Source organism: Aurantibrevibacter litoralis (genome assembly GCF_034651555.1).
GTDB classification, from domain to species: Bacteria; Bacteroidota; Bacteroidia; order Flavobacteriales; family Flavobacteriaceae; genus Aurantibrevibacter; species Aurantibrevibacter litoralis.
The window spans coordinates 63,934-176,291 of record NZ_JAYEEQ010000007.1; the positions used below are offsets into that span (position 1 = coordinate 63,934).

The following is a 112,358-nucleotide window of genomic DNA, read 5'->3' on the forward strand; positions in this document are numbered from 1 at the left end:
GGGTAATACAAGCCTCGGATCCTGCCATTTCGGCCAAATGATCTTCGGCTAATTGGAATACTGAAAACCGAATGTTGGACTTTCGCGAAGCCCCGTAATTGGTACCGTATTTGCGAATATTCCTAATGAGTATATCCTGAAAAGCGACATCGGTTTGTATGCCTAAATAGGAAGTACCGCCAAAGTATAGGTGTGTTGTACCATTAAGATCCAATGCGCGTCCGGGAAAATGATCTACGTAATGTGTCATTATCGTAATCGTATACCGCTGCCGCCTATTTCCGGGAAAACGATTTTTCCGTAGTCCAGCAATTTCACCCCATCGGCGATATCAGCCTTTAATAACAAGGCGCCATCCATATCCACATAATCTAATTGCGGTAATAATTGAGCTATGGCAGATATGCCCACGGTAGATTCCGTCATACAGCCTACCATAACTTTTAGCCCTAATTCCTTCGCTTTTTGTATCATTCGCAAGGCTGGGGTTAGTCCGCCACATTTTGTTAATTTTATATTGATGCCGCTAAAATGCAATCCACATTTGTCTACATCGCACTCAACAATACAACTTTCGTCCGCAATAATAGGCAGCACACTTTGGTGTATTACCTGCTCCATACCCTTCCAGTCATCCGCAGCTAAGGGTTGTTCTATAAATTCTACACCCAAAGCTTGTAATATAGGAGCGTTTAGGATGGTTTCTCTTGCCGTCCATGCTCCATTGGCATCAACCCTAAAAATGGCATTGGTATGGGTTCTAAGTTCCCGGATAATGGCTACATCATCTTTAGTCCCCAATTTTATTTTATAAATTGGCCATGGCATTTCCTCCATTTTAGCTACCATTTTCGTGATGCTGTCTATGCCTATAGTGTAATTGCTAATAGGGTAGTTGGTCATTTTGGTACCCCAAATCTCATACAATGGTTTTCCCAATAATTTACCATATAAATCATGAGCCGCCAAATCTAAAGCACAAATTGCAAAATTGCTGAGTCCTTTAGATACGATAAAGGCATGAAAAAGCTCGGGTTTGCTAAAAGAAAAGGATTCTATCGCTGTTGAAATGGCTTCAATTTCTCTCGCCATGCTTTCATAGGTAATATTGTAGTACGGGTTCGAAGTGGCTTCGCCGTACCCTGTAAAGCCGTCTATGGTTAAACTCACAATTAGGGTATCTTGAAAATCATGGGATTCTCGGGAAATACTAAAAGTGTGCTTTAAGGGGAGAATATATTTTTTAATGCCAATTTTCATACGATTATGTTCCTACAATTAATTGTACACGAATATAGCGAAACTGCATCTTGAAAAAAATGAAAACCTGCCAAATGTGACAGGTTCTTGTTCATTTTTGTTCTTTGATTTCGATGTAAATGGCGTTTAATATTTAGAAATTTTTCCGGATATGGCATTCTTTTGCTGTACAAGGGCATCACCGGTATAGGAAACATCGCCGCCGCTGCTAGCCTCTGCCACTAAAGCTTCGGAAACATTCACGGAGATATCGGCACCACTGCTGGCCTTTGCATTGCCAATTTTGGTATAAAACTCGCCGGCCTTAATGGCTGCGCCGCTGCTGGCATGAGCAATAATACTATGGGCTTCACCAGACAGCCTGATATCGGCACCACTGCTTGCATCTGCCTTGGCTTCATTGGCTTTCAAAACTACGATAAGGCTAGATCCACTACTGGCACTGAGCCTAATTTCATCGGTTTGCAGCAATTGTTGCGCTATAAGATCTGCGCCACTTGAGCTTTCTAGACTTCTAATTTCAGGAAGGGTAACATGAATTTTTTTGGTAGCCCGGCCAATGTTCTTAAGTGCATGTACACGAAGTTTTCCATCCCTTATGTCCGTGGCTATAAGATCGATGATATTTTCATCGGCCTCTACGATGATCGCAAAGGTGCTTCCTTGATGTACATAAACATCCAAACCTTCCGAGGCTGAAACTGCCGTAAATTCCTCCATAATTGATCTGTTTTCTTCGGCTACGACGCCGTTTCCTTTTTGACCCTCACCGAGGAGGATATCGAATCCGCAAGAAGAAAGGAAGAGCGCTACTAAAAAGGCCAGTGTTATTTTTACTAATGTGGTCATGGTATCTATTTTTTTTGTAAAATTCGGTTAGTGATCTAAGCCCCGCTACTTTTTAATACCCAATTGTAGGATAAGCAAGCCGAGCTGTGATTTTTGTTTTTATTCTTTGGATTTAATTTGAATGCCTTCTTCGCCAATTTTTACTTTAAGGGTTTGGGTATCGCTATTCACATGAATATCGATACCATTTTCGTTGCTAAGAATCTTTCCGTTCGTTGTGTCTTCCGATCCCGTTGCGGGACAATTTAGGCATTTTAATTCCCCGTCCGAACCTACAACCCACGTATAGTTTACCATGTCTCTTCGGTAGATGTTTTTGTCGTTTGTGGTAGTGCGACCTATATGTCTTTTGGTGGAAGGGTCTAGTGCTATAACACTTCCTTCCGGCAAATACACGGTGGCCCTAACTTCCTGATTTCGGACTTTATGCGCTGCGTTTGTGCTCAGGAAATTATCGAGTATGATATGATTACCGTTCACTTGGTACCCGTAATTGATCGCTGCCGATTTTTCTTTAGCTTCTTTTTGTGACCGTCCGTCCGCATCTTTACGAACACGTATTTGAGGGATGGAGTCTTCTGATTTTTTGATATCGAATAGCAAATTGTCTGCAAACAACATGCGTCGGTCATTTTCATCATAGCTCACTGTCATGCCATTGATACCTCTGTGCTCTTGGCGCTCAGTTAATTCACTTGTTTTTACAGAAATACGAACCGTATCGCTATAGTGACGCAATGGTAGTACTTCTGTGGTTGTAGTGCTTCCGGTATAGGCATGGGCAGAGGCTTGCTGAATACCCAACACCGTCAAACCAATTACGGACAACAACCATAAACCTAACAGGGAAAATTTAGCGACATTTCCGATGGATTTCAGATTGGTAACCAAAATTTTTAAGCCTAGGTACATTAGGAAAAAAAGCGGAATTCCTACCGCAAAAAAGCTCAACAACGACACGAGCCAAATGGGGGCATTGGTAGCATTTACTAAGTAATAAAAATCGATACCGGGAATATGAATACTATCCAAAATCCCTAAGGTAAAAAGACTCACAAACATACCTATCAATCCGGATGCGCCGATAATAATGAGAAGGATGCCTACCAACTTTCCGATAACTTTAAAGAGAAACATAATAAGGTCTCCTATGGCATTAAAAAAAGTTTGTCCGCTACTTTTTACCTGATTTCCCATTTTCTGGTAGTCTGCATTCTTCACCTTGTCGGCCACATCGTCCAAGCCTTCTTTTACTTTACGTTCTATATTGCTTATGTTTACAGGTTGGCCGCGCATATCTAACTTTTGGGAGGTAGTTGCCGCTTCCGGAACTAAAATCCACAACAAAACATACGCGATAAACCCAAAACCGGTGAATAGTGCAAAAAATAAGAATATAAGCCGGATCCAGAGCACATCAAAACCGAGGTAGTGCTCTAATCCGGAACACACACCGCCAATATATTTAGCGTCAAAATCCCTATATAATTTTTTATTCCGTGGCGTAGGCGCAGTCACTTTGGGTTCATTGTCAAAAATTTCCTCGTCGATTCTATAATCTTCGGGCTGCCCCATAATGGCGATAATTTCATCCACTTCTTTTTGGGTAATGACCTGCCGCTCATTAACCAATTTTTCCTGAAATAGTTCGGCAATCCGCGCCTCGATGTCGCCAATAATTTCGTCGCTACCTTGGGTGGTGGCAAAGGACCTTTTTATGGCTTGTAGATAGCGCTGTAGTTTATTGTATGCATCCTCATCGATATGAAAGAGGATATTAGCTAAATTTATGTTAACTGTTTTGTTCATGGTTAGTTGCTTTTGTTTTTTGTTACCAGATTTACTGCGTTTCTAAGTTCGTCCCAGGTAGTGTTGAGTTCGCGAAGAAATAATTTCCCGGTGTCGGTAAGGGTGTAATACTTACGGGGAGGTCCCGAAGTGGATTCTTCCCAACGGTAATTGAGCAAGCCATCGTTTTTAAGGCGAGTCAATAGGGGATAGATGGTTCCCTCTACCACCAACATTTTTGCGTTTTTTAGGGTATCTAGTATTTCGGAAGCATATTTATCTTCTCCATTCAGCACGGAAAGAATACAATATTCCAAAACCCCTTTTCGCATTTGCGCTTTAGTGTTTTCAATGTTCATATTAATTTCATTAGATTAACTGTTCGTTTTTTGATGATTGATTTGATTGATGAAAAAACTCCATGAAGTTATTTTATAAAAGGGATCGTTAATGGATACTTAAAATGGTGTCCCTCACTCGTTTTAACCACTGCGAGGATGGTATACACAAAATTAATAACCGACAAGGCGGTGTACACTATTCCACTAATTCCTATAGGCCACAGAAAGGGGATAAGGCTAAATCCGTTTCTGCTAAAATCTATTTCGAAATTATTTGTTTCAAAAAAGAAAGGAAAACTGAAATGATGTCCTGCAAAAAAAGCAGGTAATGCACCTATAATAAAAGGCACTGTAATGATGCCAAGTATAATCGAGTAGAGCAGCATGCTAATTTGAAAGTTTAATGCTTGTTTTCCGTTGTGATCAATAAAATTATTCTCCTTCTTATTTGCTGTCCACAGAATTAATGGCATGATAAAATTGCCAAATGGAAAAAAATACTTGGAGAATGTCGACGCATGAATTAACGCCGATAGATTTTTTTCGTGTTTTGATAGGGTCTGAGTCTCTGTCATGGTTTAGCATATTAGTTTCTTATGCAAATATATATCTTTAAAAAGGTATTAGGCAAAACATAGTACTAAATATTAACATATAATTAACATTATAAAGAATCAACTATTTGTGTTACATTTAAAAACTAAATTGAATCTCATGGCACTTAGCGTAGGCAAGTTCAATACATTTACCTTTTTCAAATTGCCTTCGGCATGGTGGTGCGGGGTAAGGCTGCGTCATATAGATGATTGGCATGCGGTGGTTACGGTACGGCATTCGTGGCGCAATCAGAATCCATTTAATAGTATGTTTTGGGCGGTTCAGGGAATGGCGGCCGAACTAAGTACTGGGGCTCTGGTTATAGACCAAATAGAAAAAAGCGGCGCTCACATTTCCATGTTGGTTGCAAATAACAAGGCCAATTTCTCTAAAAAGGCCACCGGGAAAATTACGTTTACCTGCGAAGACGGTCGTAGCATTGGTACGGCCTTAGAAGAAACCATAAAAACAGGCGAAGGTCAGGCCTTTTGGATGAAATCTGTAGGTGTTAATGAAGATGGAGTGGTAGTCTCCACCTTTCATTTTGAGTGGACCATAAAACTAAAAAGGTGAGTAGTTGCCGTATTTTTGAAAGCACGATTTGTGTCAGGTGTGATCTGTTGATCCTATTATCGTGTGACTTGATCACTCCATAACTCGATCACTCGATATCTCGATAACTCCATAACTCGATAACTCCATAACTCGATAATTCCATAACTTGATCACCCCATAACCCCATCACCCAAAAAGATCAATGTTTCGCCTTATGTCCGGGTTCATAAATTAATCTAAAGAAGGTACTAAAACGTTCTGTTTCGCGCCCAATGGGGATGCCCGTTACGATACCAATTAATAGATTTTCCGTAATGCCCACGCGCATTTGCGGACGCAGCACCATGTCGAAGTCTTTTCTACGCACGTCCTTATTAAATTCTATACCAATAAAGTTTCGAGTGCCATCAATCATATAATGTATGTTCGTATTAATTTGCCAGTTGGTTTCTGTTTGTCCGTTAGAGAAATGATGAAAAAACTGGGGTCCTGTATATAATAACGTGTGAAAATTGGTGCCCCACCGCTTCGCAACCACAAAAAAGGGATTATAGACATTTCCCGTAAAAAAGGATTCCTTACCGTAATTGTTAAATTCCGTAATTTCAAATTCATGAATATAGCCCAAAGCCATACTGGTCTTGTGCTTCTCTGAAACATAAAAGGAATATTGTCCGGCCAGTTTAAGACTTTGCAGTTTACTGGAGGGTGCTGTAGTTCCATTATTAGTAGGGTAAAAAAAGGAAAAAGGCAGTTCTACTTCCAATCCTAAACGGTCTATAGGAGCCCATTCATATTCAACCAAAGCTACGTACTCATCAAAATCCTGATTATCGGTAATCCCAAACCCCACATTCCATTCCTTTTCTCCTTTGCGGGCGCCAAGATCCCGAATGAGATCTATGTAGAGTGGTTCGGCATGCAACACTTTTGCAGGCTCATTTTTATCTTCAATTTCTTGTATATATAAGAGGTCCTTTTCGGCTTTTTCCATTCTAATACTATCTTTTTCGGTTTGCGCAGTGGCACTTAGTAGTACAATACCCCAAACACCGACGGTTAAGAACCATCTTTTAAAATAAGGTGTAATCATTTTTATGTATTTAATTAGATATCATGTTGAACCACCTGTTGAACCATAGCCCAACAGGTTACAAAACGGATTTATACTAATTAAACTTCGGGTGGAGGAGAAAAAACCTCGGAGTATCGCATATTTACATCAGTGAAAGGAGATGCATATTTTTTACGAGCATTCGCGGGAAAATTGTGTACTATGGTCTCTGTGCCGGTAGCAAGCACAAAAAAATCGAGGTTCATATTCTTTTTTTGCCGCTGTTCGTGAGACGTATCATGATCATCATTCTCAACAATAGCATCTTCAAAACCAAGAATTTTTTCAACAATCATTTCTATCATACTTTCCTGATCGTTGAAGGCGGAATCTGCTGTTACCTTAGCACCTTGAGGATTAGGTGCATCCACGCTAAGGTTAAGCATATAAAAGCACATAAACCCCCAAAAATAGTTTAGAACAACACTATGCCTAAGTTTTTGTATCATGGATGTAAGGTACTTTCTATATTTTCGCTCGCAAAGATCGCAAGTTTTACGAAATCCTGTTTTGCCTTAACATTAATTTAGGGCTTACCACTGGGTAACCGATTTATGTCAAAAATATTGTGCGATTAGCTATAAAACTTGATGTTATTGCATATCCGAATAATGTTCTTAATGGGTATGTGAAAAGGTGATTTTCATATTGAAAAACTTTCCTATATTTAGTTCAAAATTGTAACTAAATATTCAGTATTCATACTAATAAGGGTAAATTAAAAAAGCAACATCATGAACGCACACGAAATAGACTATGAAATCTTTGGAGAAGAAATGCAGTATGTAGAAATAGAACTGGATCCGCAAGAGGCGGTAGTGGCCGAGGCCGGCAGTTTTATGATGATGGAAAATGACATAAAAATGGATACCATATTTGGCGATGGTTCCGGTCAAGAATCCGGCGTCTTAGGCAAGCTTTTTTCCGCCGGAAAGCGATTGCTTACCGGAGAAAGCCTTTTTATGACCGCCTTTTTAAATATAGGTAGGGGAAAGAAAAAAGTGAGTTTTGCATCGCCCTATCCCGGCAAAATACTAGCGATTGATCTGTCCGAAAAGCAAGGAAAATTTATTTGTCAGAAAGATGCTTTCTTATGTGCCGCAAAAGGGGTTTCTATAGGGATAGAATTTTCTAAACGTTTAGGAAGAGGATTGTTTGGTGGTGAAGGCTTTATTATGCAAAAACTAGAAGGAGACGGTATGGCCTTTGTGCATGCCGGAGGTACTTTGGCAAAAAAAGTATTGGGTCCGGGCGAGGTATTAAAAGTAGATACGGGTTGCATCGTGGGTTTTTCTAAGGATGTCGATTATAACATTGAATTTGTGGGCGGTATTAAAAACACCGTTTTTGGCGGTGAAGGTTTATTCTTTGCCACCTTAAAAGGTCCTGGTACAGTGTATATTCAATCCTTGCCCTTTAGCCGTCTGGCCGGAAGGGTTTGGGCTGCGGCACCACAAGCCGGTGGAAAACAAAAGGGCGAAGGCAGTGTATTAGGAGGATTGGGTAATTTGGTGGGTGGTGACAACCGATTTTAAACGTTAAAACCTACCGAATCTTTTTTAGAATAAAACGTTAGCACATTGGATATGTCTAGCGTTTTTTTACTTTTAATGTGCAATAGCGGTCTCAATGAATTTTAAAAAACTGTTACATTTTCTAGCAAGGCTACAGAAAAATAATAACAAAGAATGGATGGATGCCAACCGAAAATGGTATCAAGAGGTTCGTGATGGTTATATCTCTTGGTTAGATGAATTAAATAGAACCATAGCCAGTTTTGATGATGCCTATTACGATACCCCCGGTAAAAAGGGCATCAATCGTATCAATAACAATTTAATGTTTCATCCGAACAAACCCATTTATAAAGACCATTTTGGTGCGGGGTTAGACAAGGCACCACATGCAGCTGATTTTTATATTGAAATAGGAGTTAACAAGTCTTTTTTAGCCGGAGGATTATGGCGACCCGATCCCAAAAGGCTACGAAGCGTTAGAGAAGCTATTGATTATGATGGCGCACGGTTAGAAAAAATGATATCTAAAAAGTCATTCGTGACCATGTTCGGATCATTGTATGAAGACGAAAAATTAAAATCGGCTCCGAAGGGTTATTCTAACAAACATCCGCATATTCATTTGTTGCGACATAAAACCTTTGCGGTCGTTCATGAACTGCGACAAGAAGAGGTATTACAGGAACATTTTAAGGAGAAAATAATTGCGGTATATAAAGAAATGCTGCCGTTTAGAAGGTATCTCAATCAAGCAATATCCGTATAATGCTCACTCGCCGAATACGTAATTTAAAAATAAATGAAAAACGGTAACGTCAGAAATATCAACAAAGAAGTGTTATCAGACCATTGGTATACGCTTCAAAAAATTACCTTCGAATACCAAAAAGAAGATGGCTGTTGGGAAACACAGGTACGGGAATCTTATGATCGGGGTAATGGGGCAGCGATTCTATTGTTCAACAAACGTAAGGGTACCGTTTTGCTTACTCGTCAATTTCGGATGCCCACCTATGTTAATGGGAATGACGATGGTATGATGATCGAAGTTTGTGCCGGACTTTTGGACGGCCATAATCCGGAAGATGCTATCCGCAAGGAAGTAGCCGAAGAAACCGGTTACGACATAAAAGCAGTGCAAAAGGTTTTTGAAGCCTATATGTCGCCGGGTTCGGTTACGGAAATATTGTATTTTTTTACAGGGATTTATGAAGAATCCATGAAAATAGGAGCGGGTGGTGGTGCTCCCGACGAGACTGAAAATATTGAAGTATTGGAATACCCTTTTTCTAAAGCATTACAGATGATAACTACCGGCGAAATAAGAGATGCCAAGACCATTATGTTATTGCTATATGCGCAAGTACATGGGTTGCTGAAGTAAAAAAATGAACAACTTCACAAATTCTCAAATCACCCCATTTCTTAAGGACTTCATTAATTTCCGTCCCTAATACTGTGCAAGATATCCTGCATTCGAGCTTTAATTTCTACGGTGGGAGTTTTATAATGATTATTCATAAAGCTAAAAACCAAGGTTTTTCCGGATTTGGTGATAAGATAACCGCTTAAGCAATAGGTATTTCCCAAACTACCCGATTTGGCGAACAAATAAGGTTCCGAATTAAAATCATTCCAATTTTTTAATGTCCCCGAAACCCCACCCACCGGAAACAGATTAAATAATCGATGGTGCGGTATTTCTTTATAAAGGCGAGCAAGCACATGAACCATAGATCCGGGCGAGAATAAGTTGTATCGGGATAATCCTGAACCGTCTACCCATCGCGGTACTTCTGTAAGATCACCTAAATGGTTTTGTAATACATGTTGTTGCGCAGTATATACATCTAGGGTATCCGATAGGGTAGACGAAGCCACTAAGAGCAACTGTTCTGCCAAAAAATTATCGCTCTCCAGCATCATGTGTTTCAATACCGTATCCGTAGGAACACTATAAATAATAGTTTTTTGCGGATTCGTACTTTGTGTACCAAAAGCTATTTTCTTTTGTAGGACGTAGTCCAGTAAATTTTTGGTGACCGTATCATTTACCATAAAAGGCACGTATAGCGTATCATTTCTGGAAGGATCAACATAAAATACATTGTGGTGTAAATCCCTGTTTTTTTTGTTCGCAACAGGGACTATCTTATCTTTAAAGTAATTGGGGGTTACTATAAGCGAATCACTTTTTGCAATTTGGACAACATTGCCATACATGGGGAATGCACTACGCTCGGGGGCATAATAACTGTCGTAATCTTCCCAGGCCCAACCGGAACCAAAATGCGCTATGGGTATGCGCGGAAGCAAATAGGTAATGGGCTCCTTTCTACCTTTTAAAAAATGTATAACAGTACTGTCCTTAAAGTACGGATGTAGTAATGTGGGATCTCCGGTACCTTCTATAAAGAGAGTGTCGCTAGCCAAAAAATACTTCAAGGAAGGAAGTTTCTCTGGCAATAAAGTTAAGGCAGTGTACAGCGTAAAGATTTTGGTATTGCTCGCCGGTGTAAAATATTTTTGGGCATTCTTCTGGTACAAAGTGTCTTGATTTATTGGATCGTAGACCAGCAAACCCACAAACTGCGAATCATAAAATGGATCTTCTAAGCGGGTTTGTAGGTTTTTTTGAAAAGGTGCATATCTAGCTGATGAACAAGCAATTAGCGTGGTTGTAAAAATGAAAATCACAACATATTTTTGCATTTGTTAGGCTTAAGGTGGAACGATTTCTTAATGTGATTAGGTAATGTTAACATGAAATTATCTAATTTTTAACGAATAGCAAGCAATATGCCATATCTTTTTTAGTTAATTTAGAGGCAACAACCTAAATATTAAAGATATGGCTAGAGCTATGCTGGAGTACACAAAAACGGTACTTCAAAAGGTTAGTTTTGATGTGAAACTTTTTTGCAGGGAATTGGAAAAAGCAATTTCCAGACTTCTACCGGAAGAAATTGATGAATTGAAGCTTTGGTTACGGCAATTTATTAATGACAAACCGGAATTGAGACAAAGCCTAATTTATCTAAAAGCCTAACACACAAGCCACCTAAAAAGGCGGCTTTTTTAGTATCTTCTTACGCGCAACCTTAGTCGCTAAAGCGTATCTTAAAAGAAACAATAAGAAATGCGCCATTTTTTAGGATACCTTTTTGTCTGTTTTGTATGTAGTTGTACTAATGATTCCAACGAGGAACCTATTCCTGCATCTGCAGCTAAACTTACAGGGGTTTGGGAACTTACTGCCACACGAATAAGTCCGGGAGGTGCGGTATCTTGGACACCTACTACAAGCATCGACATCCTTACTTTTCAAAGTGATGGCTCCTTTTTATGGGAGAGTGAATTTTTACCGGATGGTGCACTATCCGGAAGTTTTACTGCCGACGAAAATTTGATTACGTTGAAATCCGGATCCGATGACGAAAGTGAAATAATACAACGCTTCGGTTACCAACTAACATCTAATGAACTTATTTTAAATGGCGTTACTTGTATTGAAGAATGTAGTTTTCGATACAGAAGACAGGGATAGCCTATTTAGCCAAAGGACTAACGATCTTTACATCCTGAAACGCAATAGCACCTCTTACAATAGCAGCGATTACATCTCTAAGGGCTTGTGTAATTTGAATTTTAAGTTCGTTTTTGTGATAAATGAGACTTATTTCACGTGCCGGTGGCGGACTGTTAAAATACTTCAGGCACTGTTTTTTGTTTTCATCCAATTCCAAGGTATTTAAATACGGCAATAAGGTCATCCCCAGACCTTCGTTAGATAAATTGATGAGCGTTTCAAAACTGCCACTTTCAAGCTGAAAATGTTCGTTCTTGTTATTTTTAGACGATTTACATAAATTTAGGACTCCTTCTCTAAAACAATGCCCATCTTCCAATAAAAGGATATTGCCGGCATCCAAATCTTCCGGATTTAGTTTATCAAGTGCATTTAAGCTATGGCTTTTAGGGATATAGCCCACAAAAGGTTCGTAATACAAAGGGCGTTCCTTTATAAATTCTATTTCCAAAGGTGTAGCGGCAATACCGGCATCGATATGGCCATCTTGGATGTTGCGTATCAAATTTTCGGTGCTTTGTTCTTTTAAGATGAGGTTTACTTTGGGATAGCGGGTTACAAATGTTTTTAAAAACATGGGGAGTAAAGTAGGCATTACGGTAGGTATGATTCCTAAGGTATACACGCCTCCAATATACCCTTTTTCTTGATCTACGATATCTTTGATGCGTTCTGCTTCATTTACAATATTCTTGGCCTGTGCTACTATTTTTTTACCCACCTCCGTAACCGTGATCGGTTTTTTACTCCGATCAAAAAGCAGCACATTTAGCTCGTCTTCTAACTTTTGTACTTGCATGCTTAATGTTGGTTGCGTAACAAAGCTTTTTTCTGCAGCCAGAGTAAAATTTTGGTATTCTGCAACGGCCAGTACATATTGTAACTGCGTAATTGTCATTCACTATAGTTTATACCGATAAAGTTATAAAAATCATCAATAATAACTATGCTCTTAGGGAATTATTGATGTTTGTTGGGTGAGAAAGGCAGAAATTTAAAAATTTTCGTTGCCAAGGGTATCCTAATAGATAGGATACCTCTTTATTTATGCCGTGTAAAGCGCGAATTCATGAAGATGAAATGCAGGGAATAGACCGTAAAACGCCATTATTTAAACGTTTAAAAATGTACTAGTTACAGGTTTCTAGCCCGCTCAACGTAATTTTATGACATTTATCATATTAAGGTTGTGAAATTGTGTTTTTCGTTAAAATAATTAATATATTTATAGGTAATAAAGACCCCAATTTTTATTCATAAATTTTGCTGTTGTACAAGAAGTGTTCTATAGTTTTTTACTTTTAAAAACAGCAGGTACTTAGATTTAGATTCTTATAAGTTTATGGTTTTATTTAGAGCGTACAGTACCAATAAATTAACCATAAACCAACCCACAAATGACCACCTGCCGTTTTTTTTCAATTCGTTTTCCTAGTTTTATTTCTCAAGTGATTTCTTTTAGAAGGATGTGTATTCCTTTATTAGTATGCTGCATTGCATTTTCGGCCAACGCACAAAAAGGCGGTAATGCTAGTAAGGACATTGTGGTGCGTGCTTGTACACAAGATATTGGCAATGGGTTAATCCGTGTTACCTTCGGGTACGACAACCCCAACAAAAAGGAAATAACGCTTGCCAGTCAAGATGATAGTTTTGTAATTGTTGGCAACGGCAAAAGCAAATCCAAGGGGCCCCGCAGTTTTCAACCGGGTTCCGTAAACCGCGCCTTTACCCTAGAATTTAATGCGAAGGAATCCGTGGAGTGGACGGTGTTAAATCCCAGTGGAAAGGTTTTTACAATAACCGCCAATGCAAATTCGGTACACTGCCCGGAAACAGAATCCGGATTTATAGTTCCTGTATTTGGGCAAGGAAATGGCAAGGCTACCACCTTAATCGGATCCGAACTTACGTCTTTAGCCAATGGAAACGCCGGAGACACTCCCTCAGATATCATTTTTCAAATTAATGCCAGCCAGAAGGTGCTCATAGAAATTGTACCTCAGTCCGGAAAAATGCAAGCAGCTATAAATCTCCTTACCACTGCGTTTGGATTACAATATTCGAATTCTCCCTTGCTATCAGATTTTATTCTTAATCCTGCAAACATTGTATCTACTATAGATGTTTTTTTCCCAATTAATAGGTTGAGTGAACTTAATACACATCCTCAAATTATTAATTTTGCAAGACCGCTCTACAAACCCATTCAAAATTCGGGTATCGTAACTTCTCAAGGCGATAAGGCTCAGGCATCTGATATTGTTCGCCAGACCTTTCGTTCCGTAAGAGATGATGCTATCGTTCCGGTAAACGGCACCGGAATAAAAATAGGTGTGATATCGGATAGTTATGATGCCCAACCGTTTACAGAAAAATCGAGAGCTACGGTAGATGTAGAAAATGGAGATCTGCCTGGGGCAGGAAATCCCAATGGATTTGATGTGCCTGTGGATGTGATAAAGGACTTTCCATTTGGTGTGGCTTCTGATGAGGGCAGAGCAATGTTGCAGATTGTGCACGATGTGGCACCTGGAGCCCAATTGGCTTTTAATACTGGTGTTTTGTCGCCTAGAGATTTTGAAATGGCGGTACGGAATTTGGACAATGCCGGCTGCGATATTATTGTAGATGATATTACATTTACCGGAGAACCTATGTTCGGAGATGGTAGAATTGCTCAGGCTATAAAGGAATATACCAGTAAGCCTGGAAAATCTTATTTTACGTCCGCAGGAAACTTTGCAAACTCGGGGTATCAAAATGTATTTAGGGCGTCTTCGGCTGCCCCAACAACCAATTTTTTACCCACCGGCAACATTGCTAGGGCTCATGTTTTTGGAACGAACGCTAACGGGAGTCAAGATGTGCTTCAGAAAATAAAAGTGGTGCCCGGGGTGTATATGCTTGTATTACAATGGGACGAGGGGTTAGCTTCACAATTCAATAGCCAAGGTGCCACCACAGATTTAGATATTTATGTGGTAGACGATCAAGGCAATCTTATCGTTGGAAACAATAGGGTGAATCTGGCAGGGGATCCAACAGAGTTTATCGTGTTTAGGGTTTTGGCCACAGGTGAAGCGAATATTTTAATTACGAGTGCTAACGGAACACCACCACCAGGATTGGCATTGCGTTATATCGCTTTTAGAGCCGATGGCCTCGAGTTTTTGGAATATGGAGGTGCCCCTACCGTAACAGGGCATGCCATGACGCCACAAGCGCAAACTGTGGCTGCGGTTGATTATAGGAAGGCGGACAGTCCTGAGCCGCAAGCATTTTCATCCTATGGGGGCAGTTTGGCAAATAATACGGTGCTGGAAATCGATTTTGCTGCCCCGGACGGCGGGAATACTAATGTAGCTTCTGTAGGTCAGGATATCGCTGCGGACGATGATAATTTTCCTAACTTTTTTGGGACCTCCGCAGCTGCACCACATGCCGCTGCCGCTTATGCGTTAATGATGTCGGCTTTACCATCTTGGTATCCGGAAGGTTTGCCTACTTCAGTGACAGTTACTTCTAATTTACTGTCCGATCAAATATCGCAATTGTTTAAAGACGCTTCTAGTGCAGCGGGGCCATCGGAAAGGGGAGGAGCGGGCTTCATAAATACGGCAAATACCTTTAGACTCATTGCGGCGCAGACGGCAAATCTAACTAGTTTAAGGGTTGAAGACGGTAAAAATCCTAGTGCAGAACCCTTTGAAGTCACTATTTTGGGCGAATTTTTTCCAGAAGACCCAAAAGTACTATTTGATGGTCAGGAGCTAGAAATTACCTTTAAGAGTAATACCGAAATAAGAGCGTTGGTAGGTGTGTTTACTGGTAATCCGGCACTAGTTGTTCAGACAAGCGCCATTACTCCGGGCGGTACTGATGGCGGAAATTCTAATGAATTATTCTTTTTTGAAGGAGAAAAGATTGCCCTTGCCATTCGAGCCAATGACACTACCGTTGAGTTCGGGCAAGACGTATCATTTACCTATACGGTACAAGGTCTACCCGATGACGTAACGTTTGAAAGTTTGGGACTTCCTGAGATTGAGTTTAGTAGTCCGGCTGTTTTTCCTTTTCCCGATGTCAATAATTATACGATTGTACCCCGATTTAGCAAAGAACTTACGCCGGCGCAGCAAGAAGCGTTTCAGGTTAATTTTAATAATGGCCTCTTAAGTGTCACCAAAAAAGACGTGTTGATACGTCCATTAGATGCCACAGTAGACTATGGTGAATCGGTAGAAGTAGACCTGACTTATACGTATAATACAACAGGCATCTCAGACAATATAGCTTTTTTGAACGCCATTAAAAACGCTCATAATTCCGATTTTTATTTTGAAAATACTCTTATTTTCATCAATAAATTAAGAGCCGCTATTAATCAACAGGAAATTTTAAATGCTTTGAAAACAGGAAGTTGGATGACCAGCGAAAGAACGATACAAAATAAGTTGCGTGCCGCCATTAATGGCATGAATCTGATAGATCTTGAACCCGAAAATTTTGAGGATTTTTTCAATGCAGAAGTAGATCCGATAACCAATAAGATCAGAGCCGCTATAAATAAATTGCGGGCAGTAGTAAATGCGAGAGACCTTTTGGACAATCGCATTGATCTGGTTATTGAGAATAAACTGCGTGCCGCCATCAATAGCAGTGGTTTAGGAGATGAGAACGATACCAACGACTATTCGTCCGTCTTCGCCGTGATTGATGCAGAAGATGCTTCTACCGATACCGAAGAGCGAACTATAGATAAGTTGCAGGCCATGAACTTAATTACCGGATTAGAGGTTACAGGTACTCTTGAAGATCGGCATTTTATATTTCCGGGTGCATTTTTGGCAGCCATGGCTTCAAATTTTAATACAACGTATAATTCCGGTAGACTTGCCGTTACCCCTGCTGTCCTTACTGCAAGTACAGGAGATCTTTTAATTGCACAAGGGGATGCCATAGATACATCTCTCATTGCCACCAGCATATCGGGTTTTGTATTTAACGAGACGGCTTTGGATGTATTTCCAGAGGGCATACCGTATTTCTTTGTGGATAGCAACGAAAAAGAATACACTGCCGGTGATACAGGGGTGTTTTTTATAAAAATTCGGGAGCCCCAAAATTATAGGATTACCTATTCTCAGATGGGTAAGTTATTTGTGAACCCTTCGGGGGATGGATTACGAAAAATAAAAACCTTTCTTGATTGTGTAGAATACGATCCCAACGCCTCAGATGGTTTATTTTATACAGCAAATTTTAGATATGAGAACCCTAATGCACAACCAATTTTTGTATTGCAGGGTCCGGACAACTTTATAGACGCCAATGGAAGGTATGAAGGAGAACTTCCGGTAGTGTTCTTGCCTGGACAAGAAAAATTTAAAATTCGTTTCGATGGTAATGCGATGCAATGGAACCTTACCACTTTTGAAAGTAATCGCAAATCGGCCACCTCTTCTTCAGCCAGTGCTACTTCCGGCAGATGTAATAGTGTTCTTTTAGACGATAACGGTCTCGTTTCCGGTTATGTACTTTATCCCAATCCCGTTGAAGATATTTTGTATATTGAATTAAATGTAATAGATGCGATTACTGTGGATGTGTTTGATATGTATGGTGTTTTGTACAGCAGGAATACTTACAATTTAAAAACACCTCAAACGATTCAAATAGAAATGTCATCGTATAGACCTGGGTTATATTTGGTTAGAATCACCGGAAAGTCCGATGTAAACGTATTTACCCTTGTTAAAGCGTAGTTGAGAAAATAATATGGTTAGAAAGTTAAAATCAACTTTCAAATTTTGGTGGTTCGCATGGCTATGTGGTGCAATTTGCGTAGTACAGGCGCAAGATGGTACAATAGATAGTTTAAAAAATCTTTTAAAAATACAGAACAAGGATACCGCATATGTCAACGCTTTAAATGCATTGAGCTATCACCTATCTCAAAACGGTAATTATTCCGAAGGTATAGATTATGCCAATGAAGCTCTTTTCTTAGCCGATAGGATTAATTTTGAGTCTGGAAAAGCGCTTGCATTCAAAAACAAAGGGATTGGAACGTACTATAAGGGCGATTATTTGGATGTTTTCGAAAATTGGACAAAGTCCCTTGAAACTTATGAAATAATGGGTGATACATTGGGTATCGCCACCTTGTCTAGCAATCTAGGGGTCATCTATTACGATCAAGGAAGTCATGCCAAAGCATTAGATTATTACTTTAAGTCGCTGAGTTTCTCTAAAAAAGTAAAGGATCCCATTTTAATCACTTCGGCACTCCTAAATATAGGTGGGGTTTATAGTCAACTAAAAGACTATGACAAGGCACTGGCTTCTTTTCATGAAATTGAGGAATTTTTACCGCTTTTAGACAAGCCTAGTTTAAAAGCGAAGTACTTAATTGGATTAGGCGAAGTCTACGGACATATGGGCGATCATGAAAAAGCAAAGCGATATTACAAAGAAGCCTTGGTCATTAATGCAGGAACGCCAGATTACGCCCACAACCTGAGTATGTTAGGAAAGGAAGAGTTTAAACAGGGAAATAGGGTAGCGGCTATAGAATATCTCAACAAGGCTTTGGAAACAGCCCGAAATTCTGAATTACCCTTAGATCAGGTACAAACACTTACAGTTTTGGGTGATGTGTATCAGCAAACGAATCAAAGAAAAGCACTAAAAGCGTATCAGGAAGCCGAAGCGCTGGCCTTGGAATTGAAAATCAATGAAGAACTCAGAGATATATATCAAGGGATGTCATTGGCATTTGAGGCTTTGGGCGATTATAGGAATGCCTTTAGGTATCAAAATAAATATATAGAATTGAAAGACTTGATCTTTAATCTAGAAACCGACGATAAGATTAGAGGTCTCCAATTCGATTTTGATTTAGAAAACAAACAGGACGAGATTGGGTTACTTCAAAAAGAAGCGGAAATTACAGAACTACAGGCCAAAAGGCAAACGTATATTATATACGGTACAGTACTTTTACTAACCCTTGTGCTTGTCTTGGCTATAGGATCCTTTAGTAGGTATCGTTTTGAGAAAAAAACCAACCAAATCATAGGAGAAGAAAGACGCAGATCGGAAGATTTGTTGCGCAATATCCTTCCAAAGGAAATCGCTACTGAACTAAAAGAAAATGGTAAAGTAAAAGCGAAAAAGTATGACTTAGTTACGGTAATGTTTACTGATTTTAAAGGGTTTACGTTAGAGTCCCAGAATCTATCCCCAGAAATTTTGGTGAAAACTGTAGACTATTATTTTTCTAAATTCGATGCTATTGTTGAAAAATATGGTTTAGAAAAAATAAAGACTATTGGCGATGCGTATATGTGTGCCGGTGGACTTTCTGCAGATACCCAAAACCATCCGTTTAAAATGATCAATGCAGCATTTGAGATTTTAGAAGTGATGAAAACAGCCAGAGATAATCCTCAGGCCGAAATAATGAATTTTGAGATTCGCATTGGCATCAATACGGGGACGGTGGTAGCCGGGGTAGTGGGCACTAAAAAATTTGCATATGATATTTGGGGTGATGCTGTGAATGTAGCAGCTCGAATGGAAACCATGTCCGAACCCGGAAAAGTAAATATATCAGAAAATACCTTTCAGCTGGTAAAGCATAAATTTGATTGCGAATTTAGGGGAGAAGTCTATGTGAAGAACAAAGGAAATATGAGCATGTATTTTGTGAATTCTGTAAAAGATGGGTCAAATACAGATCCTATTTAAAAAAAAACGCTTACTTTAAATTTAATTATATTTGATACATAGCGGATAGTATATAGCGCATTTAAAAATCAATTAAATACGATAATGACCAAAGATCCAAATAATTATTGGGAACAACTAGAACGGTTAGAAAAGCTTATAAGGGCTTCGGAGCTCAAGGCTGGAGTGGTGTTTTCGTTCCATAGCCTAGTACTGGGTCTTTTTATTGATAGGTTAGACTTCTTTAAACCAATTTTTCTAGAAAGTAATTTTTTAGTGGTTTTAGCCGTTATATGGATCATTGCTGTCCTCATTTCTATATACTTCTGTTTTGTTTGCTTTATGCCTCACATGGAACTCAAATATGATAAAAATGTATTTTTCTTTAAAGATGCGGCACATAGTTTTGGAACTATTGACGAATATACCCAAAAATTAACCGAAGTCTGCGAGAGCGAAAAGGAGTTGTATACACAATTAGGACATCAAATACACATTGAAAGTATAATCATAGATAAGAAATTCGTTAGTGTTAAAAAATCGATTACCTTCTTCGCCCTGAGTTTTGCCATTGCACTACTTATCGTTTTGGTATGGCTTATTCAGCTTGGATTTTAAGGAAGAATAGATGAAAGGATACATCAAACTTAGAAAGGAGATTTTGGAAGTTTTAAAGAAAAAACTATCTCCTAAATTAACCTATCATGCTTTGTCTCATACCTTAGATGTACTGAAGGTGTGCAACCAATACATTACGCGTGAAAAAATCGATTCCAGAACAGCCAAACTCCTAAGAATTGGAGCTCTTTTGCACGACATCGGTTTTACGGTTTCGCACATTGACCATGAACAAATAGGTGCTGAAATAGCGCAACAAATGATGCAAAAATATAATTTTTCGCAACCGGATATTGATACGGTGAAGGGATTGATTTTGGCAACAAAAATACCTCAATCCCCAAAAACCCATTTAGAAAAAATTATTTGTGATGCGGATTTAGATTACTTGGGAAGAATGGATTTTCCGGAAATTAGCGAGAAACTTTTTCAGGAATTAAAACTATTTTCGGTGCTGTCTACAAGGGAACAGTGGAATAGGATGCAAATAAAATTCCTTGAAGCGCATCGCTACCATACCGAATTTGCGCAAAAGAATAGACAACCCCACAAGGAAAAAAGGATAAGCGTTATTAAATGCGATCTAAGCAAGGGATAAACAAAGCGAAGGGGATGGTGTTCAACACGGCAACAGGGCTTAGATCCGGTTTTTTCCTTTAAAGCCTTGTACTATACCGTGAGTTCGATTCGTTACAAAACAGATCTTTGTTGAATGAAAATCCGATAGGAACAGTGTATTAAAAAACCTCAATTTATATTCAACCCCCTTTCTCATAACCCTTTTCTCATCTTGTTTTTTGTGAAAGCACCGAAAAGGATGCGTTGTTGCCCGGCAGGCACATAGAAACATAAGGTACATGTTTCTATTAGGGTCTCGTTGGATTGCTCCATGGCCGTTTAGCGGGCTAAAGCGTTTGGTGCCACGCCCTCAAAAGTCATGACCACATCTTTTAACGTACCATCCGCATTAAATTCTAGTTTGTCTATGCAGGTTACTCTGTGATCTCTGTCTTCATTGGGTATGGGTCTTCGGTGGTATACGATGTACCATTGATCTGTTCCGGGAATGTGCAATACAGAATTGTGTCCGGCGCCTGTGGCTACCTCAGGATCTGCTTGTAAAATGGTTCCGATACGTGTATATGGTCCGGTAACGTTATCGGACATGGCGTAGGCCACTTTGTACGAGCCATCCGTCCAATTTCCTTCGGACCACATAAAATAGTAAGTACCCAAACGCTTAAACACAAATGGGCCTTCAACATATCCTTCTGGCGTTATTTCTGTAACTAAGTTACCCTCAGAATTAGGAATAAAACCTGTAAAGTCCTCATTTAATACACCGATATTGCAGTGACCCCAACCTCCGTAAAACATGTAAAAAGTACCATCATCATCTTTAAAAACAAATTGGTCAATGGGTTGGGCATCATTATAAAAATCTGAAATAAGCGGCGTTCCCAAATAATCTGTAAAAGGTCCACCGGGGGCATCGGCTACGGCAATACCAATGCCACCAAAATGGTTAATGGGATTGTTTTCGTCCCAGGAGGGTCTTCCCGGTCGTTGAATATCGTTCGCAGAGAAAAACAAATAGTACTTCCCATCATTTTCAATCGCAGAAGGTGCCCACAGGGCTTGTTTCGCCCATTTGATGAGTGTAGTATCAATGATAGAAGGATATTTTTTCCATGTGATAAGATCTTTGGATGAAAAGGCATCCATAAAAACCTGCTTATCAAAAGCAGCGGAGAAAGTAGGATAAATCCAATATTCATTATCAAAAACAACCACCTCCGGATCGGCATACCATCCGTGAAAAATGGGGTTGCCAGAGGTAATTTCTTTGGTAGTTTTTTTAATGTCTTTACATCCAAAGGAAAGTAATAGCAGCACTAAAAGTGGGATACACCTAATCGTCATAATTGGATTTTTTAAAGCAAGGAGTCAAGAATCTACATTAGGTTCACTGCCACTTTTTTTTATGGCTTGGGCAATGGCATGTGCTCCCGGATCTCTAGTTTCCTTTAATTCTTGTATAATTTTAGCATGATCTTGTGGTCTGGTTTGTGAAAGTTTGTAGCTAGCCTGTATGCTTGTAATAGTAATCTCAAAACCTACCACACCTTTTACTTGCTGTATCGTAGAGGGAGACATGTGGTGTACTGAGATAGGGTCTTTAACATTCTTCTCGTATTTATCTACCAATTTATGCATCGATTTTAGGACATGAGTTTCATCCTGTATGCTAAGTTTTCCATAGACATGTACCGCAATATAGTTCCATGTGGGTACTTCCTCTTCCTTATACCAAGACGAAGAAATGTAACTATGAGGCCCGTTAAAAATGCAGAGCACTTCTTCTGTAGGTTTAAAATAGTGCCACTGCGGATTAGCCTTGGAGATATGACCCACCAAAATGTCATTCCCGTCCGAATCTTTATTTAATTCCAAAGGAATATGGGTAGCCCACGGTTTTCCATCAACGTTGTTTACTAGAATTCCAAAGCTGTGCTTTACAAGGAAATCTTTAACTTCGCTAAGATTTTCATTCTTGTAGTAAGACGGAATGTACATAAGGTTCGCTTAAATGTTCTTATCAGGAATGGTATAATGTAGTTCCTAGCTTATTTTTGAGTATAATTTTTTACCACATCCGATACATTGTCATAGGACCTCCACGACTTAGGTCGCTCAAAATCTTGTCCCGTAATGAGTACCTCCGCTTTCGGATACTTATTTTTAACGGACTTCCAAGTGGTATCCTCCCAATACAAATCCTCTAACTTCAATAAGGGAACTCCTTTAAGATCTCCGGATACGGCCTTGTCAATTAAAGGCCACCAAAGGCTTTCGGTTTCTCTATCCCAAAGTATAAATCCATCTAAACCATCCCATACCTTGGGGTCAAAATAGGTATAACCACTTACAGCAAAGGTAAAAACTTTGTCGTTATACGTGCGCTTATATACGGCTCCTAAATCGGCCAAAATACAATAGGCTGCAAAAATGGGTTCTCCTTCTAAAACATCGTTAACTACTTCGTGTCTTGTAAGGTCTTTTACAGAATAGGCTTTTACGGTATTTCCTTTTTTAGCCACCAAAAAGCGATCTTCATCCTTCCAATGCCTGTTGGCTTCCGTAACCGATTCAAAATTGGGTTCTAATAGGGCAGGAAACCGCTCGCGCCCTAATCCATAATGAAATTGTTCCTTTTTTAGGTCGAGATTGTCAATTTTAAAATGTTCCTCTTCGGAGCCACCGTAGAGCAGTTGTTGCTGGTCTTTTACGATAAATTTCCCATTATCCAAAGCAGAAGGTCGCTGGGCAGATAGGGCACTACCAAGCATGAGTGCGAAAAGGAGAATATTGATTTTCATGTCTTAAAATAGTTAGAAATAATTGAATATTAAAATTTTAAACAAGTAGGTGCGTTATGTTTTAAATGCCGTACGGTTTATTCAATAATAGCATATACGGGCAAATGATCCGAAATGTGCCTATTATTTTCCATACGATCATCGATATGGATATACGCTTTTACCTTTCTATTTTTCACAAAAATATAATCGATGCGCCGATCTAGATTTAGACTAGGATCAAAACCATTAAAGGTGCCACGTGGCCCATAGAAAGGCTTTAGTGTGCTGCGTTTCCCGTCTTCAAGATAGTCTCTAATGATAGAAATGCCTTTGGTTTCCGGAGTTAAATTAAAATCGCCCATAAGGATAACTGGGCTAGTATCTGTGGCGAGGGTTTTTATTTTATCGATAATTAATTGGGCGGAATTTTCCCGTGCCAGTACTCCAACATGGTCAAAATGGGTATTAAATACCCAAATTCGTTCTTTGGTCTGGCGGTGTTCAAAAAGACCGTAAGTACAGATACGTTCTAGGGCGGCATCCCAACCCTTAGATATTTTTTCAGGTGTTTTGGAAAGCCAAAACGTATTGGATTGTAGTACCTTATAAAGTGTACTATCGTATAAAATGGCCGCGTATTCTCCTTTTTGCTTCCCATCATCCCGACCCACACCAATGTAATTATAGGTTGGCAGGGCCTCATTGAGGTAGGTTAGTTGGTTGTGTAGCGCTTCTTGCAGGCCAATGAAAGCAGGGTCGTAATGTGTAAGCAAACGCACCATCTCCTCTTTGCGAAGTTCCCAGTTATTTATTTTATCAGATTTGGCGTCGTATTTAATGTTGTACGATAGCACTTTGGTCTGTGCAAACAGTGGCGTGGTGCAAACTAAACAAATCAGGAGTATCCCGCGTATAAGAGTTGGTTTATTTTTTTTCATCAATTTATATACTTACAAATCACCCGATATTACTTGTATGTATCGGTTAGTATTGGCTCACTTTTTAAATGGTTACCCTGCCAGTACCATTCGGGTCGTTATTGGTTTTTATTCTACTAATTTTGATCCAGACCGCTTCTATTTTAATTTCTTTCGAAGTTGTGCCTAGCTACATAGACCGCAAGAATTTATAAGATAATACGCTGTCTTCCTATTTTTTAATCATCAAATCCTCAAATTACTCCATTTTCACATTGTTCCATTTTTCAGATCAACAAATTAACAAATCCTCAAATCGCTAGCATTATTACATTGATACATAATCAAATTATTCCTTGTTTTTATAGTGATTAAACCAACTTAAAATGGACGCCGTTTTATGCATCAGCATGCTAGGTTGGTTTGCTAAGCCATGGGAGGCATTAGGAATTTTAACTAATGCCGTTTCTACTCCTTGTAGCTTCAAGGCAGCATAATATTGCTCCGATTCGCTCATTGGTGTTCTATAATCTTGTTCTCCTGTAAGTAACATGGTGGGCGTTTTTACATTCCCTACAAGAGAAATGGGCGAGCGTTTCATATAATTTTCGGTGGCTTCCCATGGTTTTCCTGGAAACCAATACTTGGTAAAAAATGCCGGATTATCTGCATAAAGGGCATGACTATACCAGTTAATAACGGGTTTAGCAACTACGGCAGCTATAAAGCGATTCGTTTTCCCTATTATCCATGCCGTAAGTACGCCACCGCCGCTACCTCCTGTAACAAATAAATTTTGGGTATCAATATAGCCCTTTGCAATTACCGCATCTACCCCCGAAATTAAATCGTCGTAATCATGGTTGGGATAATTGTGATGAATGGCGTTCCCAAACTCTTCACCGTATCCTGTACTGCCTCTGGGATTGGCGTATAACACTACATAACCGGCGGCGGCGTATTGTTGTACTTCGTACGAAAAAGATGCGCCGTACATGGCAAAGGGGCCGCCATGAATTTCTAAAATAAAGGGATATTTTTTGCTGGGATCAAAATCGGGTGGTGTTACTACCCAACCTTGAATCTTTTTTTGATCAAACGACGAATCCCACCATAATTCTTGAACCTTGCCTAATGTGCGAAACGAAAATAAGTCCTCATTAAGTTGGGTAAGTCTTTTGTTTTCACCGTTTATCCAAACTCCTAGATCGGCCGGTTGTTGCGTACCGCCTGCGGTAAAGGCCAGTTTATTTGTTGTAGAAACGGTATAGGTACCAGAATTATAAGGTCTTCCTAGGTCTAATCCTCCCAAACCTTCGGTTATAGTTCTAATTTTCCCAGTGAGCGCTACATGGCCAACCTTGGTATCTCCTCTTTCGTTGTATTGAAAGTAGATCCCTTTTCCGTTTCCTTCCCATTGCGGGTTTGAAACACTTCGATCGAGGGTCGAGGTCAAACTTTTAGCCACACTACCGTCTATGTTCATCACATAAAGTTGGCGCACCTGATAGCCTTGAAAGGTATCATCGAAACCGGTAAAAGCGATTCGTTTTCCGTCCGGAGAAAGGGCAATGTCACTGTCCGGACCAAAACGAGATGTAAGCATTTTAACCGTTCCATCATCAAAATTTAATTGATAAATTTCGGAATTTAAAGGTTCTAATTCGTGATTGTCATGTAAATTAGCCGAAAAGAGAAGGCTTTTATCATCTTTTGTCCATACAGGATTTCCATAGTTGTGTTTGGTGAAAGTCCATTGGCGCGCTGTACCACCGTTCAATCCGATGGTAAATAGTTGTGTATTGCCCGGTTTACTATAGCCTTGCCCGTCTTTTCTATAGATCATTTCGTCGATGTAGATTGGGGCATCATTCCAATTGGCGCCTTCGGGTTTTTCAGGCAATTGTAATGGGGATTTTTTAGTCTCAGGAACAAATTGCGTAAAAGCCAATTGCCTGTTGTCAGTAGACCATGAAATGCTTCCGGGCGCTTGCGCACTGTTGGTAAGCGCAATCGAAATTTTAGTGGCTACATCAAACACATATAGTTTTACTTTGTCATCTTGTTGGTTAGAAAGGTAGGCCAATTTTTTGCCGTCATGAGACCATTTTGGCGCATAATCCCGCTGATTACCTTGTGTAAGAGGTTGTTGTTGTGCTCCATCGCTATGTATTATCCATAAATTGGAATAATCCTTATCGGTCATTATATCTTTAAAATTCCGAACAAAGACAATTGTACTACCATCCGGAGAAATTTGGGGATCGGTGACCATTTCCAAATTAAAAATATCCGTGGGTTCCAGCTTAGATCTAAGTTGCGATACGGTTACGAATGGTAGTAGAAATAGGAGTAGTAAGAGGTACAACAGGGATATTCTCATAGATAATAGCTATTAGTTCTTAGTATAGGGTTGCTCGTGGTTGGTTTGTTTCATGAAATTCTTTATTTCGCAGATCACATTGTTTCACTTTCAGATCAACAAATTAGCAAATCCTCAAATTGCTCCATTTTCACATTGTTCCGTTTTCAGATCAACAAATCATCAAATCCTCAAATTAACAAATTACTCCATTTTCACATTGTTCCATTTTTCAGATCAACAAATCACCAAATCCTCAAATTGCTCCATTTTCACATTATTCCATTTTCACATCAACAAATTAGCAAATCCTCAAATTAACAAATTGCTCCATTTCCAGATCAACAAATTAACAAATCCTCAAATCACTAGCATTATTACATTGATACATAATCAAATTATTTGATGGCAGAAAACGGAAGTGCCTTTAAATACAAGGATTCTACTTTTTCTACAATCTTACCATCAACTTCAGAAGCATCCCGGGCACGAATCCATTCCGGGTCTGTACGGAAATTTTCCCAAGAGGCTTTTGCAGCATCCATACTTTGGTGTGCCAAAAGATATACTAATTTGGATTGTGCGCCATCCTTTTCATCGGTAAGCCAGTACACTATATTTGCCATTCCGTGTTTTTCAAATAATTTTAGGGTATGATCTCTAAAACGCGCATGTAAATCATCTAATTTATCCGGCAAACAATAATACGTGCGCAGTTCAAAAACGGTATCATCCTTAGCCTGTTGCGCAGGTAATTCGTGGTTTAGCTCCGGTGCTATTCTGAGATATACCTCATCAATTTTCGCAACGAGTTTACCGTTTTCAATCGATTTTTGATACGCTGCTTTCCATTTCGGATTTTCCAAAAATTTCTTCCACATGACTTCTCGGGAGGCCTTGTCCGGATAGGCTAAAAAATAGACTAAAGTCTGATTTTCCGAATCCAAAGGCAGGAAATAAGCAATATTCTCCATACCACTCTCCTCAAAAAGAGCCAAGGTATGGTTTTGAAAACGCTGAATAAGTTCCGGACGTTTTCCTTCATTGGTATGATAGGTTCGCAGTTCGTAATATCGGGTATCCTCTTGTTGTGCAATTCCTGCAATAACTGTGAAAACAGCAATGGCGGACATAAGTGGTTTTTTCATTTTTAAATGGAATTTAAATTGGGTATTAAAGGTACACTTTTTTATCTTTTTACACCCAACGATTAGCGATTATATCCTAATCTAAACCCACTTCTTTGAGCAGAATATCTAATGCGCTTTTATCTCTTATTTTGCCTTGGTGTATAAGATAGGAAAGGGAGTTTAAGTGGTCTATACGTTCCAAAGGATTTTTAGTAAGAACGAGTAAATCTGCTTTTCTATTGGCGGCTACCTGTCCATAGTGATTTTCTAAACCAAAGAATTTAGGGCCATTGATGACTGAAGTTTCTAAGGCCTCTTTTGGGGACAATCCGGCATCTACCATTGCTTTTAATTCCTGGAGTAAGGATTCTCCGGGATATACAAAAGAATTAAAGGCTCCACAATCTGATCCGGCCAACAAGGGTACCCCTGCCGTATACATCGGCAAGACCATTTCCTTAAATTTTGTCTCGGTTCGTAAGCGTGTATTGTTTCCTGCTTCACGCGCTCTTTTAGCCCCCGAAACCCGACCTTCATATGTCTTTTGAATTCCTTTACCGATGTAGGGGAGTAAGGTGTCTTTGCTGTGATCTACATCTAGCACATGCGCCAAAACCGATCCAATGTGTAGCGTAGGCGTAATATAGACATTATTTTTGGCCAAATCCTTAAAAACCAAAGCAGCCTGATTGGGGTCATAGGTATCAATGAGCGATGCGATCATGCCATAACCAATGCCGAGAGCGGTAAGGCTATCTGCTTTGGATGAACAAGCTTTTAGTACATAATATAAATGTTCGGAGCCGTCTAAACCCATGGCAACAGCCTTCAAAATATCAGCAGACAGTGGCATATGTCCGGTTGTTTTAAGTCCTCTTTTTTCGGCAGCAGTAATAATAGCATAAAATGCCGTTGCACTTAAATTACCATCGTACATTTTTACGTAATCTACACCAAGGCCTTGCAACGCGTCTAGGGCTGCAGTAATGTCTTCTTCATTTTCAACGTGTAGGGAGCCAGCCCATGCAGGTTGACTACCATCCAATTTGGGACCCGAAGTAAAAATGGTTGGCCCCTGCAGCGTATTATGCGTTATAGCCTTGCGCCATTCCATAACCGCCGGGCTTATATCACCGCCTGCGTCACGAACCGTGGTAATGCCATACGCCAAGAATAGGGGTAGCATATTTTGGTTTTCGTGAATAAGGGAATCGCCACCACGAAAATGAACATGGTTATCCCATAAGCCGGGCATGACATAGGCATTCTTTACATCAGTGGTTTCCGTAGCTCTGTAGTCGCTATTTTGATTCATAGGACCTACCATAGCAATACTATCGCCCCGTATTGCAATGAATTGAGCCGGCGTAATGTGTCCCGAAACAACATCTACTACTTGAGCATTTAGCAGTACTACGTCCACTTTAATTTTGGGTGATGTAGTACAGGAGGCCAAACCAAAGATGGCAACCACAAAACAAAGGAATAGCAATTTGTTCATTTTACGATACTGTAATACGGGGTTTAAATCTTTTTTTTGACACGCATGCGTTCCACATCAATCTATATTTTTTTAGCGTAGGGCTTACAATTTTTTAAAAGCGCCTAGAAGCCCACGGGCGTACTCGCATCCTAATGGTGCCTTTGTTGGTGTTGGCAGAATAAATATAAGGACTTAATGCGAAGTAGCTTCTTTTTGCTGTACCCAATCTTCGATATTTTTTAAGGCACTATCCAGATATGTTCGATCCATAAGGTTTCCTTTTCGAATAACCGCTTCAATATTTTGGGTTTCACGAATCGTTTTTAGTGGATTGCCCCGAAGGATTAAGAGATCGGCTATTTTTCCATTTTCAACACTGCCGTAATCATGTAAAAGCCCAAAATAGTCAGGGCCATTCCAAATACTCGCCAATAAGGCTTGCTGTGGGCTAAGTCCATAATCGACCATAGTTTGTAATTCGAGGTGAATGGCCAAGCCCGGATAATCATAGGAATTTAGGTACCCCGCATCGGTACCGGCAATGATTTTGACGCCGGAGGCCACTAAGAGCGGTAGGAGGGATGCGGTTTGCTCAAACCGGTGGTGTCGCAAAACTATTTCTTCAGGGCTATCCTTCGCAGCCCTTTCCACACGCCATTGATAGGAAGCCTTTAGTTTTGGTCCCAAATATTTCAAAAATTCGTCATCTTCATGGGTGTCTTTATCCAAATAGGCTATGGTTTTACTGATAGACAAAGTAGGCACAATGCGGGTGTCGTTGGAAGCTAATTGCCCAAAATGCTCCAAGGCGGTATTCTTGTCAAAGCTTTCTATGCGCATCCGTGTTGCTTCTGCATTGTTGATTTCCTTTTTTTTAAGTGCCTCCAAAATTTCGGCCTCGTTCGGACTCACGCCTTTTAAGGCATACCCAAGATGTTCAATAGTCGTAAGTTTGGCCTCTGAAAGTTCTTTAAGGCTTAGGGTAGCGGGCAAATGTCCGGAAACCGGATACCCTCTTTTCACAGCCTCTTTTACGGCCTCCAGAAAAAGTTCCGGTGATAGTGTATTATCGGTAATTTTAATAAAATCTACGTTCAATTGATCTAAAGAGTCGAACGCCTTTTGTAATTCTTCTGGAGATCCTACCTCCAAATCGCCCGGCCAAATGGATCCAATGCCCTCAATTTTTGGGCCTGAGGTAAAAATTCGTGGGCCATTACGTTTTCCGTTTTCAATCTCATTGCGCCATTGCAATACGCTTTCGCTAATATCTCCAGCCGCATCACGAACCGTGGTTACCCCCAAAGCCAAATACAGGGGTAGTAATTGTTCGTTTTCATCTACATAATCGGCACCACCAAAATGGATATGATTGTCCCAAAGACCGGGCATGATAAATTGGGAGTCCCCATCAAAGCGACTATCTGAGCGATAAGAATCCAGGATCTCGGATCCTCCAACCGCCAGAATTCGATCCTGGTGTATGGCGATATATCGATTGGGTATGGTGGTGTTATGAACCACATCAATGATGGTGATATTTTGGATAAGAAGATCAATAGGTTTTTTATTGGTTTGGCATGAATATCCATAGATCACTACTACGACAAAACACCCTATGAATTTCCCTACGGAAATAATTTTTTTCATTTTTGATTTGGATTTACGATGTTTTCTAACAAAGAGGAACTTTACATCATCCTTGTTTTTCAATTTTTTATATTTGGCATATAGACGAAGGCCTAACCTTGCAAAGAGAATTATAGCAATGAGGGTAACAATACCAACGGCGTCCATGCTTTTTTATAGTTGATTTTATAGTCTGTTGTTTGTGATAAGGTACAAGAAATTAAAAAATTAAAGCGCCATTAACACGGCATAATATACAATGGTTATTAAAAGTACCAAAATGCCCCATGCCAAAAACCGAAGCGCTTTATTGACATTCTTGAACTTACGAGCCGTTATTTTGGAGATTATAAATATCTGCTGTCCCAACTGGTCAAACAACTGTTCTTCGTCTAGGCTTGTTTCATAAAACGTTCTGGAAAAGTCCTTAATACCTCCAAATTTAGTAATGACATCACCAAAGAAAAAAATATTTTTATCGTATTTGGCTTCTATTCTGGGGATAAAACAACGGATGCAATAGAAAATGGAGACAACAGTGCATGCAAACCAAAGACCCAAAAGAATATATAAAGGAATGTTGTTTGGGAAAATGGTAAAAATCTCCTCCATTTTTTGATACATAAAGTTTAACAAAATGCCATAGAATGAAAGAAGTAGCCCCGCTTTTAATTCGGATGCTTGAATGAGGCTCATGATGTAGTTGATACTACCCCAATAATGGTCTACCATATCCTCTACGTGAGAGGCTCTACTCTTTTTTACGGGTTTTTTGAGCTGTTTTTTTAAAGGATCTGTTGTAGTTTCGTCTTTAGATGATGTCATAGTGTAGGTGGTGCCTTAAAGGGTTACGATGTGGTTTGTAGCCTAAATTTATTCCAAAACTTCATAAACTACTAGGGGTTTCGCTTTGTTTTTCATGGTGATAACATCTAATTTTTTACATTGAAAGGATTCTTTTACCCTTTCGTAACAGGTTTCCGAAATAAGAATTTGATTCTCTTTTGCCGCTGCCTGTATACGCGCTGCCGTGTTTACTGTATCGCCAATGACCGTATAATCTAAACGTTTTAAACTGGCAGACCCAATATTCCCGGATATCATTTCACCACTTTTAATACCAATAGAAACCTTAGGTAAAAAAGATATAGTTCCCTCTGTAACCGGCAAATTATTGATCGCCCTACGCACAGCCAAAGCGGCATCGATGGCGCGATCTAAATGATATTCTCCTCTAAAAACGGCCATTACGGCATCGCCTATAAACTTATCAATAAAACCTTCTTGCGCCATAATTTCTTTTACCATAATATCAAAATAGGTATTAATAAGTGCCACCACTTTGTCGGGAGGCTCTGTTTCGCTTATACTGGTAAATCCGCACACGTCTATAAAAACTACTGTGCCTTCTACGGTTTCATTGATCATAAGACTGCTTTCATATTCGCGACTGCCCATAAAATTGAGGACCGTATCATCTACATACATCCGCAAAATGTTATTTTCTTTAACGGCCTGTAGGGTTTTTTTTAAAATCGTAACATGTGCAATGGTTTTTTCTATAGTGATTTCCAAATCTTTAAAGTCGATAGGTTTGGTAATAAAATCAAAAGCCCCTCTATTCATTGCCGTGCGTATGTTATTCATATCACCATAAGCCGAAATAATGACAGATTTTAACAATTGATTTTGCTCGCTGATCCTACTCAACAGCGTAAGACCGTCCATTTCAGGCATGTTGATATCGCTTAATACCAAATCTACATCCGTATGCGCCAAAAGCTGTTCAAGGGCATGTCTTCCATTTTCGGCAAAAATAAATTCGTATTCATTTTCACGAATCTTTTGTCGGAAACGCTGCTTTATCAACACCTTTAAATCATCTTCATCATCTACAACAAGTATTTTAGTCATCATGGTTCTTATTTTAGCCTAATTTAGTAAGGCACTTATTTCCCCTTTAAGTGAATCAAAATCGATAGGTTTTGTGAAAAATTCCTTGGCACCGGACTGTATCGCTTTATTGTAATTTTCGCTGTCTCCATAGGCCGAAATCATACTGATTTTTATTTGCGGGTATTTCATTTTTATGATCTCTAACAATTCAAGTCCTGTCATTCCGGGCATATTAATATCAGAAAAAATATACATCACATCGGGAGGTGTATTTTTTTCGAGCAGTTCTAAGGCTTCCTGTCCCGAAAATGCAAACAGCAAGTCCAAATTTTTGGTTTTTACTTCTTTTCTGAATTTTTGACGAAAAAGCATTTCTACATCTTTCTCATCATCTACAACGAGTATTCTCATGAGGTTCCTTTTTTGGTGGTTATGGGTAATCGTATTTCAAATCGGGTAAAGGTATTTTCTTCGGACGCTATGGTAATGGTGCCTTTGTGTTTACTGATGATATCGTGGGTTATACTAAGGCCCAGCCCGGTGCCTTCTGTTCCTTTTTTAGTGGTAAAGAAAGGTTGAAACAATTTGTTTTTAATAGCCTCTGCTACACCGGGACCATTATCCTCTATGTCTATAGCTGCCATGCCGTTGTTTTGACTCTTGGTTTGCACTTTTAGCACCGGCTTGTAGTCTTTCTGTTCGGGCTGCAGGCCTTTGGTGCGCATGGCATCGAAGGCATTTTTGCATAGGTTAAGAATGACCCTGCTAAAATCCTCGGCATTGAGTTCTACAAGAGGCAAGGTCTCTTCCAAATCGAGTTCTATTTTTACATTAATAGCCGTTTTTCCTGCACGCATGCCATGAAAGGCCAGATTCACATACTCTTTAATGAGTTCATTCAAATTTGTAGGTTCCATAAGACCGCTGCCACCACGAGAGTGCATAAGCATCGACTTTACAATATTGTCGGCTCTAGTGCCGTGATGGTGCACCTTTTTTAGGTTTTCTTCTACATCATTAAGTAAGGAGCCTATTTCTTCTGTGGATTCATTTTTATCCAATTTTGTTAATTCTTGTCGTATTTCATCCAAATATTCCAAACTGAGTTCCGAAAAATTATTGATAAAGTTCATGGGGTTTTTAATCTCATGGGCAATGCCGGCTGCCAATTGCCCTAGGGAGGCCAATTTTTCCGATTGTATCAGTTGCGCTTGGGTGGCCTTGAGGTTTTCATAGGCTTTCTCTATTTCATGGGCCTGTGCCAACTCTTTTTCCCTAGTTCTTTCCTTTTCGCGAGCGACCAACCGACCGGTCTGCATTTTTACTAAGGCATACACCAATAGCCCAAAAATAAGTACATAAAGGAGATATGCCCACCAGGTGGCATACCATGGCGGGAGCACCGTAAAAGTGTAGGCAATTTCCTTGGAGACCGTACCAAAGGTGTTTTTGGCGCGAACCCGAAAGGTATAGGTGCCATGAGGCAAGTTGGTAAACTCCCTAAAAGATTTGTTTTCCCAGGTAGACCAGTCTTGGTCAAAGCCTTCAAGTAAGGTCTGGTAGGTAATCAAAGTTTCCTTTATGAAAAACGGCGCAATGTAATTAAAGTTTATTAAGTTGCTTTTATACGCTAATTCCGGCTCCTGATCTTGAAAATATTCCGGCAGTTTTAAATGGCTTTCCCCCGAAAATACAGATTCAAAATATAAGGGTACTTCATGATCTATTTTGTATTCTTTGTTAGGATCTAACCGTAATAGACCTTCATCGGTACCAAACCAATACACCCCATTAGGTTCTGTATAGCCAGCTGTGGTGGTATTAGAGGCGATTAAATTTAAGGGGTAGGACTGCAAAATGTATGAACCATCGGGTTGCAGTTTGGCCAGTCTTTTTTCACCTTTAAAGTTTAGAGAAACATCCCCAAATTGGTTAGATCCCAAACCATACACATCCAAGTTAACAGAAGCGATTTCGTCCGAGAAACTAAAAACTGTATCTCTTACAAAGCGTTCCGTAGGTTTATCGAAGAAATAGAATCCGCTAACACCGGAACTGTAAATTTTACCGTTTACGTTAACTGCCACTCCAGATAACCCTCGTATGCCATCGTCTTTACTGTAGTTTGTTACGCTCACATTAGGAACATCTAAATTGCCGGAGGCTGTTTTAGGAAAAACCACTCTGGATATGATTCCGGCCTGCGTACCTGCCCAAATCTCACCTTCGCTGTCTTCTACGAGGGAATATACAGAGCGATCTACGCCAGGAACAGAGCCAATGAAGTCATATTTATAATCTCCACGAGGTATGCGATACCGCTTAAAGACATGTATTCCCATACCTCCACCGGTAAAAACGTAACCAGAGTGCTTTTTGGAAATAAGGATTTCTGTGATATTGTAGTTTTCGGTTTCCTCAATTAAAGTTGCTTTATTCCCTTGAATTTTATAAACACCTTCGCCACTAGCCAATACCTGATCCCCATCGGGCTCCAAATCAAATACCTGCGAATTGGCAAATCCTTCTATTTGCTTTATTTCCCCATCGACCTTATCCACATAGAGTATATTGGTGGAGGTTCCGATATACAGATTATCATCATACGCGCCTAAAGAAAGGACATTGCCCACTTCGTGCGCGTCAGAATTGAAGCGGGTAACAGGCGAAAAAATTTCAATTTTAGACAGTCCGTTGTTGGTGCCTACCCATAAATTTCCATAAGTATCCAAATGAAAGGCGTAAACGCTTTGATCGGGGATGGAATTTTTGATATGAAAGTGAGATTTTACCTTGCCACTTTGGTCTATGATGTAAAATCCGTGCGCCAATACACTCAAAGCGTAGGTGTTATCGGGTAGTGCCAAGGCCTTGTATAAACTACGGTCTTCAAGAAGATGATCAATTTCGGTTGGGAAAGGATGAAATGCCATTCCATCATAGTGATAGAGTCCACCTGAAAAAGCCCCCACTAAAAACTCCCCTTGTTTTTTGTAGGGTAACATCACCTGTACTCTGTTTTCACCAAGAAATTCGCTGCCGTTGATAAGGGTTAGGCTGCCTTGAGTTTCCTGAAATAAGCCTAAGTCAATTTGATGGACGTAGTAGGTGTCATTGAGCGAAAACGCATACATAAATTGCGTATCCGGTTTCCAAATACGGATATTGTTGTCTGGGTCTTCGGTGTTGGGCGAATACACGAAAATAGCTTCTCGCGATTGGAAGTAGATTGTTCCAGCTACTTCTCTTATAGACCAAATATCATTGAAAAGCACATTCTTAGGCAGGTTAATGGCCAACGATTTCATTTGGGTATTCCCTATCGAATCTTGAGCAACATAACCGAAGTCGCCCAAAGCTCCGTAATAAAAAGTACCGGATGCGGCAAGCAGCGTAGTGCGCACATTGGTATTGAACTCCTGAACGGGGGAAGTGAGCAATTCCCATTGCGCACCATCAAATTTATGCAGACCACTACTTGTACCTGTGTAGAGAAATCCAAATCGATCATGATTTACGTTCCATATTTGCTGGCTGGCAAGCCTTAGATTGCCACCTGCCGAATAATTGGTAAAGCTCGGAATCCCTTGAGAGGCGTTTATTTGCGCATGTAGGGTACAACAAATGGGTGCCGTTGCAATGAACAGGAAGGAAAGGATTTGGCTTTTTAGGGATTTGTTTTTGTGGTGGTTTGGTTTCATCTCGTTGGTTCTATATTAATAGCTCATGCAAAGGTATTATAGGCGTTATTTAAAGCGTTAGTGGTAAAACAAGTTTAAAGACAGTCCCTAAACCAATTTCACTGACCATTTTCAAGGTTCCTCCATGTGCCTTTACAATATCATAGCTTAAGCTCAATCCCAAACCGGTTCCCTGTCCGGTAGGTTTGGTAGTAAAGAACGGTTGAAATATTTTTTTTAATTACCTCCGGAATCCCCATGCCGTTGTCTTCTACGGAAATATACAACTTATTGTTCAATTTTTTTGGTCATTGTACTATAACAGATTCTGAAAAATATATCTTTCATCATATTCCACTTTAAATTCTTTCAACAGGCTCAGATATTCCTCACCAAATGTTACAAATCTGTGGCGTTGCTCCTGATTCTTGATATATTTGAAAATGGTATCCACCATCGAATAGTGGTATGAAAACACACCATAACCCTCCTGCCATTCAAATCTTTCAGAAGTTAGTCTATGATCATTGATGTATTTAGAGGATTTAGCCTTCACAGTCTTCATTAATTCCGAGACAGATATAACAGGTTTTAACCCAAAAAAACAATGTACATGATCCTCCACACCATTTACAATAATGGTTTTACAATTAGCTTCGTTGATTAAATTACCGATTACGCCAAAAAGTTGAGTTCTCCATGCCTTATCCAGTACGGCTTTCCGATGCTTAACTGCAAAGATGGTTTGGATGTAGATTTGATGATACGTATTGGCCATTTCGTTCCGATTATATGTTTCGAGCCTACGGCTCTTATTTGTACTCTTTGCCTTCTTCCAACGGACTGAAGTCCGTTGTTACACTATTGGTCGAGCCTACGGCTCTTTATTTCGTTGTTTCTCTTTTTCAACGGACTGAAGTCCGTTGCTATGACATTGACCGAGGCGCTGCCTCTTTTTGTACCTCCCCGAACATTACAGGTCGGTATTTTCCATTTTCCTTGATTTATATGTTCCGAGCCTCCGGCTCTCCTTTTTGTTGTTTCGCTTGTACAACGGACTGAAGTCCGTTGTTACACTATTAGTCGAGGCGCTGCCTCTTTGTTTGATGTCCCCGTTCCTATTTTAGAGCCGCTAGGCTCGGCGTATCTTGTAACCACGGATTTTTATCCGTGGCACAACGAAACCGAACTATGAACGAGTGCCGTAGGCAGGGTACATCTACATTCATATGTATTATAAGAACACTATAGTAATTTTCATTCCTCGTTTCCAGTGGTTTATATGTTGCGAGCCTACGACTCTTATTTGTACTCTTTGCCTTCTTCCAACGGACTGAAGTCCGCTGTTATAATATTGGTCGAGCCTACGGCTCTTTATTTCGTTGTTTTTCTTTTTCAACGGACTGAAGTCGGTTGCTATGACATTGACCGAGACACTGCCTCTCTTTTTTGTGTTTCTAAATCTTCTCGTTCCTATTTTAGAGCCGCTAGGCTCGGTGTATTTTGTAACCACGGATTTTTATCCGTGGCATAACAAACAATCTACCTGTAAACGAGTGCCGTAGGCACGGAACATCTTTATTCATACCCATAATAATAACAATATATTTAGCATCATCCTTCGTTTCCGGTGGTTTATATGTTACGAGCCTACGGCTCTTATTTGTACTCTTTACCTTCTTCCAACGGACTGAAGTCCGCTGTTACACTATTGGTCGAGCCTACGGCTCTTTATTTCGTTGTTTTTCTTTTTCAACGGACTGAAGTCGGTTGCTATGACATTGACCGAGACACTGCCTCTTTTTGTACCTCCCCGAACATTACAGGTCGGTATTTTCCATTTTCCTTGATTTATATGTTCCGAGCCTCCGGCTCTCCTTTTTGTTGTTTCGCTTGTACAACGGACTGAAGTCCGTTGTTACACTATTAGTCGAGGCGCTGCCTCTTTGTTTGATGTCCCCGTTCCTATTTTAGAGCCGCTAGGCTCGGTGTATTTTGTAACCACGGATTTTTATCCGTGGCACAAACAAACCGAACTATGAACGAGTGCCGTAGGCAGGGAACATCTATATTCATATGTATTATAAGAACACTATAGTAATTTTCATTCCTCGTTTCCAGTGGTTTATATGTTGCGAGCCTACGGCTCTTTTTTGTACTCTTTGCCTTCTTCCGACGGACTGAAGTCCGCTGTTACACTATTGGTCGAGCCTACGGCTCTGTATTTCGTTGTTTTTCTTTTTCAACGAACTAAAGTCCGTTGCTATGACATTGACCGAGGCGCTGCCTCTTTTTGTGCCTCCCCGAACATTACAGTTAGGTATTTTCCATTTTCCTTGATTTATATGTTCCGAGCCTCCGGCTCTCCGTTTTGTTGTTTCGCTTGTACAACGGACTGAAGTCCGTTGTTACAATATTGGTCGAGGCGCTGCCTCTTTATTTGATGTCCCCGTTCCCATTTTAGAGCCGTTAGGCTCGGCGTATTTTGTAACCACGGATTTTTATCCGTGGCACAACGAAACCGAACTATGAACGAGTGCCGTAGGCAGGGAACATCTATATTCATCACATAGGCAATACAATTAAAAACTCACTACCCTCTCCTTCCCTCGTCTCCACTTTTAACTCGCCATTATGACCTTTGGTAATAATATCATAGCTCATACTCAATCCTAAACCGGTTCCCTGTCCGGTGGGTTTGGTAGTAAAGAACGGTTGAAATATTTTTTTCTGAATTGCCTCCGGAATCCCCATGCCGTTGTCTTTCACAGAAATATATAACTTATTATTTAATTTTTTGGTGCGTACCGTAACTGTGGGTTCATAATTTTCCGGTTGTTGTTTCTTTTTTTCGTTAACTGCGTAGAAGCCGTTAGTAATGAGATTAAGAATAACCCTTCCGATATCTTGTGGAATAATTTCAACTTTTTCCAGTGATTCATCAAAATCGGTGAGTAAGGTTGCATTGAAGGATTTGTCTTTGGCTCTGAGTCCGTGGTAGGCGAGGCGTAAATACTCATCCGCTAAGGCATTGATGTCCGTAGGTTCTTTTTTGCCACTGCTATTTCTGCTGTGTTGCAGCATTCCTTTCACGATATTATCGGCGCGTTTACCATGATGGTTTATTTTTTCCAGGTTTTGTTTGATATCCAAAGAGATAGCCTTTGCTTCTTCAAAATCACCTTTATCTAATTCTTCGTTCATTTCGTCAATCAATTCATTACTTACTTCACTAAAGTTGTTGACGAAGTTTAAGGGGTTTTGTATCTCGTGGGCAATACCTGCTGTGAGTTCTCCAAGGCTTGCCATTTTTTCGGATTGGATGAGTTGGGCTTGGGTCGATTTGAGTTGATTATAAGCCTTCTCTATTTCTCGGGCCTGTGCCAATTCCTTTTCCTGAGTTCTTTTCCGCTCTTTTTGTAACAATCTTGTCCGTTGAATTTGACCTACAGCATAAATTCCTGTAATAAATAGCAATCCAAATATGGAGTATGCCCACCATGTTCGGTACCAAGGAGGCAAGACCGTCAGCAAAAAAGAAGCCCCTTCTTGGTTCCATACCCCATCGGCATTTGCCGCTCTCACCTTAAACGTGAAATTACCATGCGGTAAATTTGTGTAGGTAGCAGATCGTTTGTTGCCTGCGTCAATCCAGTTAGCATCAAAGCCTTCCAATTGGTAGGCATACTGGTTTTTTTCAGGATTGCCGAAATGTAGCGCCACAAAGTCAATGGTCAATTCATTCTCATCATATTCAAGGGTAAGTCTTTCCCTGTTAGGAGATGGGTTCAGATAAGGTACCTCGACACCAGACGTAATAGATTTATTAAACAGTTTAACATCGGAAATAACAACTTGAGGGGGTCTTTCATTTGTAATAAGTTGTGCCGGTGTAAATACGGTGACGCCTTCTACATTACCAAAATACATCCTACCATCTTTTCCTTTGGCAAAGGAGAACTGATTATATTCAAGTGCCAATAATCCTTCACTAAAACCATAGTTCCTTATCTGTTTAGTATCCGGATTATAATTAGAAATACCATTGTTTGTACTCATCCAAAGTGTACCTTGATCATCTTCAAGAATGCCGTAAATAATATTATCAGGAAGTCCGTTTTCCATCGTTAAATGAGATACTAGACCGGTGCTGACATCAAGCCGATCTAACCCAGATTGATAACTCGCTAACCATAGAATACCAGGCTCTTTCCTCCGTTCAAGTATGCATTGCATCCTGTTACTACTAATTGAAGTGGTATCTTTTACATTGTGGACTGACTTAAGTTTTCTTTCTCCGGATGCAGTAAATTCTACTAAACCAATGGAAGTACTAACCCAAAGCGACCCCTGGGTGTCTTGCAAAAGAGAATAAACCCTTGGCGCCTGATCTGTAGTATTATCTGTGAGTGGAATAGGTGAAAAGACACCGTTGCGTGTATCCAGCAAATGTAGCCCTCCTGCACTACCTACATAAAGCTTACTCGAATCTCTCACCATTGGTTCCAGTGCCCAAATATTATCACGGCCTGTGTTTTCTTCAGGTGTATCACGAAGAAAGCGTTTCACTTTTCCGGTAGTACGATTAAGCAGGTTAAGACCACCCGATCCGCCTACCCAGAACCCTCCTTGGTCGTCTTCTGCAAAAACATTAAATCTCCTGTTAAGAAGTGTATTGGGATCATTAGGGTCATGAGAATACCGGGTAATTTTATCACTATTAGCGTCAAATTGCGTCAAATAAAAGGGGTCTTCAACAGTTGCTACCCATAAGGAGCCTTCACTATCTTCATAGATACCCCAGACAAATCCCGGAGCCAGGCTCGAAGGATTATCAGGGATGTTTTTTAAATGTTTAAAATTCACAGCCCCGGGATTGAATTTATTAACACCCTTTAAGGTTGTTCCTGCCCACATCATTCCCGAACGATCTAAAAATAGGGTATAAATAGAATTTGAACTCAAACTATTATTGTCCTCGGGATTGTGAACATAATTGGTGAATTGTTCGGTTCGCATATCAAAACGTGCAATACCACCAAGCCTGCCTCTCACGAGCCAAAGAACGTTTGGGTCATTTGGATCTGGAGCGATATCATGAAATGAATTTCTTTGATTTTCGACTTTTTCCTCGGGTTGGATAAGAAATCGCTGGTATTTCTTAGTTTTTCGGTTAAAACGAACGAGTCCGTAACTGGTCCCTAACCACATGATTTCTTGACCATCATCTGGGATGTGAAGCGCGTTTATAACCAACGAATCTCCCTGAAAGCTGGCTCGCCCTGAAACGTGTAAATAATTTTCAATTGAATTAGATTTAGGGTCAATTCTACTCAGCCCATTGGGCGTTCCTGCCCAGATATAACCGTTCTGGTCTTCTTTTATATCTAAGACTACATCTGAAAGAATGGAAGCAGGCTCTTCAGGCTTATGCAGATATCTTGTGAACACTCCTTCTTCGCCCATCCGCATGCGATTTAGCCCAGAACCATATGAACTTACCCAGAGATCCCCATTACTGCCTTCAACTACTTTCTTGGCATTATTTGTAGAAATGCTGGTAGGATTATCCTGATCATATTGATAATGAACAGCTTTACCAGTGGCTGGATTCAAGCGATTAAGACCGCCGGTGGTAGCCACCCAAAGATCACCATTTTGCGATTCATTAATGGAATTTATAGCACCAGATACTATGGAAGTAGAATCGAACGGACTGGAAGTAAACACCTTGAATTCATGTCCATCATACCGGTGCAACCCAGTTTGCGTACCTATCCAGATAAATCCTTTTTTATCCTGAAAGATGCTGCTCACGTCTCCTTGGGTTAGTCCATCTTGGACACCCAATTTCTCAAAACGCAGCACTGGAGCCTCACTTAATAATTTGGGAACTTTAAGGTCGTTTTCTATCTGTGCGCTACAGGGTACAGATAGAATTAAAATGGTGAAGATTAATACTAAGGTAAAAAGCGAATGATTAAAAGAGAATGCAGAATTGATAGTATTCGTCTGTCCCGTATCGCTTGATGTTAATTGTTTTTTTCTTATCATAAATGTGTTTTTAACCCTCTTTTTAACTCTTTATTTGTTACGCCAAAGCTGGTAAAGTCAATGAAAATTCAGATCCCTTTCCTTCTAACGAAATTACGGTTAGCGACCCCCCATGCGCTTTTACTATATCGTGGGTAATACTTAACCCAAGTCCAGTTCCTTCCGTGCCTTTTTTGGTAGTGAAGAAGGGTTGCAGGATTTTGTCTTTGATGTCGTCCGGGATGCCGCAACCATTATCCGTCACTTTAATCCGAATTAAGCCGTTTTCAGAGGTTGTGCAAACCTTGAGTTGTGCGTTATACGCTGTACCCATCTCCCGACATCTATCCCCATGAGTGCGCATGGCGTCAAAGGCATTGTTGCAAAGATTAAGGATCACTCGGCTGAAATCTTCACCGATGAGGGATATCTTTGCAATGTTTGGATCCAGTTGCAGGTCTATGGCTACATTGATGGGCTTTTTTCCGGCCCGCATGCCGTGGAATGCCAGATTAACGTATTCCTGTACCAGTGCATTCAAATCTGTGGGTTCCATTTTTCCACTTCCGCCCCGACTATGCTGCAACATGGATTTTACGATGCTATCGGCACGAGTGCCGTGTTGGTATATTTTTTCGAGATTGGATTTTACTACAGTGAGCAACTCCCTAATTTCATCGGAGTTTTCCGGATTGTTGGGCTCATCGAGAGCCTCAAAAACCTCATCGATCAGTTCTCTGCTGAGGTCTGAAAAATTAGTAACAAAGTTCAGGGGGTTCTTTATTTCGTGGGCGATGCCGGCGGTAAGTTGGCCAAGTGAGGCGAGCTTTTCCTGTTGTACAAGTTGGGATTGGGTGGCTTGCAGTTCTTTAAGTGCAGCTTCGGCTTTTTCCCGGGCTTGTTTAATGGCTATCAAGTCTTTTTCGGCTTGTACCGCTTGTTTTTCTGCAATTTTTAAATCGTTAAAACGCGTATAGGTTAAATTAAATACCGCGGCAAACCGCTCTAATAGGTCTATGGTTTCTTGGGGTTGTTCTTCGGGTGCCGCCATGCCAATTAAACCTCCCGAAAAATAAGCAATGGTCTGAACGCGTCTTTTTTGCTGTAAACCATGAATAAATGGTATCTGCATGACCGTGTTTAAATAATAAAAATAGTCTTTGAGTTCTTTACCGCTCATGTCAATAATGGTAGATTTTTTTTCTTGTTTCCAGGCATCAACCATCTTTTGAATGGATTTGTTTTCTGAAGGATAGAGTTGAAAATGTTTTTCAATTTTACTGCCATCTTCATTAGTGGCCCATGCTTCAATAGCCTTACCCTTGTCTTTAATAATTCCAATAAATAAACGATTAGGGGCAATGCCCAAATTTAAGAGTTCTTTAAAAACAATGACAGAGGTATCTGCCAATTCAGAACTGTGTGCCATGGTCATGGTTCTGGATCTTACCTTTTCAAGTGCCATTTCAATTTGGGCTTCACGGGCACGCATTTCAGCGTTTTGCAAATCGCGAAAACGGGTGTAGGCAAATGAAAATACTGCCGTAGCTCTCTTTAACAGGTCCCAGCTTTCTTCTGAAATGTCCCCGGGAGCGGCAGCGCCTATAAAGCCATCAGAAAATTTGTTGAGGTGATAAGTACGGGTTGGGATGGTGTCACCATAAAATTTACTGGTTGAAAAATGTGTTGATTGTTTTTCGCAATATTGTATCCATTCTACGCGATGCTTTCCTGTCATCACAATAGAAGTACTTGGTGATGATGATTTGTAAAACGATTGCATTTTTCTACCTACCCATGTGGCCTTTAAATCAATAGTCATTTGATCGGAAACAGATTTACCATCTTTCTCGTTTTTGATGGTAAACCAACACTGTGTGGTGTCGTTCTCTTGATCGTGAATATAAATAGAACTGGTTTCTAATGCTTCCACACCCAAAGCGCCCATTTCTTCTCGTAGTAATTGCGCCACTTCGATGAGTTCGTTGGGACTTTGCATGGCCAGAGATCTGGATCGTACTTTTTCCAGAGCTGCTTCAATCTGGGCTTCTCTTGCCTGAGCTTCTGCTTTTTTGAGGTCTAGGAAACGGGTGTAGGTTTGTTCGAAGACTTTGGCGAAGCGCTTAAAAATGTTGTGTGCTTTTGGAACGGTTTCATAAGTAATAAACATCACATAACCATATTTGAAATAGCAAATATGGAATATTTGAAAAGTGGGTAGCGGATGTCCTGCTTCTAGGATACCATCGATGACTTCTCCAAAGATGGGAAGGGTGCGCATAAACTCGTAATGTTTATGAATGAGTTTACCACCTAGCTCTTCTACATGAAAAACTTCTCCTTTTTTAAAGGGTTCAGAAAAATCATACCCTATCCCAATTGTAGGCAGTACAAATGGTTTTTGAATAACCCCTTCGCTACTCATAAAAGCAGTGGCACTTTTTTGGTCTTCTTTCCAAATACAATAGCCGGCACTCCAAGCTGGAATGCCCAATTCTTGTACTTGGAGAAAAAGGTTGTTGGCTGCCTCAGGTAATTCGTTACTATTTTGCATCGCCATGGTACGCGAACGTACTTTTTCAAGGGCTGCTTCTATTTTGGCCTCCCGCGCTTGCGCCTCTGCTTTTTTGAGGTCTAGGAAACGGGTATAGGTTTGTTCGAATACTTTGGCAAAGCGCTTAAAGATGGAATGAAACTCAGGTGTTTCATCATAAGTAATGAACAACAGATAACCTTGTTTGAAATAAGCGGCGTGATTAACTTGCTTTTTGGGTAACGCTATGCCAGCTACCTTTAACTCATCAAATATCTTGTCAAGTCCAGGGAGGGAGGCCATATAGCTATACATATCCTCCAATTTTTTACCCTCTTGTTTTTCTATATATAGAGGCTCACTAGTATTTGATTTCGCTGTAAAGCGTTTAAAAATATCTTTATCGGCAGGTGTATCAAATGGCTCAATGGGTCTTCCATCTCCTGAACTCACCCATTGTGAAATGACCGTTTTGTTATGATTAAAAATATTAAAACCACAACTCCAAGGGTTAAGACCCAGACCCTCGATTTGACCGAACATCTCCGATGCAGCTTCAGCCAATTCATCGCTGGATTGCATGGCCATGGTTCGGGATCGGACTCGTTCCAATGCCGTTTCAATCTGTGCTTCCCGTGCCTGTTCTTCTGCTTTCTTGAGATCCAGAAAACGGGTGTAGGCCTGGCCAAAAACCGTTGCAAATCGTATGAAAATCTCGTGTTCTTCATCTGTGAATTCATCCAGGTTGTATCGGCCAAAATTTAAAGTGGCTTCATTTAAGATCACTGTAAATCGTGCCCATCCGGAAGCATTGAGGATCAGCTCTTTTCTCTTTTTGGGTATTCTTTTGAGGTCAGAGTATTTAAACAGCAGCTTGAAATAGGAGTCTTTTTCCGCCTTTGAATAGCGCTCACTGAAATAATCCAGACCTTCGTTCAGTGCGTTGTGATAATTTAAGGTGATGGTATGGTCGATATAGGGCAGATGAAATTTTTCGAGGTAATCTTGCCCCTCAACATCCAGCCAGATATTTAATCCTGTTTTCCGGTCATAAATATAGTCAGTATAAATTTGAGAGTAGTGGAGCTGTATACCCAGTTCATGAATTCCTTTTCCGATTTCCCTGACTACATCGATCAGATCATCACTTTTGTGCATTCCCATAGATCGTGCTCTTACACGTTCCAAAGCCGCCTCAATCTGTGCTTCCCTTGCCTGTGCTTCGGCTTTTTGGAGGTCGAGAAAGCGGGTGTAGGTCTGCTCAAATTCTTTAGCAAAACGCTGGAACACCTCATGCGCTTCTGGTGCGGGGACGAGTGTAATGAATAGGAGGTATCCGTATTTGAAATAGGCTACATGGTCTATCTGGAAATCTACTTGTCGTAATTTTTCTACCACTTCTTCATCGTCCCCAAGAATACGGAGCGAATGCAGGTAATCATAATGCTGTTTTATCCGTTCCTTTCCAAACTCCTCAATCCACAAGGTTTCGCCTCGTTGTCCCGCTTCATAGTATTTTAGAAAGATATTTTCCCTTGGGGTTTTGTAAGCAGGTAGCGTGCCTTCCAAGTTGCTAAACCATTCGGTAGAATCATGCTCGTTGTAAATGTTGAAAGCGCAGCCTCGCGTAGGAATCCCCAAGTCCACCACCTGCTTGTTGAGCAGGTAGGATACTTCTGCCAATTCTTCACTGCTTTGCATGGCCATGGTGCGGGCGCGGACGCGCTCCAAAGCGAGTTGAATCTGCGCTTCTCTGGCTTGTGCCTCGGCTTTTTGGAGGTCCAGGAAGCGGGTATAGGTTTGTTCAAATAGTGCGCTGAACCGCTTGGTAATATGAATCAATTCAGGTGTAAATTCTCCTGGACTAAACGCATAAAAAAATCCATGCTCGAAAATGAAACAGTGTTGTATTTCTCTTTCGGGTAATTGTTCTAAAGGAATCTGAATTTTATAGTCAGGCGCAGTATTGAGCATTTGGTAGTAATTCAGCAAATCTTCCCCTTCCAATACATACTTGTGGAAGGGTACCTGCGCTTTCCAAGCCTTACGGGCACTTTTCAGCAACGGATGCCAGTTCATTTTCAGGTAACCGATATGCATGTTGACTTCTGCTCCGGTTTTGCGTGCCGTCCAAAGCTGATTGTTTTCATTTTCATGGTTCAGAATGCCGATACCAAAACGGGTGCCTTCATCCACACCTAAAGCAGTGAGTTCACTAAACATCTTAACGACACACTTGCCCACATCTGCGCTACTGTGCATGGCCATGGTAATGGCCCTGACCCGTTCCAGTGCCGCTTCCACCTCTAGTTCCCGGTTTTTTTCTATCAGGTGCGCCGTTTTTTCTGCAACCAAGGCTTCCAATTCTTCCGCCTTTTGCTTCCAGCTCTCAATGCCCCAGGTATCCTTTTCGCTTTCTACGTGTTCGGGTTTTGATGCATGCCAATGAATCACCTTCCATTGATTGTTTTGGTAGTGTAAAACCACAGAGAGTCGCATATACATGGTTAGGGTTTCGTCCGCGGTGGTTATATTCATAAACACATCATCCGAAAACACAGCGGTATTTTCGTCATCAGAAATAAACTGAGACACCGAATCTATATGCCATGTAATAGCAAGCCCCTTGGTTTGTTCCTTTTGAATTTTGAGCAAATCGATAACTCCATTAATACCCTGAATCTTTTCATCGATGGCGGTTCCAAATCCCGTGATCTTCTCATCCAAAATTTGGTGTACTACACCGGAATCATCGTTATTTAAGCCAATTTCCCTAAATTGCCGATAGGTGTTAATCATTGATTGCTGCTTCTCTTTTTTCATTGGTGTTTAGGTCAAAATAGGATTCTTGCTGCCGATGGTTGTTTTGGGGGTGCTATTTATACTAAGATCCTTGGTTTAGCACAAGGTACCAATTCTTATTTGGTTTTACTACGATCATACAACTGGTTTTCTCATAATGTAATGACGAGGGGTTAGGCCATTCACGTCATTCTAAAATTCCAAACGAAGTAACTCAGAATTACATAAATTTGAACTGAATTAAGGACGAATCACTGCGATTTCTATCCCAAACCCCTTTTTTATTTACCGAAGGCATAACATAAAAACCCAGTTCGATGGTATGATCTTGCCTCGTACTACACCTACAAATGGCGTCAAAATCTATCCTAGGCTATCCTAACTCCAATGTAGAAAACCCGCTCTTGCCTGTCCGGCAGGCAGGCTTTAGGGTTGGGGCAAGGTTCTTGGTCATCAAAATCCCGGTAACTGCGAAGAAAATTTCACAGATGGTGTATTTAAGGCACGTGCCTACCGAAGTTTTTGCGAAGGCGGGATTTGCGGTTTTCCCTTGTTCAAGCGATTTTTGTCGGATTTTTCAAAAGAATTTAACATGATTTTCAATTTTAATTGTCCCGTTATGGACTTTATCTTGGTAGCAAATGGGAATTGTGTTGTTTGCATGTGCCTTTGGGTACATTATATATTTCGTACCTAAAGGCACGAGGGTGTAATGCCTCATTGTTTGTTTCTACCCATGTTTTGTCCCTAACGGGACATAAAATGGTTCTGTCAATTACCACAAGCACAATTTCGCCAACGCCATATTTAAGGTACGTGCCTAACAAGGCTTTTGCGAAGGCGGGATTTGCGGTTTTCCCTTGTTCAAGCGATTTTTGTCGGGTTTTTGAAAAGAATTTAACATGATTTTCAATTTTAATTGTCCCGTTAGGGACTTTATCTTGGTAGCAAATATGTTTGGTGTTGTTTGAATGTGCCTTTAGGTACATTATATATTTCGTACCTAAAGGCACGAGGGTGTAATGCATCATTGTTTGTTTCTACCCATGTTTTGTCCCTAACGGGACATACAACGGTTTTACCTTGTTCAAGAAGTTTTTTACGGATGCCGTATAAGGTTTTCATATAAGGTTATTACCTTTCTTATGGAATTAAAGCCACCAGTTCATCGATTTGAACAATAACGCTTTTTACATAATTTCGGGCCGCGTTATAATTGTCCCTGTTTAAAATTAAAATCCGGACTACATTGGTGTGTTCAAAAAAGTGATCCATGGAAGTTACTTTTACGTACGTTTTAAATTTGAAATCGGTAATATGATCCCTCATTAGGGGCAACCATTCTTCGTTAAAGGACAGCTCAATATCCCCCATTGCCTTTACCGTATGATTTATTTTATCGTCATAATACTGGCCCAGTTGATGCCTTAATTCGGTGTCAGAAACAATATCCAGTCCCTTGGACTTCAGTACCTCGTAGGAGTTGGTTATGGGCTGAAAACGATCAAACTGTGCCACATGACCCAACCAATACGGAATACTGTCTGGAAAAGAGTTCCTATGCGCTACTATAATGAGCTTATTAGATGAATTATACGCCATTTCAAAGTTTCCGGCTATCGTTACCAATGCTTTTTTATCCTGTAGTAGGTTTTCCTTGATCTGTGTTAGAATCTCGTTTTCAAACACCTTGTTTTTCTTAACCTCATTCCAGGTATTCACTTGCAAGGCAATCAGAATCCCAATGACGACTAATATTATTTCTCCAATGGCATAGGCTAAATAGCGTGTCACCTTATTTTGCTGAAGGAGTTTTTTGCGAATGTTACGAAAGAATTTGATCATTGTTTTCTATTTTAATTGTCCCGTTAGGGACTTTATCTTGGTAGCAAATATGTTTGGTGTTGTTTGATTGTGCCTTTAGGTACATTATATATCTCGTACCTAAAGGCACGAGGGTGTAATGCATCATTGCTTGTTGCTACCCATATTTTGTCCCTAACGGGACATACAACGGTTTTGCCTTGTTCAAGGAGTTTTTTGAGGATGTTGCGGAAGAATTTTAACATGATTTTCAATTTTAATTGTCCCGTTAGGGACTTTATCTTGGTAGCAAATATGTTTGGTGTTGTTTGATTGTGCCTTTAGGTACATTATATATCTCGTACCTAAAGGCACGAGGGTGTAATGCCTCATTGTTTGTTTCTACCCATGTTTTGTCCCTAACGGGACATACAACGGTCTTGCCTTGTTCAAGGAGTTTTTTGAGGATGTTGCGGAAGAATTTTAACATGATTTTCAATTTTATTTGTCCCGTTAGGGACTTTATATTGGTAGCTTTTTGGTGTGTTAAAATGTTTTTGTGCCTTTAGGTACATGATAAAATCATTCAATTGGTTTAAATATATAACGTTCATCAAATTCAATATGGAATTCTTTCAATAATTGTAAATATTCCTCTTGAAATGTTTTGGATTTATGATGAAGCTCCTGGTTTTTGATGTAATTAATTACGTAAGGAACTTCTACTTTGGAATATGAAAATGCACCAAACCCCGATTGCCACGAAAATTTTCCGGGTACAATTTTTTTGCTGTTGATCCATTTTGAAGAATCTTGTTTTATTTGCTTCATCAAATCGGAAAGCGATTGTGTGAGCCGCATCCCAAAAAGAATGTGAATATGGTCTGGCATTCCGTTTATCTGCAATACTTTATGGTCGTGGTTTTGGATGATGCCCGTGATGTACTTAAACAGTTCGTCCTTCCATTCATTTTTAATGAGACTTTGCCTGTCTTGCACCGCAAAAACGGTTTGGATATGTATTTGTGTATAAGTGTTTGCCATTATTGCGTGTTTATATTTCGTACCTAAAGGCACGAAGATGTAATGCATCCTTGTTTGTTTCTAACCATTTTATGTCCCTAACGGGACATAAAATGGTTCTGTCAATTACCACAAGCACAATTTCGCCAACGCCATATTTAAGGTACGTGCCTGCCGAAGCTTTTGCGAAGGAAGGATTGGTAGTCTTCCCTTGTTCAAGCAATTTTTGTCGGATGTTGCGGAAGAATTTTAACATAGTATAATCTATTTTAGATCATTTAATTCTCGATCTACAGCTTCTAGTAACTTTAGGTTAGTTGTGCTAAATGAGGACAGTGTTTTTAACGTACCTATATTATTATCTCGAAATGGGATCAATTCGGTCAATAAATCATCTTTAAAAGCAGGATCGTGAATGTCTTTTACAATAACCTTTACTTCTTTATCCAGCATTTTAAAATGTCTTTTCAGTCTTGGTGCACCTTCAAAAATATTAATGAAAAATGATTCTATATCCTTAATGCTATGTTGTGCTTTATTCTGTTCATATTCATAATATCTGGAGAGCTGGGTACTTAATTCTCTGTTGGAGAGTTGCAGCGAAGAAAACTTAAGCATTTCGTAGGCATTTCCTATTGGATAATACCTTTCAAAAGTGAACGCCCAGGCAAGATGGATACTGATGCTATCTTCATGCATAGTGCCCTCAGGCACGTAAGATAGTATGCCATTAATGGCAATAGCAGCTTTTCTCCTTTTTTGAATGATCTCATCAATGATAGACTTATCTTCTATTAAATTGTTGCGCAGCTCCGCGAGAAGGTAAATTTCATAATTTTTATTTTTTGAAGATTCATTCCAGGTATTGATTTGTAGGGCAATCAAAATACCAATGACCACCAAGAGGATTTCGCCGATAGCGTAGAAGAAGTAGTTGCTAACTTTGTTTTGATCTATAAGTTTTTCTCGGATGTTGCGGAAGAGTTTTATCATTGGAGGAGTTCTTTTTCAATAGTTGTATTTGTGTTTTCCATTACTTTTAGAGTTGCTCTACTGAAATTAATAAAAATGGTTTTTTCAGCAGTTATATGGGTTAGGTGATTTAAGAATAAAGCAGAATTTTTAATTTCATTAAAATTATTGGGTATTCTGGAACCGTCTTCTAAGGTTTCTAAAAACGCATTAAAAACGACATTTGAATCTAAAAACATTTGTTTTTTCAAATCCATCATTTCGGCTGTTGTGGCATACTCAAAATCGTACAAGAAAACAATTTGTGATTTTAAGTTGTCGTTTTGGATGATTTCAAGACCTTTGGACATTAAGGCTCGGTAACCCATTTTCTTTGGAAAAAAGAGATCGTATCTATTAATGTCTTTAAACTTTTTACTGTATTCTGGTAGGTAATTAGATGCACTGTCCTTTAAAATGGTAATTAATTGTTGATTGGATGCAACGGCTGCGGCTTCCGTTTCTAACATTCGATTTATGGCTACAATATCTGTTTTCAAATCGTTATTAATTGCTTGAAGAATTTTTTGTTCAATGAAGCGTTCTTTTCTGTTTTCATTCCAATTATTGATTTGTAAAGCGATCAAAATACCTATCACAACAAGCACTATTTCACCAATGGCATACGCCAGATATTGAGTGAACCGATTTTGAGAAAGGAGTTTTTTGCGGATGTTTCTAAAGAGTTTGATCATATTTCAGGTATTATACCACGCTCGCCCTAGCCCGCCAAAGGCTGGTGTCTACGCTTAAATTGTGCATATTATCTTTAGAAAACCCACCCCTGCCTGTCCGGCAGGTAGGCTTTAGGGTTGGGGCAAGGTTTTCGGCAATCAAAATACCTATAAATACTAAAACAATTTGGTCAAAGGCGTATTTAAAATATTTGGATGTTTTGTTTTCCATAATTAAGTTTTGACGAATGTTACGAAATAATTTGATCATTGTTTTCAATTTTAATTGTCCCGTTAGGGACTTTATCTTGGTAGCAGATATGTTTGGTGTTGTTTGATTGTGCCTTTAGGTACATTATATATCTCGTACCTAAATGCACGAGGGTGTAATGCCTCATTGTTTGTTGCTACCCATGTTTTGTCCCTAATGGGACATACAACGGTCTTGCCTTGTTCAAGGAATTTTTTGAGGATGATTTCCGGCCGGAGAGGCAGGTTGGGGAAGCGTTTTAACATGTCAATTCGTATTTAATTGCAAGTTAATTTCATGCAATAGCAATTCTGCGCTATTAGTATCTGTTTGAATAGTAAATTTGTTTGTTTTTGCCTCAATAATTCTTAAAGTAACTGCATTGACTATTTCATATTCTTTTGAAGGAATAGCTAAATTATTTTTGAAGGTTGAGCTTAATTGGGCTTCAATAAGTTCGTAGTTTACTTTTTCTGATTTCATAAAAAAGTTTTCTTGTTGGATGATTAATGAAGACTTAATAAATGGAAAAATATGCCTGTAAAAAACTTCATGATTATTACTTTTTACCGCTTCCTTACTGGCTTCAGCGTTTTGATAGTATTTAATAATGTCTGATCTAAGCGATTTTTCTTTAATCAAATTGAATTGCCCAGTTGAGTTTAATTCGTTGAAAGTAGTAGTAACACTTGGGAAAGGTATCGAATACATCATAAAACTCAATTTTGTATTAATACTATCTATATCCAGTAAATTGCCCTTTTTACCGAAGTCTACCAAAATGGCTTCGCCTTTGTCAATTATCATTTCATAAATTCTACTACTGTTTTTGAATTGTTCTATCTGTGTCTCTAAATCATTTTTAATACCAACAAGATATTCATGTTCTTTAGTAGTGTTTGCCCTATTTTGATTCCAAGTATTGATCTGCAATGCAATCAAAATCCCAATGACAACCAACAGGATTTCACCTATGGCATACGCCAGATATTGAGTGAACCGATTTTGAGAAAGGAGTTTTTTGCGGATATTACGGAAGATTTTTAGCATTGTAATTCTATTTTAATTGTCCCGTTAGGGACTTTATCTTGGTAGCAGATATGTTTGGTGTTGTTTGATTGTGCCTTTAGGTACATTATATATCTCGTACCTAAATGCACGAGGGTGTAATGCCTCATTGTTTGTTGCTACCCATGTTTTGTCCCTAATGGGACATACAACGGTCTTGCCTTGTTCAAGGAATTTTTTAAGGATGATTTCCGGCCGGAGAGGCAGGTTGGGGAAGCGTTTTAACATGGTTGGTTGGTTTTGGTGATTCTATAAAAACGGTAACGGAATACTTTTTGCAAAAGACGAAATTTTTACTCAATAATCGAGATATAAAAACGCCCATACTTGCTTGTCATTGCTCTTCCCGAATGTACCGGCAGGAATGGCTAAGCAGTTTTCGAAACTTAATGTTAAGTTCTTTTTAGTACCTAGGTGGCTTATACCGAGGTCGTTTTTCCTAAAATAATACTGTACAAAAGAATTTAGGTTCCGTATTTCTTTACAACCGCTCAGCATTGGCCAAACCTTGTAGCGTAAGTGCTCTTTTCGGATTTTTTGCCAAGGTGAACTTGTATTGCGTCATGGCTTCCGTTTTTCTATTATTTTGTAGTAACCATTCGGCATATAGTTCGCGTGGTGGTTTTTGAATGTGCGGAGGCCCATAACTATAACTGATGCTTTCTTCCAGCGCAATGGATTCTAGGAAATGTGTTTCCGCCAATTCTGAATTTTTTTGCAGTGAAGCCTGTAACGCTTGTAGTTGGTGTTGGCGAATTTGGGATTCTATTAGATCTGTTTGTGTAGCTTCATCGCGACTTAAGGCCGAACAGAGTTTTACTCCGGTATTAGAAACGATGTAGGATTCCCTTTTGTAATCTTGTTCCATGGTGGTTATAATACTATCTAACTGAGTGGCATTTCCTTTAGCGTAGGCTTTAAATCCCTCTAAAAAAAGATATTGTGAACGGATGGATACATTTAGATCCATAATATCTACTGGGATATCGGCTATCTCGCTCTGCCATTCATTGGTTTCTACCAAATAGGTACCTTTTAGAAACACCAAATGAGATCGGCCTCTTTTTGAAGGTTTTTCTGAAGCGTATTGGGTCATTTCTCTCACCATTTGTTGTGCTTCTTGGGCATTTCCTTTTTGCAAGTACCCGTATTCTAACCAATGAAAAGCATGGTAACCACGGGCATCGTTGTCTAATTTTTTTCGTTCCATACGGTTTAAACTCGCTTGGTACGAATTGATATTTGAAGATACCACCTCGTCCCACATACCCATAGCTACGTAAATATGAGAGGGCATGTGTAGTGCATGACTGGCATCCGGTGCTACTTTGGCATAGGCATCTGCTGCATCTAAAGCCAGCGTGGCATGCTCCGGGTCGTCATAGGAATGAATAAGATAGTGTAATGCCCCGGGGTGATTGGGATTTTCTTTAATGATACTTTGGGCGATTAAAGCACCTTTTCCGTAGCGCTCATCGTCTCTACCCTCTGGCACTGAACCCAACAGGGAAAGGGCATAAAAGGCCGTAACTTCATGGTTAGAAGGATATTTTAGGGATAGTTCTTCCATAAAATTGGCATAGGCAACATCCCTATCGGTTTTGGGGGTGTTGGGCTGGTATAGAAAGTGCACGGCTCGTATTAAATCCCTTTCTAATTCCGTGGTTTGGGTGTTAAGATCTATGGCCTCTAGTGGCATTAAAGCCGCTACGCCTTCTTCATAATCTTGTTCGGACCATAACGGATGGTTATGGGTCATGGCTTCGCCCCAATACGCCATAGCCATTTGGGGATCTTCTTCTTGGGCAGCTTTAAAGGCTTCTCGGGCATCCTGATATTCAAACGAATGTAGGAGCAACAGCCCTTTTTCAAAAAGAGGTAGCGCTGAGGCTTTACCGCTAATTTCAATAGCTACAACGCCCAAATAGGCCTTATGCGGTTTGTTTTCTTTACAGGAAAGGCATATTACTATGCAGAGTACAACAGGAGCAAGGCGTTTCATTTAATGCGTTTTTAGGATCTATAGGCCAAAGGCTTAGATAAATATACTGTTTTTTAGACCGTTTTTAAAATAATAAATTCAATACCAGACGGATACACAAAATTCCCAACTACCAATCAGTGCTTTTAATCGGAACTAACATCGCCCAAAATAACTTCTTTTTCAATATAACCACCACGGGTAGATAGCACTTTTAATTTTCCTTTAGCACCCGAAATACCATTTAATTGCACCTCGAAGCTCGCTTCTTTCGACTCCCCGGGATTGGTGTAGCCTAAATAAAGTGTTTTGTCGAATAGGGCAGGGGAGGTGATTTTTATTTTAGCTGTGGAACCACCTTTTGCGAGGTCTTTGTCAAATTCTAATTGTAAGCGGTCTTCTTGTACTATTTTTACAAGTTGTGCCTGTTTCAGTGCTACAGGAAGTTTTCCGGTGTTGGTTATTTTTACCTGAATGGTATAGGTGTTTTTATCTTTCTTTTTGATAGCTAGGTTGTCCAGAGTAATTTGGGGTAAATCGAACGCCATGGCTAAATTGAATAGAGCCTGTTTTTTTGCCCAATTTTCCAGTTGCCAAGGAGGTCCGTTTTGACCAAAGAATTTAGGATGAAATCCTCCCAGTTCAACGTTACCTAAGGTGGGATGATCAAAGGCTTCCCATTCCCTGAAGCCTTTACCGTCATTTTCGGCATCGTCCCATTGCAGGGCGTCATAATCGTCATATTCCCCATCGTTGTTATAATCTTTCATGGCACCATTATTCCATAGTTCGTCGCCATACCAAATTGCTCCAAGATAGAAATACCCAAAATCAGGCCCATGGCCAAATAATGGACTTGGTTTGGAAGGATCACCGGTGTATCGATTAATTTTAAAACGGGTGTTATAGGTTTCATACACATCGCCGGCCCAGGGATATCCGGTAAAACTCAATCCAATTTTGTCGTATTTTTTATAGAGTTCCAAATCTTCCGGATACATTCTATCGGTGCTTTTGGATGTGGATGGTGGTCGCAGATGCATAGGGATCCGTGTATCCATAGAATTGGCTACGGAGATATTGGGATGTGTTAACATCCACATGACCACCGATTTGGATTCGGGTTCGCTTAGAGGATACGCTCCGGCACCATTTTGAGTGTAGCCTCTGCCGGTAAGATCGCCACCCTTATCTGGTCGCCAATTTTCAAGATAATTCCGATGTAAATCCAGTCCGCCAATACCATCTTCGTTGTACTTTCCATCGCCGTCATTGTCAATACCTTCAGTATGAACGATCCAGTCTCCGCCTTCAGGCACTCGTTTCATTAACCGACCCGAAGGGTCTCTTGGGTCTAAAATATGAGTTGCCTCTTCACTTTCATTTGGTTTTCTGCGAATCTGATAAATAATACCATCACCATCTAAATCTTCAGCCTCATCTTCGTCGAATAAGCTATCATTATCATTGTCGTGAGGCCTTACGGTGCTACGATTCATCTGTGCAGTGTGCAAGTATAAATTAGATCCGTCGGGATTGTTTTGCGGACGTAGATAAATGGTTTTAGTATCTATAAGCTCGGTAATTTTTTTATCTTTTCCGTAGTTTTCCAGCAGATGCTGCGTGAGCCATAACACGGACTCGCTTCCGGTTATTTCCCCACTGTGTCGTCCTCCTTCAAAAAAAGCAGCCGGTTTATCAGTATCTTTCCCTGTTTTTTTGTTGGTGATGGTCATTTGTAATATGGGTCTGCCTTCAAAACTTTCGGCAACTTGATAAAGATCTACAATCTCTGGGTATTTTTCTGCCCAATGCCGATACCAATAGTACATCACATCTACGGTATGGTAGGTGTCAAATGTAAGCTTTTCACTGGGTAAATAGGTGACTTCCGGGTGCTTGTGTTGCTTAAAAAAGCTGACCCCATGCCGCTCGCCTTTTACAGTATACCAAAGACTGTCTTTGTCAGATTCTGGCCAAACAGGAGTGTTTAGGGGGCGATACCCTTGCGCCATGAGGAGCGCACCGAAAAAGAATGCACCTATTGAAAAACGTAAAGACTGAAAGCAAGTTTTGCGCATGAATCCGAATTTTATGTGTTTAGTTTTAAAAGTACGGAATTTGAATTAATTACAGAAATGGGCTTTCAACAAAACCCGGTACGATACACAATTGCTACACATCTGGCAAGAGCTACAACAAAAAAAGCATCTCCAAGTGTAACCTTAGACATGCTTTTTTAAGGAAGGTTGCTAAAGTTCTAAATCAGTTGTGTTTTTAAATCGGCAAATACCGGTTCCAGTTCCACATGCAGTGCATCACCAAATTTGCTCACCATAATGTAGGCTGTAATGGTGTAGACAATTTCTACAATTTGTTGCTCGGTCCAGTGTGCTTTTAATCTTTTCCATAAATCTTCGCTTACTCTGTTGGCATCGTCGCGAATTTGTAGTGTTAGATCTAAGATTGCCCTTTCCCCCTCATTAAAATGCGGACTGGTTTGGTACGTAAGTCCTTTTAAATCGGCTACTTTTTCATCGGGAATACCCAATCGTCTGGATACTACTTCGTGTTGCGTAACACAGTACTCGCACTCATTTTCGAGAGTCGATTTTAGGATGACCAACTCCTTAGTTTTCCAATCTACATACCCATCCTGAAGGATTTCCATAATAAAATCGGTCATAGGAATACACAGATTGGGCACTACACCCCAAGCTTTGAAAATGTTCAATAACATTTCAAAACGTTCGGTTGATTTGGTGTAGCTTGCCTGCAATTCGGGTGAGGCTTCTTCAAATTCTACTAATTTTACGCGTGCCATATAATTGTTTTTAAAAGTTACTATTTAATGTGGTTGACGTGGAATGGTCATTGAATCGATTTCATGGCAACATCTACAAAATCTTGCAATTGGGATTCGTCCAAAATTTTGGTGGTAACGGCCAATCCTTCGGTACAACCTACAAGATAATTGGCATAGCGAACAACATCGGCGTTTTGGCTGAGTTCGCCACGTTCCTTACTTTTATGGAGTAGTTGCAGAAAGGCATCCTTTAACATTGTAAAAAATAATTGCAGGGCCCGGCGCACCTCTTTGTCCGTTGTCCCCATGTCCATCGCCGTATTAGCCATCAAACATCCATTGGGTGTTTTACCCGTCTTTACGGACTGTATAAAGGCATTGAAAAAATGACGTATATCTTCTAAAGCACCTTCCGACTGCACTAAATGAGATAGAAAAATGGATTTAATTTGAAATTTATAGTGGTCTAAGACTTTTAAAAAAAGGCCTTTTTTACTTCCAAAAGTAGCGTAAATAGAGAACTGATTAATACCCATGTCCGTTTCCAATTGACGCACCGAAGTGCCTTCATACCCGTGCAACCAAAAAGTATGCATGGCCTTTTGGATCACCTCGTGTTCTTCAAATTGTTTTTTTCGCGGCATGATCAAATCTAAGCATTCGCTTTGATAAATGCAAGAAATTAACATTTCTTATTTAGAGCACAACGGAACCTGATTTTGGTTTTTGGCAATTTGCCTCATAGCCCACGGTTTAAACCGTGGGCTATGGAATATAAACGCAACTATTTTTAATGGATTTAACCATTTATAAAGACTAGTTTAAAAAACCTTACATTTCGTTGGTTCCTTATGTGAAGACTAAAATTTTATATACGTACAATATCTCTTAGTGGTTCTACTATAGACATCGCAAATTTTAGATGTAGTAAGCCTAGAAGCAACTAAATGATAGGGTTGAATATTTTCCTGACTTGTTAAAGCAACACGAAAAAAGACCACGAAAACAGTTGATTAACTTCTAAGTGGATTTAAAAATTACCGGGTACCTAAAATTGAAAGGTTTAGTTTTCTGCAATACCAAATAATCGCATCAAGGTTAGCCTCAATTTAAGTAACTGTTCTTTACATAGTACCAAAGTGAAGTGATACCAAGGCTCGACTAAAATCCAACTTTGTTTTAGCGCCAAGGAGATATGCCCTTTCAGGGTGTCTTTGTTTTTTTCAAATTGCAATGCGCTATAGGTGCTAAGTACAATAAAAACGAAGGCACCCGGAATTACGAAGGAAGGGGATAAGGAGTGGTTAAAGAATCGATATAACCCTAATCCGGTGAAACTACCATACAGCAACATAAAATGGATCACGTAGATAGAAAGCGTGCTTTGCCCTATTTTTAGCAAAGTACGGTTCATTAACAAGCGGTTAAGTAGCATAAATACTGCAAAGACGATCAGCACGTTGCCTAAGCGAATAAAGAGGTAGTTGTTGTAATACACCTCAGAAAATAGGCTTAGTCCTGTAATTTGGGACAGTCCCAAAAAGAATCCCGAAGAATAATAGATAAGAAGACCACCAAGTGCACTAAAGCCGGCAATAGCAGCTGGATACAGATAACGATACTCTTTATATTTTGTAAAACCTAAGGATAAGAAGGCGCCAAAACTGGCGTAACCAAACCAAGGAATTATGGTAAATACAGAGCCATTGGCCTTTGTAAAATAATTGGCAATTAACTGAGGCAAATACGAATGAGAAAAAGTCTTGTAAAAAGGTTCTAAAACAAATAACACTATAGTGATACCAACTAACACAATCGGAAAAAGGGATTTATTCTTCCTAGTAATAGTTAAGACATATAGCGCTACTATTCCTAAAATTGAGAGACCAATACAATGCAAGACATCAACTAAATAAAAGGCATTATAAAGCTGCCCTTGCAGCAGTCCGGTAAAGTTTAAACGGAGTAAGTACCCAATAAAAAGCAACTGAAGTCCTCTTTTAATACCCTTTTCTACTCTTGGGTTATCCATTCCTATTTTATCGCCTTTTACCAACAAATAAGTAAAAATAAAACCCGAAACCGTAAAGAAAACAGGAGCCGTAATACCTCTAAAGTATTTCCAAATGGCAAAGGTAAGATTGGTATTATCCCTAAAGGCATTATCTAAAAGACCATCTACAAAATGCCCTTGAAGCATCATTAGGATGGCCCAAGCTCTCATGGCATCGATAAAATATAATCGGTAATTGGTTCGCTCCATAGTGAAAATAAACTACCCTATATACTTGTTTAACAGTCTTTTTGGATGTTTGAAGCCGCAAAATTAATCAAAATCGCTGGAAATCAATCTTTTTTGGGTTATTTTCGTTAAATATTATGATACCTCAGTCCATGGCACACATTCTTGCTTTTGCCGGAAGTAATTCTTTAACTTCCATAAACTATAAACTGTTAAAATTCACTACAACGTTACTTCAGCCACATCAGGTAAAACGTAAAGATATGGCTCAATTTTCGGTGCCTATGTACAGTGCAGATGTCGAAAAAAATGAGGGTTTTCCTGAGGTTATTGTTGCTCTTAAAGAGGATATTACAGCCGCTAGTGCTTTGGTACTTTCTGTAAATGAGCACAATGGAAATCCGTCGGCCTATTTTAAAAATGTAGTGGATTGGCTTTCGAGATTAGATAAAAATTTCTTGGAGGGAAAACCGATTTTTTTAATGGCCACTTCTCCCGGAAAACAAGGAGGGTCCAATGCTTTGGAAGTCGCAAAAAAGATGTTAACCCATTTTGGCGCACGAATTGTTACCACTTTTTCATTACCTTCCTTTAACACCAATTTTGACCCCGATAAAGGCATTATAGATCGTACATTAGCACATGAGCACAAAAGAGGGGTAGCCCTATTTCTTACAAATATAACATAGTGGTTTGCGGGTTATTGGTTCCTTTGCGGTAGATGATATTGATAAGTTTAAACAGCAATTGCTACGCTGGAGTACGCAATTTACCCATGTAGTTTGGTTAGATAGTAACAGCCATAAAGACAACTATAGTTCGTTTGATGCCCTTTTAGCTGCCGATGCCGAGAGCTATAGTTTGGCAGAAGCGCAAGGTGGATTTACCCAGCTAGAGGCCTACAAAAATAGGGTCAACGATTGGATTTTTGGCTATCTCACCTATGATCTTAAAAATGATTTGGAAGCACTTACTTCAAAAAATTTCGACGGTCTTCAATTTCCGAGCCTCTGCTTTTTTCAGCCCAAACGACTTATACTTCTAAAAGGGAATACGGTTATTTTTCAGTATTTGAAAGACGATACAATAGAGATAGTACGGGATTTTAAAGCTATTTGTGGTATCGAGGTTATGGATACCCAACCAAACAAGAAAAAACAACCTGCGAAGGCCATTAAAATTAAGCTGAGAATTTTTAAAGAGGAGTACTTTAAAAGAGTAGAAAAAATTCTTGCTCATATTCATAGAGGCGATATTTATGAGCTTACCTTTTGCCAAGAATTTTATGCCGAGAATACGGCAATAGATCCTTTGAAAACATTTAAAAAATTAAACGCCATTTCCCAGACACCTATGGCGAGTTATGTAAAAATAAATCAGCATTTTGTGCTTTGTGCTTCACCGGAGCGGTATTTAAAAAAAAAGCACGACTTAGTGCTATCTCAACCTATAAAAGGAACTGCTAGGAGGAGTGATAACCTCATGCAAGATCGCATAATGAAGCGCACCTTAGAGTCCGATCTTAAAGAGCGTACAGAAAATATCATGATTGTAGATTTGGTGCGTCACGATTTTTCTAAAAGTGCCTTAAAGGGAAGCGTAAAAGTAGATGAGCTCTGCACCGTACGTACCTATAAACAAGTGCACCAAATGGTTTCTACTGTTTCCGCTATAGTATCACCTCAAATAAATCCAATAGACATACTAAAACACACATTTCCCATGGGAAGCATGACCGGAGCGCCAAAAATTTCGGCAATGCAAATTATTGAAGCTCAGGAATCTTTTAAAAGGGGATTATACAGTGGGGCAATCGGCTATTTTAGCCCGGAAGGCGATTTTGATTTTAATGTAGTTATCCGAAGTATATTGTATAATGCCGCTACAAAATATGTATCCTTTTCGGTAGGAAGTGCCATAACAGCCATGGCTTCGCCGGAAAAAGAATACGAAGAATGCTTGCTAAAAGCCAAGGCCATGCGCGAAGTGCTCGAGAATGAATAGCGCTGTCTTTACCCCGATAAATTACAACCAACTTTACGTACTTTTGTAGCGTGACGGAAGAATTTGAAAACCATATACAATCGCAATTTCCGGAATTGCAAGAAAACACCTTTCTGTTAGCCTGTAGCGGGGGTATAGATAGTGTGGTGTTGGCTCATTTGTGCGCTAAAATGCACTTAAAATTTGCGATTGCACATTGCAATTTTGGATTAAGAGACTCCGAAAGCAATGCCGATGAGGCATTTGTAAAAACTTTAGCAAAGAATCTAACTACGCCAATTTATGTAACACATTGCAATACAGTTGAGTATATGCAACAAAACAAGGTCTCTGTGATGGTGGCTGCCCGCGAATTGCGCTACGCCTGGTTCTACAAAATCATGGAAGAACATGGATTTAAAACATTGGTTACGGCTCATCAAGCCGATGATGATCTGGAGACCTTTCTCATTAATTTGTCGCGAGGCACGGGAATTCAGGGACTAATAGGAATACCGCAGCGCACGGCACGTATTAGTCGCCCGCTGCTAAAATTTTCAAGAGCAGCAATTGCAGCCTATGCCAAGGCGCATCATATTTCTTGGCGGGAAGATAGCAGTAATGACAAAACGGTCTATGTAAGAAACAAAATAAGGCACGAAATTATTCCAAACCTTAAAGAACTACATCCGAGCTTTTTGGAGAATGTGGACAAAACCCGGCATTATTTAGTTCAGACGCACATCATTGTAGAAAAACATATACAAGATCTTCGAAATGCGCTTTGGCAAATTGAGGCTCACTGTGTTAAAATTTCCATTGCGTCCTTAGAAAAATTAGAACCTTTGGATGCGTATATTTACCAACTTTTTAAACCGTACGGGTTCACGGCATGGAAGGATGTTATTGGTCTTCTAAGTAGCAGTAGTGGTAAAGAAGTACATTCCAAAACCCATCGTTTAATTAGAGACCGGCATGTGCTACTCTTAGCAGAAATTAAGCCTGTACAAAATCAAATCTATTATGTAGAAGAAGGACAATCTCATGTAGAATTCCCTGTAAAACTTCAAATTTCTGAAGTAGCGTCTTTACATAATTTTTCCGATGATACACTTTATGTAGATCAAAAAGCGTTAAAGTATCCCCTGTCTGTAAGAAAATGGCAAAGAGGCGACTATTTTTATCCTCATGGAATGCGTCATAAAAAGAAGCTTTCCAAATTTTTTAAGGATGAAAAATTTAGTGTTTTTGATAAAGAACGGCAGTGGCTTTTGTGCTCAGAAAACAAAATTGTTTGGATTATAGGACGCCGTAGTGATGATCGTTTTAAGGTTACAAAAGACACGTTAAAAATTATGAAAATTACCTGTATAGAATGAAAAAACTTATTTGTTTTTCCCTGCTTCTTGCGTATAGTTTAGTTGGATATGCCCAATCGGAAGAAAATCCGGTCGCCTGGTCGCATGAGGTGCAACAGATATCTGAGAACGAATACGAGTTAATTTTTAAGGGCGATATTCTTAAAGATTGGCATGTGTATTCTTTACATACCGCAGAAGGAGGATCACTCCCAAGTGAGTTCACTTTTGAAAAAGCTGGAGAGGATTATGAGTTGATCGGAGAAACACTAGAGAGCGAAACCATAACCGAGTACAGCGATATTTTTGAAGTTGAAGAAACTTTTTTTAAAGACCTTGCCGAATTCCGGCAACGCATAAAAGTACTAAACCCTGAAGTAGACATCGTTACTGTAGAACTTTTTTATCAAGTCTGTAAAGAGGTCTGTATTCCAAAAGACGAGGTTTTTACGATTTCGTTGAAGGGCGAGACAGTAGTCGTTGAAGACAAACAAGTCGATGCCCGAAGTGCCGCCCTAAGCAAAGCTCTTGTTCTGGATTTAAAGAATAAACAAGATCTTAATGCCGCTGGTTCAGGAACTGATAACAAAGGCAAATCAGGCCTTTGGGTAATTTTTGGATTGGGATTTTTGGGTGGCCTTATTGCGCTTTTAACGCCTTGCGTGTTCCCCATGATTCCGCTTACTGTTTCTTTTTTTACAAAACAATCGGGGACTAGAGCCAAAGGGATTTCGAATGCATTGTTATATGGGTTTTTTATAGTACTCATATATTTTTTATTGAGCCTTCCCTTTCATTTGTTCGATTCTATAGATTCTCAGATTTTAAATACCATAGCAACCAATGTCTGGCTCAATGTATTCTTCTTTCTCATTTTTGTGTTTTTTGCATTTTCCTTTTTTGGGTATTATGAGTTAACATTGCCTAGTTCATGGGCCAATAAAATGGATGCTGCCTCCGGTAAAATAGGAGGAGCCTTGGGCATCTTTTTTATGGCGGTTACCTTGGCCATCGTATCCTTTTCCTGTACGGGACCTATTTTGGGCGGTCTTCTGGGCAGTACCACCTTATCTGATGGCGATGTAGCAAATAATTTATCGGCCGGAATGCTCGGTTTTGGTTTGGCATTGGCACTGCCATTCGCACTTTTTGCCTTATTTCCGGCATGGCTAAATTCGCTTCCCAAGTCGGGCGGTTGGATGACCACCGTAAAAGTGGTACTCGGTTTTCTGGAATTGGCACTTGCCCTAAAGTTCCTTTCAAATGCCGACTTAGTAGGGAATTGGGGCTTCTTAAAAAGAGAGTTATTTTTAGGTATATGGATTCTCCTTTTTCTTCTTATGGCCTTGTACCTTTTTGGTATGATCCGATTTCCGCACGATAATCCGCAACAAAAACTATCGTGGCCTCGAAAAGGTTTAGGTGTTTTATCGGCGTTGTTTGCCATATATATGCTCTCGGGCTTGTTTAAATTTTCCGATTTAAAATTGTTGAGTGGTTTTCCGCCGCCCGATTTTTACAGTATAACAGCACAGGAAAATGACTGCCCTTTAGGGATTCAATGTTTTAAAGACTTTGAAATGGGCTTGGCCTACGCCAAGGAACAACAGAAACCAATATTACTCGATTTTACAGGATGGGCTTGCGTCAACTGTAGAAAAATGGAGGAGACCGTCTGGAGTGAACCCGATATTTACCCTATAATTAAAGATAATTATGTACTTATTTCATTGTATATTGATGATCGAAAGGCGTTACCGGTAGAGGCTCAGTTCAACTTTAAATATGATTCGGGGCGCATCAAAAAAATAAAAACAGTTGGGGAAAAATGGGGTACTTTTCAAACGTTGAACTTCAATGCGGCCTCACAACCGTATTATGTATTGCTTTCCCCAGATTTGGAAATCCTTAACACAGCCATACAATATGTAGATCGGGATACCTACAAAGAATGGCTGGAGGTAGGTTTGTCTAATTTTAAATAGCAAGATCCCTCGGCGTACTCGTTTTTAGCGCTTCTTAAAATTCCAAAAGAGCTTTTTTGTTTTATCTGTATCAAAACATCCTTTTCAGCTTGTTTTTTATACCCTAAATTTCCATTACCTTTAGCTTTAAAAGTGATCTTGTGAAACGAATAAAGAAAATAGGATGGCTACTTCTAGCCCTAATAATCTTGGTTGTTGGGGGTTTGTTTATTTTTATAAACTCACTGAAACCCTCGTATAACGGCAAAAAACAACTACAAAACCTCTCTGATGAGGTGGAGGTATATTTTGATACCTACGGAATTCCTCATATTTACGCTTCAACAGAAGTGGATGCGTTTAAAGCGTTGGGTTATGTACATGCCCAAGATCGCTTATGGCAAATGGAATTATTACGGAGGGTGGGAAGTGGCGGACTTTCTGAAGTGTTTGGGGCAGATTTAGTACAGACAGATCAATTTTTATTAACCTTGGGCATTGATGATGCGTCTCAAAAAGCAGTAGCGGCTTTAGATCCAAGTAGTCCAACCGCGATCATGGCGGAAAGCTATCTCAGTGGTGTTAATGAATTTATTGCCACAGGACCAACGCCCATTGAGTTCTACCTAACGGGGCTTAAAAAGAAGCCCTTTGTCCTTACCGATATCTATAATGCGGTGGGCTATATGGCCTTCAGCTTTGCGATGGCTCATAAGACCGATCCTTTATTGACATCCATAAAGGATATATTAGGACCGGACTATCTTAAAGATTTGGAAGTAGATTCAGATCCCAATACCACCTATATCCAAAGTTTTGATAAACAAAACGATAGTTTGTCTAATACCGCCATAGAAAAATTAATAACCGAGGTATTGGCACCGCTTCCTGTACCTCTGTTAGAAGGAAGTAACGGTTGGGTAATTGGCCCTGAAAAAACCAAAAACGGGAAGGTTATTTTTGCCAACGATCCCCATATTGGTTTTGCACAGCCATCGGTATGGTATGAGGCTCATTTAAGCACCCCAACGTATGAGAAATACGGATACCATTTGGCAGGAATTCCATTCCCTTTATTAGCACATGATCGCAAATTGGCCTATGGTCTTACGATGTTTGAAAATGACGATGTCGATTTCTACTATGAGACTATAAATCCCAAAGACAGCACCCAGTATGCCACGCCCAACGGATGGGCTTCGTTTGAAGTAATTTCTAAAACCATAAAAGTGAAGGACGCAGCCGACGTGGTGTTCACATTTAAAAAAACAGAGCGCGGGGCGGTACTTAATGGCATTGCAAATCAGATTGAAGGAGAGCGACCCATCACCATGTCTTGGATGTATACGAAGTTGGACAATAAGGTTATGGAGGCGATGTATGGTATGAGTCATGCCAATACCTTACACGAATTTCAAAATGCCATGCCACAGATTCATGCGCCAGGGCTAAATATTATGTATGGTGATGCAGAAGGTAATGTAGCTTGGTATGCAGCAGCACAATTATACCGGATGCCCGATAGCGTGCATACGAAATTTATTTTGGACGGTAGCAGTGGCACACAGGAAGCCTTAGAATTTTTAGATTTTTCTTATAATCCAAAAGCTGTTAATCCTCCTTGGCATTATGTGTACTCAGCCAATAATCAGCCCGATACTATTGCGGGTCGTCTCTATCCGGGGTATTATCTTCCGGAGAATAGGGCAAAACGCACTGTAGAACTCATCGAATCAAATTGCAGTTGGGATATGGAGGCAAGTCGTATTATGATCACCGATGTGGTTTCAACGGTAGATCCTATGGTTGTAGATGATTTAGCGCGCTCCATAGACGTAAAACGCCTATCGCCCATGCAAATTGAGGAGTTGGATAAATTGAACCAATGGGGCGGTGAATACAATTTAGAAAGTTCGGAAGCAACGATTTATAATCGATGGATTTATTTTTATCTGAAATACACCTTTGAAGACGAATTAGGAGAAGATCGATTTCAACAAATGTTAAATACGCATTTCTTAAAGCGATTGATTGCTCCTATGGCTGATAAAGAGTATTCTATTTGGTGGGATGATGTAACTACGGAAAACGTGATAGAAACTAAAAAAGATATTGTAAACAGGTCTTTCGGGGAGGCTATTGCCTCGTTAGAAAAGGATTTTGGAGGTCAAATGTCCAATTGGAATTGGGGAAAGGTGCATACGCTAGAGCATGCACATCCCATTGGTCAAATAGACGCCTTACGTTCCTTTTTTAATGTAGGTCCGTTTCCTATAAATGGGGCAAGAGAAGTTATCAATAATTTAGGTTTTCCGTATGATGCCACTGGCAGGTATAGGGTAAATTCTGGGCCATCTACGCGAAGAATTGTTGATTTTTCCGATATCGAAAATAGTATTAGCATCTTACCTACCGGGCAGTCGGGGAATCCTTTTAGTCCCCACTACAAGGATCAGGCAACGATGTACATCAATGGTGAATTTCGTAAAATGATGCTCAACAAGGAAGAAATTAAACGCACTTCGCCCAACCTTCTGCGCTTTCAATCTAAAAAATAATTTATATTTTTAAATATAGTAAAGACGTTATTACTGCTAGTTTTTGTTGATACTTTTTAATGTCATGCAGGTGTAGCAGCTATGTTACTGCACAAGTGCTCTAAAGAGTAATGAAGTGCATGGGGTAAATTCATTTTGTTGTTAGGATTAAAGTTTAGAAAAAAACTTTAAATTTAACGCAATTCATAAGGTTATGCTTACAAAAGTTTTCGGAAGTGCTGTTTTTGGAGTGGAGGCAGCCACTATTACCGTTGAGGTAAATGTAGATAAAGGGATAGGGTATCATTTAGTAGGACTTCCTGACAACGCCATAAAAGAAAGTAATTTCCGTATTGCGGCCGCTTTGCAAAACAACGGCTATAAAATTCCCGGTAAAAAAATAACTATAAACATGGCGCCTGCAGATATGCGAAAGGAAGGATCTGCTTACGATCTTACGCTGGCATTGGGGATTTTGATGGCTTCAGAGCAAATAAAGTCAGAAAACATAGCGCAATACATTATAATGGGTGAGTTGTCTTTGGATGGCAGTCTACAGCCCATAAAAGGAGCATTGCCCATTGCAATAAAAGCACAGCAAGAGGGGTTTAAGGGTTTTATTTTACCCAAAGAGAATGCCAAGGAAGCCGCTATCGTGGAAGATTTTGAAGTCTATGGTATTGAGAATATTACAGAAGTCATCCATTTTTTTGATAGGGGAACACCATTAGAACGAACCGTTGTAGACATTAAAACAGAGTTCTACAAAAGTCTGGATTTCCCTGAGTTCGATTTTTCCGATGTTAAAGGTCAGGAAAGCATCAAACGTTGCATGGAAATTGCCGCTGCCGGCGGACATAATATTATATTAATTGGGCCTCCTGGTTCGGGTAAAACCATGTTAGCCAAAAGATTACCCTCCATTTTACCTCCAATGACCTTACAAGAAGCCTTGGAAACCACTAAAATTCACAGTGTGGTGGGTAAGATAAAAAATATGGGAATCATGAGTCAGCGCCCGTTTCGGAGTCCACACCATACCATATCCGATGTAGCCTTGGTCGGTGGGGGAGCGTACCCCCAGCCGGGAGAGATTTCGCTTTCCCATAACGGCGTGTTATTTTTAGACGAATTACCGGAATTTAAGCGTGGGGTTTTGGAAGTAATGCGGCAACCTTTGGAAGACAGAGAAGTGACCATTTCGCGGGCTAAGTTTACCGTAACCTACCCGAGTAGTTTTATGTTAGTAGCAAGTATGAATCCCAGTCCGGGAGGCTATTTTAATGATCCTGATGCACCTGTAACATCCTCTCCGGCCGAAATGCAACGCTATTTGGGGAAAATTTCGGGTCCCTTGTTAGATCGTATCGATATACATATCGAAGTGACTCCGGTGCCTTTCGAAAAACTATCCGAAGAACGAAAAGGGGAGGGCAGTCTTGAAATTCGTAGGCGGGTAACCGCTGCCAGAGAATTGCAAACGCATCGTTTTGCGGCATTAGAAAATGTACACTATAATGCCCAAATGAGTACCAAACAAATTAGACAATATTGTAAACTGGACGAGGCTTCCCTTCAGTTGCTCAAAAATGCTATGGAGCGCTTAAACCTTTCTGCCCGAGCCTACGACCGTATTTTAAAGGTAGCCCGTACCATAGCCGACTTAGAACAATCCTCAGAAATTAGTGGCACTCATATCGCAGAAGCCATACAGTATCGCAGTTTGGATAGAGAAGGTTGGTTAGGGTAGTAGGGTGTAACTAATGTGTAAAAACAAAAATCCCTGAAAATCATACGATTAACAGGGATTTGATACTAATTGATATCATTCATCAATATTTTAAGTTAAAGTCTTTCGATAGCACGGAAGGAAGTATCATTAAAATCATATACAAGGGCAATTTTTACTCTCGTATTTAATACGAGAGTAATTTTTTGATATATTTACACTCGTATTAATATCGAAGGCGTTTTGTGCCCTCTATAATAAATTAAATAGTGAAATAATGTACAACCCAGAGATACCGTACAATGATTTACCCCTATTGCCTCCACCCAAGGAAGTAGAGAGCACGGCAATACTTAAAAAAACAATTACGGCAAGTAGGGCTTTATCAGAGTTAAAAGGAGCGATAACCAATCTACCAAACCCAAGACTCTTTATTGATACGATCAACTTACAAGAAGCACGGGCAAGTTCTGCAATAGAAAATATTATTACAACACAAGATGAGCTTTTTAAAGCCTCTATTGCTGATAAAAAAAATCATAACCCTGCCACAAAGGAAGTGATTCATTACAAGGATGCATTATGGTATGGACTAGAGCAAATAAAGAAAAGACCACTACTTACTACAAATCTCTTTATAGAAATAATGCGTATACTCAAAGAGAATGGGTCTGGTATTAGAAATGCTCCTGGTACCCAGTTAAAAAATCCAGCAACAAATAAAGTGGTATATACCCCACCAGAAGGAGAAAATGTAATTAGAGAAAAATTAAAAAACCTAGAAGATTTTATTCACGCTGAAGATGATATAGACCCTTTGGTAAAAATGGCAATTATTCATTATCAATTTGAAGCAATACACCCATTTTTTGATGGTAATGGCCGTACAGGTAGAATCATACTTTTACTATATCTGAAGTTTACCGATTTATTAGATTTACCCGCACTCTATTTAAGCATATACATTATAGAACACAAAGACCAATACTATGCTAACCTTCGTAAAGTAACCGAGGATGGAAATTGGAAAGATTGGATTTTATACATGTTGGATATGGTAGAGCAAACAGCATCTAGAGGAAGGAAACAAATAGCAGAAATAGAAAAATTAATGAATGAAATAGGGGCAGAAATTCAAGAAAAATTACCGGGAATGTACACAAAAGATTTATTGGAAGTGTTGTTTAAATTACCCTATACCAAACGAAACCAGTTAGAAAAAGCAGGTTTGGGAAATTTAAAAACAGTTGGTAATTATTTAAAAGAATTAGAAAGTAATGGCTTCCTTAAAAGTGAACAAGTTGGGAAAGAAAAGCTATACCTCAATTTTAGATTATTAGAAGTATTATAGGATAACACAACTGTTAAAATGAATTTGTAATCCTATTTGTTGACGTTTTATTTAGGATCAATTGGTTTTGTTTACTATCCTAAAAAACAAAAATCCCTGAAAATCATACGATTAACAGGGATTTGGTTCTAATTGATACCCTAAAAAGTCGGGGTGGCAGGAAGCCAACCATATACTATTATTAGCCTATATATCAATCAGTTAAAGAATCCAAAACCTCACCTGTTAGCCGAATTGTTGACAGAATAAAAATGTACTTAAAGTGAAGTGCTTTACTTTCTGACAGTATAAATATAAACTATCTTTTTGTTTAAAGAGGAATCTTTTCTACATAAATAGAACATGAGAATAAAATTATAAATTGTTGTACCTATGCATTTTTACCTATTGCTGATGCTGCAAAAAAACAACAGCCTCTAGGTTTTCCTGCCTCCGCTGTAGGCTTTTCTCCTTTTTAAATCCGATATGCACAATCGCACCGTAGCTGCCTTTTTGCTCCAGATGATACAGGGTTTTTAAGATAGCGGTATATCCTCCTCGTAAACCAAATCGATACGTCTCTGTAAAAGTTGCGTCCTTTTCTGCAATTAAAGGTTGTTTAAAATCCAAGACCTGAACTCCATTTCTTTGGACCTCCTCGTTAAGCGTTTTCAGCAAATTGTGCTGAAACGAATGACTCCCAAATTCCCTTCGTGCTAATAAAGAATCATAGTAGATCTCCTTTTGCGTCAATCGGATCATTTGCTCAGGGATGTGTTGTACAGAAGCCACCTGCATTTCCAAATCTTTATACTCGTGCCAAACCGTAACGGTCTTCTGCAATGCCATTTTATAACTGCAAAAGAGCATCAATAGGATACTTCCAAGTAACAATTTGTTTTTAAGGTCCAATTTCATGTTTTAGGTATTTATAATTTTTTAATGCTTAAAAATAACATCCATATCGTCGCTCCGATTTGGGTCGAAGTTTATGGCCATGGATGTTTCATTTCAGAAAATTAGTAATCATATGTATCTGTATATTCATGCAATAGCTGCTTTGCGCTACCCACTCACAAAATCAACTCCTGTTACCGTTATTCCTCAAGTACTATTTTAATAGCGAATTCCGAATTTTCCTTCGTCACAAAATCATAACCAAGGATTTCAACACTCTGAATCCACTTTTGTTCCTCCAATAACGCAATCCACATAGAAAAGGCAGCACTTTCCGAAGAAATGCCGGAGACCTTTAAGACCCCTTCTTCTATATCAAGGGATTTTCCCTCCCTAAAAGGTTTTTTTAAAGATTGGAATTGCATTTCTCCCAAAAATACCGTCGACGGAACGTTGATGGCCAATTGATCTAAATAGTGCGTTGCCCTTGAGTTCCCCGACCGGTTGAGTAGATCCACTCGTTCCTGTTTCTCCGTTACCAATGTGCTGAGCGCCTTAAACTGTTTGACCTGACTACTATGTAGCTCTGAGGAAGTCTTTGTCTCCTGTACCTTGGTATAATAATGATCAAATACAAAAAAGTTCACCAATAACAGGATCAAAAAGAACACGAGTGCCGATTTGGCAACCGTAGTAAAAATGCGCTTATTTTTAAACGTATAACTCAGACTATCATTGATTTCGGTTAAATTGGTAACCGAAATCCGTCCCTCCAGATGACCAAGAATATGCGCAAATCCCAGAAGGTGCCTGCCCTGCAATTCCAATCCGTTCAGTCTGTAAGTATCCTCGGCGGACGACTGCGGATATACCTCTCGAATCCGGCTCAGTTCAATGTCCAATCCAAAATTGGAACCCTGTACGGATCCTGATTCCAAATGGGGTAATACCGAACCCAATCCGGCCAGACCCAATTGAACAGCGCTGGGTTGCATCCCTATTTCCCCTAGGGCATTTATGACTTCTTCCACCACATCCATCCGGGCAATGGACACCATAGGGTAAGATTCATCTAAAAATATATCGTAATAAAACGCCTCAAGATTTAGATTGGGAAAGGTATGATTTACCTTAGCTTCATGTGAGTTTAACTCCATATCGGCTATAGGCTTGGTTAGGACATTATGGGTATTGATGGTTAGGAACAGTGATGCCTTGGTGCCTATCCAGTCTTTCAATTCTTCCAGTTTCGTAACTTCGGTTGCCCTTAGTATGGTAAGTTCCCCTTTTTCCTTTTTTAGTACCAGTGTAGTATAATATGTAATACCTTGATGGTCGTACATCTCAATAGCGGCATATACCCTTCCTTCCAAAAAATATGTGAGCCAGCGGCTTACCATTAGTAAATTACAGTCGGTTTGATGAGTATGGTCAACTTTTGTTTGGAGTCCTCCCTTTTCCTTTGGCTGAACAGCCATTTTATGACGGGGATGCGGGCCAGCAGCGGCACGCCGGTACCGGTGTCGTTCTTTACCTTTTCCTCCAGTCCCCCCAAGATGGCAAGATCCTGATCCTGCATCCGTATTATGGAACTGAACTCCCGGGAGGTGAGCCCGGGGGGCGCGTCTTCTTCAATGCGTTCCCCGCTGAAATCCGACTGGACCACGTTGATGTCCAGGGTGACCTGCCCGTTGCCAGATACCAGCGGCTTTATGCTCACGGCCAGTTCGGCGTCTATGGGGGCAAAGTTCCTGATCTCCGAAGAGGTGGGGATCTGCGACCCGAAAAAGCTCTGGTTGGTGATGACGTAATAGGTGGTCTCCCCGATGGAAAGGCTGGCTCTGTGCCCGTTCAGAGTGGACAGTTTCGGTGTGGAGCGTATCTTCAGGTTCCCATTGGCCTCCATGGCCTTGATCGTGGCAAAAAATTCCGGGACCACCTGCCCTATGTTGTACGAGCCGAAGCCGTCAAAGCCGCCTATGATCTTGTTCACGGTCTTGGCTCCCAGGGTAAGATCCGTCGAGGGGAACAGCTTTCCCCTAGTTTCTACGGGAGCCTCCCCGATGCCCCAACTGATCCCGGTCTCTACTGTGGAAGAACGTTTGACCTCAATAATCATCACCTCAATAAGCACTACTGGCACCGGTTTGTCAATCTCTTCTATAAACTTTCGGAAGCGGGCTATTTTGGAAGATGGACCACTAACCAAAAAACTGTTGAGTTCAAAATCCACCCTAATATCCAGTTCATTTTTTAATTCATCCGGGAGAATGTTGACCAGTGCTTCGGCTCCAATGTCATAGTTGTCGAAATTACTCCCCCGGGTATTTACATTTCGTGCTCCCCCAAAACCGGAAGAATTATCCTGTCCCCCCGCAATATTGCCGTTGGTACCGTTGTTGCCAAAGTAGTTGATGCCCCCGGTATTGGTACGACCTGCCGTTCTACCCTGGGAAGGGCGTTGTGACGGATCACCCAATAATTCTACCGAGCGGTGCATCATCTGTATCACCTCTACATGTCGGACGCTCAATTGGTCTGCCGTTCCAAAAAAGTAGATGTTATTTTCCCGTTTATAACTATAGTGGGTAGAGAACCCCTGATTCGGCTGTTGCGCATTTTGTCGGAAGGCCTGATTATGGCCTCCGGCAGTCGGTTGTTCCCCTGCTTTTGTTCCTTTTTCACTGCTTTCAAACATCAATTCCAAAAGGTCGTCAAAAACAATGTGCTTGGCATTAAAGGTAACATTACCGGCTTGTTCCAAAGGGCTGGCCGTATATACATCCAAATGGAGATCTTCACCCATGGAGGTTATGATGGAGACTATCGGGGTGTTTTTAAAGTCCACCCGCAATAGTTTGTTAACCGTATCCAAGACTTCATAATTCAAGCCCCGAGAGCCCAGACTACGCCGCAGTTGACCCGATGCCGGATCCGCATCATTGATCGAATTGAACAGATAAAAGCCATCTCTGGATTTCGTATAGGTCATCCCGTTTACCGCAGCCAATTTTTCCAGTGCCACATCAAAAGGAACTCCGGAAATAAATAGGGTCAGGGGCATGGACGCCATTCCATTGGCATACAGCAGATTTTTTCCGGACACCTCCATGATTTTCCGAAAGGCCGCCTCTAGGGAGTCATTTTTCAGATCCAAAGACAATTGGTCATTGAGGGTATTGTACCCCACCTGTATTTCCTTCTCCAACACTTCGGCCGGTGGGGCCTGGTATTTTTTAATTGCCAGAATGTTTCCGGTAAAATCAATATCCAAAGCGTATTGTTTGCACAAAAAAACCAATAAGTCGGCCACGGTTACATTGGAAAAATTATTGACAATGGTGGTATTCCCCACTTCCGGGGCAATGCTCATATTCAATTGATGCACTTTGGATACGGCAATCAGAAAATTGGACAGTGTAACATTGGACACATTGATCTCCAGTTTCAGGTTCTCGTTCAGCTCCGGATAGTCCGTGGCCAGGAGTTCCAATTGGTTTTGAATGTTGCGGATGCGTGCGGTCTCCTGCCCAAAAGCGGAAAAACAACACATTAGCAATATAACAACTATAAAATGCTTCATGTTTAGTCGATTAAAAGGGCATATACTTCAGCCACGGAAGTCACCCCTTCCCGAATGAGCGCCAAGGCATTGTCCTTAAGGGTAGTGATGCCATGTTCTTTTAGGTATGCATCAATGTCCAATTGGTTTTCCTTAATGGAAATTGTTAACGTTTTGGTTATGGGCAAAAGCTCATAAACAGCCTTTCTTCCCGCATAACCCGTATGGTGACAAGTGTTGCATCCGATGGCTGTGTAATGGAAATGCAAGTCTGTAGGCACGTCAAAATTGGAAGGAAAAACCGCCGGGTCCAATGGGCTTTTGACCTTGCATTGGTCACATAATTTACGCACCAACCGCTGTGCCGCACTCATGTTAAGGGTACTGGCAATCAAGAAAGGGGGCACGCCCATATCTATCAATCTGGAGATGGTTGCCCAAGCTGAATTCGTGTGGATGGTGGAAAGCACCAAATGGCCGGTCAATGCGGCACGTATGGCCATATTGGCGGTGTCCACGTCGCGTATCTCCCCCACCATAATGATATTGGGGTCCTGTCGTAAAAAAGTGCGGAGCGTACTGGCAAAATCGAGGCCGATGCCTTCCTTGAGCTGTACCTGGTTTACCCCTTCCAAGGTGTACTCGATGGGGTCTTCAATGGTCAGGATATTGGTCTCCCCGTCGTTCAGGTGCTTCAGGGTGGCATATAGGGTGGTCGTTTTTCCGGACCCCGTAGGGCCGGAGATGAGCACTATGCCGTTGGGTTTGCGAACCCCCTCTTTATAGATGGACAATTCCTCATCCGTAAAGCCTAGGCCTTCCAGATGTACGGCTGTGGTGTCCTTTCCCAATATCCGCAGCACCAGTTTTTCCCCATGTAACGTGGGCAGGGAAGATACCCGGATATCAAATTCAGTGCCTTCAATTTTAATGGTGATTCGTCCATCCTGTGGAAGCCGTTTTTCGGCAATATCCAGATCGGCCCTGATCTTTATCTTGTTGATCACCGTGGGATATTCCTCCGTAGGGATACTGAATTGCTCCACCAGTTTTCCGTCCAACCGGAACCGGATGCGGCACCGCTTTTCATAGGGTTCAAAGTGAATATCACTACTGCCCGTATTCTTGGCACTGATCAGGATTTTATCCAGAAAATCGGCCGTATAGTGCAGTTTGTTGTCTGCGGATCGCTGTTGCCGGTAATTGGTGGCCAGATAGCGCTGGAGCTCGTCGGCTTCGCATTTTTCAAGGCCAACCGGCCTGTCCAGCACGATCCGGAGCTCGGACAACAGCTTTTCCAAGGAATCACAATCCGTCTTAAAAAGAAGCTGCTTGCCTTGATCGGCCACAGGTACAATACGGTAGTGAAACGCCTGCTCCGGAGTGATTTTTTGTAATAAGTTTGGGGAGATATGATAGTTTTCTTGCATGATCAAAAGAGATATAAGGAAGGGGTTAATGGAAACGTATCGATAATAAAAACGGCTATCAGAAAAAGGCCCATCAATCCGGCCAGAGGTACCGTATGTATATGGCGTATCCGCTTCAGTACAAAGAACAATACCAACGAAAATAAGACCGAGCCCGTAAAAAGGATGATAAAGGTCATGGTGGGAAAGCCCAGGGCAAAGGCATAGAAAAACAGGATGTCCCCTGCACCCAAACTGACATTGATAAACTTTTTCCGAAGGATATAAGTCGAGTGCAAAAAAAGGATCAGGATGATCCCAGTGAGCAAAAGCACATTGGCTCCGGTGAACCAAAGAAACTGAATTACATCAGTCTGCAACAGGTGCATGAGTCCTAGGAGAATTCCCAATAGCGGAAAAAGGAACCATAGCACGGCACGTTCCCTAAAGTCCTGAACGGCGATCAACCCACAACAGGCCATCGCCAAAATGGAAAGCAACGCCATCAGTCCTTCACAATTTGTTTGGGGTTGCCTTGTTCGTCGATCTCCCAGACGTTGAAGATGCCGTCCCCGTCAAAATCGGTCACCGCTTCGGCCCGGGCCTTGAAGGTGGCATCGGTGGCACTGATGATCTCGTAGCGGTAGTTCGCCGTGCCGTTCTCCTTTACCGTCCTTGGCGCTTCAAAATCCAGTTCAATTAAATCTGAACTAAACTTACTGTACATATAACGATGTGTGGTCTGGGCATTGTAGATGGCCTTCAACTGTGTCTGCGCCTCAATGCTCTTTGCCTTGGTGATCAAGGGCATTAAATTAGGCAATGCCAGCAGCAGTAAAATACCGATGATTGCCAGTACAATAAGGGTTTCCTGGAGGTTTAGGGCCGGTAGGCGTTTCAGTTTATTCTTCATCATTGCAGGTTACTTTACTATAGATTTAGGTGTTATAATAACTTGCAAAAAAGGGGATTATTATATAATTACGTTGAATTAACCTAATTAATATGTAGGAATTGCATTTCATCGAAAATGTTAAAAATAATTTAAAATTTTAATTTTTTTTTAGTTGTTTAGCCTTGTGAAATGTTAAATTAAAGTAAGAATAGTATTGTTATTATTTAAAATTCCAAACCTTAACCTATACTAATATGAGTCATTTTTATTTCATTCGGACAATCTACGAGAACTCTTGTTTTCTCAAGCAGACTGAGACAAGTACAAAAAAAGACAATGGAATAAGTGGGGTTACCCATAGCCATTTAAATTAAATAAGAAAACTTCACTTTTTTAGGAATTGATATTATAAATCGAATTCCTATAACTCAAATTAACATCAAACTTGATATTATGAAAAATAAATCCGTATTTACCGTCCTTATTACATTAATTCTAGTTATCCCATGTGTTCAGTTACAATCACAAGATCATACCAATTTTTTAGACGGTCTGGTCGCGGCGTACTCCATGGAGAGCGCGTCCTCATTTCCCGACGAATTGAACGCGAACAATGGGACCGTCGTTGGAGCCACGGTAGTGGACGGCAACATAGGAAGCGCCCTGAACTTTACGGGAAGCCAGGCCAGTATGGCGGTCATTCCCACTTCTTCAAGTCTGGACATCGACGGGACCGAGATCACGATTATGGTGGACATCTATCCAACTGCCAACGGGCAAGCCAACGTGGGTGTCATAGTCCAAAAAGGCTATAACTCGGGTGGAGACAATGTTTATGCCATTGGGTACAACAGTTCTAACAAAATACGTTGGCGAAATTTCATCAATGGCACGCGGCGCGATTTTATCAGTACTACCAGTGCGCCCCTGAACACATGGTCCAGAATTATCTGCGTATGGAAAACCGGCGAGCCAAAGATTATAAGAATTAATTCCTCGACAAATTCCGATGCAGCAAGTTACTCCGGTTCTCAAAGCGTGGCCAGTACAAATAATTTAACAATTGGCTCCAATGACGCCACCACCGGGTCTGAGACTAGGAGTTTTGTTGGCAGAGCCGACAATGTGATGATCTGGAACCGAGCCCTGACTACGGAAGAACAAAACACGTTGATCAATGAAAACCTCGGATTTTCCGATTTTGCTCCCAGCAGCGGGGGGTCCGGTGCCGGCGTTTGGTCGACCAGTGGGAGTACCGCATACTACAACGGCGGCAACGTGGGCATAGGCACCAGCGATCCCGGCACCTACAGACTGGCCGTGAACGGGAACGTCCATGCCAAAGAGGTAAAGGTGGACCTGATCGGGTGGGCGGATTATGTTTTTGAAAAGGATTATGACCTTCCATCCCTAGAGGAAGTGGAGAGGCACATTCTCGAAAAAGGGCACTTGATTAATATTCCCTCGGCAGCGGAAGTTAAGGCCGAAGGTATTGAACTGGGGCAAATGGACAGACTGCTCTTGGAGAAGATAGAGGAACTGACCCTTTATATACTACAGCTCAAAAAAGAGAACACGGAACAAAAACTGCGGATAGATTGGCTCGTTAAAAACAACCAAAGGTGAAACCCTCACGGAGGGCCTGCCTCCGGCAAGAAGTCGGGCTCATTTGACGTGATTTGTCACTAAAAATCGAAAAACATATGTTCAACCTAAAAACCATTCTCGTGAAAAAAACAAACCTAATCGCGATACTCACGTTTGTCCTATTTGGGCAAGGGCTACAGGGAAATACGCCCGACAAAACAGAACCAGCACCGGCACAGGTTACGGCAAGCCTTGCCCCTACGGACGATGTGCACTACGACAGCAATAGCAGCGTAAAATGGCGAAACGACACAAACCTCAGATTGGAATACGGCGTTAGAACGGCATATCTGAAATATGATTTGAGCGGCATAAATGGTACCATCACATCTGCTTACCTGGAATTCACGGTAGCTTCGGATGCCGGTTCCGGCACTTGCGAAATCTTCAAGGGGACAAGCAACAATTGGACGGAAACCACAATCAATGATACGAATAAACCTGGACAAGGCGCCTTGGTGGGCAGTATAAACCAAAGCTACTCCATTGGCACTACATATCAGGTCCCCATCGATGGATCTTCCTTGGGCACGGATCTGTATTCTTTGGTACTTGCCCATACGACCACCTCCGATTTCGACATGGCCTCAAAAGAGAATGCCACTTACGCCGGCCCAACACTTTATATCACTTATACGGAAAATACGGGTGACACCCAACTGCCGACAGCCCCCACGCTATCCACCACGGCAAAAACGGATACTACCGTGGACCTGGCCTGGAGCGGCGCCACGGACAACGTGGGGGTAACGGGCTACAGGGTGTTCAGGGACGGGGCATTGGAGGCCTCCCTGGGCAACGTGGGAACCTATCAGGTCACGGGGCTTTCCCCTTCCACGGCCTATTCGTTCACCGTCAGGGCACTGGACGCCGCGGGCAATGAGAGCCTTGACAGCAATGCGCTCCCCGTTACCACGGATCCTTCCACCGGCGGCGGTGGGGGCAACTGGAGCCTTTCGGGCAGCACCGTGTTCTACAACGGCGGCAACGTGGGCATCGGCACCAGCGATCCCGGCACCTTCAGGCTGGCCGTGAACGGGAACGTCCACGCCAAGGAGGTAAAGGTGGACCTTGTCGGTTGGGCGGATTATGTGTTCGCCGAAGATTATGGCCTTCCCTCCCTGGAGGAAGTGGAAAGGCACATTCTGGAAAAAGGGCGCCTGCCCAACATCCCCTCTGCCGCGGAAGTGGAAACCAACGGCATCGAACTGGGGGAGATGAACCGGCTGCTATTGGCAAAGATAGAGGAGCTCACCCTGTACCTCCTGGAGCAGGAAAAGAGGATCCGGAAACTGGAAAAGAACATAAAAAATAAGTAAGATGAAGAATCTAATAAATCTAATATGCATTTCATTTATAACGATTTTTTGCATGAATGCCCAGAACTATACAAGAAGTCAAGAGTTTGCGGTGATGAACCCGAACTCCTATGAAATCCCCAGATTTGGATTAGCGAAAATAAATCAATACACAGGAAAAGCCGACTTGAATTTCCCAATGTTCAGTATCAACTTGGCTGGGAAAGAAATTCCTTTTTCCCTGTCCTACGACACAGGCGGAGTCCGAGTCAGTCAAGAGTCGTCATGGGTCGGATTGGGCTGGAATTTAACTGGAATACCCATAATTGCCCACCAAATAAACCAAAAAAGCGATATCGGCAATAAGGACCACCCTTCAACTGGTTATTGTTACGAACCAAAATTACCCAATGGAACGGAAACCGAGGAACTGAATTACTTTAGTTGGGTCAGTAGCGGAGCCTACATAGGCCCATATAGGGAACCCGACACACAGCCAGATTTATTCATTGCCAACCTAATAGGATCCACCGTGCAGTTTCAACTTACCCAAAAGACACAAACAGGTAATATACAGGCTCTTATCTTAAATGACAGTAACGCAATAGTCACCTTCAATGAAAACAACCAGAATTTTACCATACGTGATGAAGATGGCTATGTATATGAATTTACACATATAGAATATACAACTACTTGGTCCGAACCTGCGGGGTCTTCCTTGTACGAAGAAGACCGGCCCGAACAAATAACGGGACAATTTGGTGACACCAATTATAATAATGAATATGAACGTTTTATTCCATCCTCATGGTATGTGGACCGTATCACTTCGCCAGATGGTGAGGAACTTGAATTTAAATATGAATATGAGTCCGACGGGAAACCCAACGTCACTTTGAGCCATCCGATTTATTATGGTTCCACTAAGGTAACCACATGCCTTCGGCTTAACGGTGGAAATTTAGGTAACGAATTTAATTTTGGAAATTTGGACGATATTACGGCCAGTAGGACTATCCAAGAGATAATGGTGCTTGATGAGATAGTACATAAGTCATCCGGAAATAAGTGGAAATTTAAGACCAGCCCTAGATTGGATCTTTTTTCATATAATAACACTACTACATTGGCCGGTTTTTCCGGATATGGGAACAATTATGATCCTATACCGAAAAAACTCCATGAAATCGAGGTTATTTCCTTGGCAGGAAAATCAATAAAGAGGATCGAGTTCCAACAATCATATTTCGATGAATTCAAAATCAACGATCTGAACAATAAAAGCTATCTGAGGTTAAAACTCGACGGCTTCAGGATTTTTGACCAGCAATACGCTTTTAAATATAATTGTGCGGACGCTTTGCCCGAAAAACATTCCATGTCCACAGATTTTTGGGGCTTTTATAATGGGCATGAAAACACTAGGCGGGTGCCTTACGTAAAATTTGATTCTGATGTATGTACCCTTGAAAACCCTGATGTAATCAATTCCAATATTGAAATTGACGGAGCAATTAAAGGCAGTAGTTACGAACATGCCTTGATAGGTTCATTACGCGAGGTGAGGTATCCAACAGGAGGAACAACAATATTTGAATATGAAAAAAACACTGTGACCATGGATATTGGAAATACAGAGCTTACTGCCGATCATTTTAATTTCCCATATCTGTTCCAACATAATTTGGAACCTGATTACCCAAAATCGGGCATGGTAAATCAAAACCTGAAAATTGTTCCCGTAGGTGGGTTAAGGGTTAATACCATTCTTAATTTGGGTTCCAACGGCGATCCATTACTGAAAAAATCATACCTATATGAGGAACAAAAATCAAATGGAGACGTTGTTTCCTCAGGTAGGCTCATGGATGCCATTGGACATTACAAGTCGGTTATTCAGGTTTCCCAAAATGCACAAGTCCTTTCCAACCTGATAATTTCCAGTGGCAACGTTTTTGGCTCCAATGGGTCAGCAATGGGCTCCCATATTGGTTATGGCCGGGTTGTAGAGTTATCCGAGAGTGCCGATGGTCTATCAAATAATGGAAAGGTCGTTTCCTTTTTTATCAATGAACCCAATGAATCTTTGCGAGATGAAGGCAATGGCATAAAATTCGCCGTTGAAACCAATCCAATGACTGCCGAGCACTTGAATGGAAAAATCACAAGACAGGAGATATGGGACGGAAGCAATTTTCTTAAGCAGGTTACAGATCATACATATAGATACGACTCCATTGATTTTCCGATAGGGTACAAGGTTTTTTATAGTTTTATAAATGGATTGATTGCCGATGTGCCAATCACAAATAAGCTTGTTACTGATTTTTATCATTTTACACCCAGAAAATATATTGCATTACTTACAGAGTCGACGGCCAGGGAATACTTGAACGGTGTTGAACTAACATCACGTACCTTTAACACTTATAACGCAAAAGATAGATTAAGCTCCACTGAGCGAATTGGTTCCCGGGGTACCAATGATCTGATCCGAACGGAATTCTATTATCCTTACGACACAGATTACGGTGTGAACTCTTTCCTGATTTCGGGAAACCTAAGCTCTCTGAATCAAATCAATGCACCCTTATATAAACGCTATTACAATAATGGCTCCCTCGTTGGTCACGAACTGACCAAGTATTCCGATTTTATTGGAAAGACCAAACCTATAGGTGCTTACTTTTCCAAATCGGACACGGGATTGGGATCCATGGATTTACGTGTACAGTATGATCGTTATGATTCCTATGGTAATTTGACCCAGTACCGTCTGAGCAATGGTATTCCCATTTCTGCAATATGGGGTTATAATGGGCAATATATTGTTGCAAAAATAGAGAATGTAAGCTATGGGCAAATCGAAAACCTGGTCGCTTTTGGAAGCGGTTTTGAAATTGGCAACACCGGTTTAAGTCAAGTGCAGAAAGAATCCCTACGAAGCCTACAAAATGCCATGGTAAGTTATTATGATCATGACCCGTTGGTCGGTCCCACAATTGTAAGCGATACCAGAGGTTATGAAACCTCATACACCTACGATAATTTTAATAGGTTGGTGACCATTCGCGATCAGGATAGTAACATAGTGCAAGACTATGAATACGCATTGGCAGACGTCCAGTTGTACCCGATAGAGGAATATTCGGAATGTTTTAGCGTACTAAGGATATTGAACATAAACACCATGAACAATACGGTACAGTTCTTTGCCGTAGACGCAGATGTTCAGGGCGGTTTTGGCAATTACCAATATGCTTGGTACCTAGGTTATGGATCAAATGGCCATACGGCCGAATTTGACCTAACTCCCTCGGGAACGGAAAAGTCCTTTTTATATGAAGTTTGCTGTGATACCGAAATATTTATAAAGTTGGTTGTCACGGATGGAACCCAGACCGCTTCAAGGATATTCAGCAACCCTAATTTCAACCATCCCTCCTGTTCGCCAACCGCTTGTGACAATCCGTTTTAATATTATTTACGGTATCCCGGGGATGATGGAACAGTTGGATGTCCCGATCGCAATGCAATGGCAAGTATAAACATCCTATTCCCATCCCTCTCCCAAAAAGACTTGCACAAATAGAGGATTGGAACACAACGATAGAAAATTGAAGAATCAGGTACAATGTCAGACCTAAAAAATATAAGCAATATGATAACAAGAAGAACATTAAAGCCGATCCCAAGAATTCTAACGGCACTTGCATTGATGGTCTGTTCATTGGGGGCATCACAACAGACCGAAACCGCACTGAAGGGTTTTGACGAGACCGACCTAGGGGAACTCAATAGTCTTCGCAATACTATGCCAGAGACCATGGTCACCACCTACACCTACGACCTCTTGGTAGGGGTCACCAGCATCACGGACCCCAAGGGCTACACCACGTTCTTTAGTTATGACGGTTTCAACCGATTGAAGGAGGTCCGCGATGCGGACGGCAACCTAGTCAACGATTACAGGTACCATTACAAAGGCCAGGCACAACCCTAAAATAAGGGTGCGATGGCAGTTTCCAAAAAACATTTATACCAGCAAACAGTAAGAAAAATGGAAAGATCATATAAAATCACCAAACCAATATTGCTTTGTTTCTTAATGGGCCTATCAACGTATGGCATGGCACAAAGCGGTTGTTTTGCCGCCGGTACCAATTTATCCTTTCCGGGATCCGGTGGAACCCAATACTCTACGATCCAGGGCGGATGCTCGGATGGATCCCCACTTGATTACCAAATAGGGCAAAAGCCGAGTTGGGTCGTTGCTTTCCTGTCCGGTACATACTCCGTCAGTGTCACCGCATCGGCCAATACCACAGGGACATCCCGGAGCGGCAATGTTTCACTTGTGAAAAATGGGGTCCAAATAGGTGTGTTTTCAGTTTCTCAAGCTGCTGGAATTGTTACAGTAGGACAAGTTAGCATCACCTCTGGATCGACCCAGAGATGTTCCGGTAGTGGTACTTCGGATTATAATGCCTCGGCAACGAATGCAACTAGCTACTCTTGGAGTATTGCTCCGACGAGTTCAGGTACGATTGATAATAATGGGACGGTAACATGGAACAGTAGTTTTTTTGGTACGGCAACTGTTCAGGTAACCGCCAATGGACCTAATAATAGTAGTTCAACAGCAACCAGAAATGTTACAGTAACGGCTGTTTCCACTCCAGGCTTACAAACAAATACCACTGAATTCTGTGATGGTGGCCAGGCAACACTGACCTTAGGTCCATTACAAAGTAGTGTCAGATATGAATTACTTCGAAATGGCAGTGCAACAGGGTTTGAAGTCATTACTGATTCAAGTGGTCAACCCGGCGGTAAAACATGGACCATTACCTCGGGTGGAAACTACTCAATTCGCGCAACACAACAAACCACTCCGTACTGTAGCATTACGTATGGATCTTTAGTGATAACCCAAAAAGCCGGCCCGGGAAGTCCTTTGATTAATGGCCCAAGTCAGCTGTGTTCGGGTACCTCCCAAACAGATTTTAATATTTCAGGCGGTTCCCCTACAAATACTTATGTGTGGTCAATATTAAATGGTGGCACAGCTACGATAAATCCCAGCACAGGGATTGTTACATGGAACGGATTTTTTGGTACGGCAACCGTCAGATCTACAGCCACTTCCGAATGTGGAACGACTACAAACATCAATAAAAGTGTTACAGTAACAGCCGTTTCCACCCCGGGTCTACAAACGAATACCACTGAATTCTGTGATGGTGGCCAGGCAACACTGACCTTAGGTCCATTGGAAAACAATGTCAAATATGAATTGCTCAAGGGAGGTGCGGCAACCGGAACAGAAATAACCACTACTCCGAGTGGGCCAGGTGGAATCGCATGGAATGTTACAGATGGAGGTACATACTCAATTCGTGCAACCCGGCAAAACAGTCCCAATTGCTCCATTACCTACGGGTCATTGGTAATTACCAAGAAATCTGGGTTGGGCAGCCCAGTATTAAGTAACCCAGCAACAAGGTGCAAGGGAACAGGCACTTCTCCCCTTAATGTTAGCAATGGTTCAGGTAGCAGTATATACGCATGGACATTAACTAACGCAGGGAACTCCACCATCAACGGTTCTGGTACCTCGGCAACCGTAAATTGGCATGCGGATTTTTCGGGCACTGCGACAATTACAGTAAACGTTACCAGCGAATGTGGCACCTCTACCACATTGGTCAGGTCCATAATAGTGACTGAGCCTGTTATTTGGCATCAGGACACCGATGGGGATGGGTACCCGGACCCTAACGGCCAGGTGGTGCAGCAATGCACCAAGCCATCGGGGGGTTGGACCTCCGACCCCCAACCACTTGTGGATGTGTGCCCCGATTATGCCAACCCCGCCAGTGGGACCAATGGATGCAATCAGGATTGTCTGCCATTTTCGGTAAGCCCGGACACTGTTCAGTTTGGCAGTAGCGGGGGGACCCAAACGGCACAGGTGGATTTTGGCTGCACTTCCGGCTACAAAATCAGTGTGGGGAACATCCCCGATAATGCGGACAACTGGCTGGGCATCACCTTGAACGGACAATCCCTGACCATTGTGTGCCAGCCCGGTACCGATGCAAAGGATGTAACCGTCCCGATACAGGTCAACGGAAATTCCGGTGGTGGGATCCGTGTCCAAAGGAACACACCACCACCGCCGCCACCGCCGCCATCCTGCACCATATCCGGTTTCAACGGCAGTACCTTTGCGGCAGTGGGCGAGACCAAGAACTACACGCTCTCCTATTCCTACTGCCCGGCGAACATTTTCTTCACCTTCAAGGAGGTCATCAACGGGGTCGAACAGAACCTCCCGCCATGGGTAACGGTATCGCAGCCCTCGAGCACACAGATAAGCGTTACCTTTGCCCAGAATTCCGGGACCGGTAGTAGGAACATAATCCTCATCGGGAAACGCCAGGATGGCGGAAGCCCGGGAATTGGCGGGACTTTTTCACAGGACTGTTTTCAGAAAAGCTGGTATTTGGATGCCGACAATGATGGTTTTGCCCTATCCACCATGGTCTCCTGTACAAATCCCGGAACAGGATATACCCAAACGGTGCTGCCATTGGGGGACTGCAACGACAGCAATGCGTCCTTGCACCCGAACACCATCTGGTACTCTGATACTGTCGATGGCGACGGGCTTGGTGATCCGAACGATGTTTTATTGCAGTGTAACCAGCCCACCGGTTATGTTTTGGACAATACCGATCTCTGTCCCGGCATATATGCGCCTACCAATGCATGTTTGGACCCGGTCCCTCCCGGCCTTACCGACCAGAACTACGTTTACTCCCGCACCTACCAGGTCCCGAACACAACGGTGCTGGACCCGCAGTTCTTCACCCAAAACGATGCCCTTGTCCAGCAGGTCACCTATTTCGACGGCCTGGGCAGGCCCGTGCAGCAGAACGCCATAGGCGCATCGCCCTCCCGGGCCGATATCCTTACGCACATCTCCTATGACGGTTTTGGGCGGCAGGACAAAGACTGGCTGCCCGTGCCGGAGCCCCTTGGAGGCCCCGGCAGCTACAGGGCCACCGACCTGGAGGCCGAGACAAAGGCCTATTACTACGGGAATTTCGGGGGTGATTTCAACGGCGTTCCGGTGGCGGACAGCAACCCCTACTCCCAAAAACGCTTTGAGGCCTCGCCCCTGAACAGGGTATTGCAACAGGCCGCCCCCGGTGCCGACTGGAAACTGGGCAACGGGCATGAGATCGGGTTCACCTATGCGGCCAACACGGTGGCGGACAGCGTTCGGCTGTTCACCGTGGGGCTGGCCTTTGCCGACAACACCTATTCGCCCACCTTGCTGGACGGCGGCGGCAACACCTATTACGCCGCCGGGGAACTGTTCAGGAACATCACCTATGACGAGAACCACGCTTCCGTGGGCACTCCCCCTTTGGGGGAGCCGGAAGGGGCTGACAAGCTCCACTCCACCGAGGAGTTCATCGACAAACAGGGACGTGTGGTCCTGAAACGCACCTACGCTTCCGCGGGCACTCCCCCTTCGGGGACCCCGGAGGCCTATGACACCTATTATGTGTACGACGACTTTGGCAACCTTGCCTATGTGCTGCCGCCCAAGGTGGACACCTCCGACGGCATCTCGGCCACCGAGCTTGCGGAGCTGTGCTACCAGTACGTATATGACCACCGCAACCGGGTGGTGGAGAAGAAGATACCGGGCAAGGGCTGGGAGCACATCGTCTACAACAAACTGGACCAGCCCATCATGACACAGGATGCCAACCAAAGGCTTGCCAACGAATGGCTCTTTACCAAGTACGACGCCTTTGGCAGGGTGGCCTATACGGGCAAGGCCGTGGATGGCCGTGGGAGGATTGCAATACAGGCAGAGGCCAACGGCCTCGCCACCGCATTGTGGGTCGAAAGAACGGGGGCGCCGTTGAGCTTTGGCGGTGCCCAGGTCCATTACGGCAACACCGCATACCCGACCACAACATTGACCGAGGTTTTGACCGTCAACTATTACGACAACTATGCCTTTGACCTTGCCGGGGGCACCGGTCCCGGTCCCGTTTTTGGACAGGCCACGGCTTCCAATGTCAAAGGATTGCCCACCGGGGCCAAGGTAAAGGTTTTGGATGTTTCCCCGGCCAAATGGACCACCACCGTAACCTATTATGACGATAAGGGAAGACCTGTCCATACCTACAGCCACAATGAATATCTGGGCACCACTGATATTGTGGCCTCCAAATTGGACTTTGTGGGCAGGCCCGAAAAGGTGAAGGCATCACATATCCGGACCCTGAGCGGAGTCGAAGGGACCATAACCACCCTGGACAATTTTGCCTACGACCATGTAGGTAGGTTGTTGGCCCAGACGCAATGCATTGGCGATGCAACCATGGGCGACACCTGCCCCGCGGGCGAGAGCCTGCCCGTTGACCTGGCATTGACCGGGAACGTCTCCACCCTGCAACGGGCCACGAACAGCATCACGGTGGCCAATGGGACGCTTTTGCCGGGGACAACGCTTTCCATCACCGACGGCAGCGCACGGGAGCTCATCGCTTACAACGACTATGACGAACTAGGGCAATTAAGGGCCAAAAAAGTCGGCGGGCCGGTAGCACCGGCGGGCGATTACCAAGGCACCGCAGGGCTGCAGACCGTGGACTACGCCTACAACGTGCGGGGGTGGCTCACAAAAATAAACGATGTAACGGAGGCGGTTCCCACAAAATTGTTTAACTTTAGCCTTGGCTACAACACGGGTGCGGACCCGCTGTACAACGGGAACATTGCACAATCCCAGTGGCGCACGGCCAACGACGACAGTTCTTTGAAATCCTACAGCTATACCTACGACCCGCTCAACAGAATTACGTCTGCATTTGACGATACCGCCGACAATCGCTACAGTCTCACCAACGTGTCCTATGACAAGAACGGCAACATAACGAACCTTGTCAGGAACGGGCATAGGGACATAAACGTGACGACTTTCGGGCTGATGGACAATCTCACCTATCAGTACAATGGAAACCAATTGAAGTCGATAGATGATGCGAGTACGGCAAGTTCGGTGACCGGATTTATAGATGGGGCAGAGAGTACTACGGAATATCAATTTGATGCGAACGGCAACACCATCCGTGACGACAACAAGAAGATAACGGCCGTGGAGTACAACCACCTGAACATGCCCACCAAGATAACGGTGACGGGCAGCAATGCAGGTATATTGGACTATGTCTATGCCGCCGACAGGACAAAACTCAGGAAGATAAACAGCAACGGAACCACCACCGATTATATCGGAAACTTCGTTTACGAAGGGGGGAACCTGAAACAGATAACCCACCCAGAGGGATATATCGAACCTGACGGACAGGGCAGATATGATTATGTTTATCGCTATGTTGACATATGGGGCAACACGAGGCTGACCTATGCGGACGACAACGGCGATGGGTCAATCGACCCCGCAAACGAAATCAGGAGGGAGCAGAACTACTACCCCTTCGGATTGGAGCACAGGGGCTACAATGGCATAGCATATGGCGTGGAGAACAACCTGAAGACCTATCAGGGGCAGGAGTTTACAAAGGACTTGGGCCTTGATGTTCACGAATGGAAATTCAGGATGAGCGACCCCGCCATAGGTAGGTTCTGGCAGGTGGATCCCTTGTCCGAAAAGTATACTTATAACTCGACATATGCGTTCCAGGAGAATAAACTGGGAATGGGAGTGGAACTTGAGGGGTTGGAAAAAGTCGACTTTGATGACATGCTGAAGGAAGGGACTAGAAAAACGAGTGCTGCATTAGGAAAGTTAGGTAATAACCTCACTACGGGAGAAGCAAAAAGGCAGTTGCAAAATGGTGTGTCAAAAGATCCTTTGGTAGAAGTTAATAATGAACAGAAGAAACAAATAATTACTGAAAGTGCTATTGCGGAATTCAAAGAAGGTGCAGGTCCAGCTTTGAAGGGAATTGCTTTTAAGGCAGCTGATCAGGCAAAAAAAGATGTAGGAATCGTAGATGACGTTATAGGCGCAACTGCAATGGCAGGAATCGGAAAGAAGTTATTGCCTGTTACTGGAGCTATTGATGTCCTTGGCTCGATAGTAAAGATGGCATTGTTTGCTTCAGAGGGCGATTCGGAAGGAGTTATAAATGAGGCTGTCGACTTGGTTGTTGATCAAACTACCGAAGAGGTGGTTAAAAATGGTCCAATGCCTGAGGAAACAAAACCTGCAGCAAAGAATGTTTTAATGCGCATATATGATCACATAGTAGGAGATGATGAGTAATACAATATACCCTGGGGTAATTCTACTGATTTTGGGCATAATATACAGTATTTATAATTTTAAGAGAATTAATAAACGGCTCAACATGGAGGATGATTATGGTAAATCCGTAATTTTTCAAGGTTTTTTTGTAGGTTTCGCTATGATATTAGCAGGTATTTATCTTATAATAATGAAATAATGCTAAAGAAGAAATGTATCTTTATTCTTTTTGCCATTACCTTTGGATGTGGCCCAGAGCAGGATATGTTTAAAGAAGGTAAGTTTAAGTTTTATCCTGAGGAAGGGCTGCAAATGATTATTGAAAGAAACAATAAATATCAGCTTGAATATTCCATGGATGGGCGTAGGAGTGAGCTATTTAAGATATACTGGCAGGGTGACTCAATATATCAGTTGGAGTCCATACGCAAAAAGGACTCTACCGATTTCAATAATCTGTTTGTTAAAATAGACAGTATAATTAATGACACTTTATATTTGACAAGTTATATGAAAGGCATAGACTTTACCGTATCAAGTAAAATGATAAGAATCGATAATAATTTGAGCGATAAGTTGAAATGGGCCTTGAAAAGAGAAACCCTTCCCTAGTGCCAGTCCCGATAGCTCGGAAGCAACCGGTACCGTACCGGGTAGGAAATAAATAATAATGAAGATAAGGGCCACGACAGCAATGTCGTGGTTTTTTTAAGCGTAGGCTTTTTTGGCCTTGGCATCCCTAATGGCAAGGTCAAGGAATTTTACGACCATTGCCTTATCCTCATTGTCCATATCCTGTATGGCTTGGAAACGTTTAAGGAGTTCTTTATCCTTAATGGCAATATTATCATCACTCAATAAAGAATCCGCAGAAACACCAAGCGCATCAGAGATAGCCTTTAAGGCATCAGCTGGCGGTATACTCGTGCCCAACTCGTAACGGGAAAGGCTTTTGTTGTTCACGCCCGAAATCTCCGCAAGCTCCGCTTGGGATAGGTTCTTTTGTTGCCTGTATAATCTTATGCGCTCCGCTATGGTCATAATCGAGAAATACTTATTAAAAACTCCTCTAAAAAGTGAATATTAGACAAATATAAGCAAGATAAATTAAAAAAATCCACAAAGTGTCTTGTGCATCATTCTCATAATTGTTACTTTTGGGACAAATATGGGAATAATATTTTTTTAACTTTTTTTAAAATGGCACTAAACGCATCAAACCCGAACAACTACGAATACACCACCAACCATTTAGAGATACATATTTTAGGGGGCATCAAGACCACCAGACTGGAAACCCTCCGCATAACGCTATCGATACAGAAAGCCCCCCTGCCTTCGGCATCTCCCCGAAGGGGAGAAAACCACGGCCCCGTTGTCCGGCACTCCATCGACCTGTACAACGACAACCAAGTGGAGAAATTTACCCGAACGGTGGCTGAACGCCTGGAGATAGGTACGGGCGTTGCCCGAAGGACATTGCAGGACCTGACAAGGGAACTTGAGAACCACCGTTTTTTGTTAACGGAAAAGGAGGCATCGGCCAACGCACCCTATAAAAAGGAACTGTCCGCACGGGAGACCAAGGAGGCCGAAACCTTCCTAAGGTCCAAGGACCTGCTCGAAAAGACCAACGAACTCATCGGCAGATCGGGCGTGATCGGCGAACATACCAACCGTCTCTTGATGTACCTGATCTTTACGAGCAGAAAAACGGCCAGCCCCTTGCACTGTATCAGCTTGGGGAGTTCCGGAACGGGAAAAACACATCTGCAATCCAAAGTATCGGAACTCATCCCGGAAGAGGACAAAGTGGAAATCACGGTACTATCCGCCAATGCCTTTTACTACTTCAACAGAACCGAACTACAGCACAAATTGATATTGATAGAAGATCTGGACGGAGCGGAATCCGTACTTTATCCGTTACGCGAACTGCAATCGAAAAAGCGGATTACGAAAACCGTGGTACACAAGGACAGCAAGGGAACGACGAAAACCATCCATCTTACCGTCGAGGGCCCTGTATCGGTCGCGGGATGTACCACCCAAGAAAGTATCTACGAGGACAACAGCAATCGAAATTTTTTACTTTACATAGACGAATCGGCAGAACAAGACCAACGCATCATGCAATACCAACGCGCCGTGTCGGCGGGACAGGTAAATGAAAACGAGCAACACGAATCAAGGGAATTATTACAGAATGTACAACGTGTACTTAAACCCATAAAAGTCATTAATCCGTATGCCATGTACTTGGAGCTTCCGCAATCCGTATTCAAGCCCAGAAGAACCAACAGCCATTATCTACAGTTCATAGAAGCGATTACCTTCTTCAAACAATGTCAACGGGAAAAGAAATACGACGAGCAGACGGGCGAGGAATATATAGAAACCTTCATCGAGGATATACAGGAAGCGAACGAACTGATACAAGAAGTTTTATTGCGAAAAAGTGATCTGCTCAACGGTGCTTGCAGAGGCTTTTTCGAAAACCTAAAAGCCTATCTACAAAAGGAAAACCAAACTACGTTTACAAACTCTGAAATCCGTAGAACCCTAAGACTGAACCCGAGCAACCAAAAAAGGTACATGGTACAACTGCAACTGGCCGACCTGGTACGAAAGGCCAAGGGCGACAAACGGAAAGGGTATCATTACGAAGTGGTCAGCTATGACGATTACGAGGACACCAATAAGCAGATAGAAATACTATTGGACTCAACATTGAAAAGTTTGGAAGCCTGTCACGAGCCTAGCCGGGTGGTTCAAAGTGGTCCATAATGGTCCAAAGCCCAAAATGGACCAATAGCCTATCTGAAAACCAATCGTTTAACCAAGTAGTTCACAAAATCCTGAAAATGCAACCGACCCATGAAAAAAGTCGAGAGCCTCGACACGCAATTATGAAGAAACTAAAACTCGAAAACCGAACGTACAAAGAATTATTAATCGCCTTTAAGGCGTGGTTGGGGGTGTTGGGCTATAGCAGAAGTGCCAAGGAAAACTATCCCCGTTACCTGCGTGAGTTCCTTTACCATATAGAGCAAAAAGGGCATGACCGATTACATACCGTTACGGCCACGAATATCAAAGATTATTACTCCTACCTGAAAGAACGCCCCAATCAAACAACAAACGGGGCACTCAGCAAGGCAGCTTTGAACCAGCACCAACAGGCACTCCGGAAGTTCAACGAATACCTGAAAAAGCACAACGCCGGACCCTTGCCCGTACACCTTCGGGCGGAAGCGAAAAAAGAGGAAGGCGATCGATCGGTGCTTACCCAAGAAGAAGTAAAAAAGCTGTTCGCGGCATCGGAACACAGTTATGTAATGCCCCACGTATGTATGCGCGATAAGGCCATGTTGGTAGCATTGTACAGCTGCGGACTGCGGGCCAACGAGGCCGTATCGCTCGACCGGAAGGACATCCTTTTTGACAGGGAACTGGTCTTTGTCCGAAAGGGCAAGAACTATAAGGAAAGATATGTCCCCGTCAATTATAGGAACCTGAAAATATTGGAAGATTACCTATACGATGCCCGCCCTATATTCCACAGGGCGAACCAGACGGAGGCTTTTTTTATCGGGCAGCAGGGCAAGCGGTTGGGGCCGCAAAGTTTTGGCAACCGTTTGGATGTTCTTGTCAGGATTACGGGCGATAGCGGACTGCAAGAAAAAAGACCTACACCGCACACCCTGCGCCATAGCATCGCCACCCATCTTTTGGAGCAGGGCGCACCGATGGAGGGCATCCAGCAATTTTTAGGGCATGCCTCGTTGGGGACAACTCAAATCTATACACACTTAGTTGAAAACCATGAGTAAATTAAATGCCTGCGGTGGCCCACCGCTGAAGGGTTTTAGAGAATATCTTGAAAAGGAAAGGTTCAGCAAGAGCAGCATCAAAACATACACCTTCCAAGCCGAAAAGTTCATCGAGTGGACGGAAAGCAGCGGTCACGGATTTATAGACTTCGATTACAAAAAAGCGGTCAACTACGTTGCATATCTGCAAAAACGGCATGCCAACATCCGGACCATCAACGGCAAGATAGCCGCCACGAGACAGTACTTCAACTTTCTTGTGGAAAAGTGCGAAGCATCTGAAAACCCCTTTGCCGAAATATTGGTCAAGGGAGACAAGGCCAAGAAGATGTTGCAGAATATCCTGTCCGCCGATGAACTCGAAGACCTGTATTACAGTTACGAAACCGAGAACAGGACCGATAAAAGAACCAGTAGCATATTGGCGGGCAAACGCAACAAGGTGATGTTGGGGCTTATGGTCTATCAGGGCCTGTCGACCACCGACATGAAACGCCTAAGGCCCGAACACGTAGAACCACAGAAAGGGAAAGTCTATATCCCGTCCGGAAAAATCGGCGGGCGCAGGGAACTGGCATTGATGCCGTGGCAGGTCATGGAACTGGTGGAGTACCTCAATGACACTTGGCCGCAACTTGCAAGAAGAAAAAACACCGATGGAGAACTGTTCCCCGTCACCAACGGAAGGCTTACCGATACCGTTGCACATATCATCAAAAAGCTTCGGAAGGTCAACCGAAAAGTAAGGAACGGCCATCAGATACGGGCAAGTGTCATCGTGAACTGGCTGGAAAAACACAGCCTTAGAAAAGTACAGGTCATGGCAGGGCACCGACGGATAAGCACCACCGAAAGATATGTACAGGAAGACCTGAAACAGTTGCAGCAGATCATAAACACCTTTCATCCCCTGCGCTGAGCTTATCGAAGCGATTAAAATAAGAACTATGGAACGAAAATCGTACCTTTACCTTAACAAAAACAGAAAGAAAATGGCAACCTTGGATCTAAGACAGAGCGTACTGGAATACGTTAAGAAGGCCGATAGCAGGTTCTTGAGGCTCGTCAAGGCCATGGCCGAAAACTACCATGAAAATGACGATGTAGTGGCCTATACCGTTGACGGAAAGCCCTTGACCGTGGAACGGTACAACCAAGAACTGTCGGATGCCGAGGCCGAGATCGAAAGGGGCGAGACCGTTGCGGTCGAAGACCTTGAAAAAGAAGCGGACAACTGGTAATGGCAAAACTCAGGACCGTTTGGACGGACAGGGCAAAGGCCCAATTGAAGCAGATACACGATTACCTGAAGTACGAGAAAAAGACCCCACAGGGAGCGGCCAACGTAAAGCGTGACCTTATCGAGGCCAGTAAGGGCGTTGCCTACTCCGGGCAATACCAAAAGGACGACATCAACCCCAGTTACAGAAGGATCGTCGTCAGGCACTACAAACTGGTCTACAAGGAGGATAAGGGAAAGATCATCATCTTAAGGGTCTTCGATACGTTGCAGAATCCCGACAGGCTGTTGAAGGGAAACGAATAGTCCCCAGGGCAAAAAGCCCACGCCGCTCGCATACTCACGGCTCGCCCTGTTCTTTTAGCCCTTCCCCGCCAGCCGCCGATGCAGCTTTTTATGCGCCAGCGCACTTGCAGCAGATCGCAGCTTGCCCCCACACTCGCAACTCCGATCAGCTACGCCAACGGGAAAGCTATGCATAAAAACCTGCCCCAAGCTATGTTTACATAACGGTCTGTTATAGGAGCAACCGCAAAAAATTACGTCTGAAAATCAAGAACCGTAATGCGGTGGTCCTATAACGCCATTATGTAAAATATCCGCTCTTCCCACGCCCACTTCCGAACTGAAAACCAACATTGGAACACAAAAGGAACATCCAAAAATCGGAACGGTAAAAAACAAATGGCAAGTTGTGTTTTGAGTACCTTAAAACTAAAATAGTGCCTAACGGAAAAGCTGGAAAACGGCAGAGCAAGAGGGTAACACGCACGGCGATGTTACGTTGCCCCAATCCCTTTAAAACCAAGGGTCGGCGAAACCTTCCAAAACCCGTTTTTTACGAAATTTACAGTAAAACTCCTTGGAAGCCCCGAAAACAGGCATTTTTTTACTGTAAAAAGCACCTTTGCGTGACGCTCAATCGGCGCTTCGCCTATCATTTTAAAAAGCCGAAGATTGATGAAGTCCGTTGCCAAATCCCAAGTTAAATGCCTGTAAATCTTCGCCTTTTTAAAACGTTTGCACCTGAATCAAACGTTTTAAAAGTTGATGTAACAGAGGCGGAATAAAGCGTGGAGTTGCATCAGCTTTTAAAATGAAACAACCGCAGGGCGTTAGTCTCCATAATCTCTTACAATCAATAACGGAAATAGCAATCGAAGTTCCGAACCGAGCGTGGGCAATGGTCGGCTATTTTACATAGTTGTATTATGGGGCAGGAATCAAGGGAATGTACCCATAATGCCCAATTATGTAAACATAGCTTGGGAAAAATGCTTTTGCCCGTTCCCGTTTTACAACTCTTTCTTACCCCTGAAAAACCTGTACCGAGCTTGCCGAAGATCAATCCTAAACCACTTAAAAAGTGTTGTAGGGAACATTGGGGCTAAAGCATTGTGCGGCTGCAAGGGAGCAGGGCGAGTACAAAGGCTTGTTGCTTTTGGGCAATAATATGGACTTGCCCTGCGCGGACTTCTTAAACCAAAGTTCTTACGCAACTAATGATCTACAAATTTGGTGTTACAGACTAGGTCGAGCTGATGTTCTTTTTTTGTATTAACCCAATGAACATGCCCCATGAGAAAGGTTCGATAGGGGCTGTCCTTTTAAGTAAAACGGCCTTCGGGTAAATTGTAACGAAATACGGGAAAAATGGAAATACAGTTAAGTTGGTCATGGTGGCAGGCCGCATTGTTCATAGCCACGATAATATTGGCATTAAGGGTAAGCGGAAAGGAAGCTACCAAAGTAATAAAGGGAATATTCAAGCGTTGGTTATCGGACAAGTGAAATCACTATCTTTAAGCCAACCGATGTTCTTTGATATAAATTTTGGGCCGGCCGGCCGAAAAACGTGACCGGAATAGAAAAAAACGCCTTAATTAAGGTTACGACCCCCTGAACCGGATCACGGCGGCCACCGACAATACCGGAAAGTACAACCTATCGAACGTAACATACGACAGGAACGGGAACATCCTCACCCTCAAACGGGAGGGATGGACCGTTGCAAGCCCTTCGTTGGCCAACAATACAGGCTTCGGCACCATGGACGACCTGACCTATTCCTACAACGGGAACCAGCTCAAGGCCGTTGACGACAATATCGCGGCAAGTGCGGCGCAGGGCTTTGTGGACGGGGCCGAACTGGCAACCGAATATTCCTATGATGGAAACGGCAACATGACCTCCGATGCCAACAAGGGGATCACTGCCATTGCGTACAGCCATTTGAATTTGCCCACCCAGATTACCTTTGCCACGGGAAATATTTCGTATATTTACGACGCAACGGGAACCAAAATGAGGAAAACAGTGAGCACAGGGGCAACCACCGACTATGCGGGCAACTATGTCTATGAGAACGGCACCTTGCAGTTCTTCAACCATGCCGAAGGGTACGTTGAACCTGATGGTTCGGGAGGATACGATTATGTCTATCAATACAAGGACCAGATAGAAAATGTAAGGCTCTCGTATTCAGACCTTGACGGAAACGGTTCTATAGACCCAAATACAGAGATTTTACACGAGCGAAATTATTATCCGTTTGGATTATTGCATAAAGGATATAATAACGTAATTAATGGAACTGTAAATAATAGGCATCAATATCAAGACCAAGAATTTACAGAAGATTTAGGTTTAAATGTACACGAATGGAAGTTCCGTTTTAGTGACCCAGCGATTGGACGTTTTTGGAGCATCGACCCTCTGGCCGAGGAGTACAACTACCAATCGCCCTATAATTTCTCGGAAAACCGTGTGATTGATGGCTTTGAGTTGGAGGGGCTGGAATTTGTACCGATAAACGGTGACGGCATTGCAAGGTCTATTGAAAGTAGTGTCAAGGAGATATACAATGACGTAAAAGGATTTTTTAACCAGTTCAGCGAACCCGACGACATCAATGTCAACAATGTCGGTTTTGATGTTGGAGCGGGCGTTAAAAACTTTAAACTTGGCAATTTGGCGACCATTTCGGCAGAAGGTTCTTTAGCCAGTTTGAGCTTTGACAAAAACAATAATGAACTGAATTTAACAGGCCCTAGTGGATCTTTGGGTATATTTTTGGGAAATAAAGATGTAGGACTTTCATTGTCAGGAGAATCAATAAACATTGGATTAATCAATAAAGATGTATCCATTGGTAGTTCCGAAGCAGAATTTAATTTCTTCGACATTGGTCTAGGAAAAGATAATGGTGCAACAGGAGGGGCTCATCTTGCACAGTTCTCTTTATTTAATACAGATAGTAAAAACCAATGGTTCCAAGGCAATTTTGGAAATAGTGGCAATCCAAATAGATTGATAGATGCAAATGGTGATGGCAACATGGAATCAATGTTGATAATCGGTGGAGAGGCCAAATTGGGAGTTAAATTTGATTTTGAATGGAATGTTGACCAAACGATGTCACGATTTTTGGGTGGCTCGGGATTGGGGAGTGAATGGAAAAAAGACTAGATAGATGAAGAAAAGAAGATATAAGGTTTTGACCATATTAGCCATATTGGGAGTTTTTGTCTTTGGTCTCTTGGCATGGTATTTTTTTAATAGTCCTGAAGGTAAGGCAAAAGACGACTTTATCGAAAATTTTGATTTAGAATTGAAAGGCGAAGTTCTGAATATTCAACAGAACAGATACGGTCAATACTTAGTCTGTCTAAAGGTTATAGAATCAAACTATGAAAATTATTTTCCCATACATGACCCCAATAAATTCCGATCGGATAATTCTGATTTTTGGGAAAAACGTTTCTTTATAAAGGTTCAGGATAGTTTAGCAACAATTATTCTAACCAATAAAAACACCACCAAAATTCTACATAATAAAATTAAAAGAGGTAGTATAATCGAGGTCAATACCGATGGTAAGAAGGGTTATGATGTCTATGACGGTCAGTCTAAAAAGCATCTTGGAGGGATATTCATATTGACCGCCCCAATCAGGGACAATATAGAAAACAGTTGTCTGGAAAGAAAGTTCTGATAATTTTTGTTCGCACACCCCGGCTAGCGCGGATTTGCACCATAAATCCCCCCCGTATTCTATGATAAAACCAAGCCAAAAAAGTTAAAATTTCAGGCCGCGTATTTTAGGTTGTCCACATACGGCGAGCCTCTTTTGACCACGGCGAACATACGTGCGATCAATTTGTTGCGTATGATGTTCAGTGTACTCATTTTGTTCCTGCCCTCCAAGGTCCTTTTTTCGTAATAGAGGCGCATCTCGGTGTTGAACCTGATCGATGATAGGGCGCAAAGATGTAGCATTGCCTTGAGCTGACGGTTGGCCAGGTGCGAGACCCGTGTCCTTGCCTTGACACTGGTGCCGGAACTGAACTCGAAGGGCGCCACCCCGCAATAGGAAGCGAACTTGCGCCAGCAATCGAACTTGGTGAAATTACCGGTATACACAATGGCCATTATCGCCGTTTGCCTCCCGATGCCCCGTATGCCGGTCAATAGGGCATAATTGCGTCCAAGGCTTTCATTGGACGTTATCATTGCGTCTATCTCCCGATGGCGCGGATTTGCAATCCGTGCCCTTGAAATGAAGAAAGTCGGTTATAACCAACTATAAAAAGCCGTAGATTTATAATTTTTTGACGAATGTCTACAAAGTATAAAGCAACGACGACAGAGGAAGCCTATTTTCTAACCATTACAACCGTTGGTTGGGTAGATGTCTTTACCCGGTTAAATCAAAAATATGTTATACTGAATGCCCTGAAATTTTGCCAACAAAGTAAAAACTTAGAAATATATGCCTATTGCATAATGGGCAGCCATGTACATTTGCTCTGTAAGGCAACAGGTGGCACCATACTGTCCGATGTCATCAGGGATTTTAAAAAGTTCACATCAAAAAGAATCATCGAAACCACCATTGAGGGGCCAGAGAGCAGAAGGGAATGGTTACTGGAATATTTTCAAAAAGCCTGCCGGCATTTAAAAAGGGAACAACACTATAAAGTTTGGCAAGATGGGCACCGTGCAGAGCACATTTATAGCAATTCTTTTATTGAACAAAAGATAGCGTATATCCATAATAACCCTGTAAAAGAAAAAATAGTTACGCTGCCGGAGGACTATTATTTTAGTTCGGCAAGAAACTTTCAGGTTTAGAGAACGAATTGGACGTATTGGTTTTAAATCTGTTTTGAGGCTTTATTAGGACTTGTTACCAGCACGGATTGCAAATCTGCGCTATCGGATTTCTTTCAAATTTCCGATCGGGTCCAATAGGGCGTTAGTTAATCGCATTCGTGCTAATTGAACTGGACATCGGCACATAAGTTCCACTGAAAAATATGTAGAAGACGATTTGGAAACTTATGCGAAATCGTCAACAACTTCCATCCGATCGGGTAAACTTGAAATCACGATCTGTGATGTCCAAAAAATTGGGTGTCGCAAATTGCGACCACTATAAAAAACAAAAATATGGCACAAAAACCGTACATTTGTTATACCCGAAATACAGAAATCATGGATCTAGAAGCACGGAAATATCATTTTATAAAGGAACTGTTCAGTATTGACAGAGAAAGCATTATAGATACTTTGGAGCGTGTTTTAAAGCGCGAAAGGGAAGAACACGAAGAGATTTCTACAACGCATAAAAAAGAACTGGACAATCGTTTGGAAAGCTACAAAAACAACCCCAATGATGTCTTGGATTGGAAAGACGTAAAGAACGATTGGTGATGGGCCATAAGATTAAGTTACTGCCCATCGCACATATGGATTTACGAAAGGCAAAAAAATGGTATCACGAAAAAAGTGAAACATTGGCCCAAGAATTTAAGGCAGAAGTCAATAAAGAAATCGATTATATTGGGGAATATCCAGAACACTATCAACGAAAGTACAAAGAGTTGCGACAGTCCTTGGTAACCCGTTTTCCTTATGCCATTTTTTATTTAGTCGAAGAAGAACAAAAGCAGATTGTTGTTTTTGGGATTCTGCACACAAGCAGAAATCCCGAAATAGCACGAAAAAGAACTGGGAAATAAAAACAGGGAAAGAACCACGGCTCTCGCCGTGGTTCTTTTATTCATGCCTGAGTTCGATCAATCCAAAATGCTGGTTTTCGATACAATCCCGAGTACGGGATCAAACTGACGCATTTTGGATTAAAAAACTCATTCCCGATATACTTTTCTCCCCGACTATCTTATCGGGATAAAAGAACTCCCCCCTATTTCCAAGGGTGCAACGGGCGGCTCAAGGGCAAGCCATATCCCGCCAAAAGTTTTAAGGGAAGGATCGCCACGGTCAAAAATCCGATCTGTGGAATTCTTTCAGGTAGCAAATTGCGGACTTGAAACCCGACATCACAAATTGTGATATCAAAAGCAGCAATGGTTTAAGCAAATGGCAATAAAATATAAATTATCTTTGTTATGAGCATAAAAGCATATCCTATGAACATCGAAGCGACAAAACTGGAATTGATGCACCTACTGTTGCAAACACAGAAAGAGACCTTATTGGCAAAAGTGAAGAAAGTGTTCGAAGATGAACACGTAGATTGGTGGGACGATATGGACGAAGAAGAACGAAAAGAGGTTGAAACAGGTCTTGCAGAAGCGGATAAAGGGGAGTTCACATCGCACGAAAAAGTGATGAAACGCTTTGATAAATGGCGTTAAAAATAGTTTGGGCACCACAGGCAGAAAAAGGTCTGGGCAAGGTTCTCGAATATCTTGAAGAAGAATGGTCGGCCAAGGAAATCCTTGTACTGGAAAAGCGGATCCTTGACCTTATGGAGCGTATCTCGAAATATCCAAAAATCTGTCCACCTACTGGAAAATACCCGAACGTTCACAAAGGATCGGTGGACAAGAACAACTATATCATCTACCGTCTAAATCCCAGAAAAAAGTCCATCGAGATCATCAACTTCAGGGGAACGAAACAAAAGCCAATAAAATAAACATCCGTCTCCGTAAGCCAGGCGCCCAAGGCAGGGCTTTGTGTGCCAAAGTCTATGGTGGCACATTGCTTGTTCTGCCCGAAATTGGACCATCGTTGGAAACCCGTTCCGCAAAAAAGCAAGATCCCCGATGGCGAAGATTTGCAATCCGTGACCTTACCCCATCCCAGAACGGGCATCTTTCTGCCCGTGCCGTCAAGAGTAAGAAATAAAAAACAGGGAAAGAACCACGGCTCTCACCGTGGTTCTTTTTCTCTGTACCATTTACCAGACCGGGGGGAGGTCCCAACCCCCTAAGATTCACGGTCCCGTTGCCTCCATCGCAACGGTAAGGCCTTTTCAGGTCATTTTTCGTTGAAACGCAAGGGGAAATCCGGGATTTCTACCCTTTTAATGCAACACTTATAGGATAAATACGTTATTCCTTATAAGAATTTTAGGTATGAAATCGATACTGTTTGTGCCGCTTTTGGCTTTTGTATGTTCCTGTGCCCCTTTGCGGCACAGCCAATTAAAAACAGCGACCCTTCCCGGTCTCGGGGCGCTCGGAAAACCCGGCAAAAAAATATTGCAAAACAATTTTCACCCCTATGGGCATCCTTCGTTGGTAACACCCGTGGCGGTGGCCATGAAGGAAGTTCCCTTTAGCCGCTCGGAGTTTCGGAAATTCGCCGACCTTAAAAGGGCCAAAGGCCAGGAAACGACCGTTGTCTTTGTGGATTCGCTGCCCAACAAGCCCACGTACACCCTTTTGGAAATTACGGACATGCTCGCATTGCAGCAGCAATTGAACGCAAAGGAAAACGACCGGGCACGGAATTACCTTGCCAAAGAAGGGGAGGCCCGACTGGTGCACCGAATTTCCTTCCGCTTGGAAGGGAAACAGGCACAGGCCCTGTCCAAGGCCGAGGGCATCTTCCTCACGGAGGACCGACATGGCCTGTTGGAACTGGAATGTGTACTGGGTCGGGAGCGACAGCGTATCGCGCTTTCCGATCTGGATATCTTTGATTACGGTACCGTCGGTTTCTGCTGGGAAGCGGATCGGTACGGAAAGGAAAACATCGCTTTGATCAGCATTGGCAAAACCAATTGCCCCAGGGGCACTTCCCCAAAAGCGCACAAACTGGACAACACCAAATCCTATCTTAAAATATGACCCTTGGTTTAAAGCACATACGATGAAAAAAAACAGACTAATACGATCCGCTTTTATAATGGGAACCCTGGGTCTGTGCTCCTGTGAGGATTTACTGGAGGTACCGGACATTTCCAACGCCACCATAGAACTACTGGCCCCAAAAGACAGCACCGTGGTGAATACGGCCACCGTAAATTTTCATTGGAACGGTATTTCGGATGCCGATGGTTACCTGGTCCAGGTGGCCGCCCCAAATTTTGAAAATGCCTCCCAAATCCTACTGGACAGCATTATCGTGCTCGACAGTGCCTTTGTGGGCACCCGGGCCAGCCTTCCGCTCCCCAATGGCAGCTTCCAATGGCGGGTAAAGGGCATCAATAGTGGCTTTGAAACGGGATTTTCCACCGCAGCTTTTGAAGTCAATATAACCCCCTAAATGCTGGACGATTGAAACGCAACAAAAAGACATACCTGCTTTTGGGGCTCGTACTCGTGATATGGGGCATGATTGGGTTTAAGCTCCTGGGCAGTCTAAGGCCAACCCCCATACCCATGGCAACCGGCAATGCCGTGGAGCGATTCAGACCAACGGACCCGGCCAAAAAGGACACCTTCAGCATTGTGGCCGATTACCGGGACCCCTTTCTGGGCACCTTGCCCAAACGAAAGGATTCCTCTGCCTCCAAAAAAACAAAGGCCAAAATTGTTGCCGTACCCGAAAAGCAGATCCGATATTCCGGCCTGGTGACCGAAAGTACCACAGGAAACAAGATCTTCTTCGTTTCCATAGACGGACAGGATTTTGTGATGTCGCTCCATCAGGTGGAACGGGAAGTAAGACTTTTGGCGGGCAATGGCACCAGCATAAAGGTAAAGTACGGTTCACAGACCAAAACAATTCCGCTAACTCCATGAAAGGGGGCCAAAAAATACCGGCCGGGGCACTTCAGTTTGTGCTCTTTATCGGGGCCATTATCGCAATCCTACTGCTCACCTTTGTTTTGATTTCGCATTCCCATTCCCATTTCAACAAAAAGACCGACCTGACCGTGGGCGTGGTTCTTGCAGCGGATTACGGACTTCAATATGCTTTTGAACAGGAATTGAAATCGGGGGATTCACTTCTGCTCCCTCCCTATGGCCCCATGGGCATCGAAATACGCGTGCAAAAGACCTATTGGGGAGTATTCCAAAAATGGCATTCCATGGCCCGGCACCGGGCCGTTGCCTTTGCAAAAACGGCACTGGTGGGCATGGCATCGGATACGGATACCACGGCCCTCTATCTCCGGGATCGACAACGTCCCTTGGTGCTGGCCGGAAAATCCAAACTCACCGGCCATGTCTATGTGCCAAAACAAGGGCTCCGCATGGGGAATATTGCAGGCAACGCCTACATCCACAAGCAACTGGTCTTTGGGGAACAACGGTTGAGCAAGGAACGTTTGCCGCTGTTGGACAGTGAAATCCTAGAACAGATCCGCTATCTGACCTGGCCTGATTTTCAACCTCGGGGTGAAGCGGCGGCCCTTCGACCGGGATTGGAGCTCAAAAACTCCTTTGCCTCCCCGACAACCTATATCCAAGACCATAATGTCACCCTGCAAGGCGTTGCCCTAAGCGGCAACATCGTGGTACATGCCCTTCAACGTATAACCGTGCATAAGAGCGCCCATTTAAAGGATGTGCTTCTCATTGCGCCCGAAATACACATCAAAGACGGAGTGACCGGCTATTTTCAAGCAATAGCTTCCAAACATATTACAGTGGGAAAACAATGTCGTTTGTCCTATCCCACTGCCCTTGCCGTACAACCCGGGCCAGATGCCCCCGTCCAAAATCCCATCGACTTAAAACCCAATATTGTCGTGGAGGCCGGAAGTGCGGTACAGGGCATGTTGCTCTATCTGGACACATCCGAAGGCTATCGGCATACCCCTCAGATTTATATTGCCGAGGGAGCCACCATCCTTGGGGAAGTGTATTGTGCCAAAAATCTGGAACTAAAGGGCTCGGTTTTGGGCAGGGTATATACCGATGCCTTTATTGCCCTTGAAAACGGGAGCATATATCAGAACCATCTGTACCGGGGAACCATAGACCGAAGCGGCTTGCCCAACACCTATGTCGGACTCCCCATGGAAACGGAAACCGCCCAAAACTATATGAAATGGATGTACTGAAAAGAGTAAAGGGGTCTACCCTTATGGAGACGCTGGTGGCCACCGTATTGATCGTTATCCTGTTTATGATGTCGAGCCTATTGCTGAACTCCATGTTCGCCATGGGCATGAAACAGCATACGACCGTTATAGGCACCCGTTTGCACCAACTGCAATATGAATATGGGCATGGGACCCTTAGCGTTCCGTATTATGAATCGATGGAGGGCTGGGAGATCAGTGTCGCTCCGTCGGATGTACACGGAAACAACGTTTTGCTCTTTAGGGCCGAACATCCCGAACAGGGACAATCAATCGAAAACCGTATCCGATATGCGCATTAAACCCAATACGATCCCGGCCTTTACCTTGAGCGAAATGATGGTGGCATTGGTGATCACCTCCATCGTGGTGGGCATGGCCTTTGCCGTATTGCAGCTGGTACAGCAACACATGCAGGGAATTCAGAATAATTACGGGAACCAAGCCCAAGTAAATCTGTTACGGCAATCGTTGTGGATGGACTTAAACCGCTACAACCGGGTGTTCTTTGATGCGCCCCAACAGGAACTGTTTTTTGCGAATGAGATGGGAACGCATTCGTACCGTTTTGAGGAATCCTTTATCGTCCGGGACCTCGATACCTTTCACCTAAAAATAGTGCGGAAAGCCTTCTTTTTTGAAAACAAGGAAGTCGGTCAGGGCGGGATCGATGCACTCCTCTTAGAGACTGAAAAGGAGTTTGGGGGGCAACGTCTATTTTTGTTCAAGCAGAATTCGGCGGCAACTTATTTAAATGATGGCCATGGGCTTTAAATTGGAACATAGGGCAGCACCCGCTGTCAAGCGGACCGAAACGGATGGGCTTGCCCGACTGCTGCAAACCGAAATAAAGGTGTTCGGGACCTTTTTCAATAATAAAAGGAAAGAGGATTTCTATACGGAGCTCTCCGTCCTGTTAAAGGCGGGCATCCATCTCAGGGAAGCCCTGTCCCTTCTGGCGGAAAATCAAAAAAAAGGGAAGTTGCGCACGTTCTACACGGAAATGGAGGCTTCCCTGGTGGCCGGAAGAAGCTTTTCCGATATTTTAAAAACCCGAAAGGAATTTACCGAGTATGAATACCATTCCATTAAAATCGGGGAAGAAACCGGTAACATGGCACGGATTCTGGAAGAACTGGGCAAGTTCTTTGCCCGGAAAAACGAGCAGCGCAGAGGGCTGATGAACGCCCTTACGTACCCTATCATCATCTTGGTCACCGCGGTATTGGTCGTCGTGTTCATGCTGCGCATGGTAGTGCCCATGTTCGAGGATATTTTTAAACAGAACAAGGTAGAGCTGCCCGCCATTACCAAAATGATCATTAGTGCCTCCAACTTTATAAAAGACTATGGATGGGTGGTATTGGTGGTTTTGGTCGCCCTCCTTGTGCTCCGCGGCACTTTTAACAAAAAGGAATGGTTCAGGAAGAACAAGGATCGTCTGTTGATGAGACTGCCTTTGATAGGCCCCTTTGTCCGCATCGTTTATCTGGCGCAATTTACGCAGGCGGTCGCCCTTCTTACTTCCTCCAAGGTGCCTTTGCTGAACAGCATCCAACTCGTAAAGAAAATGATCGGCTTTTATCCTTTGCAAAAGGCACTGGGCGAGGTGGAAGCCAGTGTCTTAAAAGGGATCAGCCTCAACGAAAGCCTAAAGGCCAATAAAATATTTGATGCCAAAATGGTATCGCTGGTAAAAGTGGCCGAGGAAACCAACCAGACCGAGTTTATTTTTCAACGGTTGAACGAACAATATTCCATTGAGGTCCAACAAAAATCCAAGCTGTTGTCCACCCTTATGGAGCCCTTGATCATTGTCATCGTGGGCATCTTCGTTGGGGTCATTTTGGTCTCCATGTATTTGCCGATGTTCAAGCTGAGCACGGTGTTGGGGTAGCTTGGATACAAAATTCAATCCACAACCTTCCTAAATTGATTAAACAACCGTTCAATCAATCGCAAATCCTCAGTGATGATTTCAGCTGTACCGGTCATTTCGTGCTTGAAATCAATTGTTTTGCCGTAGGAAGTTATGAGTTCATTGGGTAAGGATACATCGACAAGATAAAAGCCATCGGCATCCAATGTCCGGGAAATATGGGATACTTCTCCTATCAGAACTCCATATTCAGATTCAGGGAAGTTGTCCATACTGATGTTCACCCTCTGCCCAATCCTAATCTTTCCTGAATTGCCGGAGGGTGCCTTTATTTTGCACACATATCGTGAGCTTTCATTAGGGAGTATGTTAAAGATCAGCTGCCCTTCCCGAACCGATTGGTTTTTGCTCCAAACGTTCAAAAAGGATACCGTCCCCACGATGTCGGATTTCAGGACATAGGTGTGTTCCCAATCCGCTATGGCCTTTTTCAATTGGTTATAGGACTGCAGTGTCCCTTTTAGCAATTGCACTTCCTCCCTTGTTTCGGTGATCACCGTTCCCTTAGATGTCCTATCCGCATCGGAAATAGCCTGCCGGGTCTGGGATATACTATGCTTAACATTCGCATAATTTCGTTCTGCGAGGAGTAGTTCTACTTCCTTATTTTCAAATTCCTGAGTGGAGATGACACCCCTGTCTAATAGTTGTTTACTTCTTTCGAGTTCCTTTCGTTTTAGCGCAAGTTCTGCATTGCTCCATTTAAGTTGGGCATCCTGGTTCCGTAATTGCACCCTGAGCTCAGTCAAGGTAGTGGTGTTGGCCAACTTTTCGTTGCTGAACGGATGCAGTTCCTTGTTCAAAAGGTAATCGTAATACTTGTTTTCAAAATTGGAGAATTGCAATTCAATATCCCCAAGAAATAAGATGGGCAATTCCGCAATTGGAAAGTTCAATTGTTTTTTATCCAGCGGAACGGAATCCATGACCGACTTTAAGTACATTACATCCTCAGTTATGGCCGTATTCCCCACCACCCCCAAAAGGGAGTTTTCAGAAACATACTGCTCATCGCTTACATGGATGGTGTCCAACTTTCCCGTACTGTTGGCAAATATCTTTTGAGGCGGCACCTCCGTGGTAAGTACGGCATTAGCTTCAATGGTATCTGGGTATTTCACAAACCAGCCTACCCCAATAAATGCAAGAAATGTGGACAATAGCGTAAGATTGCCCCACCGAATCGTCCAGTGAGGCACGTCGGTCAATACCTCCCGCACTTCCTCACTCCGCAGTTCCATATCATTCAATGAATTTGCCATTCAATTCCCGAGGTTTAATTGGTTCTTGACCAGATTATAATAGTGTCCTTCCTTTTGATGACCGACTTTTGGCAAAATTCCACGCCATACGCAAATTGCTCCCTCACCTGCAGCAGCAATTGGCACATTTGGACGAAAACTCTAAAGCTCAGGGCAATTCCCATCTCCGATGGACATCCACCAAGGCGGCCATGACCGAGTTGATCTATGCCCTCCACTATGCCCGGGCTATCAATGACGGTAATTCCGATATTCAGGAGATCGCCCTTACCCTACAGCAACTGTTCCACTTTGAACTGGGGGATTTCTATAAGACGTTCAACGACATCAAAGCCCGAAAAAAAAGCAGAACCAAGTTTCTGGACGAACTGTCCATGGGATTGATCACCCAATTGGACAAAGAGGATCGATAGGCCTATTATTGCATTTTTATGGGCAAGTCCAAATGTTAAAAAAAGACCGTACTCGGACGACCTCCGGTGTTTTTGAAAATCGGCGTGTTTTTAGGTTCATTTTCTTCATAATCTCCCTTTTTTGTCGTTGGGTAGCCCCTAAATACCTGTAAAATAGACCAAAATTAATTATGTTAAAATTTGACCGGAGGTCGGTCATCTCCTGATTTTTATTGCAGGAAAACCTTCAGTTTTGTCCCAGAAAGTCAAATCATGATCGGAGCCACCATGCTAAAAAAGACGAACCAATGGTGGCTCCTTTCTTTAAAAACTAGAATTATGCCAGCACATCCGATTACCTCTGATGATCTCCGGGAGTTTAAATTGGAACTCCTTGAAGCCATACAAAAACTGCTCACCGATCCCGTATCGGGGGGCACCAAAAAATACCTGAAATCCGGGGAAGTGATGAAGCTGCTCCAGATCAGTGCCAGCACCTTACAAACGCTTCGGATCAATGGCACGCTTCCCTATTCCAAAATGGGCGGTACCCTTTTCTATGCCGTGGACGATATCGAAAGAATCATGCAGGATAATAAAATTCAACGTTCGTATTAATCGTCCTATGAATTACATTAAACACCTCAATGCGGTCTTTGTACGGTTTGTAAAGGATCCCCGTCTGAATCCCACCCACGTTAGCCTGTACATGGCACTTTTCCAATATTGGAACATACAGAACTTTCCGGAACGGATCTATGTCAGCCGGGACTATATCATGCAAATGAGCAAGATTGGTTCACTGGCAACCTACCATCGTTGCCTGAAAAATCTCCATGACTGGAGCTACCTCCACTATATGCCGTCGCATAATCCCTATCAGGGCAGTCAGGTGAGGATGCTCAAATTCGGTACAAGCTCTGAACAGGCACTAGACAAGTTAGAAACAAGTGCTGAACAAGCATTAGTACCTAATATAAACCTATATAAACCTTTAAGAAACTTAAATAAACAAAACACACACAATGGAAAACGAGGTTGCTTTATTTTTTAAAGAAAAAAAATGGCCGGCTGTTGAAGGAAAAAAATTCTTTCACCACTATTCCAGTTTAGATTGGACGCTCAACGGAACGACCATCATCACCAACTGGCAGGCACTGGCCGAAAAATGGATGATTAATGGCATTCGCGTCCATGAGCCTAAAACAGTAAAGCCCATCAAAGACCATCTCCGAACCGTAAAAAACAAAGATTATGGAAAACCCCTCTAGGATCGAGGAAGGCGGGGTGGTGTATACCCTGGCAGACGTGATTGGTGGAAAATTAATTTACAACTTTCCAAGAATAGTACGCTATTTGGATGTTAAAGGGAAAAAATTGTTTGGCTCCGATTTCAAAATACATACGGAAGACCATGAAATACTGTTGAAGCTAGCCAACTATTTTATCCGGGATGAAGATCGGTGTCGGGAAAACGGCATTGACATCCACAAAGGACTTTTGTTGAGCGGCCCGGTGGGCTGTGGCAAGACCAGCTTTATGCGCCTCTTGCGGCATATTGTGCCACACCAACGACCCTACGAAGTTATTCCCAGTAGGAACATCGCCTTTGCCTTTAACCATCTGGGGTTTAAGGTCATTGAAGATTACGGGCAGAATGGCTCCTATTGTTTTGACGATCTTGGCGTAGAACCCATCGGTCGATTTTACGGCAAGGACTGCAACGTTATGGGCGAGATCCTCATTTCCCGCCACGATTTGCTTATTAAACACAACCTAAAAACCCATGCCACCACCAACCTCAATGCCGAGGAACTGGAGGATCTTTATGGTAACCGG

At 42.1% G+C, this 112,358-nt stretch carries 94 protein-coding genes and 1 pseudogene (1 of these 95 running past the window's edge); 46 read left to right on the plus strand and 49 right to left on the minus strand.

All coding sequences use genetic code 11. The annotated features are described in order from the left end of the window. From U1E44_RS07950 to U1E44_RS07975, 6 genes are all read right to left on the minus strand, one after another. A protein-coding gene (locus U1E44_RS07950; protein ID WP_322930534.1) for an aminotransferase class I/II-fold pyridoxal phosphate-dependent enzyme crosses the window boundary here: on the minus strand, nucleotides 1-250 show its 5' end (the start). The gene continues 794 nt to the left of window position 1, outside the view; only the first 250 of its 1,044 coding nucleotides appear in the window; it begins with the start codon at nucleotides 248-250; the stop codon falls past the left edge of the window. Further along, nucleotides 250-1,260, minus strand: a complete 1,011-nt coding sequence (locus tag U1E44_RS07955) for a dipeptide epimerase (RefSeq protein WP_322930535.1) — start codon at nucleotides 1,258-1,260, stop codon at nucleotides 250-252. The genes U1E44_RS07950 and U1E44_RS07955 overlap by 1 nt, the downstream gene beginning before the upstream one ends. Nucleotides 1,261-1,386: 126 nt before the next feature. After that, nucleotides 1,387-2,109 (minus strand): head GIN domain-containing protein, encoded by a 723-nt coding sequence (locus U1E44_RS07960; protein WP_322930536.1) that lies wholly within the window; start codon nucleotides 2,107-2,109, stop codon nucleotides 1,387-1,389. Nucleotides 2,110-2,208: 99 nt separating this feature from the next. Further along, nucleotides 2,209-3,918: a PspC domain-containing protein gene (locus U1E44_RS07965; protein WP_322930537.1), complete on the minus strand. Its 1,710-nt coding sequence runs from the start codon at nucleotides 3,916-3,918 to the stop codon at nucleotides 2,209-2,211. Between the two features lie 2 nt (nucleotides 3,919-3,920). After that, nucleotides 3,921-4,256, minus strand: coding sequence for a PadR family transcriptional regulator (locus tag U1E44_RS07970; RefSeq protein WP_322930538.1), 336 nt, complete (start codon nucleotides 4,254-4,256; stop codon nucleotides 3,921-3,923). Nucleotides 4,257-4,324: 68 nt separating this feature from the next. Next, on the minus strand, nucleotides 4,325-4,813 hold the full coding sequence (locus U1E44_RS07975) for a DUF4870 domain-containing protein (RefSeq protein ID WP_322930539.1): 489 nt from the start codon (nucleotides 4,811-4,813) through the stop codon (nucleotides 4,325-4,327). Nucleotides 4,814-4,952: 139 nt separating this feature from the next. Here U1E44_RS07975 and U1E44_RS07980 point away from each other — a divergent pair, with 139 nt between their 5' ends. Continuing rightward, entirely contained in the window at nucleotides 4,953-5,408 is a 456-nt protein-coding gene (locus U1E44_RS07980) for a DUF4442 domain-containing protein (protein WP_322930540.1), read from the plus strand. A gap of 181 nt (nucleotides 5,409-5,589) precedes the next feature. Here the strand turns inward: U1E44_RS07980 and U1E44_RS07985 are convergent, their stop codons facing one another. Together U1E44_RS07985 and U1E44_RS07990 are read right to left on the minus strand one after the other, a co-directional pair. Continuing rightward, a complete protein-coding gene (locus tag U1E44_RS07985; protein ID WP_322930541.1) occupies nucleotides 5,590-6,483 on the minus strand; it encodes an HAEPLYID family protein in 894 nt (297 codons plus the stop codon). Nucleotides 6,484-6,563: 80 nt separating this feature from the next. Continuing rightward, nucleotides 6,564-6,953, minus strand: coding sequence for a hypothetical protein (locus tag U1E44_RS07990; protein ID WP_322930542.1), 390 nt, complete (start codon nucleotides 6,951-6,953; stop codon nucleotides 6,564-6,566). Between the two features lie 285 nt (nucleotides 6,954-7,238). Here U1E44_RS07990 and U1E44_RS07995 point away from each other — a divergent pair, with 285 nt between their 5' ends. From U1E44_RS07995 to nudK, 3 genes are all read left to right on the plus strand, one after another. After that, the gene (locus U1E44_RS07995) at nucleotides 7,239-8,039 is read left to right on the plus strand and encodes a TIGR00266 family protein (protein WP_322930543.1); all 801 of its coding nucleotides are present in this window, start codon (nucleotides 7,239-7,241) and stop codon (nucleotides 8,037-8,039) included. 94 nt (nucleotides 8,040-8,133) lie between these two features. After that, entirely contained in the window at nucleotides 8,134-8,787 is a 654-nt protein-coding gene (locus tag U1E44_RS08000) for a DUF2461 domain-containing protein (protein WP_322930544.1), read from the plus strand. 33 nt (nucleotides 8,788-8,820) lie between these two features. Continuing rightward, the gene (gene nudK, locus U1E44_RS08005) at nucleotides 8,821-9,405 is read left to right on the plus strand and encodes a GDP-mannose pyrophosphatase NudK (RefSeq protein WP_322930545.1); all 585 of its coding nucleotides are present in this window, start codon (nucleotides 8,821-8,823) and stop codon (nucleotides 9,403-9,405) included. Nucleotides 9,406-9,458: 53 nt separating this feature from the next. Here nudK and U1E44_RS08010 read toward each other — a convergent pair whose 3' ends face one another. Then, a complete protein-coding gene (locus U1E44_RS08010) occupies nucleotides 9,459-10,733 on the minus strand; it encodes a D-alanyl-D-alanine carboxypeptidase/D-alanyl-D-alanine-endopeptidase (protein ID WP_322930546.1) in 1,275 nt (424 codons plus the stop codon). A gap of 139 nt (nucleotides 10,734-10,872) precedes the next feature. Here U1E44_RS08010 and U1E44_RS08015 point away from each other — a divergent pair, with 139 nt between their 5' ends. After that, nucleotides 10,873-11,070, plus strand: coding sequence for a hypothetical protein (locus tag U1E44_RS08015; RefSeq protein ID WP_322930547.1), 198 nt, complete (start codon nucleotides 10,873-10,875; stop codon nucleotides 11,068-11,070). A gap of 90 nt (nucleotides 11,071-11,160) precedes the next feature. Next, the gene (locus U1E44_RS08020; RefSeq protein ID WP_322930548.1) at nucleotides 11,161-11,568 is read left to right on the plus strand and encodes a lipocalin-like domain-containing protein; all 408 of its coding nucleotides are present in this window, start codon (nucleotides 11,161-11,163) and stop codon (nucleotides 11,566-11,568) included. A gap of 1 nt (nucleotide 11,569) precedes the next feature. On the opposite strand, the gene U1E44_RS08025 is transcribed toward U1E44_RS08020, so the two are convergent. Beyond that, nucleotides 11,570-12,508, minus strand: coding sequence for a LysR substrate-binding domain-containing protein (locus tag U1E44_RS08025; protein WP_322930549.1), 939 nt, complete (start codon nucleotides 12,506-12,508; stop codon nucleotides 11,570-11,572). 568 nt (nucleotides 12,509-13,076) lie between these two features. On the opposite strand from U1E44_RS08025, the gene U1E44_RS08030 reads away from it, so the two are divergent. From U1E44_RS08030 to U1E44_RS08045, 4 genes are all read left to right on the plus strand, one after another. Beyond that, a complete protein-coding gene (locus U1E44_RS08030) occupies nucleotides 13,077-17,378 on the plus strand; it encodes a S8 family serine peptidase (protein WP_322930550.1) in 4,302 nt (1,433 codons plus the stop codon). 13 nt (nucleotides 17,379-17,391) lie between these two features. Continuing rightward, nucleotides 17,392-19,365 (plus strand): adenylate/guanylate cyclase domain-containing protein, encoded by a 1,974-nt coding sequence (locus U1E44_RS08035; RefSeq protein ID WP_322930551.1) that lies wholly within the window; start codon nucleotides 17,392-17,394, stop codon nucleotides 19,363-19,365. 84 nt (nucleotides 19,366-19,449) lie between these two features. Then, nucleotides 19,450-19,962: a Pycsar system effector family protein gene (locus U1E44_RS08040; protein WP_322930552.1), complete on the plus strand. Its 513-nt coding sequence runs from the start codon at nucleotides 19,450-19,452 to the stop codon at nucleotides 19,960-19,962. 10 nt (nucleotides 19,963-19,972) lie between these two features. Beyond that, nucleotides 19,973-20,560, plus strand: coding sequence for an HD domain-containing protein (locus U1E44_RS08045; protein ID WP_322930553.1), 588 nt, complete (start codon nucleotides 19,973-19,975; stop codon nucleotides 20,558-20,560). A gap of 299 nt (nucleotides 20,561-20,859) precedes the next feature. On the opposite strand, the gene U1E44_RS08050 is transcribed toward U1E44_RS08045, so the two are convergent. From U1E44_RS08050 to U1E44_RS08185, 29 genes are all read right to left on the minus strand, one after another. Continuing rightward, the gene (locus U1E44_RS08050) at nucleotides 20,860-21,885 is read right to left on the minus strand and encodes a glycoside hydrolase family 43 protein (RefSeq protein WP_322930554.1); all 1,026 of its coding nucleotides are present in this window, start codon (nucleotides 21,883-21,885) and stop codon (nucleotides 20,860-20,862) included. Nucleotides 21,886-21,909: 24 nt separating this feature from the next. Continuing rightward, nucleotides 21,910-22,539: an FMN-binding negative transcriptional regulator gene (locus tag U1E44_RS08055; RefSeq protein ID WP_322930555.1), complete on the minus strand. Its 630-nt coding sequence runs from the start codon at nucleotides 22,537-22,539 to the stop codon at nucleotides 21,910-21,912. Between the two features lie 50 nt (nucleotides 22,540-22,589). Continuing rightward, nucleotides 22,590-23,342: a DUF3179 domain-containing (seleno)protein gene (locus U1E44_RS08060; protein WP_322930556.1), complete on the minus strand. Its 753-nt coding sequence runs from the start codon at nucleotides 23,340-23,342 to the stop codon at nucleotides 22,590-22,592. 77 nt (nucleotides 23,343-23,419) lie between these two features. After that, the gene (locus U1E44_RS08065; RefSeq protein WP_322930557.1) at nucleotides 23,420-24,262 is read right to left on the minus strand and encodes an endonuclease/exonuclease/phosphatase family protein; all 843 of its coding nucleotides are present in this window, start codon (nucleotides 24,260-24,262) and stop codon (nucleotides 23,420-23,422) included. A gap of 328 nt (nucleotides 24,263-24,590) precedes the next feature. Beyond that, on the minus strand, nucleotides 24,591-26,624 hold the full coding sequence (locus tag U1E44_RS08070; protein WP_322930558.1) for a S9 family peptidase: 2,034 nt from the start codon (nucleotides 26,622-26,624) through the stop codon (nucleotides 24,591-24,593). Between the two features lie 377 nt (nucleotides 26,625-27,001). Further along, on the minus strand, nucleotides 27,002-27,751 hold the full coding sequence (locus tag U1E44_RS08075) for an NIPSNAP family protein (RefSeq protein WP_322930559.1): 750 nt from the start codon (nucleotides 27,749-27,751) through the stop codon (nucleotides 27,002-27,004). Nucleotides 27,752-27,827: 76 nt separating this feature from the next. After that, nucleotides 27,828-29,234: an amidohydrolase family protein gene (locus tag U1E44_RS08080; RefSeq protein ID WP_322930560.1), complete on the minus strand. Its 1,407-nt coding sequence runs from the start codon at nucleotides 29,232-29,234 to the stop codon at nucleotides 27,828-27,830. A 174-nt stretch (nucleotides 29,235-29,408) separates the two neighbouring features. Further along, nucleotides 29,409-30,866, minus strand: coding sequence for an amidohydrolase family protein (locus U1E44_RS08085; RefSeq protein ID WP_322930561.1), 1,458 nt, complete (start codon nucleotides 30,864-30,866; stop codon nucleotides 29,409-29,411). Nucleotides 30,867-31,073: 207 nt separating this feature from the next. Beyond that, complete coding sequence (locus U1E44_RS08090) at nucleotides 31,074-31,670, minus strand: Pycsar system effector family protein (protein ID WP_322930562.1); 597 nt, start codon at nucleotides 31,668-31,670, stop codon at nucleotides 31,074-31,076. A gap of 48 nt (nucleotides 31,671-31,718) precedes the next feature. After that, nucleotides 31,719-32,762: an adenylate/guanylate cyclase domain-containing protein gene (locus tag U1E44_RS08095; RefSeq protein WP_322930563.1), complete on the minus strand. Its 1,044-nt coding sequence runs from the start codon at nucleotides 32,760-32,762 to the stop codon at nucleotides 31,719-31,721. Nucleotides 32,763-32,777: 15 nt separating this feature from the next. Further along, complete coding sequence (locus tag U1E44_RS08100; RefSeq protein WP_322930564.1) at nucleotides 32,778-33,152, minus strand: response regulator; 375 nt, start codon at nucleotides 33,150-33,152, stop codon at nucleotides 32,778-32,780. Beyond that, entirely contained in the window at nucleotides 33,149-36,442 is a 3,294-nt protein-coding gene (locus tag U1E44_RS08105; RefSeq protein ID WP_322930565.1) for a sensor histidine kinase, read from the minus strand. Before U1E44_RS08105 ends, U1E44_RS08100 begins: the two co-directional genes overlap by 4 nt. A gap of 49 nt (nucleotides 36,443-36,491) precedes the next feature. Continuing rightward, entirely contained in the window at nucleotides 36,492-36,605 is a 114-nt protein-coding gene (locus U1E44_RS16775) for a hypothetical protein (protein ID WP_323673865.1), read from the minus strand. A gap of 132 nt (nucleotides 36,606-36,737) precedes the next feature. Further along, complete coding sequence (tnpA, locus tag U1E44_RS08110) at nucleotides 36,738-37,199, minus strand: IS200/IS605 family transposase (RefSeq protein ID WP_322930566.1); 462 nt, start codon at nucleotides 37,197-37,199, stop codon at nucleotides 36,738-36,740. A gap of 1,787 nt (nucleotides 37,200-38,986) precedes the next feature. Next, nucleotides 38,987-42,475 carry a two-component regulator propeller domain-containing protein gene (locus U1E44_RS08115; RefSeq protein WP_322930567.1) on the minus strand — a complete coding sequence of 1,163 codons (3,489 nt, stop codon included), beginning with the start codon at nucleotides 42,473-42,475 and terminating at the stop codon, nucleotides 38,987-38,989. A gap of 37 nt (nucleotides 42,476-42,512) precedes the next feature. Then, the gene (locus U1E44_RS08120) at nucleotides 42,513-47,810 is read right to left on the minus strand and encodes an ATP-binding protein (protein ID WP_322930568.1); all 5,298 of its coding nucleotides are present in this window, start codon (nucleotides 47,808-47,810) and stop codon (nucleotides 42,513-42,515) included. Between the two features lie 605 nt (nucleotides 47,811-48,415). Then, nucleotides 48,416-48,820 carry a hypothetical protein gene (locus U1E44_RS08125; RefSeq protein WP_322930569.1) on the minus strand — a complete coding sequence of 135 codons (405 nt, stop codon included), beginning with the start codon at nucleotides 48,818-48,820 and terminating at the stop codon, nucleotides 48,416-48,418. 112 nt (nucleotides 48,821-48,932) lie between these two features. Then, a complete protein-coding gene (locus U1E44_RS08130) occupies nucleotides 48,933-49,634 on the minus strand; it encodes a DUF6090 family protein (RefSeq protein ID WP_322930570.1) in 702 nt (233 codons plus the stop codon). A 540-nt stretch (nucleotides 49,635-50,174) separates the two neighbouring features. Next, nucleotides 50,175-50,636 carry an IS200/IS605 family transposase gene (tnpA, locus tag U1E44_RS08135; protein ID WP_322930571.1) on the minus strand — a complete coding sequence of 154 codons (462 nt, stop codon included), beginning with the start codon at nucleotides 50,634-50,636 and terminating at the stop codon, nucleotides 50,175-50,177. A 10-nt stretch (nucleotides 50,637-50,646) separates the two neighbouring features. Then, nucleotides 50,647-50,871, minus strand: a complete 225-nt coding sequence (locus U1E44_RS08140; protein WP_322930572.1) for a hypothetical protein — start codon at nucleotides 50,869-50,871, stop codon at nucleotides 50,647-50,649. An 8-nt stretch (nucleotides 50,872-50,879) separates the two neighbouring features. Then, a complete protein-coding gene (locus U1E44_RS08145; RefSeq protein ID WP_322930573.1) occupies nucleotides 50,880-51,608 on the minus strand; it encodes a DUF6090 family protein in 729 nt (242 codons plus the stop codon). Then, nucleotides 51,605-52,321, minus strand: coding sequence for a DUF6090 family protein (locus tag U1E44_RS08150; RefSeq protein WP_322930574.1), 717 nt, complete (start codon nucleotides 52,319-52,321; stop codon nucleotides 51,605-51,607). The genes U1E44_RS08145 and U1E44_RS08150 overlap by 4 nt, the downstream gene beginning before the upstream one ends. A 10-nt stretch (nucleotides 52,322-52,331) precedes the next feature. Further along, the gene (locus U1E44_RS08155) at nucleotides 52,332-52,532 is read right to left on the minus strand and encodes a hypothetical protein (RefSeq protein ID WP_322930575.1); all 201 of its coding nucleotides are present in this window, start codon (nucleotides 52,530-52,532) and stop codon (nucleotides 52,332-52,334) included. A 285-nt stretch (nucleotides 52,533-52,817) separates the two neighbouring features. Continuing rightward, a complete protein-coding gene (locus tag U1E44_RS08160; RefSeq protein WP_322930576.1) occupies nucleotides 52,818-53,600 on the minus strand; it encodes a DUF6090 family protein in 783 nt (260 codons plus the stop codon). 499 nt (nucleotides 53,601-54,099) lie between these two features. Next, entirely contained in the window at nucleotides 54,100-55,620 is a 1,521-nt protein-coding gene (locus U1E44_RS08165) for a hypothetical protein (protein WP_322930577.1), read from the minus strand. Between the two features lie 125 nt (nucleotides 55,621-55,745). Then, entirely contained in the window at nucleotides 55,746-57,680 is a 1,935-nt protein-coding gene (locus U1E44_RS08170; RefSeq protein WP_322930578.1) for a M14 family metallopeptidase, read from the minus strand. Between the two features lie 179 nt (nucleotides 57,681-57,859). Next, nucleotides 57,860-58,423, minus strand: a complete 564-nt coding sequence (locus U1E44_RS08175; RefSeq protein ID WP_322930579.1) for a carboxymuconolactone decarboxylase family protein — start codon at nucleotides 58,421-58,423, stop codon at nucleotides 57,860-57,862. Nucleotides 58,424-58,470: 47 nt separating this feature from the next. Next, nucleotides 58,471-59,049, minus strand: coding sequence for a TetR/AcrR family transcriptional regulator (locus U1E44_RS08180; RefSeq protein ID WP_322930580.1), 579 nt, complete (start codon nucleotides 59,047-59,049; stop codon nucleotides 58,471-58,473). 419 nt (nucleotides 59,050-59,468) lie between these two features. Beyond that, the gene (locus U1E44_RS08185; protein WP_322930581.1) at nucleotides 59,469-60,668 is read right to left on the minus strand and encodes a heparan-alpha-glucosaminide N-acetyltransferase domain-containing protein; all 1,200 of its coding nucleotides are present in this window, start codon (nucleotides 60,666-60,668) and stop codon (nucleotides 59,469-59,471) included. 116 nt (nucleotides 60,669-60,784) lie between these two features. Here U1E44_RS08185 and U1E44_RS08190 point away from each other — a divergent pair, with 116 nt between their 5' ends. The 7 genes from U1E44_RS08190 (at nucleotide 60,785) to U1E44_RS08220 (ending at nucleotide 71,569) form a co-directional block, all read left to right on the plus strand. Continuing rightward, on the plus strand, nucleotides 60,785-61,336 hold the full coding sequence (locus U1E44_RS08190; RefSeq protein WP_322930582.1) for an NADPH-dependent FMN reductase: 552 nt from the start codon (nucleotides 60,785-60,787) through the stop codon (nucleotides 61,334-61,336). Between the two features lie 4 nt (nucleotides 61,337-61,340). Further along, complete coding sequence (locus U1E44_RS08195) at nucleotides 61,341-62,651, plus strand: anthranilate synthase component I family protein (RefSeq protein ID WP_322930583.1); 1,311 nt, start codon at nucleotides 61,341-61,343, stop codon at nucleotides 62,649-62,651. A gap of 50 nt (nucleotides 62,652-62,701) precedes the next feature. Beyond that, entirely contained in the window at nucleotides 62,702-64,009 is a 1,308-nt protein-coding gene (gene tilS, locus U1E44_RS08200; RefSeq protein ID WP_322930584.1) for a tRNA lysidine(34) synthetase TilS, read from the plus strand. Then, entirely contained in the window at nucleotides 64,006-65,973 is a 1,968-nt protein-coding gene (locus U1E44_RS08205) for a protein-disulfide reductase DsbD family protein (RefSeq protein ID WP_322930585.1), read from the plus strand. Before tilS ends, U1E44_RS08205 begins: the two co-directional genes overlap by 4 nt. A gap of 140 nt (nucleotides 65,974-66,113) precedes the next feature. Beyond that, on the plus strand, nucleotides 66,114-68,510 hold the full coding sequence (locus tag U1E44_RS08210) for a penicillin acylase family protein (protein ID WP_322930586.1): 2,397 nt from the start codon (nucleotides 66,114-66,116) through the stop codon (nucleotides 68,508-68,510). A gap of 193 nt (nucleotides 68,511-68,703) precedes the next feature. Next, complete coding sequence (locus U1E44_RS08215) at nucleotides 68,704-70,239, plus strand: YifB family Mg chelatase-like AAA ATPase (RefSeq protein WP_322930587.1); 1,536 nt, start codon at nucleotides 68,704-68,706, stop codon at nucleotides 70,237-70,239. 256 nt (nucleotides 70,240-70,495) lie between these two features. Continuing rightward, nucleotides 70,496-71,569 (plus strand): Fic family protein, encoded by a 1,074-nt coding sequence (locus U1E44_RS08220; RefSeq protein ID WP_322930588.1) that lies wholly within the window; start codon nucleotides 70,496-70,498, stop codon nucleotides 71,567-71,569. Nucleotides 71,570-71,953: 384 nt separating this feature from the next. On the opposite strand, the gene U1E44_RS08225 is transcribed toward U1E44_RS08220, so the two are convergent. The 6 genes from U1E44_RS08225 to U1E44_RS08250 form a co-directional block, all read right to left on the minus strand. Continuing rightward, on the minus strand, nucleotides 71,954-72,466 hold the full coding sequence (locus U1E44_RS08225) for a hypothetical protein (protein WP_322930589.1): 513 nt from the start codon (nucleotides 72,464-72,466) through the stop codon (nucleotides 71,954-71,956). A 179-nt stretch (nucleotides 72,467-72,645) separates the two neighbouring features. Beyond that, a complete protein-coding gene (locus U1E44_RS08230) occupies nucleotides 72,646-73,845 on the minus strand; it encodes a hypothetical protein (protein WP_322930590.1) in 1,200 nt (399 codons plus the stop codon). Beyond that, nucleotides 73,845-76,028 carry a type II secretion system protein GspD gene (locus U1E44_RS08235; RefSeq protein WP_322930591.1) on the minus strand — a complete coding sequence of 728 codons (2,184 nt, stop codon included), beginning with the start codon at nucleotides 76,026-76,028 and terminating at the stop codon, nucleotides 73,845-73,847. The genes U1E44_RS08230 and U1E44_RS08235 overlap by 1 nt, the downstream gene beginning before the upstream one ends. A gap of 2 nt (nucleotides 76,029-76,030) precedes the next feature. Then, nucleotides 76,031-77,437 (minus strand): GspE/PulE family protein, encoded by a 1,407-nt coding sequence (locus U1E44_RS08240; protein WP_416242051.1) that lies wholly within the window; start codon nucleotides 77,435-77,437, stop codon nucleotides 76,031-76,033. A gap of 2 nt (nucleotides 77,438-77,439) precedes the next feature. Further along, the gene (locus U1E44_RS08245) at nucleotides 77,440-77,922 is read right to left on the minus strand and encodes a hypothetical protein (protein ID WP_322930593.1); all 483 of its coding nucleotides are present in this window, start codon (nucleotides 77,920-77,922) and stop codon (nucleotides 77,440-77,442) included. Further along, nucleotides 77,922-78,329, minus strand: a complete 408-nt coding sequence (locus U1E44_RS08250) for a hypothetical protein (protein ID WP_323673867.1) — start codon at nucleotides 78,327-78,329, stop codon at nucleotides 77,922-77,924. The genes U1E44_RS08245 and U1E44_RS08250 overlap by 1 nt, the downstream gene beginning before the upstream one ends. Nucleotides 78,330-79,001: 672 nt before the next feature. Here U1E44_RS08250 and U1E44_RS08255 point away from each other — a divergent pair. From U1E44_RS08255 to U1E44_RS08280, 6 genes are all read left to right on the plus strand, one after another. Further along, on the plus strand, nucleotides 79,002-79,937 hold the full coding sequence (locus U1E44_RS08255; protein WP_322930626.1) for a LamG domain-containing protein: 936 nt from the start codon (nucleotides 79,002-79,004) through the stop codon (nucleotides 79,935-79,937). A 77-nt stretch (nucleotides 79,938-80,014) separates the two neighbouring features. After that, on the plus strand, nucleotides 80,015-81,277 hold the full coding sequence (locus tag U1E44_RS08260; RefSeq protein ID WP_322930595.1) for a CBM96 family carbohydrate-binding protein: 1,263 nt from the start codon (nucleotides 80,015-80,017) through the stop codon (nucleotides 81,275-81,277). Nucleotide 81,278: 1 nt separating this feature from the next. Then, nucleotides 81,279-84,737 carry an RHS repeat domain-containing protein gene (locus U1E44_RS08265; protein WP_322930596.1) on the plus strand — a complete coding sequence of 1,153 codons (3,459 nt, stop codon included), beginning with the start codon at nucleotides 81,279-81,281 and terminating at the stop codon, nucleotides 84,735-84,737. 183 nt (nucleotides 84,738-84,920) lie between these two features. Beyond that, a complete protein-coding gene (locus U1E44_RS08270; protein ID WP_322930597.1) occupies nucleotides 84,921-85,262 on the plus strand; it encodes an RHS repeat domain-containing protein in 342 nt (113 codons plus the stop codon). A gap of 12 nt (nucleotides 85,263-85,274) precedes the next feature. Then, nucleotides 85,275-91,580: a DUF6443 domain-containing protein gene (locus U1E44_RS08275; RefSeq protein WP_322930598.1), complete on the plus strand. Its 6,306-nt coding sequence runs from the start codon at nucleotides 85,275-85,277 to the stop codon at nucleotides 91,578-91,580. A 180-nt stretch (nucleotides 91,581-91,760) separates the two neighbouring features. Continuing rightward, complete coding sequence (locus U1E44_RS08280) at nucleotides 91,761-92,174, plus strand: hypothetical protein (protein WP_322930599.1); 414 nt, start codon at nucleotides 91,761-91,763, stop codon at nucleotides 92,172-92,174. 96 nt (nucleotides 92,175-92,270) lie between these two features. Here U1E44_RS08280 and U1E44_RS08285 read toward each other — a convergent pair whose 3' ends face one another. Then, nucleotides 92,271-92,603 carry a helix-turn-helix domain-containing protein gene (locus tag U1E44_RS08285; RefSeq protein ID WP_322930600.1) on the minus strand — a complete coding sequence of 111 codons (333 nt, stop codon included), beginning with the start codon at nucleotides 92,601-92,603 and terminating at the stop codon, nucleotides 92,271-92,273. 159 nt (nucleotides 92,604-92,762) lie between these two features. On the opposite strand from U1E44_RS08285, the gene U1E44_RS08290 reads away from it, so the two are divergent. The 5 genes from U1E44_RS08290 to U1E44_RS08310 are packed head-to-tail and all read left to right on the plus strand — an operon-like array spanning nucleotide 92,763 to nucleotide 96,941. Next, on the plus strand, nucleotides 92,763-94,349 hold the full coding sequence (locus tag U1E44_RS08290; protein WP_322930601.1) for a hypothetical protein: 1,587 nt from the start codon (nucleotides 92,763-92,765) through the stop codon (nucleotides 94,347-94,349). Beyond that, the gene (locus U1E44_RS08295; RefSeq protein ID WP_322930602.1) at nucleotides 94,349-95,395 is read left to right on the plus strand and encodes a tyrosine-type recombinase/integrase; all 1,047 of its coding nucleotides are present in this window, start codon (nucleotides 94,349-94,351) and stop codon (nucleotides 95,393-95,395) included. The genes U1E44_RS08290 and U1E44_RS08295 overlap by 1 nt, the downstream gene beginning before the upstream one ends. Further along, nucleotides 95,388-96,314, plus strand: coding sequence for a tyrosine-type recombinase/integrase (locus U1E44_RS08300; protein WP_322930603.1), 927 nt, complete (start codon nucleotides 95,388-95,390; stop codon nucleotides 96,312-96,314). Before U1E44_RS08295 ends, U1E44_RS08300 begins: the two co-directional genes overlap by 8 nt. 28 nt (nucleotides 96,315-96,342) lie before the next feature. Continuing rightward, on the plus strand, nucleotides 96,343-96,636 hold the full coding sequence (locus tag U1E44_RS08305; RefSeq protein WP_322930604.1) for a hypothetical protein: 294 nt from the start codon (nucleotides 96,343-96,345) through the stop codon (nucleotides 96,634-96,636). Next, nucleotides 96,636-96,941, plus strand: a complete 306-nt coding sequence (locus U1E44_RS08310) for a type II toxin-antitoxin system RelE/ParE family toxin (protein WP_322930605.1) — start codon at nucleotides 96,636-96,638, stop codon at nucleotides 96,939-96,941. The genes U1E44_RS08305 and U1E44_RS08310 overlap by 1 nt, the downstream gene beginning before the upstream one ends. A gap of 1,301 nt (nucleotides 96,942-98,242) precedes the next feature. Here U1E44_RS08310 and U1E44_RS08315 read toward each other — a convergent pair. After that, nucleotides 98,243-98,422, minus strand: coding sequence for a hypothetical protein (locus U1E44_RS08315; RefSeq protein ID WP_322930606.1), 180 nt, complete (start codon nucleotides 98,420-98,422; stop codon nucleotides 98,243-98,245). A 235-nt stretch (nucleotides 98,423-98,657) separates the two neighbouring features. On the opposite strand from U1E44_RS08315, the gene U1E44_RS08320 reads away from it, so the two are divergent. Together U1E44_RS08320 and U1E44_RS08325 are read left to right on the plus strand one after the other, a co-directional pair. Next, the gene (locus U1E44_RS08320; protein WP_322930607.1) at nucleotides 98,658-100,103 is read left to right on the plus strand and encodes an RHS repeat domain-containing protein; all 1,446 of its coding nucleotides are present in this window, start codon (nucleotides 98,658-98,660) and stop codon (nucleotides 100,101-100,103) included. A 4-nt stretch (nucleotides 100,104-100,107) separates the two neighbouring features. Continuing rightward, entirely contained in the window at nucleotides 100,108-100,629 is a 522-nt protein-coding gene (locus tag U1E44_RS08325; RefSeq protein WP_322930608.1) for a hypothetical protein, read from the plus strand. 92 nt (nucleotides 100,630-100,721) lie between these two features. On the opposite strand, the gene U1E44_RS16780 is transcribed toward U1E44_RS08325, so the two are convergent. Then, the gene (locus tag U1E44_RS16780; protein ID WP_323673866.1) at nucleotides 100,722-101,147 is read right to left on the minus strand and encodes an IS110 family transposase; all 426 of its coding nucleotides are present in this window, start codon (nucleotides 101,145-101,147) and stop codon (nucleotides 100,722-100,724) included. 105 nt (nucleotides 101,148-101,252) lie between these two features. Between U1E44_RS16780 and U1E44_RS08330 the strand changes: the two are divergent. From U1E44_RS08330 to U1E44_RS08385, 12 genes and pseudogenes are all read left to right on the plus strand, one after another. Beyond that, nucleotides 101,253-101,806, plus strand: a pseudogene (locus tag U1E44_RS08330) (REP-associated tyrosine transposase). Between the two features lie 280 nt (nucleotides 101,807-102,086). Further along, nucleotides 102,087-102,350, plus strand: coding sequence for an addiction module protein (locus tag U1E44_RS08335; RefSeq protein WP_322930610.1), 264 nt, complete (start codon nucleotides 102,087-102,089; stop codon nucleotides 102,348-102,350). Then, nucleotides 102,323-102,658 carry a type II toxin-antitoxin system RelE/ParE family toxin gene (locus U1E44_RS08340; protein ID WP_322930611.1) on the plus strand — a complete coding sequence of 112 codons (336 nt, stop codon included), beginning with the start codon at nucleotides 102,323-102,325 and terminating at the stop codon, nucleotides 102,656-102,658. Before U1E44_RS08335 ends, U1E44_RS08340 begins: the two co-directional genes overlap by 28 nt. A gap of 390 nt (nucleotides 102,659-103,048) precedes the next feature. Next, nucleotides 103,049-103,297: a hypothetical protein gene (locus tag U1E44_RS08345; RefSeq protein WP_322930612.1), complete on the plus strand. Its 249-nt coding sequence runs from the start codon at nucleotides 103,049-103,051 to the stop codon at nucleotides 103,295-103,297. Beyond that, nucleotides 103,288-103,581, plus strand: coding sequence for a type II toxin-antitoxin system RelE/ParE family toxin (locus U1E44_RS08350; protein WP_322930613.1), 294 nt, complete (start codon nucleotides 103,288-103,290; stop codon nucleotides 103,579-103,581). The genes U1E44_RS08345 and U1E44_RS08350 overlap by 10 nt, the downstream gene beginning before the upstream one ends. A 442-nt stretch (nucleotides 103,582-104,023) precedes the next feature. Further along, nucleotides 104,024-104,740 carry a hypothetical protein gene (locus U1E44_RS08355; RefSeq protein ID WP_322930614.1) on the plus strand — a complete coding sequence of 239 codons (717 nt, stop codon included), beginning with the start codon at nucleotides 104,024-104,026 and terminating at the stop codon, nucleotides 104,738-104,740. 22 nt (nucleotides 104,741-104,762) lie between these two features. Next, a complete protein-coding gene (locus tag U1E44_RS08360) occupies nucleotides 104,763-105,158 on the plus strand; it encodes a hypothetical protein (RefSeq protein WP_322930615.1) in 396 nt (131 codons plus the stop codon). Nucleotides 105,159-105,169: 11 nt separating this feature from the next. After that, on the plus strand, nucleotides 105,170-105,637 hold the full coding sequence (locus tag U1E44_RS08365; protein ID WP_322930616.1) for a hypothetical protein: 468 nt from the start codon (nucleotides 105,170-105,172) through the stop codon (nucleotides 105,635-105,637). Continuing rightward, on the plus strand, nucleotides 105,634-106,905 hold the full coding sequence (locus tag U1E44_RS08370; protein WP_322930617.1) for a hypothetical protein: 1,272 nt from the start codon (nucleotides 105,634-105,636) through the stop codon (nucleotides 106,903-106,905). Before U1E44_RS08365 ends, U1E44_RS08370 begins: the two co-directional genes overlap by 4 nt. Further along, entirely contained in the window at nucleotides 106,893-107,228 is a 336-nt protein-coding gene (locus tag U1E44_RS08375; RefSeq protein WP_322930618.1) for a hypothetical protein, read from the plus strand. The genes U1E44_RS08370 and U1E44_RS08375 overlap by 13 nt, the downstream gene beginning before the upstream one ends. Continuing rightward, nucleotides 107,218-107,700: a PulJ/GspJ family protein gene (locus U1E44_RS08380; RefSeq protein ID WP_322930619.1), complete on the plus strand. Its 483-nt coding sequence runs from the start codon at nucleotides 107,218-107,220 to the stop codon at nucleotides 107,698-107,700. Before U1E44_RS08375 ends, U1E44_RS08380 begins: the two co-directional genes overlap by 11 nt. Then, a complete protein-coding gene (locus U1E44_RS08385) occupies nucleotides 107,690-108,823 on the plus strand; it encodes a type II secretion system F family protein (RefSeq protein ID WP_322930620.1) in 1,134 nt (377 codons plus the stop codon). The genes U1E44_RS08380 and U1E44_RS08385 overlap by 11 nt, the downstream gene beginning before the upstream one ends. 14 nt (nucleotides 108,824-108,837) lie before the next feature. On the opposite strand, the gene U1E44_RS08390 is transcribed toward U1E44_RS08385, so the two are convergent. Continuing rightward, nucleotides 108,838-110,127 (minus strand): HlyD family secretion protein, encoded by a 1,290-nt coding sequence (locus tag U1E44_RS08390; RefSeq protein WP_322930621.1) that lies wholly within the window; start codon nucleotides 110,125-110,127, stop codon nucleotides 108,838-108,840. A gap of 68 nt (nucleotides 110,128-110,195) precedes the next feature. Here U1E44_RS08390 and U1E44_RS08395 point away from each other — a divergent pair, with 68 nt between their 5' ends. The 4 genes from U1E44_RS08395 to U1E44_RS08410 all read left to right on the plus strand — a co-directional run. Continuing rightward, entirely contained in the window at nucleotides 110,196-110,540 is a 345-nt protein-coding gene (locus U1E44_RS08395) for an RteC domain-containing protein (RefSeq protein ID WP_322930622.1), read from the plus strand. Nucleotides 110,541-110,858: 318 nt separating this feature from the next. Beyond that, nucleotides 110,859-111,137, plus strand: coding sequence for a helix-turn-helix domain-containing protein (locus U1E44_RS08400; RefSeq protein ID WP_323673868.1), 279 nt, complete (start codon nucleotides 110,859-110,861; stop codon nucleotides 111,135-111,137). Between the two features lie 407 nt (nucleotides 111,138-111,544). After that, nucleotides 111,545-111,790 carry a hypothetical protein gene (locus U1E44_RS08405; protein WP_322930624.1) on the plus strand — a complete coding sequence of 82 codons (246 nt, stop codon included), beginning with the start codon at nucleotides 111,545-111,547 and terminating at the stop codon, nucleotides 111,788-111,790. After that, a partial coding sequence (locus U1E44_RS08410) for a P-loop NTPase family protein (protein WP_322930625.1) occupies nucleotides 111,774-112,358 on the plus strand: 585 nt, incomplete at its 3' end. The genes U1E44_RS08405 and U1E44_RS08410, both read left to right, overlap by 17 nt.

Bases quoted from the DNA above. Each gene is read 5' to 3' on its own strand.
- U1E44_RS07955 (WP_322930535.1), bottom strand. From the start codon at position 1,260: ATGAAAATTGGCATTAAAAAATATATTCTCCCCTTAAAGCACACTTTT.
- U1E44_RS07960 (WP_322930536.1), bottom strand. From the start codon at position 2,109: ATGACCACATTAGTAAAAATAACACTGGCCTTTTTAGTAGCGCTCTTC.
- U1E44_RS07965 (WP_322930537.1), bottom strand. From the start codon at position 3,918: ATGAACAAAACAGTTAACATAAATTTAGCTAATATCCTCTTTCATATC.
- U1E44_RS07970 (WP_322930538.1), bottom strand. From the start codon at position 4,256: ATGAACATTGAAAACACTAAAGCGCAAATGCGAAAAGGGGTTTTGGAA.
- U1E44_RS07975 (WP_322930539.1), bottom strand. From the start codon at position 4,813: ATGACAGAGACTCAGACCCTATCAAAACACGAAAAAAATCTATCGGCG.
- U1E44_RS07980 (WP_322930540.1), top strand. From the start codon at position 4,953: ATGGCACTTAGCGTAGGCAAGTTCAATACATTTACCTTTTTCAAATTG.
- U1E44_RS07985 (WP_322930541.1), bottom strand. From the start codon at position 6,483: ATGATTACACCTTATTTTAAAAGATGGTTCTTAACCGTCGGTGTTTGG.
- U1E44_RS07990 (WP_322930542.1), bottom strand. From the start codon at position 6,953: ATGATACAAAAACTTAGGCATAGTGTTGTTCTAAACTATTTTTGGGGG.
- U1E44_RS07995 (WP_322930543.1), top strand. From the start codon at position 7,239: ATGAACGCACACGAAATAGACTATGAAATCTTTGGAGAAGAAATGCAG.
- U1E44_RS08000 (WP_322930544.1), top strand. From the start codon at position 8,134: ATGAATTTTAAAAAACTGTTACATTTTCTAGCAAGGCTACAGAAAAAT.
- nudK (WP_322930545.1), top strand. From the start codon at position 8,821: ATGAAAAACGGTAACGTCAGAAATATCAACAAAGAAGTGTTATCAGAC.
- U1E44_RS08010 (WP_322930546.1), bottom strand. From the start codon at position 10,733: ATGCAAAAATATGTTGTGATTTTCATTTTTACAACCACGCTAATTGCT.
- U1E44_RS08015 (WP_322930547.1), top strand. From the start codon at position 10,873: ATGGCTAGAGCTATGCTGGAGTACACAAAAACGGTACTTCAAAAGGTT.
- U1E44_RS08020 (WP_322930548.1), top strand. From the start codon at position 11,161: ATGCGCCATTTTTTAGGATACCTTTTTGTCTGTTTTGTATGTAGTTGT.
- U1E44_RS08025 (WP_322930549.1), bottom strand. From the start codon at position 12,508: ATGACAATTACGCAGTTACAATATGTACTGGCCGTTGCAGAATACCAA.
- U1E44_RS08030 (WP_322930550.1), top strand. From the start codon at position 13,077: ATGTGTATTCCTTTATTAGTATGCTGCATTGCATTTTCGGCCAACGCA.
- U1E44_RS08035 (WP_322930551.1), top strand. From the start codon at position 17,392: ATGGTTAGAAAGTTAAAATCAACTTTCAAATTTTGGTGGTTCGCATGG.
- U1E44_RS08040 (WP_322930552.1), top strand. From the start codon at position 19,450: ATGACCAAAGATCCAAATAATTATTGGGAACAACTAGAACGGTTAGAA.
- U1E44_RS08045 (WP_322930553.1), top strand. From the start codon at position 19,973: ATGAAAGGATACATCAAACTTAGAAAGGAGATTTTGGAAGTTTTAAAG.
- U1E44_RS08050 (WP_322930554.1), bottom strand. From the start codon at position 21,885: ATGACGATTAGGTGTATCCCACTTTTAGTGCTGCTATTACTTTCCTTT.
- U1E44_RS08055 (WP_322930555.1), bottom strand. From the start codon at position 22,539: ATGTACATTCCGTCTTACTACAAGAATGAAAATCTTAGCGAAGTTAAA.
- U1E44_RS08060 (WP_322930556.1), bottom strand. From the start codon at position 23,342: ATGAAAATCAATATTCTCCTTTTCGCACTCATGCTTGGTAGTGCCCTA.
- U1E44_RS08065 (WP_322930557.1), bottom strand. From the start codon at position 24,262: ATGAAAAAAAATAAACCAACTCTTATACGCGGGATACTCCTGATTTGT.
- U1E44_RS08070 (WP_322930558.1), bottom strand. From the start codon at position 26,624: ATGAGAATATCCCTGTTGTACCTCTTACTACTCCTATTTCTACTACCA.
- U1E44_RS08075 (WP_322930559.1), bottom strand. From the start codon at position 27,751: ATGAAAAAACCACTTATGTCCGCCATTGCTGTTTTCACAGTTATTGCA.
- U1E44_RS08080 (WP_322930560.1), bottom strand. From the start codon at position 29,234: ATGAACAAATTGCTATTCCTTTGTTTTGTGGTTGCCATCTTTGGTTTG.
- U1E44_RS08085 (WP_322930561.1), bottom strand. From the start codon at position 30,866: ATGAAAAAAATTATTTCCGTAGGGAAATTCATAGGGTGTTTTGTCGTA.
- U1E44_RS08090 (WP_322930562.1), bottom strand. From the start codon at position 31,670: ATGACATCATCTAAAGACGAAACTACAACAGATCCTTTAAAAAAACAG.
- U1E44_RS08095 (WP_322930563.1), bottom strand. From the start codon at position 32,762: ATGATGACTAAAATACTTGTTGTAGATGATGAAGATGATTTAAAGGTG.
- U1E44_RS08100 (WP_322930564.1), bottom strand. From the start codon at position 33,152: ATGAGAATACTCGTTGTAGATGATGAGAAAGATGTAGAAATGCTTTTT.
- U1E44_RS08105 (WP_322930565.1), bottom strand. From the start codon at position 36,442: ATGAAACCAAACCACCACAAAAACAAATCCCTAAAAAGCCAAATCCTT.
- tnpA (WP_322930566.1), bottom strand. From the start codon at position 37,199: ATGGCCAATACGTATCATCAAATCTACATCCAAACCATCTTTGCAGTT.
- U1E44_RS08115 (WP_322930567.1), bottom strand. From the start codon at position 42,475: ATGATAAGAAAAAAACAATTAACATCAAGCGATACGGGACAGACGAAT.
- U1E44_RS08120 (WP_322930568.1), bottom strand. From the start codon at position 47,810: ATGAAAAAAGAGAAGCAGCAATCAATGATTAACACCTATCGGCAATTT.
- U1E44_RS08125 (WP_322930569.1), bottom strand. From the start codon at position 48,820: ATGATGCATTACACCCTCGTGCCTTTAGGTACGAAATATATAATGTAC.
- U1E44_RS08130 (WP_322930570.1), bottom strand. From the start codon at position 49,634: ATGATCAAATTCTTTCGTAACATTCGCAAAAAACTCCTTCAGCAAAAT.
- tnpA (WP_322930571.1), bottom strand. From the start codon at position 50,636: ATGGCAAACACTTATACACAAATACATATCCAAACCGTTTTTGCGGTG.
- U1E44_RS08140 (WP_322930572.1), bottom strand. From the start codon at position 50,871: ATGTTAAAATTCTTCCGCAACATCCGACAAAAATTGCTTGAACAAGGG.
- U1E44_RS08145 (WP_322930573.1), bottom strand. From the start codon at position 51,608: ATGATAAAACTCTTCCGCAACATCCGAGAAAAACTTATAGATCAAAAC.
- U1E44_RS08150 (WP_322930574.1), bottom strand. From the start codon at position 52,321: ATGATCAAACTCTTTAGAAACATCCGCAAAAAACTCCTTTCTCAAAAT.
- U1E44_RS08155 (WP_322930575.1), bottom strand. From the start codon at position 52,532: ATGGAAAACAAAACATCCAAATATTTTAAATACGCCTTTGACCAAATT.
- U1E44_RS08160 (WP_322930576.1), bottom strand. From the start codon at position 53,600: ATGCTAAAAATCTTCCGTAATATCCGCAAAAAACTCCTTTCTCAAAAT.
- U1E44_RS08165 (WP_322930577.1), bottom strand. From the start codon at position 55,620: ATGAAACGCCTTGCTCCTGTTGTACTCTGCATAGTAATATGCCTTTCC.
- U1E44_RS08170 (WP_322930578.1), bottom strand. From the start codon at position 57,680: ATGCGCAAAACTTGCTTTCAGTCTTTACGTTTTTCAATAGGTGCATTC.
- U1E44_RS08175 (WP_322930579.1), bottom strand. From the start codon at position 58,423: ATGGCACGCGTAAAATTAGTAGAATTTGAAGAAGCCTCACCCGAATTG.
- U1E44_RS08180 (WP_322930580.1), bottom strand. From the start codon at position 59,049: ATGCCGCGAAAAAAACAATTTGAAGAACACGAGGTGATCCAAAAGGCC.
- U1E44_RS08185 (WP_322930581.1), bottom strand. From the start codon at position 60,668: ATGGAGCGAACCAATTACCGATTATATTTTATCGATGCCATGAGAGCT.
- U1E44_RS08190 (WP_322930582.1), top strand. From the start codon at position 60,785: ATGATACCTCAGTCCATGGCACACATTCTTGCTTTTGCCGGAAGTAAT.
- U1E44_RS08205 (WP_322930585.1), top strand. From the start codon at position 64,006: ATGAAAAAACTTATTTGTTTTTCCCTGCTTCTTGCGTATAGTTTAGTT.
- U1E44_RS08215 (WP_322930587.1), top strand. From the start codon at position 68,704: ATGCTTACAAAAGTTTTCGGAAGTGCTGTTTTTGGAGTGGAGGCAGCC.
- U1E44_RS08220 (WP_322930588.1), top strand. From the start codon at position 70,496: ATGTACAACCCAGAGATACCGTACAATGATTTACCCCTATTGCCTCCA.
- U1E44_RS08225 (WP_322930589.1), bottom strand. From the start codon at position 72,466: ATGAAATTGGACCTTAAAAACAAATTGTTACTTGGAAGTATCCTATTG.
- U1E44_RS08230 (WP_322930590.1), bottom strand. From the start codon at position 73,845: ATGGTAAGCCGCTGGCTCACATATTTTTTGGAAGGAAGGGTATATGCC.
- U1E44_RS08235 (WP_322930591.1), bottom strand. From the start codon at position 76,028: ATGAAGCATTTTATAGTTGTTATATTGCTAATGTGTTGTTTTTCCGCT.
- U1E44_RS08240 (WP_416242051.1), bottom strand. From the start codon at position 77,437: ATGCAAGAAAACTATCATATCTCCCCAAACTTATTACAAAAAATCACT.
- U1E44_RS08245 (WP_322930593.1), bottom strand. From the start codon at position 77,922: ATGGCGTTGCTTTCCATTTTGGCGATGGCCTGTTGTGGGTTGATCGCC.
- U1E44_RS08250 (WP_323673867.1), bottom strand. From the start codon at position 78,329: ATGAAGAATAAACTGAAACGCCTACCGGCCCTAAACCTCCAGGAAACC.
- U1E44_RS08255 (WP_322930626.1), top strand. From the start codon at position 79,002: ATGGCGGTCATTCCCACTTCTTCAAGTCTGGACATCGACGGGACCGAG.
- U1E44_RS08260 (WP_322930595.1), top strand. From the start codon at position 80,015: ATGTTCAACCTAAAAACCATTCTCGTGAAAAAAACAAACCTAATCGCG.
- U1E44_RS08265 (WP_322930596.1), top strand. From the start codon at position 81,279: ATGAAGAATCTAATAAATCTAATATGCATTTCATTTATAACGATTTTT.
- U1E44_RS08270 (WP_322930597.1), top strand. From the start codon at position 84,921: ATGATAACAAGAAGAACATTAAAGCCGATCCCAAGAATTCTAACGGCA.
- U1E44_RS08275 (WP_322930598.1), top strand. From the start codon at position 85,275: ATGGCAGTTTCCAAAAAACATTTATACCAGCAAACAGTAAGAAAAATG.
- U1E44_RS08280 (WP_322930599.1), top strand. From the start codon at position 91,761: ATGCTAAAGAAGAAATGTATCTTTATTCTTTTTGCCATTACCTTTGGA.
- U1E44_RS08285 (WP_322930600.1), bottom strand. From the start codon at position 92,603: ATGACCATAGCGGAGCGCATAAGATTATACAGGCAACAAAAGAACCTA.
- U1E44_RS08290 (WP_322930601.1), top strand. From the start codon at position 92,763: ATGGCACTAAACGCATCAAACCCGAACAACTACGAATACACCACCAAC.
- U1E44_RS08295 (WP_322930602.1), top strand. From the start codon at position 94,349: ATGGTCCAAAGCCCAAAATGGACCAATAGCCTATCTGAAAACCAATCG.
- U1E44_RS08300 (WP_322930603.1), top strand. From the start codon at position 95,388: ATGAGTAAATTAAATGCCTGCGGTGGCCCACCGCTGAAGGGTTTTAGA.
- U1E44_RS08305 (WP_322930604.1), top strand. From the start codon at position 96,343: ATGGAACGAAAATCGTACCTTTACCTTAACAAAAACAGAAAGAAAATG.
- U1E44_RS08310 (WP_322930605.1), top strand. From the start codon at position 96,636: ATGGCAAAACTCAGGACCGTTTGGACGGACAGGGCAAAGGCCCAATTG.
- U1E44_RS08325 (WP_322930608.1), top strand. From the start codon at position 100,108: ATGAAGAAAAGAAGATATAAGGTTTTGACCATATTAGCCATATTGGGA.
- U1E44_RS16780 (WP_323673866.1), bottom strand. From the start codon at position 101,147: ATGATAACGTCCAATGAAAGCCTTGGACGCAATTATGCCCTATTGACC.
- U1E44_RS08335 (WP_322930610.1), top strand. From the start codon at position 102,087: ATGGCACAAAAACCGTACATTTGTTATACCCGAAATACAGAAATCATG.
- U1E44_RS08345 (WP_322930612.1), top strand. From the start codon at position 103,049: ATGAGCATAAAAGCATATCCTATGAACATCGAAGCGACAAAACTGGAA.
- U1E44_RS08350 (WP_322930613.1), top strand. From the start codon at position 103,288: ATGGCGTTAAAAATAGTTTGGGCACCACAGGCAGAAAAAGGTCTGGGC.
- U1E44_RS08355 (WP_322930614.1), top strand. From the start codon at position 104,024: ATGAAATCGATACTGTTTGTGCCGCTTTTGGCTTTTGTATGTTCCTGT.
- U1E44_RS08360 (WP_322930615.1), top strand. From the start codon at position 104,763: ATGAAAAAAAACAGACTAATACGATCCGCTTTTATAATGGGAACCCTG.
- U1E44_RS08370 (WP_322930617.1), top strand. From the start codon at position 105,634: ATGAAAGGGGGCCAAAAAATACCGGCCGGGGCACTTCAGTTTGTGCTC.
- U1E44_RS08375 (WP_322930618.1), top strand. From the start codon at position 106,893: ATGGATGTACTGAAAAGAGTAAAGGGGTCTACCCTTATGGAGACGCTG.
- U1E44_RS08380 (WP_322930619.1), top strand. From the start codon at position 107,218: ATGCGCATTAAACCCAATACGATCCCGGCCTTTACCTTGAGCGAAATG.
- U1E44_RS08385 (WP_322930620.1), top strand. From the start codon at position 107,690: ATGGGCTTTAAATTGGAACATAGGGCAGCACCCGCTGTCAAGCGGACC.
- U1E44_RS08390 (WP_322930621.1), bottom strand. From the start codon at position 110,127: ATGGCAAATTCATTGAATGATATGGAACTGCGGAGTGAGGAAGTGCGG.
- U1E44_RS08400 (WP_323673868.1), top strand. From the start codon at position 110,859: ATGCCAGCACATCCGATTACCTCTGATGATCTCCGGGAGTTTAAATTG.
- U1E44_RS08405 (WP_322930624.1), top strand. From the start codon at position 111,545: ATGGAAAACGAGGTTGCTTTATTTTTTAAAGAAAAAAAATGGCCGGCT.